Genomic DNA, 105,324 nt, shown 5'->3' on the forward strand with positions numbered 1-105,324 from the left:
TCGAGATTCCGCTCTAGATTCCAACTCGTCGAAACAAATCTTACCGATAAATTCTTACAAGGTTATTCGCCTTGTCTCGAGATACTCCAATATGCATGCTTTGCCGGTTATGCGATATCACAAGCATAATCTCATGCAATATGGCAACCTTGTCTAGCTTTCTGCATTTCATGTGAAAGGAGGCCTATCATGCAGGCAAAATCAAAAGCGCAACAAAAAGCCGCAGGCGCGGCTTTGGCGGCAAAAAGAGGTAAACAGCCAAAATCAAAACTGAAAGGTGCCTCGAAAACTATGGAAAAGACGATGGGAGAGAACACGTTGAAAGAACTTGCCTCCACGAAAACGTCTACTTTACCGGACAGAAAAAACGCTTAGACTTCGCCAACAGGTCGCGTTTGCGCGATTGTTATGCATATTGAGGGTTTGATATCTGTTAGGCTTATGCAGCAATGCAGATGCGAACTCCAGTGACTATAATCATTGAAAATGCAAATTTTACAATTTGTATCGCATTTCCGAAAAACCGAACCACGCATTTCATGCAGTCTATTGAGTGATATGGCATCCACCAAAATAGAAACAGAAATGCATTGCTGCCGAATACGCGCAGATGGTTTTTGTTCTAAGAACTGACTTTTTTATCCTGCACCCTGGTGATGCATATTTTCGGAGTGAAAACTATAAAACACAGGATCCATCCAGAGGGACGGTAGTCTTATCGCGGCTGAATAACAGCGGCAAAACGATTGGCTTTTCAAAACATACGGCCGCCCAAAGGAACGTTCTTTGTCGGTGCCAACAATACAACATCACCATTTCCGTCGGGAACGCCTAGTGTCAATACTTCAGACATAAACGGACCTATCTGCCTCGGTGGGAAATTAACGACCGCCATAACCTGCCTGCCCACCAATTCTTCCAGATTATAATGCAGAGTAATTTGGGCAGAAGATTTTTTAATACCGATCTCGTTGCCGAAGTCGATTTTAAGCTTAAACGCTGGCTTACGTGCTTCGGGGAAAGCCTCCGCTTCGATGATGGTACCTACTCGGATATCAACCTTTAAAAATTCATCGAAGCTAATGTCTGTCATAGCTCAAGCACTTCCAATTGTTTCGAACAGCGCATATTGAAGGGCCTGCCTTGCCGGTGCACCCGACCAGGCAACCATTTGAAATGCGCAATAATGACTTTCGCATATTTCCAATGCATTGATCAACAATGTTTCTACCTGCGCATCAGATGGATGCAGCCCGCCCGCTAAAAGCAATGCCTGCCGATAAATGACGCTACCTGAAGTCTGCCAAAAATCAAAATGGCCCATAAGCAATTTTTCATTGATCGCAAGAAGCAGCCTGTGCATTTCTGCATACCGGTTCTGAGCAACGCTCAAATCAAACGCGCAAGCGAGATGCAACGCCTCATGATCTTCCATCCAAGAGAAAGCGATATGGTAATCTGCCCAACGGCCCTCGACGCATACACTGATTTCATCTTCTGCCGTACGCTCAAATGTCCAGTCATGCCCATAGGCAATCTGCTCGATCAGATCGACCGGATGTGCGTCTCGTTCCGTGTTGCCGAAGGCAAGCCTCATTTTTATTCCCCAATTCCAAAGCACGTCCCAATCGCCACACAAAGCAAGATCCACCATAGCGTCGCCGCCATCGTCCACCTGCCCGCATTGAATTGTAAACGCATTAAAACACTGATCCGCGCAGAGTGATTGGAAAACGCACACCAAATTTCCCACTGCGACCGACTTGATGGGTTGAATACGAATCATCAAGTATTTTCAGTGTATTGATCCAGAGTCAGAGTGCCAGCCCCCTGTTTCAAAAAAAAACACCAACCATAAAAAAACAGACCGAAAATAGATTCACGATCCGTTGTAACAGACTCTGGATTAAGGATTTTTTCCGACTTATTCACAGTCAGGAAAAACTGGGGATTATTTTTTACCTTGATCCTTCGAGGCGGCCGTTGTGGTGGTTTTTGCTTTCGCACTGGTTGACTTATCCATCGCATCGAGACGATTTTTGAGTTCCGCAACTTCAGCGCGTGCTTTTACCGCCATTTCTTTGACAACTTCGAACTCTTCACGCTGGACGAGATCCAGTTTATTCAACACCCTCTCGGCTTGGGCTCTAAATGCGGTCTCTGCTTCCCGACGCACGCCTTGCGCAGCACCAGCAGCATCTGTCATCAACTTTGCTAGTTCATCAAGAACCCGGTTCGGTCCGTTACTCATCTGGCCTATCCTTATAAATTACGTTCAATAGCTTCTTATATAGAACATTTTGGTGGAAAAGTGTTACCGCTTTTGTAAGACACTTCATATAAAACATTTATCTATTGTTTGGTTCCACCAGCATCGTTATCATTTGTCCGTCAAATTGCATGACTTGACCCGAACACATTCCTCGTTCATGTTCCGCATAAAAACAGGATAAAGATACTTTTACCATGAATGATTTACCTGTCTGCCCAGCTATAGCATTTCCAGATTTCCTCCATCCTGTTATTGCTCAAGTTGGCCCAATCTCGCTCCATTGGTATGGATTAGGCTATGTTGTCGGTATTCTATTTGCTTGGTGGTACGGCGTTTTCCTACTGAAACGGAAATCGTTATGGCATAACGCACAACCGCCAATGGCCGCAGAAAAACTGGGCGATTTTGTCGTGTGGGCTGCAATCGGTGTGGTCGTCGGTGGCAGACTCGGACAAGTATTGGTCTGGGACCCGCAATATTACTTCAATCATCCAGCCGAAATCATTGCCGTTTGGGACGGCGGTATGGCATTTCATGGCGGTTTGATCGGCACAATTATTGCTATGGTGCTATTTGCCCGAAAGAATGGAATTGGTATTTGGACAACCTTTGATACGGTGGCAGCCGGCGTTCCGGTTGGCCTCGGGCTCGTTCGTATATGCAATTTTATCAATCAGGAATTATGGGGCAATGTAACCGATGTCGCTTGGGCAGTATGCTTTCCAAACGATCCTGAGTATCTCCCCCGTCATCCCAGTCAATTATATGAAGCGGCAATGGAAGGCCTCATCCTGTTCATTATTCTGGCAATTCTTATCTTCGGCTTCAAAGCATTGCGCAAGCCCGGCATCGTATCGGGTACATTCATCATGGGATACGGGCTGGCAAGAATGATTTCAGAACTCTTCCGCGTACCGGGAGAGGATCCACAATGGTTTAGCACTTTGTTTCACTCGACCGGTTTTACCTACGGCATGGCGTTGTCGTTACCAATGGTACTATTTGGAATTTTCGCAATTTTCCGGGCAAACAAAATAGCGAAAAATACAATTCCTGTTGCCAAAATTTAAAATCTCCAAATGTCCGATTTAAAAGATAGAATCCGGCATATCATTAAAGCAAACGGCCCTTTGACCGTCGATCATTTCATGACCATGGCGTTGGGTGACCCCGACGCGGGTTATTACCAGACCGAACCGCCTTTCGGCCTGGATGGAGATTTCATCACTGCGCCTGACATCAGTCAGATGTTCGGTGAATTAATAGGAATCTGGGTTGTGTCGACTTGGCAGATGCTGGACGCGCCTGAAACATTCATTTTGAGCGAGATGGGGCCCGGTCGGGGCACTCTGATGGATGATGTTTTGCGCACACTTCAAAAACTGTCACCACAGTGTTTTGAAAGCGCCCATATCTTTATGGTAGAAACCAGCGATCGCCTGACGTGCGAACAAAAACAACGCCTTGCTCACCACTCTTGCAAAATAGAATGGGTAACAACCTTTGATCAGATTGCAAACGGCCCGTTGATCTTGATAGCAAATGAACTCTTGGACGCCATACCGATCCAGCAATTTGTGAAACACAATAACAAATGGCACGAACGCCTGATCTCATTGGATGATGACAATGGTTTTATGTTCATCATCGGCGAGCATACTCTCGACGACCAGAATCTGCCGACCAAATATAAAAATCTGGAAGATGAAAGCATCCTGGAAGTCGCTCCATTAAGAAACCAGCTCGTGGAACTGGTTGCCAAACGGCTTGCGAATACCCGCGGATGTGCCTTGCTGATCGATTATGGTGCTGGCGATCTGCCCTATGGTGACACTTTGCAGGCAATGTCGAAACATGAATATAGAGATATTTTCGATGCACCTGGCTTGCACGATTTGACCAGTCATGTTGATTTCACCTCATTACAGGCAGTCGCACGAAAGCAAAATTGTCTAGCTGCTATCGTGCCACAAGGCGAGTTCCTATTAAACATGGGACTGGTCGAAAGAGCTGGCCAACTGGGTGCAAATAAGAACGCGGATGTTCAGGAACGGCTTCGTAGCGAAGTGGAACGTTTGGCTTCCCCCCAACATATGGGGCAGCTTTTCAAAGTACTGGCATTAAGTGATCAGGAAACAGGACTACATCCGGTGTTTTCAACTCCGCACTAGCCTATGCGATTGACAATGCTTATACTCTCACGCACCATCTCGTTCCGATCATCATTTTGGACTTTTCATGACACATCGTACATCCCCCGTCTTTTCTCCAGCGCTGTCAACTTTGCGCAGGAATAATATTATACACGGTTTTTTCACGCGCAAAGGCGGCGTATCAGAAGGGATTTACAAGAGTTTGAACGTTGGTCAAGGTTCGAGCGACGATCCGAAAAACGTTGACATTAACAGACAGATCGTCGCCAATTCCATTGGTGTAGACGTGACGCATCTGGTGAATGCCTATCAAATTCATTCCCCTGAAGCTCTTATTGTCGAAAAGCCATTCACAGGTGAACGCCCGAAAGCGGATGCCCTCGTTTCAAATGTACCGGGCTTAGCATTAGCTGTTTTGACAGCGGATTGTGGGCCAATATTATTTACCGACCATAAGGCCGGAGTGGTAGCCGCTGCCCATGCGGGTTGGCGCGGTGCTCTCGGAGGTGTCGTCGAAAACACCGTTGAAACAATGGAAAAATTGGGTGCTCAGCGCAGCGAAATCACTGCAGTTTTAGGCCCCTGTATCGGGCCAAGGCATTATGAAGTTACGAATGAATTTTTAGAGACTTTTACTGCGCAACGACAGGATTATGCATGTTTTTTTACTCCGACTGAAAAGGATGACCATTTTCTTTTTAATCTATGGGGCTTTATCATCCATCGGTTTGACAAAGCAGGCATCAAAGGCGAAAGCTTGGACATCTGTACCTATGCAGATGAAGAACGGTTCTTTTCCTACCGTCGTAAAACACATCGCAATGAGCCTGATTACGGGCGGCAAATCTCTGTCATCATGCTGGAGAACACAAAATGAGTTTATTTTTTACACCGGAAGAATATCAAAGTCGTAAGGACAAGCTCATCGAAAAAATGCAACAAGATAAACTTGATGCAATTCTGCTCTTTGCGCAAGAAAGCATGTATTGGCTTACCGGATATGATACTTTCGGGTTCTGTTTTTTCCAATGTCTTATCGTTACAAATGAGGGAAAAACAGTTTTGCTCACCCGTTCCCCCGACCTTCGGCAGGCGCGAGCGACATCCAATATTGAAGATATTGTTCTTTGGAGAGACAGGGAGCAAGCCAATCCCGCTTTGGATCTGCGCAATCTTCTTAGTGAAATGAACCTATTGGGCTGTAAAATCGGTGTTGAGTATCGGGCTCATGGGCTGACAGCTGCAAATGGAAGACTTGTTGACGAACAGCTGACGAGTTTTGGCAAAATCAGTGATGTATCAGGCCTAATAGACAATCTCCGCCTGATTAAAAGCCCAACCGAAATTTCGTGTATCCGCAAGGCTGCCGAACTTACGGACAATGCCTTGGACAAAGCTTTAAAGATCGTGCGCTCTGGTGCACATGAAGCCGACATTCTGGCAACCATGATGAAGGCCAATTTTGCCGGCGATGGAGATTTTCCGGCCAACGAATATGTCATCGGTTCTGGTGATGATGCTTTGCTCTGTCGGTATAAATCCGGAAGGCGCAACTTAAGCGAAAATGACCAGCTGACTCTGGAATGGTCCGGTGTTTATCGGCATTATCATGCACCAATGATGCGCACGGTCATTGTCGGGATACCGACCCCGCGCCATGAACAACTTTATGTTGCCGTGCGTGAAACATTGGAAGAGATGGAAAAATATCTTGTGCCCGGTGCGACTTTCGGTGATGTATTCGACGCCAACACACGCATCCTCGAACAGCATGATTTAACCCGTCACCGTTTTAATGCATGTGGCTATTCCATTGGAGCACGTTTCACGCCGTCATGGATGGAAATGCAACAATTTCACGTTGGAAATAGTATGGAAATTCAGCCTAATATGACATTATTCGCCCATGTGATGATTTTTGACTCTGAAACCAATACAGCCATGACGTTGGCGCGCAGCTATCTTATCACCGAAAACGGAAACGAGAGCCTATCCCGCCATCCGCTGGATTTGATTACCTGTTAAGAGGAAGATTATGCGTTATCTTTTTACCGGAATTATTCTCGTCATAGCAATCTTGGTGAGCGCCTGCGATAAGAGAAACACGGACAGCGCAACACTTGACGGCGGACAAAAAAATGCTGCGCAATATCAAATAGCACTCGGGATGATGGACGGGATTCCGCCTTCGGGTCAGCAGACATTTAGGAAGAATATTCAGCGCCTTGCCCCGAACTATGGTTTTAACATGGCGCATTCAGGCATGTCGGCCGTTTTACGCGGATATTTCTCCGCTGAAAGTTACAGCGAAGGATCTCTATCGCTTTATTATGTGTTTGACGTTTTGGATGATGATGGACAGCGCCTTCATAGGGTCAATGGCAGCATTACGACAAACACCACAAGCCGCGAGCATTTAGCTGAAAGTGATTATGAGAAGATCGCTGTCGATCTTTTGTCAAAACTACAAAAATGGCGTAATCGACGGTAAATGTTATTCGGTATGATTTGGCTCAGGTTTGAAAGCCTCATTGCTTACGATTGGCCCAATAGCCAGCAAGCAGGGAACCGCTCAAATTATGCCATACACTGAAAATCGCTCCCGGAATAGCAGCTATTGGATTCAGTGCTGCAGCACTGACCAATACCACCGCAAGTCCTGAATTCTCCATACCGATTTCAAATGTTACCGCCCGGCTTTGCGGTTCTGAAAGACCGAACAAACGGCTCAAAGCATAGCCGAACGCCAATCCCAAACCGTTATGAAGGACGACAGCTAGAAAAGCGATGATTGCCACACTGGCAAGATTGTTCGCATTACCTGCAACCACCGCCATAATAATGATGATGATTGCGATGATGGATATGATCGGCACCAATGGCTGTATACGAGCGACGAATTTTTCCATAGTTGTATGAAGAAAAACACCAATAGCTACCGGCAGAATGATGACCGCCAAGATACCGATAAACATAGACCAAACATCGACTTGGATATAAGAACCTGCAAGAAGATAAAAACTGACCGGTGTCAAAAGCGGCGATAAAACCGTTATAATGCTGGTCAGTGTTACTGAAAGTGCTGTATCGCCCCGCGCAATAAATGTCATGACGTTCGAGGCAGTCCCACTCGGGCAGCATCCCACCAAAATTAAACCGATAGCCAGTGCGTCTGGAAGCTGCAGAAGATGCGCGAGAGTGAATGCAATCAAAGGCATCAAAACACAACGCATCACAACGCCAAGACAGATGATACCGGGTCGTGTGAAGACGAGCTTAAAATCACCCGGCGACATTGTCAGCCCCATACCTAACATGACCAACCCCAACAACCACGAAACATAAGAGCCAAGTTTCAAAGCAAGAACGGCTTGTGGCTGTAGAAATGCAAATCCAGCGAAGGCGATGACCAACAAAGGAAAAAACTTTGTAACAAATTGTGCAAATATCTTCATTCAACTGACTTTCAATACAAAGTTCTATGCGGCTTGCATGCACATTCATAACAACCACATATCGCATCAAATGTTAAGCATCGCTGGCCAATTCCACAGTTGGAGCTATCGACAATACAATTCTTAAGGCTTTTATATCCAACATAGCACCTATTTTTCGCAAAATGCTGAGCTTCAAAGTACAATTTGGTCGTGACCACCTTGATACAAAACAAAACTCTGTGAGTGGAAAAACCATTGCGCATGCAGAAAAATCCACAGTGCGGCAATTGCTCCCTTGCAATCTCTTAGCAAAAAGTTAAAAACGCAGGAGCAATCCCATTACGATCAAGCCAGAGGCCAAGTCATGAAACTTTTCTGCGGCAATTCCAATCCACGCCTTGCCGAGGACGTTGCGAAATATCTCAACATTCCTTTAGGTAAAGCAACTGTCAGGCGTTTCGCCGATCAGGAAATATTCGTTGAATTGCATGAAAATGTTCGCGGTAAGGACGTTTTTGTTCTTCAATCAACATCCTATCCCGCAAATGATCACTTGATGGAATTGCTGATCATGATTGATGCGCTTCGTCGGTCATCCGCGCGACGTATTACTGCTGTGCTCCCCTATTTCGGCTACGCACGACAGGATCGCAAACCCGGACCACGGACACCGATCTCCGCAAAGCTGGTTTCAAATCTCATTACCGAAGCTGGCGCCAACCGTGTTTTAACACTCGATCTTCATGCTGGTCAGATACAAGGTTTCTTCGATATTCCGACCGATAATCTCTATGCTGTTCCGGTCATCGCTCGTGATGTGAAAGCCCATTATTCCCTCGAAAATGTCATGGTTGTTTCGCCTGATGTCGGCGGCGTCGTGCGCGCCCGTTCCCTCGCAAAGCGCTTGGACAGCCTTCTGGCTATCGTTGACAAACGTCGTGACCGCCCGGGTGAATCTGAGGTTATGAATGTCATTGGAGACGTCACGGGTAAAGATTGCCTGTTGCTTGATGATATTGTTGATTCCGGCGGCACCCTTTGTAACGCCGCTGAAGCATTGTTAAACAAGGGTGCCAATAGCGTAACCGCCTATATAACGCACGGTGTCCTTTCTGGCGGTGCCGTCTCGCGTATTACCGGCTCCAAGCTTAAAGAACTGGTGATAACCGATTCTATCATGCCGACACCGGCTATCGAGCAGGCACATAACATCCGTGTTCTGCCAATCGCCGATCTTATCGGTGAAGCTATTTCGAGAACAGCTGCCGAACAATCGGTTTCAAGCTTATTCGATTGATCAGCACTGTAAAATGATTATCGCAATAGTCATTGCGATAATCTGGCGCGGGTCCTTTTTCTCAAGCGAAAGCACGCTTAAAAAATGACATCCTAACGGCACGGATCCGGCTGTGCGATGAAAGCGGCTTCCAATTTGATTGATCCGCTTTACAAGCATTTTCATAGATATCCGAGAAGGCATCGCGAAATTTTTCACTTGCGATGGTCATGCCTATTCAGCAGCATCACGCCCGCATAAAGGATCATCCGGCAAATCGGGGTCTCCCGGTAGGGTCTCTAAACCAAGATCGGGAAAAACCGCTATGCGTTTACCGCCAAAATCGGTTCGCACAACCAGCAGGCCTCGTTCTTCAAAATAGGTTAAGAGTCGTCGTGCCCGGCTGATAGAATGCGTTCCATAAAGGCGCGCCAAGGTCGCATCTGGAGGACAAGGTTTTCCCGTTACCGCTGCTTGTGCAACGCTGAGAAAGACACCTTGAATATCGTCAGTCAAGCTTTCAGATAGCTGAAGTGCCATTTTCCAACCTTCACCAGCAGCTGCATCATCATCAATAGCCGCCTGTGCAACCGCCAGTTTGCGGCGAAACTGAGCGAGATCAAGCGGTGCACCAGTTACGCGATGAATCCTGCATCGCACCAGAAAATCCTGATAGAGGACAGCGACCGATCTGTATGCTGCTTCAGGATCATCGACAATTTCCCGCATGACCATATCCAACTGCGCATCGCGTTCGGCCTGCGAGATTTCTGGAAACAGACTTTGTTCCTCAACCGGCTCCTCCTGCTTTTGGCGCACGACCTCTTCTAATATTTCATTGGTGGGCTTGGGTGGTGGGGGCGGAGGGGCGCGCCGTACCGGTGTGATAATTTCGGCAGGAGATGGCGTAAAGATAAGATCCTTCGCATCAACAGATGCTACCGGTAATGGCATAAGCTTCGGACTAGTAGAACGTGCGGAGGTTTCTACGGCTCCAATAACCATAGGAAGCGGACGGCGAGAAAGGGCCGGCCCTAACGCCACAAAATGTCCGCGCTCCAAATCCCTGAACATTTCAGCCTGGCGCCGATCCATGCCGAGAAGATCGGCCGCTCGTGCCATATCAATATCAAGGAATGTACGACCCATGAGGAAGTTGGAGGCTTCAGCAGCAACATTTTTGGCAAGTTTTGCAAGTCTCTGTGTCGCAATCACACCAGCCAAACCGCGTTTTCTGCCGCGGCACATCAAATTGGTCATGGCGCCAAGAGATACTTTGCGCGCTTCGTCTGACACTTCGCCAGCAGCAGCAGGTGCAAAAAGCTGCGCTTCGTCAACAACAACCAGCATAGGATACCAATAATCGCGCTCAGCATCGAATAACCCGCCGAGAAACGCAGCCGCCGCACGCATCTGCTGTTCCGTATCCAGTCCTTCGAGGTTAAGTACCACTGACACGCGGTGTTGACGAATGCGGTTGGCAATACGTGTCAATTCCTGTTCAGTTCGCTGGGCTTCAACCACCACATGCCCGAACTTGTCAGCCAGAGTGACAAAATCGCCCTCGGGGTCGATAACGCATTGCTGCACCCATTGCGCGCTCTGTTCCAAGAGGCGACGCAACAAATGTGACTTACCGGAACCTGAATTTCCCTGCACCAGCAGACGGGTTGCCAAAAGCTCTTCCAGGTCAACCATTGCAGACGCGGATTTGGCTAGCGCCCCACGCTCAACAATGGTTCCTAGATCGATCTCGACTTTCATGGCGTGCCTATTATCCGGTAAACAACGATGCCGGAGCAAATTTGACTGATTCTTTTTGCATATGTCCTTCTACCATCTCATTCAAGAAAGAGGTAAAAATCATCATTTTTCCCACAACTCTTGCATGAAAGACGTGATTGGACTATAGAACCGCAATCTGCGTAGACACCCTTGGAGGCAACGCAGAATGAAAGAGCCTAGAAACTTAGCGCAATTTCATATTCATGTAAGGTAACAGATCGTTTCTGTCATGAATCTCCAATTTTTGAAAAGGACTTAGCCATGAGCAAAGGTTACACACTCAAGGCCGAAGCACGCGAACGGGTTGGTAAGGGGTCCTCCCGTGAACTTCGCCGCAACGGTCTCATTCCTGCTGTCATTTATGGTGACAAGCAATCCCCGATTGCAATTGCCGTTCCTTATAAGGAAGTTTACTACAAGATCCATGGCGGTGGTTTCCGTACCACTGTTGCAACGATCGAAGTTGGCAATGAAAAGATTCAGGTTCTTCCCAAGGACTATCAGTTGGATCCGGTACGCGATTTCCCGATGCATGTTGATTTTCTGCGTGTTTCTGCAAAGTCTGTCGTCCACGTCAATATCCCTGTTCACTTCCTTAATGAAGAAGCTGCACCTGGTATCAAGCGCGGCGGTGTGTTGAACATCGTTCGCCACGAAGTTGAATTTACGGCTCCGGCAAATGCCATCCCTGATGCGATTGAAGTTGATCTGACCGGTTATGAAGTCGGTGATTCTATCCATATTTCGGCGGTTAAGCTCCCGAAGGGCGTTACACCGGTTATTCAGGACCGTGACTTCACCATTGCAACCGTTGCTGCGCCTGCAGCTCTGCGTTCAGAAGATGAAGAAGCAACTGCAGAAGGTTCTGCTGAAGCTGAAGCAAAGCCAGAATAATCATGATCAGGCGGGAATCTTTCCCGCCTTTTTTATCTGACCGGAGGCATCCATATGTTGCTCATTGTCGGACTTGGGAATCCCGGTGCCCAATATCAAAACAATCGGCATAATATTGGCTTTATGGCTGTTGATGAAATTCAACAGGCCCAGCGTTTTTCTCCATGGTCCAAAAAATTCCAAGCTGATATTTCCGATGGCAGCATCGGCGGTGAAAAATACCTGCTGATGAAACCTCAGACATTTATGAATCTTTCTGGACAAGCTGTTGGCGAAGCCATACGGTTTTATAAACTGTCTTTGAATGACCTTATCGTCATCTATGATGAACTTGACCTTGCTCCCGGTAAAATACGCATCAAAACCGGTGGAGGTTCCGGTGGGCATAACGGTATCAAATCAATCGATGCCCATTGCGGCAACGCATACCGCCGTGTACGCCTTGGAATTGGCCATCCGGGTGCCAAAGAACTTGTCCACAACCATGTCTTGGGGAATTTTTCAAAGGGCGATCAGGATTGGCTTTATCCTTTATTGAAATCGATTGGCGAAAATATAACGATGTTAGGTCAAGGTGACGACAACAGCTTCATGAATAAAGTTGCTCTTGCACTGGGCAATGGTGATCAACGAAAACTGGCCACGGAAAAAAATGCCGTCCCGAAGCCGGCGAAAAGCCATATTCGTCAGGCGCGAGAAAACAAAAAAGTTGAGCTTCCACAGTCAGGACCGATGGCAGACATGCTAAAGCGGCTTTTCAAAAAAGATTGAATTAAAGCGTAAACGCATCTGATCACATAACGCTTTTTGCAGCCGCTCATTCAGACCAGTTTGCCAGTTGCGAATGGCGAGTGACGTTATCACTTGCCTTTAACAACCCCGGCCCGAAATACTTCACCCAATGAAATGACCAGCGTGCAAACGGCAACGAGAATGAGTGATGTTGCTGCGGCTGCAGGCATATCGGTTCCAGTCTCCGATATCTTTGAATACAGCACCAGCGGTAAAATATTGACTTGCGTACCGACAAGAGCAAGAGCTGTACCATAAGCCCCGATGGCGACCGTTGCCGTCAAACAAAAGGCCGCGACAACGCTCGGCATGATTTGCGGCAGCATAATGCCCCAAAAAGCACGAATACGATGTGCGCCTAAAGAGCGTGCTGCCAAAACCTGGTTTTTATCAAAATTTATCAAAGCAGGCAGGACCACCAAGACAACGCGCGGCACTAAATAATAAGAATAAGCAAGCGCCAAGCCTGAAGGAGAATAGATAAACGCTCCCGTCACGGCAGGATCAAAACCGATTTTCTGCAACAGCATAATCACAAAACCAGAACGGCCCAGAAGCAGGATAAAACCATAGGCTACGATTAGTCCTGAAAATGTCAGCGGAAGTGAGATTGCGATCAAAGCCGCCGACCGCTTGCCAGCGGAGAATTTTGCCAAAACCATTGCCACACAAAGCCCGATACAGACCGACAAAAGCGGCGCAGAGATACCGAGAATGATCGTTCCATAAAGCCCGTTCCAAAAAATACGGTCTGAGAACAAACGGACAAAAGCTGCACCACCATCGGTGAAGGCGCTGAGAAGGACAGTTGCGACAGGCAGGAGAAAAAATAATATAAACACAGCAATGCCCGGCAAAGCAAAACCAAACAACATTTTTCTGGATGCACGGACCGACATGTGTTTCCTCTTAAGCGTGATAAGCAAGTAGTAATTCAAAGCAGATGTTAAACAAAAACGGGCGACGTTCGCCGAACTATCTCACACGACAGTCCGGCGAAACATTTATTGTCCAAGAACTTCTTTAGCCCAGCCAGAATCGATCTCACCTTTGCGCGCTGTGGCTTTTTCGATGTCTAGCGGTTTGACCTGCGGTGCCGGCGGCATTTTGTCAGCAACGTCTGACGGCAAATCAACGCCTGGAACAGATGGACGTACATAACCTTCAGCAAAAATCTTCTGTCCCATATCACTCATCACAAAATTGAGCCATAATTTCCCAGCGTCCGGGTTTGGGCCGTTCTTTACCAACGACATGGCGTAGGGTGCCGCGGCAGAAGCTTCTTTAGGAATGACAACAGCGATATCATCGCCCATGCCATCGACATATTTGGCTTTCAAACCATCGTTTTCATAGCCAATCCAGATTGGGATTTCTCCCTTGAGGAACTGCGCATAAGGTGTGGTGCCAACCGTTCTTAAGACATTGCCAGACTTGGACAATTTACCCAGATATTCGATACCCGGCTTGACATCATCCATAGTGCCACCAGCACCAAAATTGGCAGCGAAGGCAACGACCTGTCCTTGCCCCGTCGAACGCGGATCAAGATAAACGATGCTGTTCTTATATTCCGGTTTTAAAAGATCTGACCATCCCTCAGGAATATCCTTGACCAATTTTTTATTGATCAGAAAGGCGACCGATAGGGTATGGACTGTGAACCATTCATTGTTTTCATGATGTAATTCGGCAGGAAGCTTTTCACCGTTAACAGGCTTGAAGCCTTCGACGACACCAGCTTTCGCCGCATCTAACGCTGAACTTGCAAAGTAATACGCCGTATCGGCCTGCGGGCGGTTACGGGATTTATCAAGAGCAACAACTGTTGCTGCTGAACCTATGTCGTTATAAACCACTTCAATACCAGGATACCGTTTTTGAAAAGCCTTGAATTGGCCTGCCCAGTTTGCCCAAGTAGGGCCTGTATCAAAGGATACAACCATGCCATGTTCGACAGCGTTTTTATAAAGGGCGGCCTCTCCATCATAGAGTTCAGGGCCCGTGAGTTCTTGTGCCAAAGCGTTTGATCCCACAAGGGCAAAAGAAGCGCCGACCACAGTCATCAAAAATTGTCTTCTTAACATCATCTTTCCTCTCCGTTATTTCTTATCCAGCGGCAGTAAGCGCACCGCCTCTGGCGGTATCATGATGCTTTCAACGGCATCACGAATATGGGTTTCTATTTTTATCAGCGCCTCACCAACCTTCAAATCCACCCTGCGGATCGGCCCTAAATACCGATCAGCAACAACATGGCCTTTGAAATACCCCGGATTGGTGGAAGGTGCGGTTGGCACAATACGCTCAGGTCTCACCAAAACAGTTACACCATCGCCTTTTTGATAAGGTGAGGTTTCACAGCGGATTATACCCAAACTTGTTTCTACCAGTCCGTTATCGACGACTTTACCGTTCCAAAGATTGGACTGACCGACAAAGGCAGCAACATCGGCATTGACCGGTGTTTCATAAAGCGCATGGGGCGTACCAATCTGGACAATCTGTCCATCGCGCATTACTGCAACTTTGTCAGCAATTGATAAAGCCTCTTCCTGATCGTGGGTAACCAGCAAGGTTGCGATATTGGCGGCTCTTTGCACGCGCAATATTTCATCACGCATATCCGATCGCAAACCGGCATCAAGTGCCGAAAGCGGTTCGTCAAGGAGCAACCCCAGCGGTTGAAAAACCAAAGCACGCGCTAAAGCAACACGCTGCTGCTGACCACCGGAAAGTGCAGCCGGATAGGCATCGACACGATGGCCCATTCCTACGCGTTCAAGCATTTCAACAGCTTGGTTGCGACGTTCTGTTTTGTTGATACCCCGCACTTTAAGCGGATAAGCAACATTTTCCCAAAGCCGCATGTGGGGAAACAGAGAATAGGATTGAAATACGACGCCGAGTTCACGCTTTTCGGGCGCCAAACCAGAAACATCCTTCCCATTGATACGAATACTGCCTTTTTGCGCTGCGATGAAGCCGGCAATTAAACGCAAGATGGTAGTTTTACCAGAACCAGAGGCACCTATGACAGCCAACAGCTCTCCGCGACCAATTTCTAAACTTATGTCGCGAACACCTGTCGTTGTACCAGGATAATTAAAAGAAACATTTTCGAGACTGAGAACCATGAGGCAACCTTAAACAGAATGAACGCGTGAGAAACGGGTGGCAACGCTGCTGGCAATCGACGCGATAGCCGCCAAAAGCAACAAAATGACGGTTGCCGCACATGCAAACCCAGTGGCCCCATAAAACGCTTGCAACAATACAACCGGATATGTGCGTGACATAAAGCCGGATATTAAATTGGAAAGCTGAAACTCGCCGATTGACAAGGCAGCAACGGTTAAACTTGTTGCCATAAGGCTTGGTCCTAAAAGCGGAATTGTCACATCCCACAGGCGACGAAAAAAAGGCGCCCCTAAAGACGAGGCCGCGGTTTCATAGTTTTCAAGATGCAGTTGATCCATATCGGCATTCAGAGCCGTCACGGTATATGGCAATGTCAAAACCAGATGCCCGGCTGTTAAAAGCCAAAAGCTTCCAAGCCACGGCATTGCATCTGATGAAAAAAGCAGAATGAATCCAAATGCCAACACCAATTCCGGAACGGCAATCGGTAACAGTGTTGCTAAGCGCGCGGCAACTTTTACACCACCCTTGGCACCCATATGAATGGCGTAAGCTAATGGCATCCCAATGAGTATGTTCAATACACAGGTCACGCCCACAACTTTTAAACTGGTAATGAAAGCCCTTTTGAAAGACGGATCATCCAAGACATTCTGATACCATTGCAAGCTGAAACCATGCGGCAGCAATGTATTGGTCCACACATCACCGAAAGAACCAACCAGCAGCAGCAAAACCGGCGCTATTAAAAAAATCAGATAGGCAATTGCGACATAATACAAAACGTTTGCCAGTCCTCTAAAAAGAAATCGTCATCACCCAATGACAACTTTGTTAAATGGAGCCTTCCCCGCTGAAGGCAATGGAAACCGTCATGCCCCGCTGATATGACAGTTATATTACAAAACGTTATTTATTTTACACAGCCAACAATCTTTCAGCAATGCATTTCATCACTTCACCCACCGTATCGACGTAAATGACACCTTTTACCTCGGGTGCATGTTCCATCGCGAGCACAAGCCGCTCAAATTGCAAACCCAAGGCCATTTCAGATATCGTCCCGACACCGCCACCGATTGCCACCAACACTAACGCTGCCCGCGCAATCAAAGCGTTGCGCGCCGGACCTATACCTGTTGCAATCGGTACGGCAACATAAGGATTGGCAAAGTGCCACTCGCCATCGGGCAAAATGCCAACAGGCATACCGCCGGCCTCTGCATGCCCCTTACAAGCAGCTTCCATGACACCGTTTTTACCCCCGCATATCAACTGGATGCCATGTTCGGCATAAGCACGTCCCAACGATTCTGCCAATTCACACTCCCGGGCCGTGGCTTCACGCGGGCCAATAATGGCGATAGGTACCCCGCGCAATTTTTTCTTTTGCGCCATTTTCTTCAAAGCTTCGACAGGGCTGACATTAACAAGTAATCCGTTATCGGGCTGAACACCTTCAATCCATTGCAGAAGATGAGGATCAAAAAGCTTACCATCTTTAAAAAGCTGGCCCTCACCTTCATACCATTGTAAATACGCCATAATTGACTTCTTTCTTTCGATTGTTCTGTTAGAATGTAAGAAAATTTACACGGAGGATAAAGCAACGGCATGACGGAATCCAGCCATGAATTGACAGAAAGACAACGTGAGATCATTTCGATGATAACACGCGATGGCTATTGTCCTCTGGAGAAACTAGCACTGCATTTCAATGTTTCTACGCAATCCGTACGTCGCGATGTCGTCTTTCTGGATTCAATCGGACTTGTTCAAAGGTTTCATGGTGGTGCAGGGTCTTTAAAACAATTTGGCCGCTCGCATTACAGCGTCAAACAAAATGAAGCCGTCAAAGCCAAACAAAAGATTGCACAAAAAGCCTGCTCTCTACTGCAAGCAGGCGATGTTGTTTTCATTGATGTCGGAACAACCACAGAAACTCTCGCACGAGCATTATCTGATCTCGACCTGCCGTTAACAGTCTTTACAAGCAGCATTTCAGCTGCTGCTATTCTTGCTGGCAACGATTTGATTACACTGAATATACCCGGTGGTTTTATCCGCTCCATTGATGGTGCCATTGTCGGTTCACAAACTGTTCAAGCTTTGGAGGCATTCCGTTTCAACCTGTCGTTCATTGCTTTTTCAGGTTTTGATCCTGATGGCGCTTTAACAGACTTCGATTTGGAAAAGATTGCTGTCAAACAGGCAGCCATGCGCCGTTCTGAACGGTCAATAGCGTTAGGCGACAAACGAAAATTCACCAGAAACGCTTTGGGGAAGATTGCCGCGCTGCAAGATTTTAGCACAATCATCACTGATAGCCTTCCCGCTGCAATCGAAGACGTTTGGCGAAATAAAACGCAGTTCATACAAACAGACAATGCATAAAAAAAAGCAGGTTTCTTAAGAAACCTGCTTTTTTTGGGAAGGTGGGATATTCGTTCAGGCAAGGCCACCCGAGCCATGTTGCTGCACGATTACGCGCGTTCCTTCAGGAACACGGCCATAAAGATCAATAATATCCTGATTGAGCAAACGGATACAACCACTCGATACGGCTTTACCAATCGACCACGCTTCATGAGAGCCGTGGATACGGAACAGTGTATCTTGCCCATTCTTAAAGAGATAAAGTGCGCGCGCACCCAACGGATTGTCTGGGCCAGCCGGCATCCCCTGCCCTAAATGACCGTAGCGATCTGGTTCACGTGCCATCATTGCTGGTGTCGGGGTCCAGCGCGGCCATTGGCGCTTATACTGCACGACGGCCTCACCTTCGAGCTCAAGTCCGGCTTTACCAACGCCAATACCGTAGCGCAGTGCGCGGCCATTGACACCTACCAGATACAGAAAGCGTGCTTGTGTGTCCACGACCAGCGTCCCCGGTGTATAAGGTGAATTATAGGAAACCTCCTGACGCCAGAACTGCGGGTTGATCTTGCTCATGTCGATAGCGGGTAAAGGATATGGCTCGTTTGTGACAGGGCCATAGAGCGCCCTTATTTCAGGCGGCACATTCCAACTAGGCTGAGCCTGATTGACAGGACGGTTATGTTGATTGGTCACACAACCAGCGAGTGCCAATGGTGCGGCAATCAAAAATGAGCGGCGAGACAGGTGTCCCATGACTTCTCCAATAAATTTTAACTTCTTATCTTGCTAACGTGCAAAGCTTAGCACTGAGTTAATGCCAAATAGGGCATTTTTATGCGTTAGCGATATTAGACGATAAAACTTTATCAACTGTATCTTTTTCGCATCATAAACATGCGCGACACTGGCTTGTTTTGAAAAACATGCTATAGATCCGCCTCAAATCATTAAGCTTTATTAGAACAGAATTGCGAGTGTGCTCATGGGTTTTAAATGTGGTATTGTTGGGTTGCCCAATGTTGGAAAATCCACCCTTTTCAACGCGTTGACAAAGACAGCCGCAGCACAGGCTGCCAATTACCCTTTCTGCACCATCGAACCGAATACGGGCGAGGTCGCAGTTCCTGATCCGCGTATGAAGAAAATTGCCGCGATAGCCGGTTCTAAGGAAATCATACCAACACGCATCAGCTTTGTTGACATTGCCGGGCTTGTCCGTGGCGCGTCGAAAGGCGAAGGTTTGGGAAACCAGTTTCTGGCCAACATCCGTGAAGTCGATGCCATCGTGCATGTGCTGCGTTGTTTTGAAGATGAAGACATCACCCATGTCGAGGGACGGATAGATCCGGTATCGGATGCAGCCACAGTTGAAACTGAATTAATGCTTTCTGACCTTGAAAGCCTTGAGCGCCGTATAACGCAGATCCGAAAACGTGCAACCGGCAAGGACAAGGAAGCGCTGACGGTTCTGCCAATGATGGAAGCTTCCTTGGAACTTCTTCAAGAGGGCAAGCCTGTACGCCTCCTGCTCAAAGACCTATCGCCAGAAGATCGTATCATTCTTGATGGGCTGAACCTTTTAACCTCAAAACCGGTTTTATATGTCTGCAACGTAGCGGAAGGTGATGCATCGGAAGGAAATGCATTTACCAAAGCAGTCGACACGATGGCGGCAGAACAAGGTGCTGAAACGGTTATCATTTCAGCCGCGATTGAAGCGGAAGTTGCACAACTACCCGATGCGGAAGCCGCTGAATATCTCGAGGCGATGGGCTTACATGAACCCGGCTTGGATCGTTTGATCCGCGCGGGATATCATTTGCTTGACCTTATTACCTATTTTACGTGCGGCCCTAAAGAAACCCGTGCATGGACAATCAAACGTGGCACCAAAGCACCACAAGCTGCGGGTGTTATCCATTCAGACTTTGAGCGTGGATTTATTCGTGCACAAACGATCGCCTTTGATGACTATGTTGCACTGGGTGGTGAAGTCGCCGCCAAGGAAGCCGGCAAAGCGCGCGATGAAGGCAAAGAATACGTCGTTCAAGATGGCGACGTCATGTTGTTCCGCCATAATACATAAATTCAAAGCCATATCCGGTATTCTAGAAATACCGGATATGGCTTCAATCCGTGACTTTGAAATTTCCGCCACCCTGATTTGAGAATTATTCGTATTTTTCTTGGCGGGCAAAATTGAGTGAATCGGTTTAAATAAAATGAAGGATTCACTCGTTTTTTCAGGCACTTTTCGAACGAAAAGTCGTTCAACTTTTTCTGGAACTACTCAGAAATTATAGCTTCCAACTGCCTTCATATTTAAATTCAGGCGCTGCCATCAAGCTGTCCTTGCTTGCATTGGTGACAATCTTCCACGAACCATTATCGTTGGTCATGCGGACTGTCGCTGGATCGACGACAACATAACGTTCCCCCATACCAAGAAAGCCGCCGACACCGATAACAATGCCTTCGACCTGATTTTGACGGATGACAACATCTTTGATCTCACCAATTGTTTCGTTCTGCATGTTCTGCACATTGGTGTTGATCAAACTTGAAGCGACGAAATCCGTATCGGCTGGTGTCACATATTGTGCGGCCATATCTGTTGTTGGCTGGCTTGCTTCAGTTGCCGGGCGTGTAGCCGGCTCGTTGGGCATGGTTGATGATTGAGCGAAAGCTGAGCCTGCAAGAGCCGTTGTCATAAGTGCCATAAGCGCGATTTTCTTCATTTTAGTACCTCCGTTAAACACTTAGACTAAATGTTTGCTTGTCAATAAGGTTCCAATCAGCCTTTAACCGTCAGTAAAGGCTTGAAGCGGGCTACACGAGACGCCATTTGATTGTCTTCCATTGTAACGACAACATTTTCTACCGAACGATAAGCTGCTGGCGCTTCTTCCTGCATACGCTTTTCGATTTCGCCAACAATGTCAGGACGGGCTTTGACACGTGGATCATTTAGATTGATCGGGCCAACAACTGTTAAATGTTTTGGAATGTGCACATCACGGCGTGCCTCAGTTCGCGACAGTTTACGTCCGGCACCATGTGCTGATGATGACAAAGTCTCCTTATTGCCCAAGCCTTTCAAAAGCCAGCTACAATCCCCCATTGAACCGGGCAGAATAACCGGTTCACCTTGCCATTCATAAGGACTGCCCGAAAGCTGTCCGATACCGCGAGCCGGACAGGAACCCTTTCTATGTCGGTACACATCCGCGTCTTTCCAGATCATATTATGCGCGGAATCATAGATTAAATGATGATTGACTGAGCGTCCGATTGTTTTCGACAAAGCTTGAATAGCGCCTAAGCCAATGAAAAAACGGTTAGCCAAAGCTATATTTGCGGCATTTGCCATGGCATTTTCATAACGGCACATCAAATTTTTATCATGAGCGCGCTCTAATATTCTATGATCCACCAAACCGGTACGCCGGACTAATCTCTCGCCGACAACACTGCCAACGCGCTGCCCAAAGTCGAGTGAACCGCTGTGCACAATAAGAACAATGGAATCTTTCTCCAAACCGACAGCATATGCAAATGCTCCATCGCATATCTGGTCCACCGTACAAAAATCGACAAAGTGATTTCCGCCGCCTATGGTACCCAATATCGCGTCATGACGGAATATATCAGGGTCTTTGACATAAGCTTCAAAGTCCGGATCGATATGAGTCGTTGGGAAAAATCCGTCATCGGCCTGCCTTGCACAATCCGCCCATGCTCTTGCCATATCAACGTTGCACAAAAGGCCTCGACGATCTCGCAAAGCGCTTTCTAATAAGCCTGGCATTCCTTCACGAAGAATGGCAGCGCGATTTCTTCCGTTTAAAGCGATATTACGCCCGCCTTGAAAAAAGATATGACGCAAATAACCCTCAAGGGCCTTTGTCAGTTGCCAATCTTTGATATTTTCAAGGACGATCAAACGCATGCCACAGCCAATATCATTTCCAATAAGATGTGGCAGCATTGCGTGTTTTACGTCAGCGACAATGCCGACCGGCACAGGTTTACCCGCATGAAAGTCGGGGGTGGTTATGATTTTTTCAATAGAACCTTCGGTAAAACCAGATACATCCGGCAACGCTGCAGATAAGTCTGCAAGTGCTTGGTTGAACTGTCGTTCAGGCTCATCTTTTGCCGTAAAACAATAAACTTCATGGCCGGAAACACGATATATGTTTCCAGCGCCTTTACTTTGGAAGGACATAAGACTTTTCCGTGATTGTTGGGTTCAGCAGCCGCAGCAATACGAAGAGAAGCGCTGGATATCACAAAATCCAGTCAATAACAACGCGCAAGATTGAATGCTTAGATGCATTCCTTGCTCATTCAGCCACCTTCATAGGAAACAAGCGTGCGGACATCCACGCCAAGCTTACCGAGCTTTTCTGCACCACCAAGATCCGGCAGATTGATCACAAAACAAGCGGCCACGATTTCGGCCCCCATTCGTTTTAACAATTCTGCTGCGGCAACTGCAGTTCCACCCGTCGCAATTAAATCATCAACGAGAACCACACGCTCGCCCGGTTTAATGGCATCTCGATGCATTTCCATCTCGTCAATACCATATTCAAGACTGTAGGCTATGCGGACTGTGTCGTATGGCAATTTGCCTTTTTTACGGATGGGAACAAAGCCGGAAGATAATTGATGGGCAACCGCCCCCCCGAGAATAAAACCCCGTGCTTCGATACCGGCTATCTTATCGACCTTCAAACCAACATAGGGATGAACAAGCGCGTCAATGGAACGGCGGAAAGCAGACGCGTTCCCGAGAAGCGTTGTGATGTCGCGAAACTTCACTCCGGGTTTGGGATAATCCGGTATCGTGCGGATAGCCGCCTTTAAGGTTTCTTCAAGCGTTTCGTTGTTCATCTGGGTCTTTATCCAATTCATTCCAAATCCGTCTTTTTACCGCATAGCTTAAAACGGCAAAGACAAGCAAAAACAAGATAACCCGAAAACCGGTTTTCTTGCGTGTTTCCATATGTGGATCAGCAGTCCACGTCAAAAATGCTGACACGTCGCGCGCATAATTTTCTACCGTTTCGGCCGTACCATCTTCATAACCAACAATGCTGTCGCTCAATGGAGGAGCCATAGCCAGCGTTGAACCTGAGATGAAATAAGGATTGTACCAATTGCCATCCGCAACCTCGGTTCCTTCAGGCGGATTCTGATACCCGGTCAACAGCCCGGTAATGTAGTCGGGACCGGCAGAGCTGTAATTGGTAAGGACATCAGCAATAAAGGCGGGAAAAGGCAACGACACCGCGCGTGCCCGCGCCATAAGGGAAAGATCTCCCGGAAGAGCACCGTTATTTGCGAATTTTGCCAATTCGTCATTTGCAAAGGGTGACGGAAAATAGTCCGTAGGCTGACCGGCGCGTGTGAACATTTCCCCTTCACTATTCGGGCCGTCTGTCACTTCGTATTGACGTGCAAAGGCTTTGATTTGCTCATCATTATAGCCAAGTGCTTTCAAATCTCGAAAGGCAACATATTTCAACGAGTGGCAGGTCGAGCAAACTTCTTTATAGACTTTCAAGCCTCGTTGCAGCTGTGCTCTATCGAATGTGCCAAACGGCCCCGAAAAACTCCAAGTCTGTTTTTCCGGCGGTTGAAGAGGATAATGAACCAATCCCTCCTCAGCAGAGGCATTGGACAAAAGACCCAGCAGAATCATTAACAGCACAGCAAATACATGTTTTACCATAGCCGCCCCCGGCTTGCGCTTTTTTGCGCCATGTCTTCACTGATTGAAGCTGGAGGCTTTTGCACTTTTTCCAACTTTGGTAAAAGCGGCATGACAATGAGGAAAAAGATAAAATAGTACGCCGTGGCGATTTGCGACCAAAGAACGGTGATATCATCCACCTGCCGCGATCCGAGCCAGCCAAGTAAGACAACGTCGGCAATAAACAGCCAGAAAAACCATCTATATAAAGGTCTATAGCGCGCAGACCGGGTTTTAGAACGGTCCAACCAAGGTACGAATACCAAAACCAGAACCGAGGCAGTGAGAACTAAAACGCCACCAAAAGTCGATGATATTGGCCCAAAATCAAAGTTGATCGCACGCAACATGGCATAGAAAGGCAGAAAATACCATTCCGGCACCACGTGTGACGATGTCTTCATCGTATCGCCGGCAATGAAATTGTCCGGATGCCCCATATAGTCCGGCATAAAAAATAGAAACCACGCAAAGAAAATCAGAAATACACTGATCGCAAAAATATCTTTGACAGTAGCATAAGGAGAAAAAGGTACTGTCTCTTTTTCTGACTGAACGTCAATTCCCGTAGGATTGTTCTGTCCCACTTGATGAACCGCCCAAATATGCATGCCTACCAGAAAGACTAAAATAAAAGGAAAGAGATAGTGCAGCGCATAGAAGCGGTTAAGCGTCGGCTGCCCGACACTGAACCCGCCTAATAAGGTTTCATGCAACCACGGGCCAATGAGCGGAACTGCTTTGAAAAAACCGGAAATGACCGATGCGGCTGACGTTGACATCATACCCCAGACAAGGACATAGCCAAGAAAAGCCGTTGCCATCATGACAAAATAGATGAGAACGCCGATGATCCAGACCAACTCGCGCGGGCGCTTATGCGAACCATAGTAAAGTCCGCGGGCCAGATGAATATAGGCTGCAATGAAAAAGAAGGATGAGCCGACGGCATGCCACGGACCAAAAAGCCAACCGAATTGACCGTCACGCATAAAGCGTTCTCGTGCTTCAAAGGCTAAATCAATATCGGGCACATAGTGCATGGCCATGACGATGCCGGTAAGCACCTGCGACAACAACATCAATGTCAGTATGCCGCCAAAAGTATAAAAATAATTGAGATTGCGGGGAACCGGAAACGAAACGGCAAGATCATGCAGGAAACGGACAACCGGCAAACGTTCATCGAACCAGCGCGCAAGCGGCCCTTTTGGAACATAAGATGAAGGTCTGGTCATCGAACTCATCCAATCCGCAGCAAAGTATCAGACAGGAACGTATAAGGTGGAATAGCAAGATTTTGGTTGGCTGGACCACTGCGTACTCTTCCGGCTGTATCATAGGCAGAGCCGTGACATGGACAAAACCAGCCACCATAAGTTCCGGATTGGCCTAATGGTACGCAGCCGAGATGTGTACAAAGATTGACCATAATCAACCAGTTTTCACGCCCCTCACCAGCTGAACGTGCCAGATCAGTCGCGTCTTGCATATCTTCGAGATTGGGATTTCGCGCCTTACCATCTTTCAAGCGATTGAGATCGACCGATCTTGCCTCTTCGATCTCTTTTGGCGTCCTGTTGCGGATAACAACGGGTTGTCCACGCCACTTGACCGTTACAGACATGCCCTGTTCAATTCCCGATACATCAACCTCGATTGAAGCTGCAGCCAAATGCGCTTCATCGGGCCGTAATTGATCGATAAACGGCCACCCTACACCGGCAACGCCAACGGCTCCGGCGACACCGGTTGCAAGAAACAAAAAATCGCGTCGGGTTTTATCATTCATTTTATGAATGGCAGCCTGTTATTCATCTTTCTTTTTAACCATGCCGCCTGGATTTGTTCAATGCGTATTGCAAAGAAAAGGCCCCTTTTGAGGGGCCTTTCCAATTCTTTTTATGCAGCTTCGCCAAAATCGAGGTGTCCACCGACCTGTCGCTTCCACAAACCGGCATAGATACCACCTTTCGCCAAAAGCTCCTCATGTGTGCCGTCTTCGACAATTCTTCCCTTATCCATGACGATGAGACGATCCATCTCGGCAATCGTAGAAAGACGATGGGCAATGGCCATAACTGTTTTGCCTTGCATCAATCGTGTCAGGTTTTCCTGAATGGCTGCTTCGGCTTCTGAATCAAGTGCCGATGTCGCTTCATCCAGGATAAGAATTGGTGCATCTTTAAGCATGACACGTGAAATGGCGATACGTTGACGCTGACCACCGGAAAGACGTGCACCGCGCTCTCCAACATAGGCATCATAGCCGGTCTGTCCATTATGATCACGTAAACCATCAATAAAGTCACTGGCTTCGGCATCGCGCACGGCATGTAACATTTCATCTTCGCTTGCGTCCGGGCGACCATACATGATGTTTTCTCGCAGTGAGCGATGCAGCAAAGATGTATCCTGCGTTACCATACCGATATTGGCACGCAGGCTTTCCTGCGTAACATCGGCAATGTTTTGCCCGTCAATCAAGATACGTCCCTTTTCCACATCGTGGAAGCGCAGCAACAGATTGACAAGCGTGGACTTGCCTGCACCGGAGCGACCAACAATACCGACCTTCTGGCCCGGCTTGATTTCGAGGTTCAGATTTTCCAAAACGCCATTGCCTTTGCCATAATGGAAACCGACATTTTCAAACCGTATATCACCCTTATTGACAACCAGAGGTTTGGCGTTTGACTTGTCTTCAATAAGGCGGTCTTGCGCGATGGAACGCATGCCATCTTCAACAATGCCGATATTTTCGAACAAAGCAGACATTTCCCACATGATCCACTGAGCCATGCCATTCAAACGTAAAACCAGACCGATACCGACAGCAACCGCGCCAACAAGCACAGAACCTTGTTGCCAAAGCACGATTCCCAATGCTCCGACGGCAAACAGCAACAGGCAATTGGCAGCATAGACACTGATTGAGAATTTCGAAATCAGGCGCATCTGGGAATGAACGGTTTTTTGAAAACCCTCAAATCCCTCGCGAGCAAAAGACTCTTCCCTTTCATTATGCGAAAACAATTTGACCGTTGCGATATTTGTATAAGAATCGACTACGCGACCAGTCATCAACGAGCGGGCATCAGCCTGTGCTTCAGAAGCGACACGCAGCTTAGGGATATAGTAACGCAACAAACCGATATACGCCAGGATCCAAGCGATGAAAGGTATCATCAAACGCCAATCCGAAGATGCTGCGATGATCAGCGTACCTGTAAAATACACAATCACGTAATTCAAAACATCAAACAGTTTCATCACGGCTTCACGCACCGACAGAGCCGTTTGCATGACCTTTGCAGAGATACGCCCCGAAAACTCGTTCTGGAAATAACTCATGGACTGGCCCAACAGATAACGGTGAACCTGCCAGCGAATGCGCATTGGATAGTTTCCAAGAAGCGTTTGATGCATCACAATATTATGGATAGCAACAACCAAGGGTAACAAGACCAATACGACAACGCCTATAAGCGCAAGTTTCACGCCCTGCGTTTGAAAAAACGTTTCCCGCGAGTTCTCGCTCAGCCAGTCAACAATGCTGCCAAGGAAACCAAAAAGCGAAACTTCCATAATCGCTATCAAGGCGGTAAAGACTGCCATGACAATCAGCCATGGCCAGACACCTTTTGTATAGTGCAGACAAAAAGCAACCAAACCCTGCGGGGGCCGCTCTGGCGCCTGCTCAGGAAATGCTTCCAATCTGCGTTCAAACCAACCAAACATGGTCGACCTCCTAAGTGCTCCCTTATAGTTCACGTCCGTTAGCGACGCCGATTTGGAAGCTGAAAAATAATTATGCCGTATTCTAAGGCACATTCCACCCCGCTATAATGGGGCAAGCGATAGGCAGGACATGAAACTCAATGCCCTTAAACAATTCATCTGGAGTTGGAAATTGACCGCCCCGCTGCGACCGTGACGACCTACTTTGTGTTATGCCAGCGGCAAAACTGCAGATCCGGAAAGTGAGGTTTCAAAATCTTTAAAGTTAAACATTAGGCAACCTCCTTTCTTCTTTCTTGTGGACAGCCTTTATACAGGTGTTTCAACCAAGAATCCACCCCATCCCCATGCAAATTTTACAATGCACCTATCAAAATCCGAATAGCTCTCTTTACAATAAGTGCGTATCAGGCCTATTGCATGGTTATGACCTTGCATATTGCTCTTTTCCAACCAGACATCGCCGGGAATACAGGAACTATCCTTCGCCTCGGGGCCTGTCTTGGTATCCACATTCATATCATTGAACCTGCGGGATTTGATCTCTCAGACCGCAACCTCAAACGCGCCGGTATGGATTATTTGGAATTGGCAACATTGCAACGTCATATAGACTGGCAACATTTTCACGCAGAAATGAAACAACAAGCCCAGCGTCTCGTTCTTTTCACGACAAAAACAGACCGTAGTTACACCGATTTCAAGTATCAAAGCGGCGATGTATTACTGTTCGGACGTGAGTCCGCCGGTGTACCAGACTATGTGCAAACGGTGGTTGATGCGCAAGTCACCATTCCCATGCAGCCGGCTGCGCGTTCGATAAACCTTGCCATGAGTGTAGCAATGGCAAGCGGTGAAGCCATAAGGCAATTGAAACCGGATTAAGTGCATGGACAAAAGCCGTGTCAGTGCCTATGCTTTTCTGGAGTAATTCTAAAAAGCAGACATAGATTCTACCTTTATCATGACCGTTCAAGACATCCCCGCCGACATGCCGTCCGATATCGAAGATAAGAAACAACTGGCTGAAAGCTGGTTTCAGACGTTGCGTGACCGTATCTGCTCGTCATTCGAGAAACTTGAGCGTGAGCTGACCGGCCCGTTTAATGACTTTTCTGCCGGTACCTTTGTCCGTACACCTTGGGAAAAAACCGGCGGTTTGAATGGCGGAGGCGTTATGTCGGTCATGAAAGGCCGTGTCTTTGAAAAAGTGGGCGTTCACACATCTACCGTCTATGGCGAGTTTTCTCCCGAATTTAGAAAGCAGATACCAGGCGCACAAGATGATCCAAGATATTGGGCAAGCGGCATTTCGCTGATAGCGCACCCGCAAAGTCCCCATGTGCCAACGGTACATATGAATACGCGTATGATTGTAACCACGCGGCAATGGTTTGGCGGCGGCGCGGATCTGACCCCTATGCTTCATGATCGCCGTACACAGACCGATATTGATACACAAACGTTCCATAAGGCTTTTCAGTTTGTCTGTGCAAAGCACCCGCATGTTGCGGACTATCCGCGTTTTAAAAAATGGTGTGACGAATATTTCTATCTCAAACACCGTAATGAACCACGCGGCATAGGCGGAATATTTTATGACTGGCTCCATAGCGCACAAGATAAAGGCGGATGGGATGCCGACTTCAGCTTTACACGCGATGTTGGTCGTGCTTTCGATGTGGTCTATCCCCACATTGTACGACAAAACTTCAATAAACCTTGGAGTGAAGCGGAACGCGAACAACAGTTGATACAACGCGGGCGTTATGTCGAATTCAATTTGCTTTATGATCGCGGCACAATATTCGGTTTGAAAACCGGCGGAAATCTCGACAGCATTATGTCCTCAATGCCGCCAGCGGTAAAATGGCCTTAAACCTAGGCTATCGTTAAGGATTGCGGACAGCCTAGAGTCAGGGCCTATTGCCTTTGCAATGGCGCATTGTCCCGACGCAAAAGTCTATGCAACTTTTGGTTTGAAGATACTTTAGGGTGTCAAGCTGGCGATAAGCGTATCCCGATCCATCAAAAACCCGCTGTCAATCCAGCTCTGCTCCATTGCTTTAAGAGCCTGCCCTAACAAAGGGCCATTTGTAAAGCCGCGCAGCAGCATATCTTTTCCGCTAACGGGAAAAGTAGGGAGTTCAAAACTCTCCGCCAGATCACGTAAACGCGCGAAACGGCCTGCCTGCAAAAGTGCCTGATCATCGTTGATGGCGCGCGCTCTCGCATCAGCCAACGCCAAAGCCAATTTATCTAAAACAGGTTGGCGCCCCTTGCGATAAATGAGTTTCTTGAGTGCAAGATCCGCGCAATCAGATTGGATAGGGTCTGTTTTTGCCCAATTTAGAATTCTGTCTTTTTCGGCTTTGGAAAAACGCAACCGTTTTGCCATTATATCAAGCCGCACTGCATCAGGTGGTAGCAAGCTTTCCAACCTTAACATCGGATCATCCGTCCAGCCTATTGCTCGTCCGGTATCAACCAGAGCATGAATGGCATCAATACCCCATTTTTCCGTCTCCGGAAGAACTACGGTTAAAACACCCGTCTGACGCATCCAAAGCAAAGCGCGGGAAGGATCCGGGGCGGACAGAAGCTTTTTCATCTCAGCCCAAACCCGCTCACTTGAAAGTTGTTCGACCCCGGCTTTCAAACGCGTACAGGCTTTTAATCCTTCAGCATCGGGGCGTCCTCTTCCATACCAGGCAAAAAATCGAAAAAACCGCAATATCCGAAGATAATCTTCGCGAATGCGCTCCTCGGCTTCACCGATAAAACGCAGTGTACCGCTCGCAATGTCCGCCAAGCCCCCGACATCATCATAAATCTTTCCAGATGCGTCGGCGTAAAGCGCATTGATGGTGAAGTCTCGCCTTTGCGCATCTTGTTGCCAATCGCGTCCGAACAAAACCTTCGCATGACGTCCATCGGTTTCAATATCCGCTCGCAAAGTTGTTACCTCGTAGGCTTCGCCATTTGCCACGACAGTAATGGTGCCAAATTCGTATCCAGTAGGTATCGCTTTGAAACCCGCCTTCTGTGCGCTGCTTATCGTCTCGTCTGGCAGGCAGGTGGTTGCGATATCAACATCGTTGATGGGCTTTCCCATCAGTTGATTACGCACAGCACCACCAACAATGCGGGCTTCGTCGCCATTTAGCGAAAGGCAAAGCAGCAATTTTTGCAGGCCTTTTTTTTGCAGCCAAGGAGCGTTTTCAAAGATCCTTTCCATTTTTATGCGTATAACCTTTCATAAAGGGCCCGAATCATACCGGCCGTGGCGCCCCAGATATAATAATCCTGATAGGGGATAGCGTAAAAGCTGCGGCGCTGGCCACGTATCTCTTTTGAAACAATGAGATGATTGGCAGGATTCATCAAAAAACTCAGTGGCACAGCAAAAATCTCTTCCACCTCGTCCGGATTGGCTTGTAAATCTATGTCGTTTGTCACCAGTCCGATGACCGGTATAACTTCATAACCCGTTCCAGTATAATAGGCAGGCTGCACACCAAGAACGGAAACATTTGAGCAATCGAGCGAAACCTCTTCACGGGCTTCACGCAATGCAGCTGCCTGATCGCTTGCATCCGATGTTTCGACTTTGCCTCCCGGAAAAGCTATCTGCCCCGAATGCTCCCGCAAAATCGCGGTTCTTCTTGTTAGAATAACATTTAAACCTTGTTCGCGCTCAATCAAGGCAATCAAAACCGCTGCACGTTTCCATGATGCGGAACCGGACTTCACACCTACGTTATTCAAAACATGATCGCCAGAATCTTTCATACCATAGGGGCGTTGCTCTAACCGCAACACCACATCTTCGGCAGAAAAGGCAAGGTTTCTTAAGCTCATCTTCTTTCGCAATCTTCATAATCAAATGGCGGAAAACCCTTCGATCAAGCTTCTTTTATGTTAATTTTCTGCTACAAGCCATGAAATGGTCATTGTTCATGGCACAAGGTTGGCGTGGAATTAAACTGTCGTCAATCCGCTAATTGATACGTAATGAAAACGTCTTAAGGAAAAAGCATGAGTCGCGCAGCCAAAACATCAGCTTCGGTAAAGAAAACGGATGCGAAAAAAGAAGCGTCTTCCATTGTTGCCGACTTTGACCAGGTTCATCGGGAACTTGATCAATTGCGCAGCAGTATTGACGAGGTGATTTTCGGGCAAAACGACGTCATCGAATATGCGCTGACTGCAATCCTTGCCGGCGGCCATGCACTGCTTGTCGGCGTTCCAGGGCTTGCCAAAACGCGGCTGGTTGAAACACTTGGCACGGTGCTGGGTCTTGATCAAAAACGTGTCCAGTTCACGCCGGATCTGATGCCTTCTGATATTATCGGGTCGGAAATTATGGATTCAGACAAAAGCGGGAAACGGTCTTTCCGCTATGTCAAAGGGCCTGTATTCACCCAATTGCTGATGGCAGATGAAATAAACCGTGCCTCGCCACGCACCCAATCGGCGTTGTTACAGGCGATGCAGGAATATCACGTCACCGTTGCCGGTGAGCGTTATGATCTGCCTCAACCTTTTCATGTATTGGCTACACAAAATCCGCTTGAACAGGAAGGCACCTATCCACTTCCTGAAGCACAGCTAGACCGTTTCTTGATGCAGATTGATATCGATTATCCTGATATGGATACCGAACGGCGCATCGTTCTAGAAACAACAGGTGGGAAAAAACAAATCGCGAAAACCATTTTATCTGGCGAAAGACTACAACAGATACAAGCGATGATCAGGCAAATGCCTATCTCTGAAAATGTCGTTGAAGCGATACTAAAGCTGGTGCGTGCGGCACGCCCAAATGCTGACAATGAACATGCCCGTAGCCATATTGCATGGGGCCCCGGGCCGCGCGCTTCGCAAGCATTGTCCTTATGCATACGCGCACGCGCACTTTATCAGGGACGTTTAGCGCCTTCACTTGACGATGTTAAAGCGCTTGCATTCCCTATTCTTCAGCATCGCATGGCATTGAACTTCAGTGCGCGTGCAGAAGGTATTGATATCCGCAATGTTATTTCTGATCTGGTGAAAGACACGATCTGATGGCTGTCGGTGCCAAAACAAAGATCGAACGGCCGGAGACTTTGGCTGTTGAAGCACGTAGTATCGCCCTACGCATGCCGGATCTTTTATTGGATGCGCGCAAAATTGCCAATAATGTCGTTATGGGTTGGCACGGTCGGCGCAAGCGCGGAAACGGTGAAAATTTCTGGCAATTTCGACCTTATGTCGAAGGTGAGCCTGTGGCGCGCATTGATTGGCGGCGCTCGGCGCGTGATGACCATACCTATCTGCGCGATCAGGAATGGGATGCAGCGCAAACCGTCTGGCTTTGGACAGACCGGACAGCCTCCATGTCTTATAGTTCGCGGTTTGCTACCATGCCAAAGGCGGATCGGGCCATTTTGCTCAGTCTTACACTTGCAGAGCTTTTTGCACGCGTAGGAGAACGTGTCGGCATTCCATGCAGCATGGCCCCGACCACCTCGCGCAATGCAAGCGAACGAATGGCTTTAGCGTTGATGAATGATAATATTTCAAAAACACTGCCGGATGTTTCGGATGTTAGCCGTTTTTCCCATATTATCATTATAAGTGACTTTCTCGATGATCCGGAGCGTATCAAAACCCAACTAACAGAACTCGCCAAAAGGCAGGTCACTGCGCATTTTATCGAAGTTTGCGACCCTGCAGAAGAACGTTTTCCTTTTTCCGGCCGCACTGAGTTTATAGATCCGGAGAGTGGTGAAAAGTTTCTCGCCGGACGTGCGCAACAGTATCACGACGCCTATCGCAAGCTATATTACGCACGCAGGACAGATTTAGCTGACTTTGCCCGTCGGCATGGTTGGAGCTATCACATCAGCGCGACCGACCAACCGATTACAGAACCGCTCCTCGCCTTGGCGAATGTCATGGGGTCGACAGTCGGCTACAGGAGTCTTTAAAGCATGGGTTTCGGCGCTCCATTACTCCTCATTGGTCTTTTTGCCTTGCCGGCGATTTGGTTTCTATTGCGCGTCACTCCGCCCAATCCACAAAAGGAAGTTTTTCCTCCTTTACGTTTGTTGTTGAAACTCAACAATCGGCAGGAGACACCCAATCGCACACCATGGTGGTTGCTTCTGCTAAGGCTTGCCATGGCAGCGCTTGTTATCTTTGCTTTAGCTGATCCTGTCTGGCGTCCTCAGCCTGCAGTCCTCGCGGGAACACAGCCATTGGCTTTGATTATTGATAATGGTTGGGCCTCTGCACCGGATTGGCAGAAACGTGTTGATGTAGCCGATGACTTGCTTAATCAGGCTGCAAAGTTACAAAAGACCGTTTATCTGCTTGCAACAGCTGATAATGACAATCAGGATTTACGCCCTTTAAGCGCGGATGCGGCCAAGCAGGCTCTTCACAATATCCAGCCGCGTCCATTGCCGACACACCGCTTGTCGCAGGTAGAAAAGCTATTGGCAGTAACGAAAGGCCAAACAATCGACATCGCGTTCTTGAGTGACGGTCTCAAAAATGTCGACGATCAGAAACTTATCGCGTTGATTGAACAAACCTCACCGCACAATGTCGTATGGTATCAATCAGATATTTCAATGCTCATAGGGCTAACAGCTCTAAAAAATGAAAGCGGTGCCATTGCGGTCGATCTTATTAGAGCGGTCGGGCATGGCGAAAAGAATCTGAGCCTCGGCGCTTATGACCTTAAAAATCGTCGTATCGGTGACACGCAGGCGCGTTTTGAAGATGGTGAGATAACAAGTTTGGCCGCCTTCAATCTACCGCTGGAATTGAGAAATGATGTCGTATCAATAGCTATTGATAGCCAAAATACCGCTGCTGGCACATATCTCGTCGACGGGCGAAGCCATATTCATCGTGTGGCATTGTTATCGACCACAGCCAATGAGATGTCGCAGCCCTTGCTTTCGCCGTTGTATTATGTGGCTAAAGCCTTGCAAGGTAATGTAGACCTTGTCACAGCTGGCAGTGGAGCGTTTTCTGACGATGTTGACAAACTTCTCGCGCAAAATCCTTCGGTATTCATTCTAGGCGATGTCGTCAACATGCCGAAAGAAACAGAAGTTAAATTGACAACATTTGTGCAAAACGGCGGTACACTCATACGTTTCGCCGGCGAAAATCTTGCTGGCGCCGAGCATGACGATAGTCTTTTACCTGTCCAGTTACGCCATGGTGAGCGTCAATTGGGTGGTGTCATGTCATGGGCAGCGCCACAAAAACTTGCACCCTTTGCTAAAGATGGCCTGTTTGCTGGCATCGCTTTCCCGGAAGATGTCACTGTTTCCAGACAAATTTTGGCAGAGCCGGGCCCAGCCCTTTTCGACCGCACATGGCTAAGCCTCGCTGATGGAACACCTCTCATCACCGCGGCCAATCGCGGCAACGGGAAACTTATCTTTATCCATACATCGGCAGATCCAACATGGTCGACATTGCCATTATCCGGGTTCTTTGTGGAAATGTTACAAAAACTCGTCCAGCTTGGCGCTGTTAAAGATAATTCAATCCAGCAGAATAATGAGAGCGTGGCACGTCAACCTTGGCGCACACTCGATGCTGAAGGACGTTTGGAGCAACCACCATCCTACGTTTCACCACTGATCCTTAACGACCAGACACCAGCGCTTCCATCCTTTAATCATCCTCCTGGTCTCTATGGCACAGAAAAGAACCTCTACGCAGTCAACCTTCTGGATTCCAGCAGTACGCTTCTGCCGATAGAGGGGATAAACCTGTCATCTACCACTCGATTGTTCAACTATACGGCAGACCAACAATTCAGACTTGCAGGATTTTTATTTGCAGCTGCAGTGCTACTCTTTGCAATTGATAGCGTGTTGGTGCTGTGGATGAGCGGCCTGCTAAGGCTGAAAAGACGTTCACTCGTTTTATTAGGTTTGGGGCTCAGCCTACCGCTGATGATGAATAGCTTTGCACCCTCACCCGCCCATGCCCAGACGCTGTCAAAGGACGATGCAGCCATGGTGCAATCAGCCGGCAAGACGCGCCTTGCCTATGTTATCACCGGAAATAGCGAGATTGACGATACAAGTAAAACCGGGCTCGAATCCCTTAGTCAATTTATACAAACGCGCACGACAATTGATCCCGGTCCAGTAGCGGGACTTGATCTCGACAAGGACGAACTGGCTTTCTACCCGCTTATATATTGGCCAATTGACGCGGACACAGCTCTGCCGACGCAAAAATCTATTGAAAAAATAAATGCTTTTATGCGGCAGGGTGGCACCGTTCTTTTTGATACACGTGATCAAATCACTGCCGGACTTGATCTTAAGGGTTCTGCTACTCCTAACACCCAACGCCTACGAACCATCCTTGATGGTCTTAATATTCCTGCTCTTGAACAGGCCCCGCCAGACCATGTGATCTCTCGTTCATTCTTCATAATGCCCGATTTCCCAGGCCGATATCGCGGCTCCCCCCTTTGGATTGAATCGTCCGCAATGGGAACAAATGACACGCGTCCCATTCACGCTGGCGATGGTGTCAGTGCCATCCTTATTACCGCAAATGATCTTGCGGGGGCATGGTCACATGATGGCAAAGGGGCATGGAAATACCCCCTTGTCCCAGATGATCAGATGCAACGGGTATGGGCTTTTCGCGGCGGTCTCAATATCGTCATGTATATGCTGACCGGTAACTATAAGGCAGACCAAGTGCACGTCCCTGCCCTGCTGGAGCGTCTAGGCCGGGAGAAACAGCAATGAACCATAGTCTGATGTTGCAGCCTTTAATTCCGTTAATATGGTTTTACACGCTTGTTGGTTTAGCATTCATTGTTGTGATGTTGGGCGTTGTTTTACGTCGGCGTGGTGCTTTGTTGCGTTTGTTGGCATTGGCGACATTGGCACTAGCCATCGCCAATCCTGTGATGGTCGAAGAACAGCGGGAACCGGTCAAAAGCACTGTCGGTGTGGTTATAGATCGTAGTCCCAGTCAGAAACTTGGCGAAAGGCAGCAAGACACTGATAGTGCTTTGGCCGCCCTTAAAACGATGCTGGCCAAGTACCCGCAGTTTGAAACACGGATCATCGAAGCTGGTATGACAACAGGTAGTAATAGCGGCACAGCTACAAATCTCTTTGCTGCGCTTAATCAGGCTATTGGCGATGTTCCTCCCGCTTTATATGCGGGTACAATCCTGATTACGGATGGCCAAGTCCATGATGTCGCGGCTAGTCAAAACAATACATCAGGCGAGAAACCCGTTAATGCACTCCTGACTGGAAGGCCCGGTGAGTTTGACCGTCAGATAAAGTTTGTTGAACCGCCGAGGTTTGGCTTAACAAACAAACCGCTTTCCCTATCGATTCTTGTTGAAGATAAAGGCCAAGCCTCTGCGGATACAGACCGCGCGGACGTCGTGGTGACTGTCAACGGCGAACGCATCGGCAGCTATTTTGTCACCCCGGGAAAAGCCTATCAAGTGGAAATCACTCTCCCGCATGCAGGAAAAAACATCATTGAAGCTTCTACCCTGCCGATGGAGGGAGAACTTACCGAGGTGAATAACCAGACTGTAGCAATGATTGATGGCATACGCGAAAACCTTAGAGTTTTGCTGGTTTCAGGTGAACCACATAATGGAGAGCGCACATGGCGTGATCTTTTGAAAAGTGATGCAAGCATTGATCTAGTTCATTTCACCATTCTAAGGCCGCCAGAAAAAGCAGACAATACGCCACTAAGCCAACTGTCATTGATCGTATTTCCTACCACGGAGCTGTTTGTCGATAAGATAAACGACTTTGATCTGGTTATCTTTGACCGCTATCAGCATTATGATGTTTTGCCACTGATCTATTACGATTATGTGGCGCAGTATGTCCAGAATGGTGGCGCACTCCTAATGGCGACCGGCCCTGAATTCACCGGTCAGACGTCTTTGGCTCGTACACCGCTCATCAGTGCTCTACCTGCATTGCCTACCGGTGAAGTCATTGAAAAACCCTTCCGCCCTACTTTGACCGAGCAAGGTAAACGACACCCGGTAACGCGTGGGCTCGACACCAATGGCACAACAGCCGAAAATTGGGGGCGGTGGATGCGCCAAATCGCAATCCGCGATAGCAAAAATAGCACGGCCGTTATGAACGGTGCAGATAACAAGCCGCTTATGCTACTGTCCCATGTCGGCAAAGGGCGTGTGGGCATGTTGCTTTCTGATGAAGGTTGGTTATGGGCTCGGGGTTTTGAAGGCGGGGGACCGTATGCAGCCCTCTACCGTAGAATGGCCCACTGGCTCATGAAAGAGCCGGAGCTGGAGGAAGAAGCCTTGACGGCGAGTGGCGACGGTCAAACACTGACAATCCGCCGACAGACCATGGCCGATAAGCCTGAACAGGCTGAAGTTAGTTTCCCGTCGGGCAAAAAAGAAGCCGTTTCTTTGATCAAAGAACAAGAAGGTGTGTTTGTAGCTTCCGTGCCGACGGATGAGGTTGGGTTATTTAAAGTGATAAACGGCGACAAAACAGCGCTCGCCCATATTGGTCCTGTCAATGCTCCCGAATATGCCGAACTTATATCGACATCTGAAAAACTTTTGCCGACTGTAACATCGTCAGGCGGCGCTATCGCTCGTCTTCATGCGGATAAGAATGATGGCATCAAGCTTCCAAATATTCAGATAAACAAGGAATCATCGACCAAATCATCAGCGCAAAACACAGCGATGATACTGAATGAGGCCGATCAGACTAGATTGGTAAACACAGCGCAATTTCCAATATTCTCAGGAATCCTCGCCCTTATCGCCTGTCTGATATTTATGGGCAGCATGTGGTATAGGGAAGGACATTAACCAGGCCACTGTTCCATAAAACGCGACGCGTTGTATCGTATAGCAAACTTAGAGCAAATTCAGTGTTCGGTGAATCGAACACGTGCTCTAGGTCTCTGTTTTTGGAGCATTTTTTGTCCGAAAACCGCTTCACACTTTTCGGAAAATGCTCTAGACGCATCTGATGGCAGGAAGAATGGGACAGTTGCAGATACAACATACATGCATCTGCAACTTTTATACTTTTTATGCACATAAACGATGGCGTACAGGCCCTACAGCACTTTCAATAGCACCGTCCACTAGTTCATAAGACAATAATCGTGCCGGATCGACAGGTGCAGGCATATGCATTTGTCCATTATCGACCTTCACAAAGCCAAATCTTCTATAATAAGGCTCATCCCCGACAAGCAGGACCAGGCTGCAACCATGCTTTTTTGCAGCATCAATTGCTAGAACCATTAATCGACTCCCAAGCCCCGCATTTTTATATTCCGGGCTGATAACAATAGGGCCGAGCAAATAGCCATCGATCGCACCTATCTTTATCGGTGTCATTCGAACTGATCCAATCAGCAACCCTGCTCTTTCAATAACAAAAGACAATTCAGTATCGTGTCCGCCTCCTTCCCTTATAAGGTGTGCGGCGCGTGTGAAACGCGCTGGCCCAAATGCCTGATCATTGAGCATCTCAATGAAAGGAAAATCTGATGACACTTCTGTTCTGACGTAAAAATCCTCATCGCCTATAGCAATGGGTTTGCAAGTGCTGCTTACAGCCAAGGGAGATGACATTGATAACTCCGGAAGAATAAAACAAACCAAACGACATGGGAAATACTGCCACTTGGCAGCCTAAGTATCACCTGTTCATCGTCGTTGATTTGGCAAAAACATCTCGGTTAGCTTTCCGGCATATCAATCTAACAACCGCCTCCAAGGCGGATTGGATTTATAACTATCGCCAGAAGACACATAAAAGCAATCGAAAAATTCAATCTTTAAAATCTCGTAAACCAAACATGTTCAACCGGTATTTTAACGACTCGAAAGGCCTACAAAGCGCTCGCTGTGATTCGACATAGTTAAGAATGAATTAAAATTTTTCGGAATCAACGTTATCGGCGGCGGTTGCGAAGATCATTTTGTTGCATTTTTGCGACACAATGAATTCAAACATGGCAGCAACAAGGCTAAAAATGAACGAATTGATTCAAATCAATGGATATTTGCCGGTAAATAGGCTTCAAGAAGATCAATCACTGTTATGTGAAACACGCACTGCATTGTTGATTTAGGAGATTTGAAATGAAGAAATTGATCGGTAGCAGCCTCGTTGCCATCACAGCGGCACTTAGCTTTTCAAGCTCAGCTTCGGCTGCCGACGTTCAGGGCACACAGCCGGTAGTACAAGAGGCTCAGAGCCCTTGGCAGATCCGCGTTCGTGCTCTTGGTGTAGTGCCACGCGATAAGGGCCATGTGAGCCAGATCCCTGATTCAGGTATGGATTTTTCAAGCACGGTTATACCTGAACTTGATATCACTTACTATTTCACAAACAACATCGCAGCTGAATTGATCCTCGGTACAACATATTCGTCAATCGACGGTTCGGGTTCGTTGTCTGCTGCAGGTGCGGGCAAGCTCGGTAAGACTTGGATTCTTCCTCCAACCCTTACATTGCAGTATCACTTCACCAATTTCGGCAACTTCAAGCCTTATGTCGGTGCAGGCGTTAACTACACCATCTTCTACAATACCGACGCTGGTAAAAATAGCGCTGGCATTGGTATGAGCGATCTTAACATCGACAATACTTGGGGTGCAGCTGTTCAAGTTGGTTTCGACTATATGCTTGATCAGCATTGGGGCTTCAACTTCGACGTTAAGAAGCTCTATCTCCGTCCAGATTGGGATGGCAAGTTGAATGCAGCTACTGCTGGTGCACTTGGTCTCGACCGTCACGTAAGCGGCGAAGCAAAGCTCGATCCTTGGTTGATCGGCGCCGGTGTTACATACCGCTTCTAATTAAGCGGGGACTAGAAGGTGAGCTGAGGGGGCTTGGTTCACCTTTCAAAAAAGGGACGCTGTTGACAGCGTCCTTTTTTGTTGCCTATTTTTCATTGCTCGCTATGTTGGCGCCATGTTCCATTTGGCCCATATCTCAGACATCCACCTGTCACCGCTTCCCGTCCCGACCATTAAGGAACTGATGGGTAAGCGTATAACCGGTTATTTAAACTGGAAAAAAAATCGCAAGGAAGAGCTTGGCACTGCAACGCTGGATGCTCTTATGCTGTTTCTCAAATCACAGAAACCCGATCACTTGGTTATATCTGGTGACATCGTCAATTTGGCAACCAAGCTGGAATTTACCCAAGCACGAGAATGGCTCTCGGCGCAGGGGGCGGCGCGCGATATCTCTCTAACCTTCGGTAATCATGATGCTTATATACGCGGCGCATTAGCTGAGGCCTGCAAAACGTTTCAACCCTGGATAAAGGGTGACGAACCAACTGCTTGGTGTAACAGCTTTCCTTATATGCGTGTGCGCGACAATGTCGCTATCATCGCCGCTTCATCGGCAATCGCCACGCCGCCATTTCAGGCCAGCGGATATTTTGACAGTGCTCAAGCCCATCACCTCGGGGATTTATTGGATGATGCGGCTGACAGAAAACTATTCCGCGTCGTGATGATCCATCATCCCCCCTTTAAGGGAGCGACCCACTGGCACAAAAAACTTTGGGGAGTAGACCGTTTCCAAGCTGTCATGAACAAGCATGGCGCTGACCTCATCCTTCACGGTCATACGCACTTACCGACTTTAAATCACATTTCGGGCAAAACCGGACGCATACCGGTGGTCGGCGTTTCATCGGCTTCGCAGGCATTTGGCGGCAGAAAACCACCGGCAAATTACAATTTTTTTTCCATAGGCGGAAGCCAGACAAAATGGACCTGTGAACTGCAACGTTTCACAATTATGAATTCGAATAATGACATTTCCTGCACCGAAAAGCTGAAGCTGCTTTAGAGATAACGCTTGTTCTCACCTATAACTGGTTCAATCATTTGCTTTTGAAGGCACCGAGATAAGTGACCATCGGCCCATCTATCACCATGCTCGGGCGCTGTTTATCACTCTCACTAGAGCAAACCTTCTTTTAGTTGGTGAATGGATTTGCTCCAGATTTTTTATTTGTCGCATTGTCCAACGAAAAAGCCGATTCAACTTTTTCTGGAAATGCTCTAGAGCGCTTTTCGACCTGATGCTATCCGGCCGGCGCGTCTCAAGCTTTTGATTTGTCGCGGTATCTTATTCGATTGATGGGTCATATCAATCGGGAACCGCTCTAAAACGAAGTGAACGATAAATACACTTTACTGGATATAGCTCAACCAACCTTTAAAAAGAATGCCGCCCGATGTCATCATACATCAGACGGCATTTAATTGGCAAAACAGGGCTTAGGCTTACGTCACGATACGGTTGACCGCGGAAATAATAGCAGCAAGTGACGCTGTTGCGATGTTGTCATCAATAGCCACGCCAAATACTTTGCCTCCAGGATGGGCGATTTCCATATAACAGATAGCCGTAGCATCGGATCCTTGCTGTAGAGAGTGCTCGGAATAGTCGACAACAGAAATTTTTGTTTCCAAATATTTCGATAGCGCGTCAATAAACCCATCGACCAGTCCGGTTCCCTTACCTTCTATGGAACGGACAACACCATTGTCAGTAATTTCCGCCGTAACAATACGTTTGCTTCGATCTGCGGGATCATTGATCGTTTGATGGTCAACAAAGTTGAAACGTGACCCTGGCTGACTGACATAGGTTTTAATAAACTCATCATAGATACGTTGAGACGGTAATTCCTTACCTTCTTGATCGGTTATATCCTGGATTACATTTCTGAATTCTACCTGCATAGCACGTGGTAAATTCAAGCCGTAATCCTGTTGTAGAATGTATGCGATGCCGCCTTTTCCCGATTGCGAGTTGATCCTTATAATCGCTTCATAGGAACGCCCAACATCCTGCGGATCAATCGGAAGATACGGAACTTCCCACAAAGGCTTGTTGGCAGTCTTGATAGCCTTCATACCTTTGTTAATTGCATCCTGATGCGAGCCTGAGAAGGCGGTGTATACCAATTCGCCAACATAGGGATGACGCTCGGGGATAGTCAACTGGTTACAATATTCGTAGACTTCTTTCATTTTTTCGATATCGGAACAGTCCAACTCGGGATCAATACCCTGGGTAAACATGTTGAGCGCCAAGGTGACGATATCGACATTGCCAGTGCGCTCGCCATTCCCGAACAAGGTACCTTCAACACGATCTGCACCGGCCATCAAGCCCAACTCGGTTGCGGCAATGCCACAACCACGATCATTGTGCGGATGTAAAGAGATAATGATGCTATCGCGCCGATCGATATGACGACACATCCATTCAATCTGGTCTGCGTAAATATTTGGCGATGACATTTCGACCGTAGACGGCAGATTCAAAATCATCTTATTTTCAGGCGTCGGTTTAACTATTTCAATAACCGCATTGGAAATTTCCAGTGCAACTTCCAATTCAGTTCCGGTGAAACTTTCGGGCGAATACTGAAAACGATAATCCCCACCGGCCTTAGCAGACATATCCATAATCATTTTTGCAGCATCGGTGGCGATTTGCTTGATGCCGGCAACATCTTTCCCGAAAACTACACGGCGCTGCAACTCGCTTGTTGAGTTGTAGAAATGAATGATCGGATGATGTGCACCTTCCAGCGCTTCAAATGTACGGGTGATGAGTTCCGGTCGGCATTGCACCAACACCTGAAGGCTTAAATAATCCGGAACATTACCCTTTTCGATGCACCAGCGCGCAAAATCGAAATCGGTCTGCGAGGCAGAAGGAAATCCAATTTCAATTTCGGGAAAGCCCATTGCAACCAGCAATCGAAACATGCGCTCTTTACGATCTTGTCCCATCGGGTCGATCAACGCCTGATTGCCATCGCGCAAATCCACTGAACACCATATTGGCGCTTTTTCGATTCTTTTGTCCGGCCAAGTACGATTCTTCAAATCGATCTGCGGGTAAGGTTGATATTTTACAGACGCATCCGGCATACCTTTAGCGGGGCGATGTTGGGACATTGCAATATTCATGAAACAAACTCTTCTTAACGTGACCGGAATAACCAGTATATTGATATAATGGATTTGAGAAAAGAGGAGCAATAATGCCGGCAGGCTTACGGCCGCCGGGCGCCCCTCACCGGACCCGGCAACCGCTCATAAGGTCAAGAAGAAGCGAGTTTAGAACGCACAGAGCGACATCACTGCACTCGGCAGAGACATTCATGCTCACAAAAGTTGGTTCTATACTGTCCATGGATTTAAATATTACATAGGTTTTTATTTCACGCAATCTTTTTATCAAACAACATATCAAACATTGTTTATTCGCTAAGCCGCAAGCGCAATGCTGCCAAAAGAAAGGCTGTTTTCATATCGTGAATTTGATGATCGTCGAGAAGTTTTAGTGCGTTACCAATAGGCAATTCAATAATTTCAATGTCTTCCCCCTCCTGCGGCAATCCACCTCCCGGCCCCTTGTGATATTCTGGTCGGTAGCGTGCCAAATATAGCAAGAGTTGTTCCGTTGAATAACCGGGGCTCGTAAAACCTTGAAAGATGTTGCTTAACGCGTCGATGTTATAGCCAAGCTCTTCCTGCGCTTCCCTTATAACCGCCTCCTCCGCCGTCTCGCCTTCATCCACAAGGCCTGCACATGCCTCTAATAAACCGGAAGCACCGATTTCAAGGTAGGCTGGAACGCGAAACTGTTTTACCAGAAGCACGGTTTTGCGCATTTCGTCGAAGGGTAAAACTGCAACCGCTTTGCCTGAATGATAGACTTCGCGTTTTTGCGGCTGCCAATGACCACCCGCATCCAATTGTTCGTAGGACACCGAGGTCAGACGCCTCCAGCCATCAGAAAGGACCGTTTGGTTCAAGTTTCTGATTTTATCCATGGACGTACCGGTCAAGCAAATGGCACCGCTGTCGTTCCGAGCGGTAGTTTTGCTTCCTCTTCAGGTTCGACATGGATAACAATACGCGCACTTTCTATTTCAGATTTAATTGCGTCTTCAATTCGGTCACAAATTTGATGGGCCTCACCAACGCTCATTACAGCTGGTACAACCAAATGGAATTCTATGAAGGTGGCACGTCCTGCAATACGGGTGCGCAGATCATGGGCTTCGATGGCGCCAGCTGCATTGGATGATACGATATCGCGAATGCGCATCGTCTCCTCCAGTTCAACACCAACATCCATCAAACCTTGCACGGAATTGTTGATAACCTTCCATCCCTGCCACAGAATATTCAACGCGACAATGATAGCCAGAATAGGATCAAGAATAGCCCAGCCGGTCAACAAGGCTGCCACCAAACCAATCAGAACACCAACTGACGTAAACACATCCGTCATAAGATGTAGACCATCCGCTTTCAAAGCAGGTGAACGATGCAATCTTCCTTGGCGGATGAGTACCATTGCCCAAACTGCGTTTAAGACACCGGCCAGCAAATTGATTCCAAGGCCAAGGCCTGGTTGTTCCGGCAAGCGTGCAGCCGAAAGAGCCGACCATGATTCATTCAAAATCATCAGCGCTGCGACGATAATCAATGCACCTTCAAGAACAGCCGAAAAATACTCGGCTTTATGGTGTCCAAACGGATGCTCCTGATCTGCTGGTTTCATGCTGATGCTGATTGCCCACCAAGCAGCCAATGCAGCAATAACATTGACTATTGATTCCAGTGCATCCGAATAAAGCGCGACCGAACCGGTTATGTAATAGGCCCAATATTTGAGCGCAAATACAATAAGGGCAATTGGAATGGACCAAATTGCCAGTCTTTTCACCCTTGCCTTTGCGTCCATTACCGACCAACCTTTTTTATCAAATGGGCAACAACATTTTCAATCATGCGCATACCTGCATCACCACCTAAGCTCATAATAGATTCAGGATGGAATTGTACAGCGGCTACCGGTTCCCGTTTATGCTCAATACCCATGATTATACCATCTTGAGTCTCTGCCGTGACATTGAAAACATCAGGCAACCGACTCGGGTCGGCAAAAATGGAATGATAACGTCCGACAGTGATTTCTTTTGGCAATCCGTTGAACACAATACCGGGTTCGCTGACGCGGATACGAGACGGTTTGCCATGCATCGGCAAGCCCAGCTGGCGAAGTTCCCCACCATAAGCTTCCGTCAGCGCCTGTAAGCCAAGACAAACGCCGAAGATGGGGATATTACGCCGACGGGCACGTTCAATCGTCGCATTGCAGTCGAAGTCTTTCGGCATTCCCGGGCCGGGTGACAATACGACGAGATCAGGTTTGAGACGATCAAACACTTCATCCGCGACTGGTGTGCGGACCGTCGTCACCTCCGCTCCCGTCTGCCGGAAATAGTTGGCAAGCGTGTGTACGAACGAATCCTCATGATCGACTAGAAGGATCTTGCGGCCCTGACCAACCTTGTGCGCTTGCCGATCGTCCACGATCTCATTACTCTTGGCACTATCACGAATAGCGGCGATCATCGCCGAAGCTTTGAGCTGTGTCTCAGCTTCTTCTTCTTCCGGGTTAGAATCAAACAGCAGCGTAGCACCAGCACGCACCGCGGCGATCCCGTCCTTGATACGCACGGTACGCAGCGTAAGCCCCGTATTCATGTCTCCGTTGAAATGCATCATGCCAATCGCACCGCCATACCATGCGCGCGCGCTTCTCTCATGGTTCTCAATAAACCGCATCGCCCACAGTTTTGGCGCTCCGGTTACGGTTACGGCCCATGCATGCGATAGAAAAGCATCAAATGCATCCATACCCTCACGAAGTCGGCCTTCGATATGATCAACGGTGTGGATCAACCGTGAATACATTTCAATCTGACGACGCCCAATCACCCGCACCGAACCTGGCTCGCACACGCGGCTTTTATCATTACGATCCACATCCGAACACATCGTCAGTTCAGATTCATCTTTCTTGGAATTCAGCAGTTTCAAGATTTGTTCTGAATCCGAAATTGCGTCTTCACCGCGTTTGATCGTGCCCGATATCGGACATGTCTCAACACGCCGTCCTGAAACCCGCACGAACATTTCTGGAGAGGCACCCACTAAATATTCCTGCTCACCAAGATTGATGAAAAAAGAATAAGGCGAAGGATTTGTAACTTTCAAGCGTTTGCTGATCGCAGAAGGCTTGCTGTTACACGGCTCAAAAAAAGTTTGACCAGGAACAACCTCGAAAAGATCACCCCGTTTGAAACTCTCCTTGGCATCACGCACCAGTTGCGCATATTCGCCGGGGTTGTGATCGCCTTGCGGTGGAGCCTTATCTGCGGGTTTAAATGGATAGGCTTTTGTTTCGCGTGGCAATCCATGCGTCGACTTTTCAGCAAATGAAAAATCATAATGGTCTACCCATGCTTGCGCCGAATAGTGGTCAACAATGAGTATCGAATCCGGAAGATAGAGAACGAGATCACGTTGATCTTGTGGACGCTCAATCTTGAATTCTATCGGCTCGAATTGGAACGCCAGATCGTAACCGAATGCCCCATAGAGACCGAGACTTTTATCCTCGGATGAAAAAAACAAATCGACGACTGCGCGCAACACCGTAAACACTGACGGTATCCGCGAGCGTTCTTCTTCGGTAAAGACACGCCCCGGCTGCGCGATATCGGCCGTTAGCAAATGCTTCGATATCTCGACAATGTTTACATCCGGCAAAGCCTCTACGACAGGCGCAATCGCATGCAGCAATATTTCACCGCGAGCGTTCAACGCCTCTATCTTGACATGACGTTGGCGGGTCGTGATGGCGATTGGCGGATCAACTATACCGGAATCCCAACGCGTGTAGCGGCCTGGATACTCGAAATTCGACGAAAAGACTGCGCCGCGATGACTATCCAGCGCATCAATAAGGTTATCAATTGCACCATCATAAGCAATAGCCTGCCTTTGTCTGGTAACGGCGATCCCACCCTTTGTTCGATATTCCAGACCGTGATGTTCCGTCATTTTTTCACCCATGTTATAAATTCCGTTGCTCTCTAGGCTACCAACAGGACCGGCACGGAGTATAGAAAAAGGCCGCCCGGTTTTCCGTCGCGGCCTTGTTCCATAAATTCGCACACCTAAACATGTACGGCCGCTATGTGCGACCCCACCACCAAGCTGTGAATGTGCATGTATTCTTCATGACTTCCTTTTATCCTGTCAGCTCAACGGATGCAATATCAAAATGCGCGAGAAAAATCGCAGCCATAGGTTGTAATTTGAATTTAAAAATTTTCAAAAAAAAGAAAAGTCCGGGCATTGGGGACCCGGACTTTTCCCCCCTATCCAATCAAGGGGTATACAGGCTTAGGAAATAGCGGGGGACCTAATTGCCTGCAACCGATACAGAAAACGTTGTTCAATGTGTTCGGTAATTTTGAATATAGCGTAGTCCGCAAAATAGTCAACTAATTTTGCAACCTATGGTTTAAATAATTAAATTATACCTCCCCAGTCGCACCGGCGCGCCAAACGATAAAAATCCATATTCTTTTTCGTTACAATTTCGGATTTTTTTTCTCCATTTGGCCAACACAGGGTCAAATCTATTTTTCCAGCGCTACGGCGCGGTGTATTTAAAACGCGTCGATAATCAAAATTAAGCGTTTTTTTTGAAAATGCGATGTAACAAAATTTTTCATCTTCGAATGGGACGGCGGCCTGTTTCGTCTGACGATGGAGTCGTGATCTTTCCACTCTGACGGAAAAATGACACCAGTCGGGTGCTTTCACCGGGCATTCGTTGCTATGGGGACAAGGTGCAATCATATAAGCACCGGCATCGAGTAATCGCTTGCGTTGATGCATCAAGCGATTCCAGCCAGCTGGTGTACCGGGTTCCACAATCACGAGAATGGAATGCGTCAGTTGCCATAAGGCATCGATCAGATGGTCTTGGCTATCTGGCTCCAATTCATCAAGCACATAGGCAAGCGTCACAAGGTCTGCAGCGGATAATCCACACGCCGCGAGATTTGTTATATTCGCGCGCGTCCATGTCGGTACAAAATCAACAGCTTTTGACGATAAGAATTGACCGGAATGCTGGATGTCCTCACTTTGCTCTACCAGCGTAGCCTTTGTAAGTGACGAAAAAACCTGGCTGGCTGCATAAAGCGCTGTACCCGGCCCTGCCCCAACATCCAGCTGACTTTGCGGTGTAAAATCCGGAATGAGTTCGCGGATATATTCTAAAGATGAATAAACCGCTGCATATGTAGCGGGTAGACGTGCGGCCAGATAAGCATGTGCAGCAATACGGCTGTTCAAATGCATTGTGCCATCGCGCTTTTCTGCGCGATAGCGGCGTGTTAGGCGCGCGCTGGCTGCCTCGAGTTCCGCCAAGCGCGTTTGTTCAAGAAGCTCATCAATCGCTCCTTTCAGTTTTGCCGGCAGCTGCATGGATACACCCTGATAAAAAAGCTTTTATGTTCAGGCTTATTTCATTTTTTATTGAAATAGTCTAACCCATAGCCAATCATAATTATTTCCGCAATTGAGGGATTGCAGACCATTTTGCCGGTTTTCTTGAAAAAACTCATAATGAGCTTCGCAGCGTTCATGCTTTCCTGTTCTTTGGTTGCTGCCAAAGAACCGGAAGCCTGCAAGCTGGTCAGATTCGCCGATACCGGGTGGACAGACATTTCTGCCACGACAGGTATCGCTACGACTTTGCTCAAGGCGCTTGGCTATCAAACCGAAATCCGTATCCTTTCTGTGCCTGTCACCTATGCTTCTTTATCAAGCGGCGATATCGATGTTTTTTTGGGTTATTGGAATCCGTCCATGACGCCCGATCTCAAACCCTATCTGGATGACGGCAGCGTCGAAACCCTGCGCTATAATCTCACCGGCGCAAAATATACGTTGGCCGTTCCGCAATTCGCCTATGATCAGGGATTGAAAAACTTTTCCGACATCGGAAAGTTTGGTGATGCGTTGGGCCACGCCATTTACGGCATAGAACCGGGAAATGATGGAAACCGCACAATTTTATCCATGTTGAAGGACGGCGCATACGGCCTAAAAGACTTCCACATCGTGGAAACATCCGAACAAGCGATGCTGGCGGAAGTCGAAGCGCGCATTCGTGAAAACAAGCCAATCGTTTTCTTGGGCTGGGAACCCCACCCAATGAATGTGCGCTTCAAAATGGCTTATCTAAATGGTGGCGACGCTTATTTTGGACCGAACTTTGGCGGCGCCAAGGTGGGAACCAATGTCCGTAAAGGCTATAGCCAGCAATGCGGTAATGTCGGGCAATTATTGAAGAACCTTGAATTCAGTCTATCGGCTGAAAACCAGATCATGGGCGCTATTCTGGATCGTGGTGAAGATCCTTCTCGCGCTGCACAAGAATGGTTGCGGGCGAACCCGGAAGCCATCGCGCCTTGGTTGGCAAACGTCACAACGATTGACGGTGATGATGCATTGCAGGCCGTTCAAACCGCCTTGGCGCAAAATGAAACGCAGGCGTCGGAAGACTATAAACTTCCCGTAGGTAAAGCGGCCAACGTTATTGTTGAATGGCTTAAGAACCATGCCAGCCTGTTTTTCGATACCATCCGATTGGGGCTCGATGCTTTATTAAAGACGACATTGGCAATCTTCTTGTGGCCCAATCCGCTGCTCCTTATCGCGTTCCTAAGCGCCGTAGCCTGGTTTATACAGCGCAATTGGCGGGTTGTTCTGCTCACGGCCTTGGGCTTTGCCTTTGTCATCAACCAAGGCTACTGGGTTGATACGATGGAAACACTTACGCTGTTATTCTGGTCATGTATTTTATGTATGGGTTTTGGGGTTCCAATCGGTATAGCCTGCGCCCACCGCCCTCGCCTTTACCGATGGGTACAACCGATTCTGGATCTCATGCAGACCCTACCCACATTTGTCTATCTCATTCCGGCCATCATCTTCTTTCGTATCGGCATGGTCCCCGGATTGATTGCAACGATTGTCTTCGTTTTACCGGCACCTATACGCCTTGCTCAGCAAGGCATCGCTTCTACACCAAAAGCGCTTATTGAGGCAGGAAAAGCTTTTGGCAGCAACAGACGCCAAATATTGTGGAAGGTGGAATTTCCCCATGCTATGCCGCAAATTCGCGCTGGCATGACCCAAACCATCATGCTGTCTTTATCTATGGTGGTCATCGCTGCAACGGTGGGCGGCAATGGTCTTGGCGTCAAAGTATACCGCGCGCTCCAGCAACATGATGCAGCCATGGGTTTTGAAGCCGGATGTGTCATTGTGGTTGTTGCTATTGTGCTTGATCGCTTGTTCCGTCCTGGAAAGGCACACTAGATGGCAAGAGTCATTATTGATGATGTGAGTGTTTTATTTGGCACCCGCCAGCGAGAGGCTCTGGCGCTGGCCGACGAAGGGGCCACGCGCGGTGAGATCAAAGAACTTACAAATACGGTTCTGGGTGTCCACCAGTGCAGCCTTGATATTGCAGAAGGTGAAACGCTCGTGCTTATGGGGCTTTCAGGTTCTGGAAAGTCAACGCTCTTGCGCACTATCAACCGTCTGATAAGACCTGTTACCGGACACATCTATCTGGGAGATATCAATCAAGAAATTGATGTGACGAATGCATCCTCGGAACAATTGCGGTTTTTGCGAACGCGCTTGGTATCGATGGTTTTCCAGCAATTTGGATTATTCCCTTGGCGCACTGTCGCTGATAATATCGGCTTCGGACTGGAAGTCGCCGGTTTCAACAAGAAACAACGCCAAGCCATCATTGACGAGCAACTTGATCTTGTCGGTTTGCGTGAATGGTCAAATCGCTTGGTCACAGAATTGTCCGGCGGCATGCAGCAGCGCATCGGCTTGGCACGGGCCTTTGCAACAGGTGCACCGGTTTTACTGATGGATGAGCCGTTTTCCGCGCTCGATCCGCTTATTCGCAATCATTTGCAGGATGAACTTCTCCAACTGCAACAACGGTTGAACAAAACTCTCATCTTCGTCAGTCATGATCTTGATGAAGCAATCAAAATGGGAAATCGCATCGCCATCATGGAAGATGGCCGCATCTTGCAATGTGGCAGTCCGCAAGAAATCGTTTTAAACCCGGCAAACGAGCATGTAGCCAATTTTGTACGACATATAAATCCGCTTAATTTTTTGACCGCTCGTCATATTATGCGCGCACTTAATCCGGTCAACGCCGACGTCACAGTGGCAGCTGTTGCCAAACCGGATACCAGCCTTCGTGATCTTATCACCGCCTGCGATCGAAAAAGCGGGGCAATAGGTGTGGCGGAAAATGGCCGTATTATCGGCGTTATCGAGCAGGAAGATATCATCCATCATCTGGCGGAACATCAAAAACGATGATAGATAAGCAGCATGACATTGGACATTACGACAATCCACGAATCTGATGATCCGCGGCTGGCAGCTTATCGCGATATACGCGAAAAAGATCTGGTCGGGCGGCAGCATCAATTCATTGCCGAAGGCAAGGTTGTTCTGTCCTCATTGTTGACATCGAACCGTTTTGCGCCTCAATCGCTGTTGGTTGTCGCTGGCCGCCTTTTGGGCTTGATGCCACTTCTTGAAAAAACCCAGCCCGCATGTCCAATTTATTGCGTGCCACAGAAAATCATTGACGAGATTGCCGGCTTCCATGTGCATCGTGGTATTTTGGGCATTGGGGCGCGTATTGACCTGCCAAGTCTTGAAGACTTTCTGCAAAGCCTGCCACAACGAGCTTTGGTGCCGGTATTATGCGGCATATCAAACCACGATAACATGGGTTCTATATTTCGTAATGCCGCCGCCTTTGCAGCCGATGGTATTATTGTCGATAAAACAAGTTGCGATCCCCTTTATCGCAAATCGATTAGGGTATCTGTAGGAGCAGCCCTAAAAGTTCCCTACACACAAGGTGAAGATATCGGCGATATTTTGACCGCTTTGAATGCTGAAAATTTCCGTATCTACGCGTTATCGCCCTCCGCGCCCAATTATTTAAAAGACGCTGAAATTGCTGATAGGACAGCTCTGATCTTTGGTACCGAGGGCGAAGGATTACCAGATTTCGTGTTGCGCAATGTTGAAACTTTGCGAATTCCCATTGCCTATGATTTCGACAGCTTGAACGTTGCCACAGCGACCGGTTTGGCCCTAGCCCATTTTGCCGATTTCAATAAACTCAACTAAATGGAGTGGCACTTTGTGCGCCACTCGCAAAATGGGCGCGAGTCTTTATCAGGCTGCCGTTTCGGTTTTCAAATTAACCAGAAGTTGCTTTAACATGGCCTCAGCTTCGGCCGCCCGTTCTGAACGGGCAATAAAACCACCACCTAAAACGCGAGCGTCATTGTCATCCTGATTATAGAGAACACATGCCTGCCCCGGGGCTACTCCGCTTTCGCCTTCGAGCAATTCAACCGAGAAAGTATCAGCCTCATAACGTAGAATTGCCGGACGCGGCGGCCTTGTCGAACGGACTTTTGCAGCAACAGCAATACCCTCAGCAGGGAAATCTTCCAATGCTTCGTCACCAAGCCAGTTTGCATCGCGAAGAAACAGTTTATGTGTTTCCAACGCTTCGCGCGGGCCGACAATAACACGCGCATTATCAGCATCAAGATGAACCACATAAAGCGCATCACCCGTGGCGATGCCAATGCCACGTCGCTGGCCAATCGTGTAATTGACTATACCTGAATGTTTTCCCAGTATGCGACCGTCAATATGAACAATGTCGCCGGGATTTGCTGCTTCCGGCCGAAGCTTGGCAATCACGTCGGTGTACTTTCCTTGCGGGACAAAACAAATGTCCTGACTATCGTGCTTGTCAGCAACAGAAAGCCCCATTTCCGCAGCGATTTCACGTACCCTTGGCTTAGGAAGATCCCCTAAAGGAAAACGCAAATAGTCAATCTGCTCCTGCGTTGTAGCAAACAGAAAATAACTTTGATCGCGATCCGCATCGACCGGACGGAACATCGCACGATGAGCGCCGTTGGCTCGGCTGCGTATATAATGGCCCGTTGCAAGCGCATCGGCACCCAATTCCCTTGCGGTTGACAAAAGATCAGCGAATTTTACAGTCTGATTGCATGCTACGCATGGAATAGGAGTTTCCCCGTGGGCATAGCTCTCGGCAAAAGGATTTATAACCGCTTCACGAAAGCGCGCTTCATAATCCAGCACATAATGCGGAATGCCCAAGGTTTCAGAGACACGCCTCGCGTCCTCAATATCCTGACCGGCACAACAAGACCCTACACGATGGGCGGCCGCCCCATGATCGTATAGTTGTAATGTCACGCCGACAACATCATAACCTTCTTTTTTCAACAAACCGGCAACGACAGAAGAATCAACTCCTCCCGACATGGCAACTACCACGCGAGTATCTTCGGGACGGCCTGGAAGGTCGAGACTGTTGAGAGACATAAATTCACCTTCTGTTTGCATTACGCCTATTTCCAACAGACCTTATATTGCGTTTTGAAGACGCTATACAACCATCAAGGAGGAAAATTGCATGTTGCGCGATATCAAGAAATCGCTCGCTGTGGCGATATTTTATAAAAAAAGTGAAAAAAAATAAAGTGGTGTTTTTTATTCAACTTTAAACAAAAACACACTAAACGTATAACCATCTGTAATATAACAATATTTTATTTTCTGGAAACGGCACTTCTCGGATTTTATTAACTTTTCCTTTCTTCCTGTTTAGGTCTTTTTTAAAGCTAAGCCGCTATGGTCGCGTCAGGTCCTTGAATAAGAGTAGAGAGTACAATGACCGAATTGGTAAGACCACGAGTAAAATATGTTATCGGCCCGGATGGAAGTCCGCTCACGATTACCGATCTGCCGCCAACCAATACACGGCGCTGGGTTATACGTCGCAAAGCAGAAGTCGTTGCTGCTGTCCGAGGGGGGCTCTTGAGCCTCGATGAAGCTTGCCAACGTTACACGTTGACGGTGGAAGAGTTTCTTTCTTGGCAGTGCTCGATAGATGAGCATGGTCTGGCAGGATTGCGTACCACACGCATCCAGCAATACAGACACTGATTGCACATCAATCATTCTGGACCGTGAATATATTAAAAACAGTCGTATCTTTCATCTGAAAGATCGACTGTTTTTTTTTGCCAACTGACCAATCAAACGCAGATGAACCAGAGCGTTTTTTTGCAGAGACGACATCTCTCTTTAAATCTATAGTTGCGCAAACAAAAAATGGCCGGTTTCCCGACCATTCCTTAACACTTTAACCAGTTTTTGATACGATATTAGCCGAGCATTGGGCGCAAAGCAGCGCCCCCTATTTAATGTCAACACATTTTGCGCCACCTTTCAGCCGCGCAAATGTGTGGAATTACTCAAGCCTGACAAACGTGTCCTTAAAGGTCCAGCCGTCATCTCTCAATGGGGAACCTTCGCCGCTCAGGCATTTTATCCGATCATCGAACGACGCTGAACAAATACAATCTCGTCTTCTGCAAGAACTTTCCCGTCCCGTTCCTCTAATGCCTGCGCACGTTCAAGTTCAGCTTCTGATTCGTGCAAAGCCATTTCAGCCGAGGCTTTTTGGATTTGGAGATCGCGAATGGAATTCATCAAATTTTCACGACGTTGACGCGCAGCACGTGCAAAAGTCGGATAAGCAAAATGATGAATGTCGGTCAGACCCGATTTGCGTTCCTCACTGGCAATCTGCATTTCCAGTTCCGTTGCCATTCTTTCAAACTCAGCCATCATCATATCAAGCTGCGATATTTGGCGGCGTTTTTCGCGCACCTGAAACATCTTTAGTCGAACCACACTTTCACGCGGCTTCATACGCAGTACTCCCTACTCCGTGAACAATACGCGTTCACGCCATCATGCTGTTTATTGTACCCACCCGCATCAGCACACCAAAAACACAGTGCTTCGCATAGCCTGAGCGATACAATTTTCGGCTTTTTCCATGTTTGCTCAACACGAATCCATGCCATTCGGTAACCAATTATTTACGGTCTTCACACACTATAGGGGGAGAGGCTTAAAGCTCGGTAAACAAAAAGACAGTTTTTTAACCGTAAAACTCTGAGTCAGCTGAATCACTTAGAGCATTTTCTTAAAGTAAATATTAAGCATAAAATTTTACTTTTTTCTCCCTTGAATCAACTGAATACATGTTTTTTCTCATAAAAATATATTAACCACTTGCCAACAAGAATCATATTTTGTTAACCATTCTCATGCAAAGTGGGGAAAGAGGCAACGACTGTTCTGCGTGCTGCCAGACCATAAATTTGCACTTCTAGTTCAAGAGTATGATTTTATGGTGTTTTTAGATCAACTGAGCAGCCGGATATGCGGTTGTTTGCCATGTACCACGGTCATGCCTGATTCGGCTGGCGGAAAGGGGATATTCGAATGCGCGTATTATTGATTGAAGACGACAGCGCCACAGCTACCAGTATCGAGCTGATGTTGAAGTCGGAGAGTTTTAATGTTTACACAACCGACCTCGGCGAAGAGGGTGTCGATCTCGGCAAGCTTTATGATTATGATATCATCTTGCTCGATCTCAACCTGCCGGATATGTCTGGTTATGAAGTGTTGCGTACACTGCGTTTATCCAAGGTTAAAACACCAATCCTCATCCTTTCTGGTATGGGCGGAATTGAGGATAAAGTCCGTGGCCTCGGTTTTGGTGCCGATGACTATATGACCAAGCCTTTCCACAAGGACGAACTGATTGCCCGTATCCATGCGATCGTCCGTCGTTCCAAAGGTCATGCACAATCCGTTATCACAACCGGGGATCTGATTGTAAATCTTGATGCCAAAACAGTTGAAATCGGCGGCCATCCCGTTCACCTGACCGGCAAAGAATATCAAATGCTTGAGCTGCTATCCTTGCGCAAAGGCACAACCTTGACGAAGGAAATGTTCCTGAACCACCTATACGGCGGAATGGACGAACCAGAATTGAAAATCATCGACGTATTCATCTGCAAACTGCGGAAAAAGCTTGATGCGGTTTCTGGGGGCATCAATTACATCGAGACCGTTTGGGGCCGTGGATACGTATTGCGCGAACCGATGGGCGAAGCGCTACGCGAAACAGCTTAAAATGTTTAATGCCGCATTAATTCGGCAACAAATCTATCTTATATTAAACGCCCATGACGAAAAACTGTCATGGGCTTTTCTATTTGGCTATAGCAATTGACGATCGCTGTATTGTAAGAATCTTTTTTAACCGAACCGAAACATCTTCTCTGGATGTTTTCAATCAAAGCTAGAGATACACAGCAAGGTGTGGTGCATCCCTAGACCCGGCAAGACGTGAGCAATTTCAGCCTGCTGAAAATGTGATGGTTTCCGGAGCTACTTGGACGGAAATTGACATACCACTCAGTTCCGATAGTAGAAGTGTATAATATGGCTGGATCGCATGTGCATCGATTGCATCATCCGGCGTCTGGCCATTATAAAGTTCTAAAAATTTCGGCGGCACGCGCAGCATTTTGCCGCTTACATCAAACTGGAATTTACGTTTTCCGGCTTGTTCAACGATAGTCAGTATAATGTCGCCGCCGCGTGGAATTGCCGCATTTGCTGTAAGCAACAGATTGAGCAAAAGCTTGACTTCATTTTTTGGTAACAGCAAGCGTTGTGCCCGCCATTCGAGATTTGCTTTCTCGTTCGCCATATAGTTTTTGGCAACCTGCTCGGCATCACCGGTGTCAATCTCACTGCCTGCCGAACCTGCCGCGCCAAACGCAATCCGTGCAAATTGCAATCTTGCAGAAGCATTGGCCGCTGACATACGGATCAATTGCAAGGCATCTTCTTCTGCGCCACCCTCGTCGTAGAGTTCCATTCCATTGTTAATGGCACCAACCGGCGATATCAGATCATGACAAATACGGCTGCAAAGCAAAGCAGCTAAATCGGCAGGGCTTAGGGTGACGGCGAGCGACATTTTGCGGTTAACTCCTGAATTCTTGATAGGCGACCGATTGTTATCCAAAAGCCTTAAGATTCCATGGATGATTATAAAAAATCGCTTTTACGAAGTTTCTTTACCTATTTTGGCCGGATTTAAGGATTTGAATAGCTTTGATGGTTAGCATCACATCGAATCGGATACAGCCCAGTGCTGTTCCAGTAATAGAGTGACCAAAAAAGGGGAAACCCAATGACCCATTCCATCCGTTTTCACTGGCGCAAAGTCGTTTTTATGTTCACTTGCCTGTTTTTTGCCAATGTTGGATTGGCTTCTGCGCAGATGGAAAACCAGCAACAGCAAGATGCACGTTATTCTTCGCAAGAGATTGTTGATTCCGGACACCGTTTTTTTGGTGATGCTGCTGGCGGCATGGCAACGGCTATCGAAAATATTTTCTCAAAATATGGCCTGCCAAATGGTTATATTCTCGGTGAAGAAGGTTCTGGCGCATTTGTGGGTGGCCTCACCTACGGTGAAGGTCAGCTTTACACAAAAAATGCAGGCGATCACAAAGTTTTCTGGCAAGGTCCATCCGTCGGGTGGGATTTTGGTGGTCAAGGATCGCGCTTGATGATTTTGGTTTACGATCTAGATAATGTTAATAATCTCTGGGGCCGTTATGCAGGCGTCTCGGGATCAGCGTATTTTGTTGCCGGCGTGGGCTTTCATGTGCTTAAAAGGCAAAATGTCCTTCTGGTGCCCGTGCGCACCGGTGTTGGTGCCCGATTGGGCATAAATATCGGCTACTTGAAACTGACACCGGCTGCAACATGGAATCCTTTTTAACCTTCAGTCGTTTGGCCGGGTCGTTTTATGCTTATACAGTCGGTTTTATTCTTTATTCTCGGCATCGCCGCCACAGCGCTCGTGCTTATTTTGATAGCTCCAGTTGCATGGCGACGCGCCCTTTTTCTTGCGCGGAAAGTGATTGCCAGCGAAGTGCCGCTTTCTCTAACCGAAGTACAGGCGGATAGGGATTTTTTGCGCGCACGCCATGCGGTGGAGCTCGTTCGCCTTGAAGAGAAATATGCTTCATTGCTCGAAAGATACAACAGTCAGAAGATCCAACTGGACTCCGCCAAGGAACAATTCTACCGGATGGGTGAGGTTGAAAAGCGCACACTGATCTTGGAAGAACAGCTTGCTGATACCCGTGATGAATTGGACGTCGAAAAACAGCTTGTTACAGCACTTGAGAATAATAATGGACGTAATCTTCATGAATTACGCGAATTTCTGTTTAAGGAGAAGCTCGTGCGTGTTGATGTGGCGGCGCAAGAAGCCGAATTGAAAACCCTTCGCGCTGAAATATCCGAGTTAAAGCAGCTCTTGGCAAAATCCACCCAGAAAACCAGCAATAGTGGCAACGATCAGTCATCAATTGTGAAGCTACGCCAAGAGATGATAGACTTGGCTGCGTTATTGGCGGCGAAGACAGCTGACGCCGAAGGGGAAACCTCGCCAATTCGCGAATTGGTAAAGGGAGCACGTGGTGAAAAGAGTCTTGCCGCACGTATCCGCAAGCAGATTGCGCCAAACACTGTAGAAAAAAATAAAACAACGCGGAAAAAGCAGGCTACAAAAACAAAACGCCAGCAAAAAGCTGTGACGGATTGATGGGCTCACACCGTCAGAAAACTGTGAATCATATGCATTAAGGGCCATTACGGTGCTTTACGGTGTAGCGTCTTTGCCTTCCACCTGTATAGAGTATCTTTTATTCAACGTAATGTAGGGTATTAGCCTTTGTTTGGGGAACGGGGGCTTTGGGTTGAATGCGGTACCGCAGGTCATCCAACGTGCGGGAAAGCCATAGCTGATACATTATCAAACGTTGGGTTGGATTGAATGCGACATGCGTCGACGTAAGAGGGATTGGCTACATGCTTGAGAAACTTTTCCGCTTAAAAGAAAACAATAGCCGTGTGGGCATTGAAATCGCAGCCGGTTTTACAACCTTTTTGACGATGTCCTATATTCTTGCCGTCAATCCCAACATATTGGGTGATGCCGGCATGGATAAAGGTGCGGTATTCGTAGCTACATGTTTGGCGGCTGCGCTGGGCAGTGTCATCATGGGGTTGGTAGCAAACTGGCCTGTAGGCATGGCACCTGGCATGGGGCTAAATGCGTTTTTTGCCTACTCCGTCGTGTTAACAATGGGTTATAGCTGGCAACAGGCACTTGGCGCAGTTTTTCTTTCAGGCATTGTATTCATCATTCTGACAGCCACCGGCATTCGACGCTGGCTGATTGATGGCGTCCCGCAATCTCTTCGAAGTGCGATAGCAGCGGGAATTGGCATGTTTCTGGCCATGGTGGCATTGCAGAACGCCGGTGTTGTCGTCAAAAGTGAGGCAACCCTTGTCGGCTTGGGAGATGTAACAAAAACAGGCCCCATTCTCGCCGGGATCGGACTTATTGTTATAGTTGCACTGGATGCCTTTAAAGTGCGCGGAGCAATTTTAATCGGTATCCTCGTTGTGACCATCCTTTCCTTCATCTTTACGGATGCGGGGTATCAGAATTTCCAAAACCTGCTTAAAAGCGGTGGCGTTTCACTTCCCCCCTCAGTTGCCCCGACCTTTCTTCAACTTGATATTATGGGTGTTTTGAATACCGGTATTTTCCATGTATTGCTTGTCTTCGTGCTGGTGGAAGTATTTGATGCAACCGGCACATTAATCGGCGTTGGAAAACGTGCCGGTCTTATTCCGCAGGATAAACCGAATAATCTTGGTAAAGCACTTTTTGCGGATAGTACCGCCATTTTGGCCGGTTCGTTGATCGGTACAAGTTCTACTACAGCCTACGTCGAAAGTGCCTCTGGTGTTGCAGCTGGTGGCCGAACAGGCCTTACAGCATTGACCGTAGCTGTGCTGTTTCTCCTGGCTCTCTTTCTCGCGCCAATTGCTCTTTCAATCCCGGCTTACGCTACTGCCCCTGCCCTTCTCTTCGTCGCATGCTTGATGATGCGCGAGTTCGCTGAAATCAACTGGAATAATCTTGTTGATGCTGCCCCTGCCGCGCTTACGGCACTTTTAATGCCTTTGACCTATTCGATCGCCAACGGCCTGGCATTCGGCTTTATCAGTTATGCCCTATTGAAAACACTCACCGGAAAATGGCGTGAAGTGCATCCTGCAACATGGATTATCGCAGCGCTGTTTATCATCCGTTTTGTAATGGAAGCTGGCTTAATTTGAAAAGGCATCATGCCGGCGCAACAACCGTTAGATTCGTTGAATGGACATCATAAATATGCAGTTTGTCTAAGGCTTCGGATGGTAAAAACAATGGTGTCGTTGCTTTCGTAGAATGTTGCATCGATCATATGCGGAAAGCTGACAATTGCTAATGCAATGCTTTTTTTTGCAAAAGACCTCGATGATTTCATCGTTCTTCCTTTTCCTTGCTTCTTTAGGAGCTAACCAGTGGCCAATAGCCACGCCCAGCTGCCATGGCGGCCAATGATTAGGCGGTGTGAACGCCACTTGATTGATGCTGGATATGTCATCGGCTTGCATATTTTCAATGCGCGGCTAACCGCTAAACCGGACGAGGATATCGCAGCCCAAGCGCTTGACAAACTTTCATTTCCGCTATTATGTCTATACAAAAAAACAAACAAATAGATGGGAACAAATTGATGGCTGAAAAACCAATCATCGAGCGGCGTACAATCGACATGGTGCCAATTAAAGAACGCCATGGCTCACCCTTTAACCAATTTACACTTTGGATGGCGGCGAATTTGCAAATCACCGCCATAGTCGACGGTGCGTTGGCTGTAGCGTTTGGTACGGAAGCCCTGACCGCTATTTTGGGCCTTCTTGCGGGGAATATATTAGGCGGGATCGTCATGGCTCTCCATTCGGCTCAGGGGCCGCATCTGGGACTTCCACAGATGATTTCAAGCAGGGCTCAATTCGGCGTTAAAGGCGCGGTGTTGCCGCTGGTTCTTGTTGTTCTCATGTATCTTGGTTTCGCTGCAACCGGTACAGTTCTGTCAGGACAGGCCATCAATCTTATGGCAGGGGTTCAAGCTCCGGCTTTTGGTATCATTATATTCGGTTTGTTGACCGCGGTGATTGCCATAATCGGCTACCGCCTCATTCACATTATTGGTCGCGTGGCAACGGTTGTCAGCATTATCGGTTTTATTTATCTGACCTACAGATTATTAGCCGGTCACAACATTTTAGACGCTTTTGGTCAAAAGCCTTTTTCAATCTCGACATTCGTTTTGAGCATGGCGCTTTCCGCCGGCTGGCAGTTGACCTTTGCACCTTATGTTGCAGATTATTCGCGATATCTCCCCGCCGACACCCCATCCAGCAAAACGTTTTGGATGACATTTCTGGGAACTTGTATTGGTGCCCAGATATCGATGACATTCGGCGTGATCATAGCGGCGCTTGTCGGCAATGAATTCAAGTCCAATCAGGTAATCTTTCTAGGCGCCTTAGCCGGTCCCTTTCTAGCTGCAATGCTGACCTATTTCGTCATTGTCTGTGGTAAACTCACAGTGTCCTGCTTGAATGCCTATGGCGGCTGCATGTCCATTTTAACCACCGTAAGTGCTTTTAAAAGAAGCCAGTATATCACACCATTCTTGCGTGCCAGCATCATCGTCGGATTCATAATGGTATCGGTTTTTATTGCTTTGTGGGGTAGCGCGGATTTTTTGAACAAATTCAAAAATTTTGTTCTACTGCTTTTGGCAATGTTTGTGCCGTGGAGCGCGATCAATCTTATTGATTACTATCTTATATCGCGCGAAAAGGTCGATGTTCCTGCCCTGTATGACGTCAAGGGCCGCTATGGTGCTTATAATGCGGCTGCATTGACCAGTTATTTTATCGGCGTCGTTATCCAGATACCATTTTTCAATCTGACACTTTATGAAGGCCCGATCGCAAAAGCTCTCGGTGGAGCTGATATCTCATGGATAGTGAGCCTATTTGTAACGGGAATTATTTATTATGTGTGGGCCAAGGCAACCACCAAAGTTCCCGATCAAATGATCTTTCCAGATGATAGTTAGAGCGGTTCCCGATTAATGTGAACCATTAATCGGATAAGATAGCGCGACAAATCAAAAGCTTGAGACGCGCCGGCCGGATAGCATCAGGTCGAAAAGCGCTCTCGCATCAGAACCTACCCGCAAAACGCAAAAAGGTCGATTTACATCGACCTTTTTTATTTCCATTCAATTCAGTGGCTTCATACAGGAGCCGTTCGAAGCAAAAAAGCTTATGCTCCGTAGAACTGTCTAATTGCAGCGATAACAGCATCCTGATCACTTGTAGAAAGATAAGGATGCATCGGCAAGCTTAACACATGATCAGCAGCGTACTCAGACACAGGCAAACCACCCGGGCCTTGCGGATAATGATGATAAGCTGTTTGTTGGTGCAATGGCTTGATGTAATAGATCATCGTGGGGACTCCCGCACTTTGCAAATGCGCTTTCAACCGGTCACGATCTTCCACTTCAATTGTATACTGTGCGTAGGCTGAACGCATTCCCGATGCAAGAACGGGCGCTTTCAAAATATCTTTCAAGCCATCGGTATAGCGTTGTCCGATAACGGCTCTCTTTTCCATTTCATCTTCTAAGATAGCCAGTTTTTCCAAGAGGACGGCAGCCTGTATTGTATCAAGCCGGGAATTCAGTCCCACGCGGACGTTGTCATATTGGGTTTCTCCTTTTCCATGAAAAAGGATAGATCGCAAACGGTCAGCAAGCTCGTCGTCGTCGGTGAACATCGCACCACCGTCGCCGTAGCAGCCAAGTGGTTTGGCCGGATAGAAGCTGGTCGCAGCGACATTACCAAAAGCACCGCACATAGCGTTGTCACGTTTGCCGCCTATAGATTGGGCAGCATCTTCGATAACAAATAAATTTTCCTTAGCAGCAACAGCGGATATCTGGGCGTAGTCTGCAGCCAAGCCAAAAAGATCGACGGGGATAATGGCGCGAGGTGTCAAACGCCCTTCCTTTTTGACCATTTCAACCGCTTCAGCCAACTTTTCAGGATCGATATTGAATGTATCCGGCTGAATATCGACAAAAACCGGCTCTGCACCAACCAAAGCCACAACTTCCGCAGTTGCTGCAAAGGTAAAGCTCGGACAAAAAACGGCATCGCCAGGACCGATATTCTTCGCCATAAGCGGCATCATCAAGGCATCTGTACCGTTGGCGCAGCCGATAACGTGTTTAACGCCAATGTAATCGGCCAACTGTTTTTCCAGTTCGCTGACTTCGGGACCAAGAATATATTTTCCACTTTCTACCACACGAGCGATAGCGGCATTAATTTTGCCTTCAATACGCGCGCGTTGCGCACCAAGATCAATAAATTGCATGTTAACTCCGTTGCTATCAGCGACATAAACTGACGAATCAGATTTCCAATATCTCCCGCTTTGTAATACCGCTTACAAATGCACAAGGACAATCAAAGTTCGGTCATTTGTGTAACAGCTTTTGAAAACTACTTTTTCACGCCATGGTCAACGCTGCCAGTGGTCAGGATGCGTAGCACCGCAATGGCTTCGTCCCCGTTGGTACGTGGTTCCTCTCGCGTTTCAATGCAATGAAGGAAATGCTGCAATTCCCGTGTCAAAGGCATGCCTTCATCAACCGCGATATATTCCGGCTCATCAGCCGTAAACGCCCACTGATTATTGTCCTGCCAAACTTCAAAACGATAGATTGCCAGCTTACGATCCCACGGTTCGACATCGTCAAAGACAGCCATTGCCTTTGTCCCGACCACGGTCAAACGCCTTTCACGATACGGATTAAGGCGTGACGCAAACAAATGGCTGCGCAACCCGCTTGGGAAAGTCATATGCACATGGGCAAAGTCAGAAAGCTGGTCAATAATAGCCGCACCCTCACCACGCACTTCTGAAGGCTCACATCCCGTCAACGCCAATATCATGGATAAGTCATGTGGTGCCAAATCCCACAATGCGTCACTTTCGGTATGGAATTTCCCTAACCCTAGACGGTGGGAATGGATATACCTCACTTCGCCGAGCTCACCGCTATTGACCAATTGAAGCATTTTTTCAAAAGCGGGGTGGAAGCGCAATACGTGGCCGACCATAAATATACGTTTATGCTCGCGGGCTATGCGTACTTCACGTTCTGCATCGGGGACATTAAGCGCAATAGGCTTCTCAACCAACACGTCCTTGCCGTTTTCAACCGCACGAATGGCGTTTTCAGCATGGAACTGTGGTGGCAAAGCTAAAACAAGAGCATCAATGTCATCTCTGGTGAAAAGCGCGTCAACTGCTATTGCTTCAACATCATGTTCAGCTGCAAAGCCTTCTGCCCGATGCGGGTTCGCATCGGAAACGGCTGCAAGTGCTCCCAAACCTTTCAAGGTGCGTATATGGTTACTCCCCCAGTAACCGCATCCTAAAACTGCTACGCGTGGCGCCATTGTCTATGCCTTATCCTGACTGCTGGTATAAAAAGCCATGTCTCATTCGTTCAATATCGGTGATGAGAGCCAATGACAAGAGAAAAGCTCAAAATCGATGCTTGACAGAGTGTCCATCAACGCCTTATATCCGCGCCACGGTTAAATTGCATTTTGCAGAACATACCTGTCCCGGCGGAGTAGCTCAGTAGGTTAGAGCAGAGGAATCATAATCCTTGTGTCGGGGGTTCGAATCCCTCCTCCGCTACCAATTTTTTACGTTCCACTAAAAATTGTCAGCCAGATTTTCATTGTTGCTGTCTTTGTAAACCAGCATAAAAACAACGCTACAAATTCAAAAGTGCAATTTACACTCTCATTCCTAAGATCTCTCTATAATACAGCTGAAAGATTCTCGCATAAATCAGAATGTGCGACGTACCCATTTATTCCGTTACGGGCTGCTGAAACACCAGTCAGCTGTTCCAATATTTCATGCCTTCCAAAAGATTCCTCCTCTCAGAAGGCATCGTTTTTTAGCGAACCGTTTGGCGCCTGTCACAACTTCAATGAACAGTCGCGTTTTCCTTTTGTCCAAGCGCCGCTATTTCAGACTTCGCAGCCGCCAACTCGCGCACAAAAGCAGGCATTGTGTGTAATTTGGCAACAGCCGCCGCACCAATAATCCGACCGGAGGTAACATCACTCTGCCAATGGGCACCGCAAATGACGCGGGATTGGCCGAACTCATAGCCGCGTTGTAAAATCGCATCTTGACGTTCAGGCTTTATCTCAGCCAAAATAAGAGCAAATCCCCATCCATAGGCCGTATGACCAGACGGATAGGAACCATTTTTACGCATTGCTTCTTCATCCTTGTCAGGCTGACAACTATGGGTTTTAAACCGCACAAATGGGCGTACCCGCATATAATGCTGTTTTGCTTTATCTGAAGCCGGGCCTCCAAGGTCGTCAACAAGTCGATACATCAAATTGTAGGTGATAGGCGTGTTACTGGGGCTGATCTCGACACCTAAAGCTTGTGAAAATGCTTTACCGATTGCACGCGGTGAAAGATCGGCATCCTGCCGCGCTTGTTCACCCCTAGCGGTATTGCGGATAGCCAGACCGGCTTTATATGCCGCTACATCCGCCTCGAAAGCTGCAGACCCATCTTTTGGCGGTGGTGGTAAAAGGGCCAAGCTATCCGGCGCTGTTTCCATTGTCAGGAAGTTATCTTTTTGTCCCGGTTCAGGATAATGCGACAAATCAAGGCGACTGAAAGGTGCATTGACACCTGCCTGAGAAGCTGGATCTAACGTTTGTGCAAATAAAGCCTGAGGCGAGATAAAAGCCCCTGCGAAAAGTGGAACAACCAGTGCTTTAAACCATATGGAACGCATTGTGACCTATCCTCCCTGATCAATGTTCAACAGACAGAACCTAACCGGTTTTTTCCCAATGCGAATTCACAATGTTTTGTAGTGGTGAGATGATTTGCGTTGATATTGGCCGCAACTGATAGCCACAAAAAAACGGGGAAGTGTTTTTACACATCTCCCCGTTTAAAAGATAGGACGCATCATCGTAAATTTCGCTACAAAACGACAGCGTTCAGGAGCGCCAGCTGATGGATTTAGCCCGCATATTGGTCAAGTGCACGTTGTAATGAGTTTACCTCGCGCTCCAGCCTCAAAACTTCCGAAGCTGATGTTGATGGGTTAGACCGCGCCGTGCGTAGTCGCGCCTGTGCACTATTATATTTCCGTCGCAATTGGTCGGCTTGAGCTTGCCGACTGTTAGCCGTCTGGCGCAATTGTGCAGTCTGCTGCGTATAGGTGCCGTTCGAAATATTGGACCGTGCACAATAATACCCATCAAAGCGCGCATCACCTGTGCAAGAACTTTGGCAGCCGCTAAGCGCTGTGGTCGTAAATAAAACGCCAAACAGTGCAAGCGGAGCCGTGACTTTTCTAAGACTTATCATGTTTACTTTTCCTCGTAAAAAACTGCCGGTGAAAACCGGCAGTTGATTGAAGCTTATTAAGCGTCTGCGCGACTGACAGCCGTTTGCATACGAGACAGTTGCGTTTTCAGCTGATTACGTTGTGCGGTCAGCTCTCTAACACGTTGCTGGGCAGCGGCGCTATTGCTACCACTTGTTGCCCTCTTGAGATCAGCAATGTCCTGATCTGCATCTTTGACATATTGGTCAACGAGTTTGACATTTGCGCGCGCATTGTTGACTTCTTTTTTGTAAGCGTCTTTGGAAATTGCTCCGCTGGCCAGCCGCTTTTTGCTGTTCGCTATGCGGTTTGCATCTTCTGCTGCAAGTTTTTGCGTCAAACCAGAAGCTTTACTGTAATAAGCGATGTTTTTATCAGCCGAAGCAATAACTTTGCGCAACCCGTCCTGCTCTGCTGCAATGCCGCGGGTTTGCTGATTGACGCGATTAGCATCTGCACCGCCAACGACGCCGCCGCCTACACCGCCTATGATAGCGCCGCGTGTAATTGACTTGCTGTCGCCGCCAGCCACAGCGCCGATGGCTGCACCGGCCAAAGCACCAATTACCGCACCAGTTGCAACGCCTTGCACTATGCGGGTGCGTTCTGTCTGTTGCTGGCGAAGAGCTATTTCGGTGGGTGTCATATTCGATGGATCAACTGCGGTAGATGTTGTGGTACAACCACTTACCAACATTGTTGCTCCTAATGCTGCGCCGATGATTTTTTTTCCGATGAAAGACATATATATCTCCTGTCCAAATACGTCCCGTCTATATCCCGCCAACAATGCTTAGCCGCATCTGTGACGATACTGTTTTTCATTGATCAGCATCTGCGCTTACATACAAACTGATTACTTTGCATAAAAACTACCCCGCCGTTCAATCCCCTCTCAACGCAACTTCACGCATTGCTTACACTAGCGCAATTTATCCCCGTCCCCATTTTGTCCCACATGGATTTGGCGAGGCATTGAACGTTCTGCCGCTATAAAGGCATGTTATCAACAACAATGCGGGGCAAAAAAACAAGTATTTTTTTCATCATTTCCTGCCTTTACACAATAAAGCTGTGAACAGATGTAAGTTACAACATTTTTCAGATAGACCCTTAACCTTTCCAAAGCATAAGAACACTATCTTGATTTTGCAGCATATTTCTGGTCTGAATGCTTTCGGCAATATTCAGACAAACCAGATCAAAAGCGGAGGTTAATAGTGCGGGGGCAGTTTTACTTCATACCTAATCATAAATGTAGCTCGCTTGATGAGGTACGAAAATCTTTCACTATTGATTTATTCGTCAACCCTTCAGCCGAACGTTCCGCCCTTATAGCCAGAGGAAAAACATATGCAGTGATGCGATTAAGCACTTCCTCGGGCGGAGCTTAACCGCATGGCTAACTACGATTGTTTTCTGAAAAGCAACAGTTTAGAAGGATTAACGCAGGCTATATATGACGGGCGTTCTGTTCTAGAAGAATTTGACAAGGTCGAAGCAGCCTATAGGCGCTATAGCCATTCAAACGAACCGTTCCTTTTTGCAAAACCCTTTATATCGGCTGCCCGCGACGGTAAAGGGCAAGTTGTTTCTTGGTATACCGACGCTCACGGGCCAGCTATCCGCTTTGTCGACCTTGATGCAACAACACAGAACCATCTCAAAGAACAAATCACCAAACAATTGCATCAACTCTCTGTCCTTTTCGACGACAAAGATGTCGGGCCGATTATACAACGCTGGCTCAATATAGCCGATATCAGCCGTGATCTATTCTTTGTAGCCAACCGACCAGTATTGACGAATTGGGGCCTTTTACCCGATGCTGTGCTTCATGACAAAAATGTACGTTTGGCGCATGCGGCGAAGGGATTGTCTGGGCTATTAGGGAACATCGGATTGCCGCCCTTTCAGCAGGATGATCATGAACTGGCAAGCAAGTGGGCGGGAGGTTCTTTTATGGAAAAAAATGAAATTGACAACAGGCCGCCAGAAATAGGTGATAGTTTGTCTGAAAATATTGGATCCGGAGCAAAATCAGACAAGCATTTATCAGCACCGAACTATCTTGTGCCGGTGATAGCATCCGGAATTCTGTTGTTTCTCATTGCCCTTTTGCTTCTCGTATATTTGTTACCTGCAGGCAATATTGGTTTGAGAGCAACTTCTGATGCAAAAGATGAAACGATTGCCCTGTTGGAGGAAAAGCGGACCAGTCTCAAAAATGCTACCGATGGCTTCTCTTGCTCTATAGAGGGAAACGCATCACAGCAGCCTTCCAATGGTTTAAACGGGCCCAAGCCAGAAACTCCTCGGTCACAATCCGCAATTCCTAGAGCGTTATTAACGCCATCAGCAGGCCCTATAGACCACGCCGAAAAGGCAACTGTACTGGTTCTCGTTGCGGATGATGGCAGTGAAGAGGTCAGCATCGGATCAGGCTTTTTTATCAACCAGACCGACGTTGTCACCAATCTTCATGTCATCGGTCAAGCAACTCAAGCAACTATAATCAATAAGGCATTAGGCAAAGCTGTGTCAGCTACTTTGGTTGCAAAATCGCGCGCCGATGCACAGATCGGCGCACCAGATTTTGCTGTCTTGCGGGTGCAAGGCATAAGCGCACCTGCCGTACTGACGGTGGGAGGTGCAACGGCAAAAGGGGAGAACGTTATAGCGGCAGGTTTTCCAGGAATTGTCATGGAAACGGATCTCGTTTATCATCGCCTGCTGCAAGGTGACATGACAGCCGCACCTGAAATGGCGGTCACTCAGGGAATGGTTACGACCTTCCAAAGCGGGATTGAAGGGCTCGACCTGATTTTGCATACCGCTGCCATTTCTGGTGGAAACAGTGGTGGTCCTCTCATTGATTATTGCGGCCGTGCGATCGGGGTTAATACTTTTCTGCGTTCTGGAAGTATGCAAAACTCTCCGCTAAGTTTTGCCCAACGGACAAACACTTTAAGTGCGTTCCTCAAAGGTGCAAATATTCCTTTCAGCTTTGATGCCGGCGCCTGCAATCCCGAACAGTCCCGTGGTTCACAAAATAGCGCTGAATCTAACGTTGAACCAGCTGAAAATTCCTCTTCACCGCCAACAGATCAGACGAGGCAACCAGATACCGGGCAATCGCAACCTCCAGGCCAAGTATCGGGTGATCATACAACGCAACCAGCGCAAAATCACAGCGTACAGCCTTCTTCAACACCACCCACAACGGTTAATCCTGCACATTCGGAAACACTGCCTTCACCTGAACGTCCGCGGGGAAATACTCCATGAACAACATACGCCTTGCTATAACGCCGCTTAATACGATGCGCCAGGTTGGCCCGGTCAATGAACGTGACTATGCATTATTGAATGACACGTTGCAACGCGAGCTGGGGCCTGACTATGCTGGCTTCCTAGCCGAGCCCGTTCCATCGGGCGACGGTGTACGAATTGATTGGTATACGGACGCGAAAACCCGTCCACAATCTTTGGAAGAACTTGATCCACAAGAGCGATCCGCGTTATTAAAAACGACCGAAACGCGCAAGCAGGCTATAAGAGCGCTGGCAGACAAGCTTGATCTTGGCGCCCGCAGTGACAAGGAAGTCGCCAAGGCGTTACGCAATGCGTTGCAGACACCGGATACGGGCTGGCTTTATAGAGTTGATGGCAAACCAGTTATCGTCGGCTGGGGATACACATCGGGCGTTAGCGAACAACGCGACATGGGGATGAAAGCAGTAGGAACAGCGACCGGTACGCCAACAGCCAGTATGGCGCAAGCAAGTATTCCAAATTCACCGATGTCGCAAATTGATGGCGATCAAGCGGCTTCAGAAAAGGCGGCGACTGGAACAGGCGATCAACCGATACGTCAAACATCCCATATCGTTCATGAGACGGTTGTCTCTAGATCTTCATTTCACTGGCTTTCTCTATTTTTGTGGAGTCTATTCGGCATTCTTGCGCTGATCTTTTTATGGTTGTTGTTGAGTTCTAATGCACTGAACCGATGGAGCGGTGTTTTTAGCAAGTCTGACATAGCGGTTGAAGAACCTTTAGATCCCTCATTGCAAAGAATCGCAGATCTGAACAACGAAATATCCGCGCTTGAACAAGCGCTACGCGACAAACAAAACCAATGTACCGAAGATAACCAACCTAATTCCGCATCGGTTCCACCTGATGGCAACCAGGTCAATCCGTTTGGTCATCGCGAACCGGAAAGACGCGCTGATGCAGCTCCATCAATAGGTGAAAATGAAACACCACCTATTCAAGTCATCGTTCCTCCGGTCATTATTGCACCACCAGCTGTGGCTATCCCCGATCAGCGCGCAGAAGCTGTACCGCCTGAAGCAACACCGCCGCAAACACCTTCAGCGCCGGAACCGGAAGAGACCGAGCCACAACAACCTGACGTACCACAGCAATCCGATAGGCGGCGTGACCTTGACGAGCGCATCAACCGCGCCGGTGTAAAAACGGGTGCGCTGCAAATCACCCTGACATGGGATGGACGCAGTGACTTGGATCTTTCCATAGTGTGTCCGAACGGAACGCGCGTATTTTTCAAAAGACGTAGCAGTTGCGGCGCGACTTTGGATCGTGATGCCAATAGGCGTCCAGATATGATCTCACGCGAACCGGTGGAAAATATATACTGGAATAATCCAGCGTCCATACCGAAGAAGATCCCCGTTTACGTTGATTATTTTGATAATCACGGTGATCCGCGACGTAACATTCCCTTCCGTTTACGGATTAGAAAAACCACAATAGACCCACAAACAAACCAGCCTAAAGTGGAAGATAAAGTCATTGATGGCGTCGCCGACGGCAATAGACGTCGTAATCCTCGCCAGATTTATGTAATAACAAACCCATGACGTATTCAACGTCGGAAATGAATGAAGCAGATAGCTGATGATTGAGCCCAAAGATATCGTTCTGGTTCCCAATAGCGGAATTCAGTTTGTCACACTGCCGTTTTATTTCGATAAAATAGCGCGGTTTGACCGGCCGTTTATCGAAAAGCGCATGGATGTGCATTCCGATGATGGCAAACCGATATACAAACTCTATCCTGGTTGGAACGAGCATGATCCACAGGCCGAAGCACCTTATCAATCGCAAGATGGCGACGAAGAGTATACAGTCAATAAAAATAAAGCACTCGATCCCTTTCTTAATGAATGGGTGCCCCTGCCCTGGTTACGCATATTGCCCGGACGCGATGCCGACGGCCAGCATAATTTTGATGCGGGACCAACAAACTGGGTAAGAGTGCGGGTAATTAAAGCTTCGCCGAGCAAAGAGATTAACGCCGCGTCCCACTTGGCAGTATTTGCGTTTGACACTGCAATCGACTTGAAAGTTGACGATGATCTTGTCAACGATCCGCAATCACGTGGATGGCCCTACACTTCGCCAACAGCGAATGATGTTATCAATCCGCAGGAATTCGAGCTCGTCACGAGTATAAACCGCAATGGCTGGTTTCTTGGTGATCCACGTCGTCACCCTGTCAGCGGCGAAGAGATGGATTTCCAAAGCTGGGTGCTTGGATGGATTGAGAACCTGTATCTTAATCAACGAGAAAAGGAACTCGGCCGTAAGCTACGTGAGAGTGATCGCAAATTTGCCTTGGAACATGCTGCACGCTGGTTTTCATTCCTGGAAATACTTGCAATAGGGTGTAATGTTCCGAAGGTGCGTTTTGTCGATACGATATCTTCTCCATCGCAAACGAAACCTGTTGAAGTTGATCTTGTACTTGATATTGGCAACAGTCGTACCTGTGGACTCCTGATTGAAAACTACCCCAATGAAGATCATGTCGATTTAAACAATTCGCTTATTCTGACGCTACGTGATCTTGAAAAACCTGAGCTGGTATATTCCGATCCTTTCGACAGCAATATTGAATTCTCTCAGGCTTCTTTTGGCGATGATACGCTTTCTCGCCTTTCGGGACGACAGCGTGCCTTTTTATGGCCAGGTGTTGTTCGCGTCGGGCCTGAAGCTTCGCGGTTACGTGCGGTGAAGGGCGGAACAGCAGCTGTTGGCGGCATCTCCAGCCCAAAGCGATATTTATGGGATATTCATGAAGTCAATCAGCCATGGCGTTTTCCCTCGTCGCAATATCAGGCTGATGGAGCTGCTCCGCCCATCAGTCGAATTGTGCGTCCTTTCCTAAATCGCAATGGAGACGTGATTTCACAAATTAAAAAAGATCGATCGTTATATAAACGGCTATACGGCCGTCGCTCTGATGCGGATATGACAAAGCCTAGCCCTGCTTTATCCTATTCACGATCTTCACTTTATTCTTTGATGCTGGCCGAAATCATCTTTCAAGCCATTGCGATGATCAACAATCCGCAAGTGCGGGCCGAGCGGAAGCAGAGCAATACACCGCGTCGGTTACGCCGAATTATCATGACCCTGCCATCTGCACTGCCTACCCAGGAGCAGCGGCTTATGCGGTCACGTGTGGAGGGTGCCGTAAACCTTCTGTGGGAGCTGATGGGTTGGAACTTGTCGACACTGGCAAGCCTTGCAAAACCGACAGTGCAAGCCTCTTGGGATGAAGCAACCTGTGTCCAGTTCGTCTGGCTTTACAGCGAAATAAGCCGGCGATTTGGCGGGCGCATTGTTGAATATTTCGATCTTTTTGGAAAACCGCGAAAACGCTTCGAGCCAGGTAAAAAGCCCGATGATTCCGCGTTACCCGAACCGTCGCTGCGTGTTGCAAGCATCGACATAGGTGGCGGAACATGCGACCTGATGATCACAACCTATTACCAAGATGACGATCGTGCTTTGGTGCCGGTGCAAACATTCCGAGAGGGTGTTGGCATTGCGGGTGACGATATTACCCGGGCTGTTATTGAGCGCTCGATCTTACCAGCAATCGCCAAGCATTTGTCGCAATGCGGGGCAAAGAATCCTCGCGCGATATTGAATGAGCTATTTGGTGGCGACCGCTCTAATATGGCGGAGCAGATGAAAGATCGGCGGCGTGAAGCCGTGATAAAAATCCTTACACCTGCTGCGCTTGCTGTAATGTCTGCTTATGAAGAAAGTGGACCCGACCGCTACGAGACCATCCAGACCAAGCGTCTTGATGCTCTGGTTCCCTCTTTGACAAAATCCGAAATTCTTGACCTTTCCTATATAAATGATGGGGCTATAAGCGGCGGAGCCAAAGACTTCAACCTTGCCGAAACGCCAATTGACTTGGACTTCCAACGCGTAAGATCTGCTATCAACGAGACATTGCAGGTGGCGCTTGATTGTTTGAGTGAAGCGATAGGCCATTTCGATTGTGACAAGGTACTGTTATCCGGGCGCCCTTCACGACTGCCGGCAATCACAGAATATCTCGAAAATACACTAGCTGTAACGCCCGACAGGATTCAGCCTTTGCATCGCTATAGGGTTGATGTTTGGTATCCTTTCCGTTCGCGCAGTAATGTCACCATTGGCGACCCTAAAACAACAGCGGTGGTGGGAGCAATGTTGTGCGCTTTGGCGGAGGGAGCGATTGTCAACTTCAATCTCCAGACACATCGTTTACAAATGCGTTCGACCGCCTGTTACATCGGCGAACTGGGCAGTGACGGGATCTTGGAGCAGTCACGTGTATTGTTTACAGCAGACGAACTGCAAAAAAATGGTGCGCTGGAGGCCGAGCATAAGCTTAAAATCTATAGCCGTGCAAGATTGGGCTACCGGCAACTCCCTCATCAACGTTGGATAACCAATCCATTATATGTATTAACAATTGAAGAAGGTGCGAACTCGCTACCCCGTCCTATAGAAGTTTGCATCGGTCGTGAGGTGCAACAGGAAGAGGAAGGTGATTTCAACAATCTTCTGGAACAAGAAGCTTCGAAGGAAGAACTATCGATACGCGAAGCATGGGACGCCAATGGGGGGGATGTGCGCCAATCCATTAATTTAACGTTCTGTACTCTACAGCTTGACGATAAATCGAGTGACTATTGGCTGGATTCCGGAACATTGACAGTGCTGTAATGGATTACGCAGTTTTATAAGGTGCATTTATGAAATCGATTGAGAATTTGGCACTTGCAGCCGAGCAAACCCAAAATACGGCACGCACTGCGTTGCAATGGTTGAACGTGAGGGGCAATCGGGAGCTGATTGGTGACAATGCAGCGCGGATCGAACGCGCTCTACGCCTTGGGATCGTAAATGCCGGTCAACTGACAAAAGCAGCGCGCCGTCCCATGGCCGTCGCTGTATTCGGCGCAAGCCAGGTGGGAAAATCTCATTTGATTTCAGTGCTGGCACGCAAAGAAGAAGCATTAATGGCACGCTTTTCTGGAATGGAAAAGCCCGTCAATTATATCACATCAATCAATCCTGACCGCGGCAAAGAGGCTACGGGCCTTGTAACGCGTTTTACAATCCGTCCACCGGCTGCAAGTCCGGATGGCTTTCCTGTTTGTCTGAGGCTTCTGAGCCATGCAGATCTGATCAAGATTTTGGCCAATGCATACCTGTTTGATGGCCAACCTGGACGATATGAAACATGGCCAAGCGAAGATGATATCAAAAGCTTTTTGGCACCATTTCGTCAAGATGCCGCTGCAACAACAAAAAGCGAAAATGGTTTGACGTTGGAGGATGTTTGGGGACTTGAAGACTATTTCAATAAAACATTAGGTGAATTTGAATTAAGCCGACGTCTCGGTTCTTATTGGATCGTCGCAGCAGAGATCGCTCCAAAACTTCCTATCCCGCGCTTGGCAGAGTTTCTTTCATTACTGTGGGGACGGCATCAACCAATAAGCGATGTATATTTGAACCTCGTTGAAAGCCTTAAAAATCTCCACTTTTCAGAAAATGTTTTTGTGCCTTTTAGTGCGATCGACATTTCAAACGGCGACCATAAAAGCATTTTAGATGTCGAGACACTGGCTGACATCGTTGACAGAAATGCGGCGGAAATTGATGTATCTATGGCAGATGGACGGGTTTGTGTTTTGGCAAAACCTGTTATTACTGCTTTAACAGCTGAATTGGTTATCAACCTTGCTGATAATCCTTGGCCGTTTTTCGATCATACAGATTTGCTCGATTTTCCCGGATATCGCACCCGCGGATTGCCACAGTCCAACGTCGAAGAAGACGAGACATCGGTAAAAGGGCTTGCACGCTATCTCGCAGAGGCTCCGCGTGAAACTATGTCTTCGTTGATCTTGCGCGGCAAGGTTGAGTATTTATTCCAACGTTATTGCGCCGAACAAGATATCACCGCCATGTTGTTTTGCGTCAAGGAAAGCAACCTTGATGTCAATCAATTGGCTGATGTAGCAGCGAATTGGATAGCGACGACGCATGGAGCAAAGCCACAAGATCGTGCGGGAAAGCCGCCATTGCTGTTTTTCGTGCTTACACGTTTCGACATGCATTTCGAGAAAAAAACCAGCGATTCTGTTATGGGTCTGAAGACACGTTTCGAGGGTCGCATGATGGCATCATTGATCAAGCCGTTCGGATCAAGCCCGGATTCGTGGGTGCAGCAATGGAGCCCCGGGGAGCCGTTTCGCAACTGCTTTCTAATGCGCAATCCCAACGTCATGAATGCCGATATGTTTACATTTGACGGCGCTCGTGAACTCGCTTTACGAGATGACCGAAAAGAATGGTTAGCCGCCTTGCGTGAAAGCTTCATTGAGACACAATATGTCCAACAGCATTTCAATGATCCGGTGCGTGCATTTGATGAGATGATGCGGATCAATGACGGTGGTGCGAGCTATATTGCCAAAAGTTTAGAACCCATCTGTCGTCCTGAAGTGAAATATGAGCAAGTAGAATTCAGGCTAACGAAACTCAATCAAGATCTCCACGCGTTATTAAAACCATTCTATACAACCACTGACCTCGAAATTCGCTTGATTGAGCGCGAAGAAGTTGCGAAGTCCGTAGTCAACGCCCTTTACAACTGCGATGAGCGGTATCATCGTTTCGGCTCGGTCATGGCGGGGCTCATGATGGATAACGCCACAATAACTGATCGTCTTTACGAAGCTTTGATTGAGTTAGACCGACGTCAGCCTGAATCCGAAGAACAAACGCAGCCGGTTGCCCGTCGGCTAAGGCCCTGGGAAAAGAAAGATGCGGACATTGATGTTCGTAAGCCGGCACAGATCGTGACGACCGGTCGTCGAGAAAACCAGTTCGTATCAGCAATTTTATCGGCTTGGGTGGATTATCTGTACCGGCAGGTTGATAACGTCCATTTTCACACCGAAACAGCAATCGACAGCATTACCCTGCGTGAATTGGCGGACGACATCGTTATGGGCGCAAAAAGGCTGCACTTACAGGAGTTGATGGCGCAAACGATTAAGCGCGTTGCTTTTGTCGAAAGGCGCGACGAACAAATATCTAAAGCAGCGCTGGTTGCCGAGCACTATCTCAATAAGTTTGTAGCGGATCTTGGAACGTCTTTGTTAGATGAAGAGGATAGAGCGCAAAACACCCATGTCGCTCCACCGCGGATAGTCTTCGATCACGGCCCGTCTGCCTATGATGCAGAAGGCATAGGCGCTGAGCCGAAGGCATACAATATTGATGTTCTTGAAGACTGGTCCCTTGCATATATGCGCTTGTCCGCAGACAATGCAAAATGCGAAGAAGGCCTGACGATCGATATCGAACAAAATGCGGCTTTGGGTGCAATTCTCAAAAAACTTTCAGATCATTGTCCATCGGAGGTATCGAATGTCTGACATAATTGCAGCAACGGAATTCGGTCCGGGCCATGTTTGGCTGATATTCGATGAACAGCTCAGCGATGATCTTAGCATTTATGTCATGCGGGAATCCGATACCTCGAATTGCCTCGGTCCTGACGGCTGGCAACAGCAGCCCTATGGGATTACACCGATATCAAGTAAACTGGCGGGTATGGGTACGAAATTCTTATTGGGTCCTCAATTTGTCGACTCTGTTCTGGATGGTGAGTATGTTACGGTAAAAGCTGGCAACGTTGAATTCTTCGCGTTTTGGCCGTCTGTTATAGCTGCAGCAAAAAAAAGCAACAGCGCTATCGTCGAACGCATAGAGCGCGAACAAGCGTCGCAGTCCGTTCCACCTGTGCCAACCACTCCTCATATATCTACCGAAGAGCCAGCCGCAAATGCAGATAATGACGCTGTGTTGGGTCGTGCGCCGGTGGATGATAGCGATGATGACGTGAAAAAAGTTGTTGATGCGGCACTTTCCGCTCAAAATGCATATGTTATCGACCAACATAAAACAAAGAAACCTCTTTGGCCTTTGGTCATATTGGGAGCAGTTCTATGGGTGGCGATCCTCGGCGGCGGCTTCTTTGCATATAAGACCTTCTTGGCGGATAAAAACACAGAACTGCCACAAGCTGCGGCTTCACAAACACCACCTGCAACTGAACCTGAAGAGACAGCAGAGCGAGAAGCCGATGCGTCTGCTCCAACCCAATTAGATCAGGATGTTGCTTCAGGGCCCGATGGCTGGAGCCGTTTATTAAACTCTGCCGATACAGATCCACAAAGGCTATATGATCTCGGACATGCTTTGCGAAGCCGGGAAAACGGTGATGCGAATATTGGCTTTGAAGCAATTTATAAGGCGGGACAAAAAGGAAACCGCGCTGCCCTCGAATGGTATGCGCGTGCGAATGATCCGACTTCCGACGCATCCGGTGCCGATCGCATTACGCCACCTAATATCCGACGCGCTTTTGAAAGTTGGAGTCTGCTGGTCAGGCAGGATGCTTCAATGACCACGCACATAAAGCAATTGTGTGAAAGTCTGCGTGAACGGCGCTATTCCGGCACCAATGAGGAACGAACAACTTTTCAGGATTACTGCCAATGAAATATTCAATCAGTGTCTCGTGGAAATTACTCCGATATGCCGCTTTGCTCGTGGCATCCCTTATCGCTGTATTGCCAGCATCGGTCGCTACGTCAACCGCAGCACATGCCGTTGACCGGGAGGCGATAAAACAAGATGGAAGACAAACGCTGTATCAGCGCATCATTACCAAACCAGGTGCCATCCTGCTGCCTAAAAGTGATGCGGCCGACAATACCGGAAAGCCGCTTGCTGCTTTTGAAGTTTTTTACGTTTTTGCGCGGGTGAACGGTTTCGTCGAGGTTGGGGGGAACAGCCGAGGGGTACCTCTTGGATGGATCAAACAAGACCACACCGTTGATTGGAAACACTCTATCATTGCAGCCTTTAATAACCGGGTTGAAGTTGGACGTCAGCGCCAGTTATTTTTCTCGGATAAGCAAAGGCTGGAACAGCTGGTGAGCAACAGCGATGTAAAGGCAAAGATAGCAGCTCTTCGACAAAATCCCAACCAGCCCGGCAGCCCTGTCATTGCGATGGAACCAGAGCAAATACAACCTATTGACGAGAATTTTTATCTCTTGCCGATATTGGATTTTGAAAAAGGTTGGTTGCATGACGATGCGGAAGGAACATTTCTTGGGGTTGGCTCGATAACCAAAACGAATGAGCCATCGACAGAACCCGCACCAGCAACGGCTCAAAATACACCGCAAAATCCATTTGCGCCCCAACCACCGGTACAACAAAACAATAACAATGACGGACGGCAAGTACCGCACCAACAGCCCAAAACCGGCGTTATGTTCGTTATAGATACGACGGTTTCCATGCAGCCTTATATTGATGCAACACGGGACGCAGTGCTAACACTGAAGGGCGAGATCGAAGATTCGGGCAAGCCCATCAATTTCGGTCTGGTTGGTTTCCGTCAGTCGGAAAGAACAAATCCTGGCATCGGCTATAACGTTAAAGTCTTTCAACGCCTGACACCCCAGGCAAGCGCAGATGATTTTGTCAGCCAAATAAGTTCAATGCGCGTTGCCACACGATCTACCCAAGGTTTCAACGAAGATTCCCTTGGCGGTGTGTTTGAAGGTATTGATGCAGCTGATTGGAACGCCTTTGATCTGCGTTACATCATACTGATCACAGATGCAGGCCCGCGAAAGCCACAACTCGGAGATAACCACTCAGGCCCTCTAGACGTTGATGAAATGAACGAGCTCGCGCGTAAAAAAGGCATACGTATTACAACCCTGCATGTGCGCACACCAGCAGGCAACAGCGATCATCAAAGTGCTGAAGCTGCTTATCGCCGCTTATCTAAAACTGCGGGTGGCAGCCTCTATACGCCGATTAGCACGACTGACGTATCTGGCTTCATTGATCAGATCCGTCCTGCAGCACAGCAAATCGTTACGGACTTAAACAATATAGCAAACGGCCAGTTGACGCAGGAACCGCAACAAAACGACCAATCAGCTGCCGCTCAAATTGCTCGGGCAAGTCGTGCCATGCAGCTCGAATATATGGGTCGCCAAAGCAACTCCAGCGTACCCACCTTTTATGAGGCTTGGACTATAGACCGTGACTTTGATCAACCGACAGTAAAACCGGCTCTCGATATTCGCATTATGCTGACAAAAAACCAGCTATCGACGCTTTCTGAAATGCTTCGCGCTATCGTCAACCGAGGTGAGAATATGAGTGGTGATCCGATGGATTTCTTCCGTGATATTCGTGACCTAGCCGCGCGTGCGTCCAACGATCCGCGCCAACTCGCTGCTGATGCGCCTTTAGGCGATGCTTTCGGTGAATATTTGGAAGGTCTGCCCTATACCAGCCAGGTCCTCAATCTTACACCGGAAGACTGGGTGCAAATGCCTGCGTCGCAACAGCGCGACCGGATTCTTGATCTCAAATCAAAGCTGGCATTCTACGAAAAGGTTCACAACGACCCAAATGCATGGCTACAACTGCAATCTGATGCGGCCGCTGGTGAATTTGTGACAACAATATCGCTTGACCGTTTGCCTTAGGACGTCCACTTGATCCAGCTTATGGCCCAAAACGTCATGAAAACCTTGAGCGATCGTGAAAGATCGTTCAAGCTTAGCATCCCAGCATTTCATTTGAAATCGGGAGACCGTAAAGCCATTGTGGGCCAGACGGGCTCAGGAAAGACAACAGCCATGGATCTGTTGGCGCTGGCAAGCCGTCCTGAAAGAGCGGATACCTTCGTCATCAGTGGACGTGATTGCGGTCAAATTGATGTAAGCCCGCAAAAGATCAAGCAGGAAAACGCTCGTCTGGCTCATTTACGCGCGCGTTTTTTCGGATATGTTGTACAAACCAGCCCGCTTTTTTCGTTTTTAACGGTACGTGAAAACATCGCCGTTCAACAAAAGCTCGCTGACAAGCGTGACGACGGTTACATAACAGCTTTGCTTCAGGCTGTTGGCTTAGCCGGAGATTCAGATGCGTTTCCATGTGACTTATCGATTGGGCAAAGACAAAGAACGGCGATCGCAAGGGCATTGTCACATCGTCCGGCTTTCTTAATGTGCGATGAACCGACGGGCGCGCTGGATGATGAGACTGCAGATTTATGTTTGCGCATGATGACCAGCGTTGCAGACCATACCGGCACAGGCATTCTGATGATCACACATGATCGGCAGCTGGTAGAAAAACACGGCTTTATGAAGATAAATGTCGAACGCAAAACCATTGCGCCTGGCCAATCTTTCGCGACACTTCAGGATGCATCTATGCAGGTGCGACCATGAAGTTAGGCTTTTATTTGGGGTTGCGCACGATTTTGGGCCATCCACGAAGCGCAATGCTCTCCATGCTGGTGCTCGCCGCCATGTTAGCACCCATACTTGTCCTATGGGGGCTGAAAAGTGGGACGCTTACAGGCTTGGTAGAAGAACTGCGAAACGATCCGCGAAATCTGGAAATTCGGATCATTGGCGACCATCAATTGGGACAAAGTGAGCTATCGGCGATCAAAAATTTGACAGGGGTGGGTTTTTTACAACCCACAACACGAGGTCTTTCTGCACGTGCATGGTTGACCGATGCGCGCGGCACAGGGAGGGAAGCAATATCTCTGTTACCTGGAGGTCTGAATGATCCCCTGTTACCGAAAAATATTGAACCTCCGTCCTTAAATGAAATTATCATATCCAAACGCATCGCGGACACGTTGCATCTTCAGATTGGCGATACCGTCAATTTACGAACCCAACGGGAGAGCGATAGGCTGATGTTCACGCAACCTCTGTTGGTGACAGGTATCATCGATGCCGCGCAGGCGGCAGGAACGCAATCGCTTCTCAATGCTACCCTCGTTGAAGACATTGAAACATTTCTCGACGGCTTTGCAATTGATCGACTTGGTCTTTCGGGCCGTCCAATCATTGAACGGCATATGCGATATGCGAATGTGCGCCTTTATGCGCAAATGATAGAGGGTGTACCCGCCCTCACTTCGACATTGGAACAAATGGGATATCCAGTACTTTCAAGAGCGGCGGATGTTGAAAAGCTTCTGAATATAGAAAAAGCTTTAAACGGCATTATTGCTATTGTCGCATCTTTAATGATCATTTCCTATCTGGCGGCGGCAAGTGCCAGTATACTGGGTGTGTTTGACAAGCATCGCCGCGACATTGCTTTATTGCGCCTCATGGGCGGCTCCCGCATGACCATATTCTGTTTTGTAGCTGGGTTCGGCTTCGTTACCGGACTGGCGGGACTAGCCATCGCCTATATACTCTACGGCGGACTATCCTGGATAATCAACCGATGCTTTCCACTCGATCTTGCAAATGGATACACCAATTGTTCTCTCAGCTGGTTCCAATTGACAATGACGGGCGTTATAACAATTCTTATGGTATTTCTAGTCACCGCATTATCGGCGCGGCGGTTTATTTCTGTACCACCGGGAGGGGCACTACGTGAAGAATAGTATCAATAAAAAACTTGGTTTACGTTGCTTAGCTCTAGCGACTTTATTTTTGGGTAGTACTGTAACCGGCATTGTTAACGCTGCCGAATGGAATGGACGGGTGTGGAATCCAAAACCCACGGCTGACGATGTTGTTATCGATCTTCCATGCGATGGAAAGATGGCACTAACGCGGGTGCAAACTGTTCTGGTAGAGGCATCAGAACCAGAGGCTGCTTTAAGTGACAGCCCTGTGACAATGGGTGCGACCGAAGGCGAACGCGCTTATATGGAGTATCGTCGGGAAGAACACATTAGCGGCTCCCTTAACAACGATAAGGGGAATTTTTTTCTTATTGGAAAATACGAGATAACCCACGCCCAATATGCTGCCGTTATGACCGATGACCCAGCACAATGTCCAACCAAGTTTACACCTGCCGATGCTATACCCCAAACCGGTGTAAGTTGGTATGACGCGGTAGAATTCACACGACGCCTCAATGCTTGGCTTTACAAAGACAATTCCGCGAAGCTGAAGCAGATCGGTGCGGAAAACGGCTATGTGCGCCTACCGACAGAAGTCGAATGGGAGTTTGCTGCGCGAGGTGGCTTATCGGTGAATGATGCCGAGAGAGCCAATAACCGTTTCTTCTCGTCCGGTACGATCGATGATTATGCGTGGTATAATGGTAGCCAGTCATCGGGCGGAAAAGCGAAACCCATTGGTCAAAAAAATCCCAATCCACTCGGGCTTTACGACATCTATGGCAATGCCGAAGAAATCATGCTGGATCCTTTCAGATTGACACGGCTAGATCGTTTACACGGCCGTGTAGGTGGTTTTGTTGTACGCGGAGGCTCTTTTCTCGATGGTGCGGAAACACTGACATCGTCACGTCGTGATGAATTTCCATTTTTCTCCAATGACGCTAAGGGTGAAATGCGACGTAGAACTGCAGGTTTTCGTGTGGTTGTCAGCACCGCCTCTATAGGTGATCTTGCTTCTGTCGAACGCTTGGAAACAGCCTTTCAAGCGCTCAGCAAGCAAATTGATGGCAGCCCATCGGAACAGCCCAGTGCCCGCTTACAAGAAATAGAAGCGCAGATTGAAGGGCCGTTGCGGAGCGAGATAGCCGGATTGCGTACGCAGCTTGAAACTGAATTCACCCGTCGGAATGATATCGATAATCGCAGTTTGCGTCGGGCACTCTTTAACACCGGATTGGCGGCAAGAGAATTGCATTTAGCAGCACGTGCGCTTGATAATTTCTATGCGAATGTCAACGATCCGGACTTTCCAACCGATGTAAAAAAAACAACACAGGCACGGATAAAGCGTGAAAAATCAAATTTTGATATGTTTGCAACCATCTATACCGAGTCAGTTGCACAGATTGCTAACGATCAGGGACAAAAAGTCGCAGCGCAGGCCGAAATCTTGAAAAAAGAATTACGCGAACAAAACCGCGATAGTCTTATAGACTATATTGACCAAGCAATAGCGCAGATCAACGCCTATCAGTCGGGTCGAGAAACACAGACCGACAAAATTTTAGCAAAGCTAATCGGTCAACATGACTGGTTGCAATAGCGGCTCACATTATACCGCCACTGTAGCAACCCTATCCTATACTGTGCTAGGCTCTTCAATGAATGGCGGATTGATTCAACTGGTCATTGAAATGAGGGCTTAGAGTGCATAATACCGATATAGAAATTGCGCGGCGGGCAACGAAGTTGCCTATAGGCCAAATCGCTGAAAAATTGAATATTCCGTACAATAATCTCGTGCCCTATGGGCATGACAAAGCTAAAATAGATGCAGACTATATCGAAACGCTTAAAAGCGGCACAGATGGGCATTTGATCCTTGTGACCGCGATCAACCCTACGCCTGCCGGTGAAGGAAAAACCACAACGACTGTCGGTCTCAACGATGCTCTGAATAAGATCGGGAAGAAATCCGTTGCAGCCTTGCGTGAACCATCTTTGGGGCCATGTTTCGGGTCTAAAGGTGGCGCGGCTGGAGGCGGCTACTCCCAAGTCATTCCCATGGATGACATTAATCTGCATTTTACCGGCGATTTCCATGCCATCACCAGCGCTCATAATCTGCTTGCAGCGATTATTGATAACCACATCTACTGGGGTAATGATCAAAATATAGATTTGCGCCGTATCGTCTGGAAACGTGTATTGGACATGAATGATCGCGCTTTGCGTGAAACAGTCATTTCGTTGGGCGGCATCAAAAATGGCTTCCCCCGTGAAAGCGGTTTCGACATCACCGTCGCATCCGAGGTGATGGCGATCTTATGTCTCGCTGAAAATCTCGATGATCTGACGCAGAAACTCGGAAAAATCATTATTGGTTATCGCCACGACCGAACTGCCGTTACAGCCGCCGATCTAAAAGCGGAAGGCGCAATGACAGTGCTGTTAAAAGATGCCTTCCAACCCAATTTGGTGCAAACGATCGAGAATAATCCTGTTATCATCCACGGAGGGCCTTTCGCAAATATTGCGCATGGCTGCAACTCGGTGATTGCTACCAAAACAGCTTTGAAGCTGGCGGATTATGTTGTGACGGAAGCCGGGTTTGGAGCAGACCTTGGCGCTGAAAAATTTTTTGATATCAAATGCCGTAAGGCAGGCTTAATGCCCGAAGCGACGGTTGTCGTAGCAACAATTCGAGCCCTCAAGATGAATGGCGGCGTTGCCAAGAGTGACCTTGCAACAGAAAATGTCAGCGCTTTGGAGACGGGTTCTAAAAACCTTTTGCGACACATTGCGAATATGGAGAAATATGGCGTTCCGGTGGTTGTTGCAATCAATCATTTTTATACCGACACGGATAACGAGATAGCCGCGCTGCAGCACCTTGTTTCTCAAACCGGACATAAAGCCATCATATGCCGCCACTGGGAAAAAGGTGGTGAAGGTGCCATTGAGCTAGCGCAAGATATTGTAGAGCTCATTGGACAAAAAACCGCGCAATTCCAACCAATCTATCCTGACCATCTTCCTCTTGATGAGAAGATTCAAACGGTGGTCCAGCAGATTTATCGTGGTCGTGAAGCCATCATAAGTCCGATAATCCGCAAGCAATTAAAGGACTGGGAAGCAAGTGGCTTTGGCCAATTACCAATTTGCATGGCAAAAACCCAATACTCTTTTTCAGCAGATCCAACATTGCTTGGCGCGCCGGAAGACTTCAACATACCTGTACGCGAGGTGAAGCTTTGTGCCGGCGCTGGTTTCATCGTCGTGATTTGCGGTGACATCATGACGATGCCCGGCCTGCCGCGTCATCCGGTGGCAGAAAAAATACATCTTAATGGTGACGGACAGATCGAAGGGCTCTCGTAAGTTTACGAGTTTATACTTTTCATACGATCGCTATCAAAACTGTTTCACTGCGGCGCCATTGCTAGGCCGCGGTGAAAATTCGAGGTATAGCCTTGAAGGGGTTTGTAGAAACTTCAACCAAATGCCTTGAAAAAACTGAACGGTGAAATCGCGCCGCCTGCGATTTCTCTCCTATCTAAGCTGTTTTTTTGGCGAACTCAGCTAGCTCTTTACCCATCACTCACCCAAGGGCAACATAAAAAAAACCCGGCTTTCACCGGGTTTTTTGTATATCTGAAAGCGCTTGTTTTGATCAACTGTGTGACGCAGCTGATCCGCTTGTGGAGCCTTCACCGCTTGGAGATGAACCGTCCCCACCACGACCAGCAGTCTTACCGCCAAACAAACGATAGAACATAGGAATGAAGAAGGTCGCAATACACGTTGCTGCCAACATACCGCCGATAACACCCGTACCGATTGAGTGACGACTTGCAGACCCCGCTCCTGTTGATGTGGCCAATGGTACCACACCGAGGATAAAGGCCAATGAGGTCATAACAATCGGGCGGAACCGCAGACGAGCTGCCGAAATAGCGGCGTCAATTGCAGACTTTCCGCTTTCTCGCTCGATCACCGCAAATTCCACAATCAGAATGGCGTTTTTAGCGGCAAGCCCCACGAGTGTCACCAGACCAATCTGGAAATAGACGTCATTGGTAAGACCACGTATCCAGGTGAATGCCAATGCACCAGCAATAGCAAATGGAACCGCGGTCACAACAGCCAACGGCAAGCTCCATTTTTCGTATTGCGCTGCCAAGATCAAGAACACCATGATAACGCCGAAGATCATCGCAGTAGAGCCCGCACCACCAGCGACAACTTCCTGATAGGCAGAACCTGTCCAAGCAATCTGGTAGGTATTTGGCAGAACCTGTTTTGCAACTTCGGTCATCACGCTGATCGACTGACCAGATGTGAACCCGTCTGCTGGACTCCCCATGATTTTGGTCGCAAAGAAGGCATTGAAACGTTCAAGCTGATCCGAACCGGTAATACGTTTGGTTGTAACCAAGGCATTGAGCGGGATCATCTTGCCCGAATCCGAGCGAACGAATACCTGCTTGATATCATCGGCACTTTTACGGAACTCACCTTCAGACTGAATTTTCACCTGATAGTTACGGCCATAAAGCGTAAAGTCATTGATGTAGATGTTACCGAAAGTAGCAGACAACGCATCATAGATGGTGTTGATCGGAACATCCATGGCGCGTGCCTTTGTACGATCCACTTGGAAATCATACTTCGGAACGTTGGGATCGAATGTTGTCCGTACACCCTGTAATTCGGGTCTTTGGTTAGCCGCGTTGACGAGTTTCATTGTCATTGAATAAAGATCGTCAATAGAACCGCCACTACGATCCTGAAGATACATTTCAAAACCACCAGTTGTCGAAAGACCAATAATTGGAGGTGGGTTGAATGCTATTGTCACACCATCCTTGATACCGGAAGCCATACCGACGACTTTCGGCGCAAAGACACGGGTATCATCTGCAGGATTGGTTCTTTCTTTCCAATCCTTGAACATGATGAACATGGCACCCGAACTGGTCTTCAAACCGCCAGACAACAAGTCATAACCTGCAATCTCGGCAACGTCTGCAATAGCGGGATTTGCCTGCATAATCTTAGACGCTTTATCGATCACGCCTGAGGTACGTTCAAGTGAAGATGCCGATGGAAGAATAGACACTGCAAGAATGTAGCCCTGATCTTCATCCGGCACCAGTGAACCGGGTACTTTTTCAAACATGTAGAATGCCGAAGCGCAGACCAGAACGAAAACAAGCAGTCCAGCCCAGACATTATGGACGAAGAATTGCACGCCGGCGACATATGCATCCGTAACTTTTTCAAAAAACTTATTGAACATACGGAACGGTGCAATCGGCTCTTTATGCGAAGGTTTAAGCAAGATAGCGCAAAGAGCCGGTGTAAGGGTCAAAGCCACTGTACCGGAAATGACCACAGACATCGCGATGGTCACAGCAAACTGCTGATACATAACGCCTGCCATGCCGCCCATAAACGATACGGGAATAAACACGGCACAAAGAACCAGAACAATAGCAATAACAGGTCCGGTAACTTCGCTCATGGATTTGACAGCTGCGTCATGTGGAGACAGCTTCTCTTCTTCCATGAGACGTTCGACGTTTTCCAACACCACAATAGCATCATCCACCACGATACCGATTGCCAGCACCAGACCGAACAATGTCAACATATTGATCGAGAAGCCGAGCACATACATACCCGCAAACGTACCGATGATAGATATCGGAACAGCAATGATCGGTATGAGCGTCGCACGCCAATTCTGCAAGAAGATGAACACCACAACAATCACCAGCAAAATAGCTTCGATGAATGTATGGATAACCTCTTCAACCGATACTTGGATGAACTTGGTTGTGTCATATGGAACTGAATATTCAATACCGGCTGGAAAAGCGACCTTGAGTTCAGCCATACGTTTCTTGACAGCATCCATAGTAGCAAGAGCGTTTGCCCCTGGCTGCAAAAACACCAGAATCGGAACCATAGGGTTGCCGTTAAGCTTGGATTCAACAAAATACTGCTGTGTACCCAATTCAATCCGCGCAACGTCCTTCAAACGCAAAGACGCACCTGTATCATCCGATCTCAGGATGATATTGCCAAACTCGTCAGCTGTAACCAAACGTCCTTGTGTAGTAGCAGAATAAGTGAATGCGCCGTGGATGTCAGGTTGCTCGCCGATGCGCCCCACAGGGTACTGCGCATTTTGCTCATTAACAGCTGAAATTACATCGGTCGGTGTCAGATTATATTGAGCAAGCTTATCGGGACGAAGCCAAATACGCATAGCATAGTCAATATTACCCAAGACCTGTGCATCACCGACACCTTGGATACGTTTAAGATCGTCAACCACGTTCAGCAATGCATAGTTACCAACATAGGTTCGGTCATAGGCACTGCTGGTCGATTGCATCGACACCATACCAAGGATAGAAGACGAACGTTTGTCGGCAACAACACCCAAACGCTGCACCTCCTGTGGCAAAGTTGTCAATGCACGCTGCACGCGGTTGTTCACATTGATCGTTGCTTGATCAGGATCTGTTCCCAAGGCGAATGTGACTGTCAACTGCAATGTACCAGACGCATTGCTGGTCGATTGCATGTAAATCATGTCTTCAACACCGTTGATCTGCTGTTCCAACGGAACAGCAACGGTTTGTGCCACGGTTTCAGCGCTCGCACCAGGATATTGCGCTGATACAACAACCTGCGGTGGCAGCAGGTCCGGATATTGGGCGATAGGCAATATGCGGATACACATAAAGCCGGCCAAAACGATGACAATAGAAATAACCGACGCGAAAACGGGTCGGTTGATAAAAAAGCTATAGCTCATTGTGCGGGCTCCGCAGTTTTGGCATTGTCTGCTTTATTTTGTGCGGGCTTGTCGTCTGTCACTTGGACTTTCAAGCTTTGACCCGCTGGAACACGCATCATACCCTGTTCGATATAGACCTGACCGGCGGTGACAACTTCTTCACCGTCTTTGATGCCACTAACGCTTTTATTGCTTTGTGCATCTGTCTTGGCATTGGCTAACAACCATTCGCCATTCTGCATTTGGCGGATAACCTCTACGGGACGCTGTTCAACTTCCATCAAACGGGCGCCTTCTTCCAGCTTTGGCGCAGCACCAGCTGCAGCTGCATCACCAGCGGCCGGTGCTTCAGGTTTTTTAAGGGTATAGACAAACTGGCCATTGCTGGTCTGCATCAACGAAGCTTCAGGGATGGTGATCGCGTCAGCCATTTTCAGCCCTGTTACCGTGACACGTACAAACATACCCGGAACCAAACGGTGCTTAGGATTGGCAACAATGGCGCGCGCGCCGAGCGTACCAGTTTGTTCGTCAATCGTCGGCGATGTAAAGTCGACCGTTCCCTGCTCGGGATAATCAACGCCTTCACCAAGGCGAACCGTAATTTTCAGATTATCGATTTTTTCGCCGCGTGCTTGCATTTCCTGCATCAATTTGCGGATCTGCTCATATTCACCGTCAGCAAAAGAAAAGTTGACATAAACTGGATCAAGCTGCGTAATCGTCGTCAAAAGGCTGGAGGTTGTATCCGTTCCAATCAAAGAGCCTTCTGATACGGCCTCACGACTGGTCAAGCCGCTGATAGGCGCTGTCACCTTGGTGTAATCAAGATTGAGTTCTGCCGTACGCAACTCAGCCTGGGCCTGCATCAACGTTGCTTGATCGGCATCGCGCTTTGCAAAAGCCTGATCGCGTTGCGCTTTTGACTGAACCCGCTGTACCACCAGCTCTTCAGCGCGATTGGCATCACGAACCGATTGGTCATAATTGGCCTGCGCCTGCGCAACTTGCGCACGCGCGGAAGCGACGGCGGCTTCATACTTATCGGGATCAATCTCGAACAAGACATCGCCCTGCTTGACCTCAGCACCCTCAACGAAATTGCGATGCAGCAAAATGCCACCGACACGCGCACGCACTTCCGTTTCTTTGTATGCTACAATACGCGCGGCATATTCATAGTTGATAGGAATTTCTGCCTGATGAATGACTTTACCGCTTACCTTTGACGGTGGCGGAGTATGCTGCTCTTCCTTACCGCAAGCAACGAGGCCGAGAGACAATGTGCCGACTATAAGACCGGCTGAGAGTTTTTTTAATATCGTCATATGAAGTCAGACCTTGATTTTTATCCGTGTCCGGTAAAATATACATACATGGATGATTGTAAATAGCCAAAAAGCTGTTAAGCATTAATTATCAGCAATAATAAGGCGTCACAACCGGCTGGCAACCTTCAGGGTTGTTTTTCCGTTAAGAATAAAGTGATCGCCATAGGGATGAAGACATGCGCCGGACGAAAGCCGAGGCCGCAGAGACGCGGGAAACGATACTGGATGCGGCGGAATTGGCCTTTTTGGATAAAGGCGTTTCCAAGACATCGTTGAATGATATTGCCGAACGAGCGGGGGTAACGCGAGGTGCAATTTATTTTCACTTCCGCGACAAACCAGCCATATATAATGCCATAATCGACCGGATCAGGTTTCCACAGGAAGAGCTTATCGAAGAAGTGCAGAGCAATGATTCGGTTAACCCGATCGATGTCTTGGAAAAGTGTGCCTGTTCCTGTCTGGAACGTTTTGCAGTCGATGAACGCCAGCAGCGTGTCATGACCATCATAACATTGCGGTGTGAATATGTGCAGGAATTCTCGGAAATGATCTTGCGCCTTCGTCAGGCACATGACGGCATGTTGAATTTGTTTGAACGTATGATGTCGGTTGCAAAAAGAAGAAGCATGCTTGCTGATGACTGGGCTCCACAGGATGCAGCGCGTGTTCTGGTATCGGTTGTCGGTGGCGTTCTCAATGAATGGTTGAACGCAAGCCGGGAGTTTGACCTCATTGCATTGGGACAAAAGATGATTTTAACGCTTACATCTTCGTTTCGAAAGCAAACGCATCACATGGCGTGAAAACGCTTGAATAGCTCAGGAAGTTCAGCGATGGACGTTAAGATCATATCGCTATTGGCTTCCAACTGACTTTGTTCACCATTACCGGATAAAACAGCGATAGCCAGTCCGGCTCCACCATTACGGGCGGCGAGCATGTCGAGACCATTATCTCCAACCATTGCAATTTCGTCCACATCTAGCTGCGTTGCCTGTGCAAATGCAACAATCTGATCACCCGCCGGTTTCGGCTGCTTGACACTGTCATAGCCTAGATAAACATCAAACAGGTCGCTACAGCCAAGAATATCCATGGCCGTCAACGCACCATCGCGGGAGTCATTGGTGCCTATTCCGGTTTTGAGTCCCAATCTTTTCAACTTACGCAAACTTTGTTCCATACCAGCAACCGGTATGACCTTTTCCTTGGCTTTTTCGCTACAATACGCGCGATAATAACGAACCTCGTCTGCATGTGACTGTTCATCTAGATCAGGATGCCATAATTTGATGATGGACGAGACAGAACCTGCTGCAAGAACACTGTCGCCTATAAAACGCTTACGATTAAAATCGTAACCACCGGCCTCTAAAAGGGTACGCGCTTTATGTTCATCATTTCCAGCCGCACGAAGTGCCAAAGCAAAGGTTACCGGCGTCCAAGTCTGCTCAAAATCAATAAGCGTGCCATCCTTATCGAACAAGATGGCCTTTATCCGGCGAAGTTTCTCTTGCACCTTATTGGCTCCGTCGTGTTGTCACGTGACTAAGCAAGCCCATTGTCGAGCTATCACGGTCATGAGCAACCTTTTCTCCGCTGACCATAGGCAACAACTCGCTTGCAAGCTCTTTACCAAGCTCAACCCCCCATTGATCAAATGAGTTGATATTCATCAACACGCCTTCGACAAAAACGCGATGTTCATAAAGCGCAATCAAGCGTCCCAAAGAGAACGGTGTCAGTTTGTCCTGCACAATGGTTACACTGGGGCGGTTTCCGGCAAAGCTTTTATGTGGACAAAGATTTTCGGCACCGATCTGGTCCATACCTTTGGCAAGCATGGCTTCCTTGGCACTTTCAACACTGCGCCCACGCATCAAGGCCTCTGACTGCGCCAGACAGTTTGCTACCAGCATGTCATGCTGCTTTTGCAAATTCGGCTCGTGGCCATTGACCGATACAATAAACTCCACTGGTATAATATCAGTACCTTGATGCAGCAATTGGAAAAAGGCATGCTGGCCATTACTTCCAGGCTCACCCCAAACGATAGGGCCACTGACCGTCGTCAACGGCATGCCGTCGAGCGTCACATGCTTACCATTGGACTCCATATCGAGCTGTTGGAGATAGGCTGGCAACCGCGATAATCGTTGTTCATAAGGAATAATTGCCCGCGTTGGAAAGCCGCAAATGACGCGATGCCAATATCCGATAAGTCCTAAAGTTATAGGCAGATTGACGTTGAGGGGAGCATCACGAAAGTGCTCGTCCATAGCGTGGGCGCCAGCGAGGAACTGGCGAAACTGAGAACCACCAATAGCAATCATCACGGAAAGGCCAACAGCAGACCAGACTGAATAGCGCCCACCAACCCAGTTCCAAAAGCCGAAAACCCTTGAACTATCGATCCCGAAATCCGCTACCTTGTCGAGCGCTGTTGAAACCGCGACAAAATGTTTAGAGACGGCCAGTTCGCCCAACGCTTCGCTGACCCATTGGCGCGCTACTCGTGCATTCGCCATGGTTTCAGCCGTGGTGAATGTTTTCGACGCTATGATGACCAAGGTCGTAGCTGGATTGAGGGCTGATAATGTATCGACAATATGTGCACTATCCACGTTTGAAACAAAATGGCAACGCGGCCCATTATGGTAAGGGCGCAAAGCCAAGGTTGCCATAACCGGCCCAAGATCGGAACCGCCTATACCAATATTGACAATATCGGTGATTTTATCGCCGTTTTCACCTTTGTAGCTTCCATCACGAACGGCATCAGAAAATTTCTCCATTCTGCCAAGAACGTCCTGAACTTCTGATACGACATTCGTATCACCAAGCATCATCACGCTATCTGAAGGTGCCCGTAGCGCCACGTGCAGGACGGCTCGATTTTCCGTTATATTGATCGGCTGGCCTGAAAACATCGCGTCGCGACGTCCGGCTATGTCGGCTGCAAAAGCCAAATCGTCCAGAAGCTCCATCGTTCTCGACGTCAGAGAGCACTTGGAATAGTCAAATAAAAGATCATCGAAGACAAGTGAAAAGCGTTCAAAACGCTGGGAATCCTGCGCAAATAATTTGCGAATATCGTGCATATCGGGTTCGCCGGCATGCTGCTTCAAAGCTTCAACAGCTATATTGAACGTCTGTTCATTGCGAGGCATTGATGCATTCTCCCTTGTCTCGATGTTGGAAATTTAGGACCAAACTGTGGCAAGGGAAAGGGGGGGAGCGATCTTTTGCCCGTTTTTGTTGCAAAAGATATGATCTTCATGCGCGAGGTTGCGGTGAATAATTGCAAATGAGCAGCGTTGGAGCATTTTTTTTGCCCGAACGGGAGAAAATTCGCAAGCGGTATGGTTCCACCGTCAAGGTGTGCCAAAACAACCGACTGGCCGGTAATATCATTCACAGTTTTCCAGACATCCCGACCTTCCTCAAATGCCGCATTCATTATCTATTTGCGTATCTTGAGAAAAACCACAAAGCTTAGTCAGTGTTAGACGGGGTCGGCTGCCGCCAACTCTTTTTCCAGACGCGCTTCTTCTTCGGCACGCGGGCGAACAAACCGGCCAAGAAGAAGGTAGGCCACAGGCGTGACGTAAAGCGTAGCAACCGTTGCAAGGCCAAGTCCACCGACAATCACCCAACCCAGCGATATCCGCGCCTCGGCACCCGCACCGGAGGCTAAGACCAGTGGCACACCGCCCAAAATTGCACAGATCATAGTCATGCACACCGGACGCAACCGGATGTTCGCCGCATCCTCCACCGCTTGACGGACAGACTTGCCCTGATTGCGCAGCTGATCTGCAAACTCCACAATAAGAATGCCGTTTTTTGCCATGATGCCGACCAGCAATACCAATCCGATCTGGCTATAGACGTTTAAGCTGCCACCACTGATGATCATTGCAATAATCGCGCAGCCAAGGCCGAGTGGCACCGTTGCCATTACAATAATACCGGAAACAAAGCTCTCAAATTGCGCAGCTAGTACGAGCAAAATGATGATAAGGGCGAAACCGAACACAATGATCAAACCTGTTGACGTTTCATCCAATGTCGCTGCTTCTGCAAGCGGTATAATATAACTCCCCGGTGGCAATAACGGGGCTGCAATTTCCAGCACTCTTTGATAGGCATTGCCCAATGCAAAACCTGGCGCAAGATTTGAAGTCAATGCCACCGAGCGCATCCGTGACTCGCGCCCCAATTCCGGTGGTACAGGTTTTTCCTGCACAGTGGTGATTGCAGACATCGGCACAAAACGATTATCTGCTGTTTTCATGAAAATGCCTTCCAGATCAGTCGGGTCATTCACCGGATTGGTATTGGATACAAGCTTCACATCATATGAGCGATCACCGATATAAACGGACCCGATTTTCCGGCCATCAAGCATCGACTGAACCGCATTTGCCAAACCGGTGATGTCGATACCAAGATCTGTGGCTCTTTCACGGTTAATGTCAATGAACAGCTGTGGTTGTGTTGCTTCCACACTCAATCGCGGCTGAACAAACCGTGTATCAGCCTGCATGGCCGCAACAATTTTATCGGCCACCGGCTGAAGCGTGGCATAGTCTGTGCCCAGAATGGCAAACTGCAACCCCTGCCCTGCTCCACGGATACCGAGCGAATTGCCTTCTGCTGCAAAAACACGCACGGCGGGAAGGTGCTTCATCGCCTTATTGATGTCTTCAATAATCTCTTGCTGGCTACGGCTTCTCTCGTTCCAAGGAGCCAGCGACAGCATTAAAAAGCCATTATTTGACGAACCGAATGTGCCCGCTACCGAATAGGTATTTATAATTTCTCCATTATCACGCAACGGCTTTAAGGCGGTTTCTATTTGGTCGATCTGCGAACTTAAATAATCGACTGATATGCCCTGCGGACCATTAATGCGAAGGAATACTTGCGCCCGATCCTCAGATGGCGTCAATTCCTGCCTCAAGGTTGTATAGGCTCCCACACATAGAGCGGCAAAGACAATGGAAACACAAACAACGGTCCAAGGACGATTCAAACAAGCGCGCAACGTACGGGCATAAAAGCCCCCCAACACGCCGCCAACCTTTTGATAGATAACTGGGACATGATGTTCGTGAGATTGACCGGCATTACCTTCCTTCAAAAATCTTGATGCCAGCATGGGACACAGCGTCAACGCGACAACAGCTGAAAGAAGTATGGCAATCGCCAAAACGAAGCCAAATTCGCGGAAGAGCCCTCCGGCCTGCCCAGGCAGAAATGAAATGGGCACAAAAACCGCCGCTAACGTCAAGGTCGTAGCAACAACGGCAAAAAACACCTCTTTCGTACCCAGTACCGCCGCAGCACGCGGGCCCATGCCCATATTGCGACGGCGCACAATATTTTCCAACACGACAATGGCGTCATCAACAACCAGCCCCGTTGCTAAAACAAGTGCGAGCAAGGTCAGGATATTGACCGAAAAACCCACGAGGTAAATAGCTGCAACCGTACCAATAAGCGCAACGGGAATAGACAATGCGGGTATCAACGTCGCCCGCGCGTCCCAAAGAAACAGGAAAATAACAACCACCACGCTCAATACTGCTACAATAAGCGCGATCTCGACTTCATGGATTGCACCATTAATAAAGCTCGCATCGTCGCTTGTGATGGCAATGTGGACACCGGAAGGCAAAATCCGGTTTAAATTATCAACGGCTGTGCGCACGCCATTGGAAATATCGAGCGTATTGGATTGCGCCTGTCGGACTATTCCAAGACCAATACCTGTCTGCCCATTCACGCGCACGATGGATGTTTCTATATCCGGCCCCAAAGTGACATTGGCAACATCGCCTATCCGAACACGGGAATTCAGGTAAACTTTTTCGAACTCTTCCGGGGTGGAAAGATTTGCCGTTGCGCGGACCACAAGCGCCTGATCGGAGCTACGCAATGAACCGGCTGGCGCATCAAGCGCCATATCCGACAAGGTTTTAGTAATATCTGCAACAGTCAAGCCGTAGCTCGCCAATTTTGCCTGATCAATATCGATGCGGAAAATCTTTTCGCGATCTCCATTGACTTGCACATCGGCAACTCCCGAAACCGCAGACAGCGTATCGACTATCTGGTCTTCCGTGAGAACTGTCAGATCATCAACACTCATTGTCGGTGATGTAACAGCCAATCGCATCACAGCATCGGCATTTGAATCGGCCTTGACGATCCGTGAAGCATCCGCATCATCGGGCAGATCATTGGTCACACGCGAAATGGCGTCCCTGATATCGGCCGCCGCCACATTCAAATCAATACCGTCGTTAAACTCAACCGTCACACGCGAACGCGCAAAGGACGAGCGTGAAGAAATCGTTTTTACACCTGAAACGCGCGCTACCGCATCTTCCAATGTTTGGGTGATTTCACGATCGATCGTTTCTGCCGAAGCGCCATCAAAATCGGTGGCGACACTGATAACAGGGCGATCCACATCCGGTAATTCACGGATATCAACCCCCGTAAATGCCGCTAATCCCGCCACCACAATCAATGCATTCATGACAAAGGCAAAAACCGGACGACGGATGAACAACGCCATTAAACCGCCTTTATCGCCGGTCGCAGTATTTTTAACTTCAGATTGCTGCACACTCATTTTTTAGCTTGCCCGTTCACTGAGGCAGCCAAACTCAGATTTTCTGCAGGATTAGATACGATAACCTCACTACCCTGGCGGATATTCTGTACGCCTTGCGTAACAATTTTGTCGCCCTCTACAAGGGGAGCCCTGACCAGCACGGAATTGGTATTACGCTGTACGATGGAAATACCAACCCGCTCCACCCTGTTGTCGACAACACGCCATACATAAGCCCCCTCACCGCTCCACTGGATAGCCAAAGGATCAACCGTTGGAAATGGATCACCGGGGAAATGCAATGAAACGGCAAATGACATACCACCGCGCAGCGTATCTTTTTTATTGTCAATTTCAGCACGAATGCGCAATGTCCGGCTCTGCTCGTCGATCATATTGTCAATAGCGCTGATGCGACCGTTATATGTTTCGCCCGGTCGGGCAATAGACGAAGCCGAAAGCTCGTCGCCTATATGGATCAGTGGTGCAAACCGTTCGGGCACCCACATATCGACGAGAATCCGCTCGCGATTATCAATCCGTGCTATCGTCGTATCAGAAGTAACATAATTGCCTGCATCTACGGGCAAGATACCGACAATTCCGCTGATAGGCGCGCGGATCGTGCGTCTATCCAACGCAAGTTCCGCGTCCCGCAATGCCAGTTTTGCATTGTCGAGATTAAGCCTCGCTGTAATTTCCTGAACTTCCGTTGCTGTATTTGTTGCCCGCAACTTTATCGTACGTGCCAAAGTAAGTTCTGCGTCGTTGACTTGTACCTTTGCTCGTTCGACCGCGATTTCCTCATTATCAGAATCCAGTTTTGCAATCGGATCTCCAACGGAAACCTTTGCTCCGGCGCTGACAAATAATTGGTCCATAACGCCGCTCGACCATGGTGTAACACCGACTGTCGCGTCAGCACGGCCCGTTCCTATAGCACTTAAACGATCATTGATCAGGCGGGTCGTCACCGGTTTGACAACCACGACGTTTCCAGCATTCGTTATCGCCACATCGGCTTTCGAAGCCTTGGCAGGTGTATCGGCTACCCCAACCGGTATGGGCTGTTCACGCCGCCACTCAGTCCATAGATAACCACCGGCCAAAACAACAGCAAGAACAGCAACCGGAACGATCTTATTCAGCAATCTCATAATATACCCTGATCCAGAACGTCGCTTGCACGATTGACCTGTCAAATTTATTAAAACAGCGCTGGAGATTTTTCTCCAAGTGTTATGATATGGTGGCACAGAGTGGTCGCAGTCCAGTTAAATTTCGGTAATGCTGACGTTAAATGTAAAAGAGCCTGGTTGAGTTGCAAAAACCATTTGTCTCAAACACAATATATTTATAGAATGAATCTAATTTCTGACCGACATGTCCGTGGATATGTCTTCGTAAACGGGACCTGAATGGCTACAGAAGATATAACCGAAACGGCGCAGAATCCGACCGCCAGCATGACCCTTCGGCGCGGACATGCAAAAATTCCTTTGCATAGGCGGATGCGCACACGTTTGTTGCTTCTTATCGCTTTGTCGGTTTTCATCACCGAGATACTGGTCTTCATGCCTTCTATTGCAAGCATGCGACAGAGTTGGCTTGAAGATCGCCATCAATCCGCCGAAGCAATCAGCCTTATTTTGGCAGCAACACCCAACCGCCCTATCAATGAAGAATTGCAAGACAATGTTCTGGTTGCAACAGATGCTTTGGTGATCAGTATTTTAGAAGGTGACAACCGACGGGAACTGGCAGTCAATAAACGCCCCGAGAGGATCGATGAAACGATTGATCTATCAGTCTTCAGCGAAACCAAGGCTATACTCGATTCGTTTTCAACGTTGTTTTTCGGCGGTGACAAAGTTTTATTGCTGCGCGGCCCCATCACCGGCACGGATATCGGGCTTGAGATTACTGTTGAAGATGAACATTTGCGCGATGCGATGGTGCAGTTTACATGGCACTTCATCCTCATATCGTTGACAATAGCCATTGTGGCAGCCACGCTCATTTATCTGATCATACACGAACTTCTGGTTCGTCCACTGCAGAATATCTATGCGAATATGCTCGATTTTGTGATGGAGCCTGATAACCCGAGCCGCATCATGGTGCCGGAATCCCGACAGGACGAGGTTGGCGCAACACAAAGGCGGATTGCAGCTATTGAGATCGAGTTGCAAAAAAGCTATGCGCGGCAGAAGCACCTTGCCAATCTTGGACTTGCCGTTTCAAAAATCAATCACGACATGCGCAATATCCTGGCTTCGGCACAGCTCATGTCCGACCATCTGTCCGATGCGAAAGACCCGATGGTTCAAAAGCTCGCACCCAAACTGATCAAGGCCATCGACCGCGCCGTCAATTATAGCCAGAGCGTGATCACTTACGGCCGCACACAGGAAACACCGCCTAAGCGGGAGCATCTTGCGCTGCGTAAACTTATCGACGATGTGCAAGAGTCGTTGACTTTACCTGGCGCCGAAGAGGTGGAGTTTGAAAATTTTGTACCGGCAAATATTGAAGTTGATGCTGACAGCGAACAATTGCATCGCGTTATCACCAACCTATGCCGCAACGCCATTCAAGCGATGGTGGAACGTGGGCAAGAAGATCATTGTGTTGTGAAACGTCTGACCGTGCGCGCCGGCCGTATAGGGACAAGCACAATTATCGATGTTGAGGACACCGGCCCCGGACTTCCTCCAAAAGCGAAAGAGCATTTGTTTTCACCATTCCAAGGCTCTACCAGCCGCAACGGTTCAGGCCTTGGCCTTGCTATCTGCGAAGAATTGATCAGGGCACATGGTGGCGCAATCAAATTGCTAGAGGATGGGAAACCTGGGACGCATTTTGAAATTCGTATACCGGACACGCCGACATCTTTGAAAGAATGGCGTAAAAATCGTGACGCCGCTTCTGCTTCATAAGAAGAACAGTTGCGAAGACACTGCTGTTGATAAAAATTGACTTTTTTATGAATCTTCTCTTGCATTTCAGCAGCGAACCAATTAGGAACCGCATGTCTTCAAATGAAAGACAAATGATTGCGCACCCGTAGCTCAGCTGGATAGAGCACCAGACTACGAATCTGGGGGTCAGGAGTTCGAATCTCTTCGGGTGCGCCATTCTTTCACTCAGCTATTGTAAATATTCGTTCGATGACATGAAGTCCATGCAGCGTCGCAGACGTAGTTATTTCTGTATATTGAGTGAAAATTTGTTTTGTCAGCAATGCCTGCAAATCTCACAACGCATGTTCGTATTATCTGCGCCGTTTTGACGTTTTACCGCATAACCTTTGAAGTGCCTAAGGGAGGAATTCTTAGCTGTCGCTTCGCTCGAACTACCGCGTTGGTGGGCGTGTGGTTTTCTAGGATGGCTTTAGTTAATGGCGTGCATGATACGATGGATGGTTTCTACGAGAAACATAGTTAAATCATGGATGCCGTGAGAACTGTCTGCTCGTCCTCAAAACGTTAGATGCGGTCTCTGACATGATGTTGGAACAAACAAGATCTATTGGGTCGTGATGCTTAGTTGGGCATTGGGGTACCCAACTAAGCGGAGACAGTCATATAAAGCAAAGTGGGGTCAAAATTTAGCTTTAAAACCGACTGTCCCATTGAGTGAATAGCTATCGGCAAAGTCAGAGAAAGATGTTCTGCCATCTACCTCGCCATAGATTGAATAGGCATCATCCTTCCAATTATAGGATACCCCGCCACCAAGACCGCCCCAGAACCGGTCTGATCGGTTGCGGAAGTCTACATTGGTGACTGATACTTCCGTTCCATTCAGGAATTCATAGTAAAGATTACCAATGCCATAGGTCTTCAAACGGCGCATATCACCAGCTGCTGACTTCCATGCCTGTTCGCGATTAAATGCAAGCCCCAAACGTCCCGTCAAAGCATCGCCGTCTTCGCGGTTTACACGTCCACCATAACCATCATGAAAACTATCAAAGTCTACCGAGTTGTAGCTCAATTGCGCCTGTGGCGTCATTGTCCAGTCATGGTTGAGAACGATCTTCTTGCCACCCTCAAGGGAAAGTGCATAACCCGTTCCGTCATTGCCATTGACAAGATCACGATTGTTCAACCAGTCCGAGCGGACGTCCGTGTCGTACCACATCACCTGCGCAACACCATCAACATAGACGTCGTTTGCACCGTACCATGTCAATGTGCCGCCAACGCCATAACCATCTGTCTTGATCGACCCATCACCATAGCGCGATGAGACATCGGCTTTGGCATGTCCATATTGGAAGTAAATACCACCAACCAATTTTCCTTTGTCAGTATCGCTGGCAACGATGTCTAATCCCAATTGTGTCTTGATCATATTAAGGTCATAGTCTGACTTGGTCTTGCTGACGTCGGGATTTACGTGACCGGTCGAACCTTCAACCTTCATCCAGAAACCACGACCTTCCAACTCGTTTAACAAGGCCGTCTGAGCGTCGGCTGTTGTGGCCAACCAGGTCCGGTTGCCTACACGCTGTTCTAACGTGCCAAGCTTGTTCAACTGCTGCAAAACCTGAGGATACACCTCATACATTGGCACTGTCGCAGCATAAACCGGTTTGACTGGTTCAGGAATAACTGGATTCGTCGGATCGATCGGTGGTTCAGTTGGCTCGACATAGAGCGAACGCAGATACCAATCCCCAGCAAATGCACCCGCCTGATTGCCCGCATACAGCGAATAGGCATATGCACCACCGATAACAGCGGCCTGCCCCTCAAAGCTATAGTCGCTTTTTAAAGCAAAATTGCTTTTATCCGATGATCCGTCGACTTGGATAAGTTGGATTCCATCACCAACAGTTAATGCGCCCAAACCGTTGCGATTGAAAACCTGAACATTTGTCGTACCAGCCGCATTACCGGTAATGTGCAAGAAATCTGTCGGGGACTTGTCGTCGCCGAGCTGGGTATCGAACAGAACAGTTCCGCGATCACCGGCGTAATTTCCCGAGATTGTCAAAGTTCCGATACCATTATCACCAGGCGCGACGATCCCTGCATTTATTGTACTGCCTACCGTGCCGGTTCCTTCGAGACGCCCCTTATTGCCGATATTGACAGCGCCACCCAATACATTGTTGACAACCAGAGCTCCCCCGGTAATGTCCGTTTTTCCGCCGAAGCCACTACTATTCGCTGTTAAAACCGTACGCCCGGCTATTTGATGGATTGTGCCGTTTGTTGCTCCGTCAGTGGCCTCTGTTATTTGCGCTGAAAAAAGGTAATTGTCTGAAGTGTGATTGAAATTTATACTTCCCGAGCCGTTTCCGAAAACAATCCTCTCCCCATCGACAATGCCCGGCATCACAGCCGCACTACCCACACCTGCACCTATATTTAATGTGGCTGTCGTATTGGCATTAATTCGAGTAAGTTGTATGTCTCCACTACTTTTAAGAACCGCGCCATTGGATAAATTAAGGGTGGAATCGCCTCCACCATAAGCCAATGTCAAACCAGCAATGCTCAAAACCGAATTAGCCCCATCGACGGTGATGATATTACTTGAATTACCATTCTTGACGGTGCCAACGATAAGTTCATTATTCAGATTGACCGCACCGCCAGAAGTCACATTGAGCGTAGATTTTCCGACTTGTCCAAAAATAACACCATATTGACTGATTGCATTGAATTGCGAGCCGGCACCAGAAACATTGATAATACTGCCTTCGGTACCACCTCTAATTGTCACACTAAGTCCATCAAAATTTACGACACCACCGTTGGTGATATCCAAACGGCTGCTAGGAGAACTATTTCCACCGACAACCAATGTGACATCTCTCGAAATATTACCTTTACTGTCATTGATATTCCATTCAGAGCCTTGCCCGTCCACTATCACATGTCCCGAACTCGCAGCCGTACCGATAGCTAAAGAGGATGAAGTCGCGACTCCGCCGTTTTCGATTTTGAAGAGAGCTGCATCAGCACTAGCACCGGCAAGGGTGACAGGACCGACCCAAGTAGATCCTGCACCGCTTATTAAAACACTGCCATTGTTTGAAACTTTTTCGCTATATCCGACAAAAGTCATTACACTGGATGCATCTATATGCGCGCCATTACTGACCTTTATAGCGCCCTGACCAGATAGCCCGACATCGACGCTGGACAGGAACGTGACATTGGAACCCACTCCATCAACGCTCAAAGTGCCAGTAGCCCCGCTATTTTGCCCTAAAACAAACCGAGCTTGCGCGCCAAAACCTCCGAATGTTGCAGACCCGCCATTTGAGACAGTTAAAATCGCCACCCCATCTACACCAATAAAGGCTGTATCTTGAACAACCAGATTGGAACTCTTTCCGTCGACATGGATCGAACCTGTCGCATTCGCCTTGGAAACGGACAAAGTTTTTGTCGTAACTTCAGCACCATCTTTGATATATAGAACAGCTGCGCCAGCAACTGGATATTGCTGGCCATTTCCAACACCGAGCTCATTTGTGTTGGTCCAATAGCTGCCAACTCCGCTGATTGTTATGTTACTGGTTCCATCATAGCTTCCGAGATAGGAATCAACACTTTCAATAGCGCCGCCGTCATCAACAGTTATTGTACTTTTACCCGTCGCATTAGAAAACAAAGTACCTTCAACAATGAGTTTTGAACCCGCTCCGGAAATAGTCGTTACACTTTCTGATCCATCAATCGTTGCGGCCGATCCATAAAAAATTCCCGAAACAGGTGAAGCGTCCTTAAACACTCTTAAAGTCGCACCGTTGATAATATTGAGTGTAGCATTTGATGAATCCGCCAAAGTCACGAGACGCGCATCAACGGTAGCGTTATCAACCGTTAAATTAGCCATTGATCCAGCCGTTGCATTGGCTCCTATATTCAGTGTCGTAGCGATATGAAGTGCTGCGCCATTAGAAACGATCACTGATGAGTTTGATTGCTTGTTGTTTACAGATGAGCCGATAAACAAAACACCTGGATTAGAGGCAGCACCGCCAGCCAAAATATTTAATACAGTACCCGGATTGGATAGTGTATAAATAGCACCGTCAACCGTTACTCTGCCGTATTCTATCACTTCACCAGCATTATCGGTGGTATTTTTATTTATATCAATGTTCGTATCAGGATTAGCAAACGCATAGATACTATAAATACTAACAGTACTAAACAATGCAATGAATATTGATTGTCTATAAAATTTTTTTTTCAACAGCATTAAAGACAATATCGTGACTCCACATCCGATGATTTTTTTTCGAAGAAAAAATCAATATGCGAATATTGACTATACTTTTGGCAATCGAAATCTGACGAGCGTGGCGCGCGCACAAATATTACCCACGAGTATGAAGCGCATAAAGACAATGGGCATGGCAGATAAAGTAATGCTGCCCTACACAGACGCAAAACCACCTCAGCCAACACCAAAAGAAAAAAACGTGAACGAAATAGAAAGTCCGCTTTATTTAGGCGGCTTAATAAATTGCCCCTACGCTGGGGGGGGGGGGGGGGGGGGAAAAAAAAATTAAAACCAGCGGTAAACCACTAACCTCAAATCCAAACCCAACATATCTACCCGCACGATAAGCCAAAAATATCCCCT

82 protein-coding genes, 2 tRNA genes and 1 pseudogene (1 of these 85 cut by a window edge) are annotated in these 105,324 nt (G+C 48.1%); 44 read left to right on the top strand and 41 right to left on the bottom strand.

The genetic code is table 11. From position 1 onward, the window contains the following. Together ACYSNS_RS11435 and ACYSNS_RS11440 are read left to right on the top strand one after the other, a co-directional pair. A protein-coding gene (locus tag ACYSNS_RS11435; RefSeq protein WP_461723293.1) for an ATP-binding protein crosses the window boundary here: on the top strand, positions 1-17 show its final stretch. The gene continues 1,324 nt to the left of window position 1, outside the view; only the last 17 of its 1,341 coding nucleotides appear in the window; its start codon lies beyond the left edge, outside the window; the stop codon is at positions 15-17. 172 nt (positions 18-189) lie between these two features. Then, complete coding sequence (locus ACYSNS_RS11440; protein ID WP_461723294.1) at positions 190-375, top strand: DUF3008 family protein; 186 nt, start codon at positions 190-192, stop codon at positions 373-375. 379 nt (positions 376-754) lie between these two features. Here ACYSNS_RS11440 and ACYSNS_RS11445 read toward each other — a convergent pair whose 3' ends face one another. The 3 genes from ACYSNS_RS11445 to ACYSNS_RS11455 form a co-directional block, all read right to left on the bottom strand. Next, complete coding sequence (locus ACYSNS_RS11445; protein ID WP_461723295.1) at positions 755-1,093, bottom strand: tRNA-binding protein; 339 nt, start codon at positions 1,091-1,093, stop codon at positions 755-757. Between the two features lie 3 nt (positions 1,094-1,096). Next, a complete protein-coding gene (locus ACYSNS_RS11450; RefSeq protein ID WP_461723372.1) occupies positions 1,097-1,597 on the bottom strand; it encodes a type III secretion system chaperone family protein in 501 nt (166 codons plus the stop codon). A gap of 354 nt (positions 1,598-1,951) precedes the next feature. Then, positions 1,952-2,251 carry an accessory factor UbiK family protein gene (locus ACYSNS_RS11455; RefSeq protein ID WP_461723296.1) on the bottom strand — a complete coding sequence of 100 codons (300 nt, stop codon included), beginning with the start codon at positions 2,249-2,251 and terminating at the stop codon, positions 1,952-1,954. A gap of 215 nt (positions 2,252-2,466) precedes the next feature. Between ACYSNS_RS11455 and lgt the strand changes: the two genes are divergently transcribed. The 5 genes from lgt to ACYSNS_RS11480 all read left to right on the top strand — a co-directional run bounded on the left by lgt (position 2,467) and on the right by ACYSNS_RS11480 (position 6,916). Next, on the top strand, positions 2,467-3,342 hold the full coding sequence (gene lgt / locus ACYSNS_RS11460; RefSeq protein ID WP_461723297.1) for a prolipoprotein diacylglyceryl transferase: 876 nt from the start codon (positions 2,467-2,469) through the stop codon (positions 3,340-3,342). 9 nt (positions 3,343-3,351) lie between these two features. Continuing rightward, the gene (locus ACYSNS_RS11465; protein WP_461723298.1) at positions 3,352-4,443 is read left to right on the top strand and encodes a class I SAM-dependent methyltransferase; all 1,092 of its coding nucleotides are present in this window, start codon (positions 3,352-3,354) and stop codon (positions 4,441-4,443) included. 67 nt (positions 4,444-4,510) lie between these two features. Then, the gene (gene pgeF, locus ACYSNS_RS11470; RefSeq protein WP_461723299.1) at positions 4,511-5,302 is read left to right on the top strand and encodes a peptidoglycan editing factor PgeF; all 792 of its coding nucleotides are present in this window, start codon (positions 4,511-4,513) and stop codon (positions 5,300-5,302) included. Further along, on the top strand, positions 5,299-6,450 hold the full coding sequence (locus ACYSNS_RS11475) for a M24 family metallopeptidase (RefSeq protein ID WP_461723300.1): 1,152 nt from the start codon (positions 5,299-5,301) through the stop codon (positions 6,448-6,450). Before pgeF ends, ACYSNS_RS11475 begins: the two co-directional genes overlap by 4 nt. 10 nt (positions 6,451-6,460) lie before the next feature. Continuing rightward, on the top strand, positions 6,461-6,916 hold the full coding sequence (locus tag ACYSNS_RS11480) for a hypothetical protein (protein ID WP_461723301.1): 456 nt from the start codon (positions 6,461-6,463) through the stop codon (positions 6,914-6,916). 37 nt (positions 6,917-6,953) lie between these two features. On the opposite strand, the gene ACYSNS_RS11485 is transcribed toward ACYSNS_RS11480, so the two are convergent. Beyond that, entirely contained in the window at positions 6,954-7,880 is a 927-nt protein-coding gene (locus ACYSNS_RS11485) for a bile acid:sodium symporter family protein (protein WP_461723302.1), read from the bottom strand. Positions 7,881-8,226: 346 nt separating this feature from the next. Here ACYSNS_RS11485 and ACYSNS_RS11490 point away from each other — a divergent pair, with 346 nt between their 5' ends. Beyond that, positions 8,227-9,159, top strand: a complete 933-nt coding sequence (locus ACYSNS_RS11490) for a ribose-phosphate pyrophosphokinase (protein WP_461723303.1) — start codon at positions 8,227-8,229, stop codon at positions 9,157-9,159. A gap of 213 nt (positions 9,160-9,372) precedes the next feature. Here the strand turns inward: ACYSNS_RS11490 and ACYSNS_RS11495 are convergent, their stop codons facing one another. Continuing rightward, positions 9,373-10,902: a helicase HerA domain-containing protein gene (locus ACYSNS_RS11495; RefSeq protein ID WP_461723304.1), complete on the bottom strand. Its 1,530-nt coding sequence runs from the start codon at positions 10,900-10,902 to the stop codon at positions 9,373-9,375. A gap of 282 nt (positions 10,903-11,184) precedes the next feature. Between ACYSNS_RS11495 and ACYSNS_RS11500 the strand changes: the two genes are divergently transcribed. Then, complete coding sequence (locus ACYSNS_RS11500) at positions 11,185-11,817, top strand: 50S ribosomal protein L25/general stress protein Ctc (protein WP_461723305.1); 633 nt, start codon at positions 11,185-11,187, stop codon at positions 11,815-11,817. A gap of 54 nt (positions 11,818-11,871) precedes the next feature. Then, a complete protein-coding gene (gene pth, locus ACYSNS_RS11505; RefSeq protein ID WP_461723306.1) occupies positions 11,872-12,588 on the top strand; it encodes an aminoacyl-tRNA hydrolase in 717 nt (238 codons plus the stop codon). A gap of 89 nt (positions 12,589-12,677) precedes the next feature. On the opposite strand, the gene ACYSNS_RS11510 is transcribed toward pth, so the two are convergent. From ACYSNS_RS11510 to ACYSNS_RS11530, 5 genes are all read right to left on the bottom strand, one after another. After that, positions 12,678-13,508: an ABC transporter permease gene (locus ACYSNS_RS11510; RefSeq protein ID WP_461723307.1), complete on the bottom strand. Its 831-nt coding sequence runs from the start codon at positions 13,506-13,508 to the stop codon at positions 12,678-12,680. A gap of 105 nt (positions 13,509-13,613) precedes the next feature. Beyond that, positions 13,614-14,699 (bottom strand): extracellular solute-binding protein, encoded by a 1,086-nt coding sequence (locus ACYSNS_RS11515; protein ID WP_461723308.1) that lies wholly within the window; start codon positions 14,697-14,699, stop codon positions 13,614-13,616. A 12-nt stretch (positions 14,700-14,711) separates the two neighbouring features. Further along, positions 14,712-15,746, bottom strand: coding sequence for an ABC transporter ATP-binding protein (locus ACYSNS_RS11520; protein WP_461723309.1), 1,035 nt, complete (start codon positions 15,744-15,746; stop codon positions 14,712-14,714). 9 nt (positions 15,747-15,755) lie between these two features. Continuing rightward, positions 15,756-16,532, bottom strand: coding sequence for an ABC transporter permease (locus ACYSNS_RS11525; RefSeq protein WP_461723310.1), 777 nt, complete (start codon positions 16,530-16,532; stop codon positions 15,756-15,758). Positions 16,533-16,668: 136 nt separating this feature from the next. Continuing rightward, positions 16,669-17,295 (bottom strand): TIGR00725 family protein, encoded by a 627-nt coding sequence (locus ACYSNS_RS11530; protein ID WP_461723311.1) that lies wholly within the window; start codon positions 17,293-17,295, stop codon positions 16,669-16,671. Between the two features lie 69 nt (positions 17,296-17,364). Between ACYSNS_RS11530 and ACYSNS_RS11535 the strand changes: the two genes are divergently transcribed. Continuing rightward, positions 17,365-18,144 (top strand): DeoR/GlpR family DNA-binding transcription regulator, encoded by a 780-nt coding sequence (locus ACYSNS_RS11535; protein ID WP_461723312.1) that lies wholly within the window; start codon positions 17,365-17,367, stop codon positions 18,142-18,144. Between the two features lie 54 nt (positions 18,145-18,198). On the opposite strand, the gene ACYSNS_RS11540 is transcribed toward ACYSNS_RS11535, so the two are convergent. After that, positions 18,199-18,882: a L,D-transpeptidase gene (locus ACYSNS_RS11540; protein WP_461723313.1), complete on the bottom strand. Its 684-nt coding sequence runs from the start codon at positions 18,880-18,882 to the stop codon at positions 18,199-18,201. A gap of 229 nt (positions 18,883-19,111) precedes the next feature. On the opposite strand from ACYSNS_RS11540, the gene ychF reads away from it, so the two are divergent. Beyond that, complete coding sequence (gene ychF / locus ACYSNS_RS11545; RefSeq protein WP_461723314.1) at positions 19,112-20,215, top strand: redox-regulated ATPase YchF; 1,104 nt, start codon at positions 19,112-19,114, stop codon at positions 20,213-20,215. Positions 20,216-20,426: 211 nt separating this feature from the next. On the opposite strand, the gene ACYSNS_RS11550 is transcribed toward ychF, so the two are convergent. From ACYSNS_RS11550 to ACYSNS_RS11580, 7 genes are all read right to left on the bottom strand, one after another. Beyond that, positions 20,427-20,867, bottom strand: coding sequence for a PRC-barrel domain-containing protein (locus ACYSNS_RS11550; RefSeq protein ID WP_461723315.1), 441 nt, complete (start codon positions 20,865-20,867; stop codon positions 20,427-20,429). A gap of 56 nt (positions 20,868-20,923) precedes the next feature. Beyond that, positions 20,924-22,357, bottom strand: coding sequence for an RtcB family protein (locus ACYSNS_RS11555; RefSeq protein WP_461723316.1), 1,434 nt, complete (start codon positions 22,355-22,357; stop codon positions 20,924-20,926). Positions 22,358-22,479: 122 nt separating this feature from the next. Then, positions 22,480-23,028 carry an adenine phosphoribosyltransferase gene (locus ACYSNS_RS11560; RefSeq protein ID WP_461723317.1) on the bottom strand — a complete coding sequence of 183 codons (549 nt, stop codon included), beginning with the start codon at positions 23,026-23,028 and terminating at the stop codon, positions 22,480-22,482. Next, positions 23,009-23,869, bottom strand: a complete 861-nt coding sequence (locus ACYSNS_RS11565; protein WP_461723318.1) for a cytochrome c1 — start codon at positions 23,867-23,869, stop codon at positions 23,009-23,011. The genes ACYSNS_RS11560 and ACYSNS_RS11565 overlap by 20 nt, the downstream gene beginning before the upstream one ends. Further along, complete coding sequence (locus ACYSNS_RS11570) at positions 23,863-25,128, bottom strand: cytochrome b (protein ID WP_461723319.1); 1,266 nt, start codon at positions 25,126-25,128, stop codon at positions 23,863-23,865. Before ACYSNS_RS11570 ends, ACYSNS_RS11565 begins: the two co-directional genes overlap by 7 nt. Positions 25,129-25,133: 5 nt before the next feature. After that, the gene (petA, locus tag ACYSNS_RS11575; protein WP_461723320.1) at positions 25,134-25,682 is read right to left on the bottom strand and encodes a ubiquinol-cytochrome c reductase iron-sulfur subunit; all 549 of its coding nucleotides are present in this window, start codon (positions 25,680-25,682) and stop codon (positions 25,134-25,136) included. Between the two features lie 110 nt (positions 25,683-25,792). Further along, positions 25,793-27,631 (bottom strand): ABC transporter ATP-binding protein, encoded by a 1,839-nt coding sequence (locus ACYSNS_RS11580; RefSeq protein ID WP_461723321.1) that lies wholly within the window; start codon positions 27,629-27,631, stop codon positions 25,793-25,795. A 426-nt stretch (positions 27,632-28,057) separates the two neighbouring features. Here ACYSNS_RS11580 and ACYSNS_RS11585 point away from each other — a divergent pair, with 426 nt between their 5' ends. Together ACYSNS_RS11585 and hemF are read left to right on the top strand one after the other, a co-directional pair. After that, positions 28,058-28,516, top strand: a complete 459-nt coding sequence (locus ACYSNS_RS11585) for a tRNA (cytidine(34)-2'-O)-methyltransferase (protein ID WP_461723373.1) — start codon at positions 28,058-28,060, stop codon at positions 28,514-28,516. 79 nt (positions 28,517-28,595) lie between these two features. Next, entirely contained in the window at positions 28,596-29,510 is a 915-nt protein-coding gene (gene hemF / locus ACYSNS_RS11590; protein WP_461723322.1) for an oxygen-dependent coproporphyrinogen oxidase, read from the top strand. 111 nt (positions 29,511-29,621) lie between these two features. Here the strand turns inward: hemF and ACYSNS_RS11595 are convergent, their stop codons facing one another. After that, positions 29,622-30,869: a CCA tRNA nucleotidyltransferase gene (locus tag ACYSNS_RS11595; protein WP_461723323.1), complete on the bottom strand. Its 1,248-nt coding sequence runs from the start codon at positions 30,867-30,869 to the stop codon at positions 29,622-29,624. Between the two features lie 2 nt (positions 30,870-30,871). Next, positions 30,872-31,492: a CoA pyrophosphatase gene (locus ACYSNS_RS11600; protein ID WP_461723324.1), complete on the bottom strand. Its 621-nt coding sequence runs from the start codon at positions 31,490-31,492 to the stop codon at positions 30,872-30,874. A gap of 177 nt (positions 31,493-31,669) precedes the next feature. Here ACYSNS_RS11600 and ACYSNS_RS11605 point away from each other — a divergent pair, with 177 nt between their 5' ends. From ACYSNS_RS11605 to ACYSNS_RS11620, 4 genes are read left to right on the top strand one after another with little or no spacing between them, the layout of a single operon-like run. Further along, positions 31,670-32,701, top strand: a complete 1,032-nt coding sequence (locus ACYSNS_RS11605; RefSeq protein WP_461723325.1) for an AAA family ATPase — start codon at positions 31,670-31,672, stop codon at positions 32,699-32,701. Beyond that, positions 32,701-33,606, top strand: coding sequence for a DUF58 domain-containing protein (locus ACYSNS_RS11610; protein WP_461723326.1), 906 nt, complete (start codon positions 32,701-32,703; stop codon positions 33,604-33,606). The genes ACYSNS_RS11605 and ACYSNS_RS11610 overlap by 1 nt, the downstream gene beginning before the upstream one ends. 3 nt (positions 33,607-33,609) lie before the next feature. Next, on the top strand, positions 33,610-36,417 hold the full coding sequence (locus ACYSNS_RS11615) for a DUF4159 domain-containing protein (protein ID WP_461723327.1): 2,808 nt from the start codon (positions 33,610-33,612) through the stop codon (positions 36,415-36,417). Further along, positions 36,414-38,510: a glutamine amidotransferase gene (locus ACYSNS_RS11620; protein ID WP_461723328.1), complete on the top strand. Its 2,097-nt coding sequence runs from the start codon at positions 36,414-36,416 to the stop codon at positions 38,508-38,510. Before ACYSNS_RS11615 ends, ACYSNS_RS11620 begins: the two co-directional genes overlap by 4 nt. Positions 38,511-38,735: 225 nt before the next feature. On the opposite strand, the gene ACYSNS_RS11625 is transcribed toward ACYSNS_RS11620, so the two are convergent. Continuing rightward, positions 38,736-39,182 carry a GNAT family N-acetyltransferase gene (locus tag ACYSNS_RS11625; RefSeq protein ID WP_461723374.1) on the bottom strand — a complete coding sequence of 149 codons (447 nt, stop codon included), beginning with the start codon at positions 39,180-39,182 and terminating at the stop codon, positions 38,736-38,738. A 618-nt stretch (positions 39,183-39,800) separates the two neighbouring features. Between ACYSNS_RS11625 and ACYSNS_RS11630 the strand changes: the two genes are divergently transcribed. Then, positions 39,801-40,520, top strand: a complete 720-nt coding sequence (locus ACYSNS_RS11630) for an OmpW/AlkL family protein (RefSeq protein WP_461723329.1) — start codon at positions 39,801-39,803, stop codon at positions 40,518-40,520. A gap of 115 nt (positions 40,521-40,635) precedes the next feature. Continuing rightward, positions 40,636-41,529 carry a metallophosphoesterase family protein gene (locus tag ACYSNS_RS11635; RefSeq protein ID WP_461723330.1) on the top strand — a complete coding sequence of 298 codons (894 nt, stop codon included), beginning with the start codon at positions 40,636-40,638 and terminating at the stop codon, positions 41,527-41,529. A gap of 440 nt (positions 41,530-41,969) precedes the next feature. Here the strand turns inward: ACYSNS_RS11635 and leuA are convergent, their stop codons facing one another. The 5 genes from leuA to ACYSNS_RS11660 form a co-directional block, all read right to left on the bottom strand. Continuing rightward, on the bottom strand, positions 41,970-43,661 hold the full coding sequence (gene leuA, locus ACYSNS_RS11640) for a 2-isopropylmalate synthase (RefSeq protein WP_461723331.1): 1,692 nt from the start codon (positions 43,659-43,661) through the stop codon (positions 41,970-41,972). A gap of 305 nt (positions 43,662-43,966) precedes the next feature. Further along, positions 43,967-44,542: an NUDIX domain-containing protein gene (locus ACYSNS_RS11645; protein ID WP_461723332.1), complete on the bottom strand. Its 576-nt coding sequence runs from the start codon at positions 44,540-44,542 to the stop codon at positions 43,967-43,969. 11 nt (positions 44,543-44,553) lie between these two features. Next, positions 44,554-45,462 (bottom strand): cation diffusion facilitator family transporter, encoded by a 909-nt coding sequence (locus ACYSNS_RS11650; RefSeq protein ID WP_461723333.1) that lies wholly within the window; start codon positions 45,460-45,462, stop codon positions 44,554-44,556. Then, positions 45,462-47,642, bottom strand: a complete 2,181-nt coding sequence (locus ACYSNS_RS11655; protein ID WP_461723334.1) for an anthranilate synthase — start codon at positions 47,640-47,642, stop codon at positions 45,462-45,464. The genes ACYSNS_RS11650 and ACYSNS_RS11655 overlap by 1 nt, the downstream gene beginning before the upstream one ends. Positions 47,643-48,104: 462 nt before the next feature. Continuing rightward, the gene (locus tag ACYSNS_RS11660; protein WP_461723335.1) at positions 48,105-49,070 is read right to left on the bottom strand and encodes a small ribosomal subunit Rsm22 family protein; all 966 of its coding nucleotides are present in this window, start codon (positions 49,068-49,070) and stop codon (positions 48,105-48,107) included. A gap of 141 nt (positions 49,071-49,211) precedes the next feature. On the opposite strand from ACYSNS_RS11660, the pseudogene ACYSNS_RS11665 reads away from it, so the two are divergent. From ACYSNS_RS11665 to ACYSNS_RS11680, 4 genes and pseudogenes are all read left to right on the top strand, one after another. Beyond that, positions 49,212-50,123 (top strand): annotated as a pseudogene (locus ACYSNS_RS11665) (choline ABC transporter substrate-binding protein); the annotation flags it as partial. Beyond that, positions 50,121-50,972 (top strand): choline ABC transporter permease subunit, encoded by an 852-nt coding sequence (choW, locus tag ACYSNS_RS11670; protein ID WP_461723375.1) that lies wholly within the window; start codon positions 50,121-50,123, stop codon positions 50,970-50,972. The pseudogene ACYSNS_RS11665 and the gene choW, both read left to right, overlap by 3 nt. After that, positions 50,973-52,013 (top strand): ATP-binding cassette domain-containing protein, encoded by a 1,041-nt coding sequence (locus ACYSNS_RS11675; RefSeq protein WP_461723336.1) that lies wholly within the window; start codon positions 50,973-50,975, stop codon positions 52,011-52,013. It begins immediately after the preceding gene. Between the two features lie 12 nt (positions 52,014-52,025). Next, complete coding sequence (locus ACYSNS_RS11680; protein WP_461723337.1) at positions 52,026-52,841, top strand: TrmH family RNA methyltransferase; 816 nt, start codon at positions 52,026-52,028, stop codon at positions 52,839-52,841. A gap of 48 nt (positions 52,842-52,889) precedes the next feature. On the opposite strand, the gene mnmA is transcribed toward ACYSNS_RS11680, so the two are convergent. Next, positions 52,890-54,086: a tRNA 2-thiouridine(34) synthase MnmA gene (gene mnmA / locus ACYSNS_RS11685; protein WP_461723338.1), complete on the bottom strand. Its 1,197-nt coding sequence runs from the start codon at positions 54,084-54,086 to the stop codon at positions 52,890-52,892. 348 nt (positions 54,087-54,434) lie between these two features. Here mnmA and sciP point away from each other — a divergent pair, with 348 nt between their 5' ends. Continuing rightward, positions 54,435-54,710 (top strand): CtrA inhibitor SciP, encoded by a 276-nt coding sequence (gene sciP, locus ACYSNS_RS11690; RefSeq protein WP_461723339.1) that lies wholly within the window; start codon positions 54,435-54,437, stop codon positions 54,708-54,710. Positions 54,711-55,094: 384 nt separating this feature from the next. Here sciP and ACYSNS_RS11695 read toward each other — a convergent pair whose 3' ends face one another. Continuing rightward, on the bottom strand, positions 55,095-55,481 hold the full coding sequence (locus tag ACYSNS_RS11695) for a flagellar export protein FliJ (protein ID WP_461723340.1): 387 nt from the start codon (positions 55,479-55,481) through the stop codon (positions 55,095-55,097). Positions 55,482-56,063: 582 nt separating this feature from the next. Between ACYSNS_RS11695 and ctrA the strand changes: the two genes are divergently transcribed. Next, the gene (gene ctrA / locus ACYSNS_RS11700) at positions 56,064-56,765 is read left to right on the top strand and encodes a response regulator transcription factor CtrA (RefSeq protein ID WP_461723341.1); all 702 of its coding nucleotides are present in this window, start codon (positions 56,064-56,066) and stop codon (positions 56,763-56,765) included. Between the two features lie 226 nt (positions 56,766-56,991). Here the strand turns inward: ctrA and chpT are convergent, their stop codons facing one another. Then, the gene (chpT, locus tag ACYSNS_RS11705; protein WP_461723342.1) at positions 56,992-57,621 is read right to left on the bottom strand and encodes a histidine phosphotransferase ChpT; all 630 of its coding nucleotides are present in this window, start codon (positions 57,619-57,621) and stop codon (positions 56,992-56,994) included. Between the two features lie 258 nt (positions 57,622-57,879). On the opposite strand from chpT, the gene ACYSNS_RS11710 reads away from it, so the two are divergent. The 4 genes from ACYSNS_RS11710 to ACYSNS_RS11725 all read left to right on the top strand — a co-directional run bounded on the left by ACYSNS_RS11710 (position 57,880) and on the right by ACYSNS_RS11725 (position 62,695). Next, complete coding sequence (locus ACYSNS_RS11710; protein ID WP_461723376.1) at positions 57,880-58,434, top strand: DUF1134 domain-containing protein; 555 nt, start codon at positions 57,880-57,882, stop codon at positions 58,432-58,434. Between the two features lie 27 nt (positions 58,435-58,461). Further along, positions 58,462-59,265, top strand: coding sequence for a hypothetical protein (locus tag ACYSNS_RS11715; protein WP_461723343.1), 804 nt, complete (start codon positions 58,462-58,464; stop codon positions 59,263-59,265). Positions 59,266-59,531: 266 nt separating this feature from the next. Next, positions 59,532-60,854, top strand: a complete 1,323-nt coding sequence (locus ACYSNS_RS11720) for an NCS2 family permease (RefSeq protein WP_461723344.1) — start codon at positions 59,532-59,534, stop codon at positions 60,852-60,854. Between the two features lie 443 nt (positions 60,855-61,297). After that, on the top strand, positions 61,298-62,695 hold the full coding sequence (locus ACYSNS_RS11725) for a purine-cytosine permease family protein (RefSeq protein ID WP_461723345.1): 1,398 nt from the start codon (positions 61,298-61,300) through the stop codon (positions 62,693-62,695). A gap of 209 nt (positions 62,696-62,904) precedes the next feature. Here the strand turns inward: ACYSNS_RS11725 and ACYSNS_RS11730 are convergent, their stop codons facing one another. Together ACYSNS_RS11730 and ACYSNS_RS11735 are read right to left on the bottom strand one after the other, a co-directional pair. Beyond that, positions 62,905-64,023 carry a DegT/DnrJ/EryC1/StrS family aminotransferase gene (locus ACYSNS_RS11730; protein ID WP_461723346.1) on the bottom strand — a complete coding sequence of 373 codons (1,119 nt, stop codon included), beginning with the start codon at positions 64,021-64,023 and terminating at the stop codon, positions 62,905-62,907. Positions 64,024-64,151: 128 nt separating this feature from the next. Further along, positions 64,152-65,114: a Gfo/Idh/MocA family protein gene (locus tag ACYSNS_RS11735; RefSeq protein ID WP_461723347.1), complete on the bottom strand. Its 963-nt coding sequence runs from the start codon at positions 65,112-65,114 to the stop codon at positions 64,152-64,154. A 173-nt stretch (positions 65,115-65,287) separates the two neighbouring features. Between ACYSNS_RS11735 and ACYSNS_RS11740 the strand changes: the two genes are divergently transcribed. Continuing rightward, positions 65,288-65,364: transfer RNA gene (locus ACYSNS_RS11740), tRNA-Met, on the top strand. A gap of 295 nt (positions 65,365-65,659) precedes the next feature. Here the strand turns inward: ACYSNS_RS11740 and ACYSNS_RS11745 are convergent. The 3 genes from ACYSNS_RS11745 to ACYSNS_RS11755 all read right to left on the bottom strand — a co-directional run bounded on the left by ACYSNS_RS11745 (position 65,660) and on the right by ACYSNS_RS11755 (position 67,844). Next, on the bottom strand, positions 65,660-66,496 hold the full coding sequence (locus tag ACYSNS_RS11745; RefSeq protein WP_461723348.1) for an acid phosphatase: 837 nt from the start codon (positions 66,494-66,496) through the stop codon (positions 65,660-65,662). A 233-nt stretch (positions 66,497-66,729) separates the two neighbouring features. After that, on the bottom strand, positions 66,730-67,080 hold the full coding sequence (locus tag ACYSNS_RS11750; protein ID WP_461723349.1) for an OmpH family outer membrane protein: 351 nt from the start codon (positions 67,078-67,080) through the stop codon (positions 66,730-66,732). A gap of 56 nt (positions 67,081-67,136) precedes the next feature. Continuing rightward, the gene (locus ACYSNS_RS11755; RefSeq protein WP_461723350.1) at positions 67,137-67,844 is read right to left on the bottom strand and encodes a hypothetical protein; all 708 of its coding nucleotides are present in this window, start codon (positions 67,842-67,844) and stop codon (positions 67,137-67,139) included. 653 nt (positions 67,845-68,497) lie between these two features. Here ACYSNS_RS11755 and ACYSNS_RS11760 point away from each other — a divergent pair. The 10 genes from ACYSNS_RS11760 (at position 68,498) to ACYSNS_RS11805 (ending at position 86,312) form a co-directional block, all read left to right on the top strand. Continuing rightward, complete coding sequence (locus ACYSNS_RS11760; protein ID WP_461723351.1) at positions 68,498-70,387, top strand: trypsin-like peptidase domain-containing protein; 1,890 nt, start codon at positions 68,498-68,500, stop codon at positions 70,385-70,387. Continuing rightward, on the top strand, positions 70,384-71,988 hold the full coding sequence (locus tag ACYSNS_RS11765; RefSeq protein WP_461723352.1) for a hypothetical protein: 1,605 nt from the start codon (positions 70,384-70,386) through the stop codon (positions 71,986-71,988). The genes ACYSNS_RS11760 and ACYSNS_RS11765 overlap by 4 nt, the downstream gene beginning before the upstream one ends. A 37-nt stretch (positions 71,989-72,025) precedes the next feature. Next, positions 72,026-75,142, top strand: a complete 3,117-nt coding sequence (locus ACYSNS_RS11770) for a virulence factor SrfB (protein ID WP_461723353.1) — start codon at positions 72,026-72,028, stop codon at positions 75,140-75,142. A gap of 29 nt (positions 75,143-75,171) precedes the next feature. Next, entirely contained in the window at positions 75,172-77,871 is a 2,700-nt protein-coding gene (locus tag ACYSNS_RS11775; RefSeq protein WP_461723354.1) for a virulence factor SrfC family protein, read from the top strand. Further along, complete coding sequence (locus ACYSNS_RS11780) at positions 77,864-79,000, top strand: hypothetical protein (protein ID WP_461723355.1); 1,137 nt, start codon at positions 77,864-77,866, stop codon at positions 78,998-79,000. Before ACYSNS_RS11775 ends, ACYSNS_RS11780 begins: the two co-directional genes overlap by 8 nt. Continuing rightward, positions 78,997-81,021 (top strand): vWA domain-containing protein, encoded by a 2,025-nt coding sequence (locus ACYSNS_RS11785; RefSeq protein ID WP_461723356.1) that lies wholly within the window; start codon positions 78,997-78,999, stop codon positions 81,019-81,021. Before ACYSNS_RS11780 ends, ACYSNS_RS11785 begins: the two co-directional genes overlap by 4 nt. Before the next feature lie 9 nt (positions 81,022-81,030). After that, positions 81,031-81,771 (top strand): ABC transporter ATP-binding protein, encoded by a 741-nt coding sequence (locus tag ACYSNS_RS11790; protein WP_461723357.1) that lies wholly within the window; start codon positions 81,031-81,033, stop codon positions 81,769-81,771. Further along, positions 81,768-82,961 (top strand): ABC transporter permease, encoded by a 1,194-nt coding sequence (locus tag ACYSNS_RS11795; RefSeq protein ID WP_461723358.1) that lies wholly within the window; start codon positions 81,768-81,770, stop codon positions 82,959-82,961. Before ACYSNS_RS11790 ends, ACYSNS_RS11795 begins: the two co-directional genes overlap by 4 nt. Continuing rightward, positions 82,951-84,534 (top strand): formylglycine-generating enzyme family protein, encoded by a 1,584-nt coding sequence (locus ACYSNS_RS11800; protein WP_461723359.1) that lies wholly within the window; start codon positions 82,951-82,953, stop codon positions 84,532-84,534. The genes ACYSNS_RS11795 and ACYSNS_RS11800 overlap by 11 nt, the downstream gene beginning before the upstream one ends. Positions 84,535-84,638: 104 nt before the next feature. Further along, on the top strand, positions 84,639-86,312 hold the full coding sequence (locus tag ACYSNS_RS11805) for a formate--tetrahydrofolate ligase (RefSeq protein WP_461723360.1): 1,674 nt from the start codon (positions 84,639-84,641) through the stop codon (positions 86,310-86,312). Positions 86,313-86,604: 292 nt separating this feature from the next. Here ACYSNS_RS11805 and ACYSNS_RS11810 read toward each other — a convergent pair whose 3' ends face one another. Together ACYSNS_RS11810 and ACYSNS_RS11815 are read right to left on the bottom strand one after the other, a co-directional pair. Then, positions 86,605-89,763, bottom strand: a complete 3,159-nt coding sequence (locus tag ACYSNS_RS11810) for an efflux RND transporter permease subunit (RefSeq protein WP_461723361.1) — start codon at positions 89,761-89,763, stop codon at positions 86,605-86,607. Then, positions 89,760-91,073 (bottom strand): efflux RND transporter periplasmic adaptor subunit, encoded by a 1,314-nt coding sequence (locus tag ACYSNS_RS11815; protein ID WP_461723362.1) that lies wholly within the window; start codon positions 91,071-91,073, stop codon positions 89,760-89,762. Before ACYSNS_RS11815 ends, ACYSNS_RS11810 begins: the two co-directional genes overlap by 4 nt. A 179-nt stretch (positions 91,074-91,252) precedes the next feature. Between ACYSNS_RS11815 and ACYSNS_RS11820 the strand changes: the two genes are divergently transcribed. Beyond that, positions 91,253-91,882: a TetR family transcriptional regulator gene (locus ACYSNS_RS11820; protein WP_461723363.1), complete on the top strand. Its 630-nt coding sequence runs from the start codon at positions 91,253-91,255 to the stop codon at positions 91,880-91,882. On the opposite strand, the gene ACYSNS_RS11825 is transcribed toward ACYSNS_RS11820, so the two are convergent. The 4 genes from ACYSNS_RS11825 to ACYSNS_RS11840 all read right to left on the bottom strand — a co-directional run bounded on the left by ACYSNS_RS11825 (position 91,870) and on the right by ACYSNS_RS11840 (position 98,864). After that, positions 91,870-92,598, bottom strand: a complete 729-nt coding sequence (locus tag ACYSNS_RS11825) for an HAD family hydrolase (RefSeq protein ID WP_461723364.1) — start codon at positions 92,596-92,598, stop codon at positions 91,870-91,872. The genes ACYSNS_RS11820 and ACYSNS_RS11825 overlap by 13 nt on opposite strands. A 1-nt stretch (position 92,599) precedes the next feature. After that, positions 92,600-94,249 (bottom strand): glucose-6-phosphate isomerase, encoded by a 1,650-nt coding sequence (pgi, locus tag ACYSNS_RS11830; RefSeq protein WP_461723365.1) that lies wholly within the window; start codon positions 94,247-94,249, stop codon positions 92,600-92,602. A 335-nt stretch (positions 94,250-94,584) separates the two neighbouring features. Beyond that, positions 94,585-97,725, bottom strand: a complete 3,141-nt coding sequence (locus ACYSNS_RS11835) for an efflux RND transporter permease subunit (RefSeq protein ID WP_461723366.1) — start codon at positions 97,723-97,725, stop codon at positions 94,585-94,587. Then, complete coding sequence (locus ACYSNS_RS11840) at positions 97,722-98,864, bottom strand: efflux RND transporter periplasmic adaptor subunit (RefSeq protein ID WP_461723367.1); 1,143 nt, start codon at positions 98,862-98,864, stop codon at positions 97,722-97,724. Before ACYSNS_RS11840 ends, ACYSNS_RS11835 begins: the two co-directional genes overlap by 4 nt. A 261-nt stretch (positions 98,865-99,125) precedes the next feature. On the opposite strand from ACYSNS_RS11840, the gene ACYSNS_RS11845 reads away from it, so the two are divergent. Then, the gene (locus ACYSNS_RS11845) at positions 99,126-100,646 is read left to right on the top strand and encodes a sensor histidine kinase (protein WP_461723368.1); all 1,521 of its coding nucleotides are present in this window, start codon (positions 99,126-99,128) and stop codon (positions 100,644-100,646) included. Positions 100,647-100,767: 121 nt separating this feature from the next. Next, a tRNA-Arg gene (locus ACYSNS_RS11850) sits at positions 100,768-100,844 on the top strand. A 466-nt stretch (positions 100,845-101,310) separates the two neighbouring features. On the opposite strand, the gene ACYSNS_RS11855 is transcribed toward ACYSNS_RS11850, so the two are convergent. After that, positions 101,311-104,796: an autotransporter outer membrane beta-barrel domain-containing protein gene (locus ACYSNS_RS11855; protein ID WP_461723369.1), complete on the bottom strand. Its 3,486-nt coding sequence runs from the start codon at positions 104,794-104,796 to the stop codon at positions 101,311-101,313. Between the last annotated feature and the right edge of the window lie 528 nt (positions 104,797-105,324).

This window comes from Bartonella sp. LJL80 (assembly GCF_054871565.1).

Bases quoted from the DNA above. Each gene is read 5' to 3' on its own strand.
- ACYSNS_RS11795 (WP_461723358.1), top strand. From the start codon at position 81,768: ATGAAGTTAGGCTTTTATTTGGGGTTGCGCACGATTTTGGGCCATCCA.
- ACYSNS_RS11745 (WP_461723348.1), bottom strand. From the start codon at position 66,496: ATGCGTTCCATATGGTTTAAAGCACTGGTTGTTCCACTTTTCGCAGGG.
- ACYSNS_RS11780 (WP_461723355.1), top strand. From the start codon at position 77,864: ATGTCTGACATAATTGCAGCAACGGAATTCGGTCCGGGCCATGTTTGG.
- ACYSNS_RS11750 (WP_461723349.1), bottom strand. From the start codon at position 67,080: ATGATAAGTCTTAGAAAAGTCACGGCTCCGCTTGCACTGTTTGGCGTT.
- ACYSNS_RS11620 (WP_461723328.1), top strand. From the start codon at position 36,414: ATGAACCATAGTCTGATGTTGCAGCCTTTAATTCCGTTAATATGGTTT.
- pth (WP_461723306.1), top strand. From the start codon at position 11,872: ATGTTGCTCATTGTCGGACTTGGGAATCCCGGTGCCCAATATCAAAAC.
- ACYSNS_RS11500 (WP_461723305.1), top strand. From the start codon at position 11,185: ATGAGCAAAGGTTACACACTCAAGGCCGAAGCACGCGAACGGGTTGGT.
- pgeF (WP_461723299.1), top strand. From the start codon at position 4,511: ATGACACATCGTACATCCCCCGTCTTTTCTCCAGCGCTGTCAACTTTG.
- ACYSNS_RS11610 (WP_461723326.1), top strand. From the start codon at position 32,701: ATGGCTGTCGGTGCCAAAACAAAGATCGAACGGCCGGAGACTTTGGCT.
- ACYSNS_RS11650 (WP_461723333.1), bottom strand. From the start codon at position 45,462: ATGGACGCAAAGGCAAGGGTGAAAAGACTGGCAATTTGGTCCATTCCA.
- ACYSNS_RS11465 (WP_461723298.1), top strand. From the start codon at position 3,352: ATGTCCGATTTAAAAGATAGAATCCGGCATATCATTAAAGCAAACGGC.
- ACYSNS_RS11520 (WP_461723309.1), bottom strand. From the start codon at position 15,746: ATGGTTCTCAGTCTCGAAAATGTTTCTTTTAATTATCCTGGTACAACG.
- ACYSNS_RS11730 (WP_461723346.1), bottom strand. From the start codon at position 64,023: ATGCAATTTATTGATCTTGGTGCGCAACGCGCGCGTATTGAAGGCAAA.
- ACYSNS_RS11495 (WP_461723304.1), bottom strand. From the start codon at position 10,902: ATGAAAGTCGAGATCGATCTAGGAACCATTGTTGAGCGTGGGGCGCTA.
- ACYSNS_RS11735 (WP_461723347.1), bottom strand. From the start codon at position 65,114: ATGGCGCCACGCGTAGCAGTTTTAGGATGCGGTTACTGGGGGAGTAAC.
- ACYSNS_RS11765 (WP_461723352.1), top strand. From the start codon at position 70,384: ATGAACAACATACGCCTTGCTATAACGCCGCTTAATACGATGCGCCAG.
- ACYSNS_RS11555 (WP_461723316.1), bottom strand. From the start codon at position 22,357: ATGTCCTTCCAAAGTAAAGGCGCTGGAAACATATATCGTGTTTCCGGC.
- ACYSNS_RS11485 (WP_461723302.1), bottom strand. From the start codon at position 7,880: ATGAAGATATTTGCACAATTTGTTACAAAGTTTTTTCCTTTGTTGGTC.
- ACYSNS_RS11455 (WP_461723296.1), bottom strand. From the start codon at position 2,251: ATGAGTAACGGACCGAACCGGGTTCTTGATGAACTAGCAAAGTTGATG.
- ACYSNS_RS11615 (WP_461723327.1), top strand. From the start codon at position 33,610: ATGGGTTTCGGCGCTCCATTACTCCTCATTGGTCTTTTTGCCTTGCCG.
- ACYSNS_RS11815 (WP_461723362.1), bottom strand. From the start codon at position 91,073: ATGACGATATTAAAAAAACTCTCAGCCGGTCTTATAGTCGGCACATTG.
- ACYSNS_RS11510 (WP_461723307.1), bottom strand. From the start codon at position 13,508: ATGTCGGTCCGTGCATCCAGAAAAATGTTGTTTGGTTTTGCTTTGCCG.
- ACYSNS_RS11625 (WP_461723374.1), bottom strand. From the start codon at position 39,182: ATGCTCAATGATCAGGCATTTGGGCCAGCGCGTTTCACACGCGCCGCA.
- ACYSNS_RS11515 (WP_461723308.1), bottom strand. From the start codon at position 14,699: ATGATGTTAAGAAGACAATTTTTGATGACTGTGGTCGGCGCTTCTTTT.
- ACYSNS_RS11480 (WP_461723301.1), top strand. From the start codon at position 6,461: ATGCGTTATCTTTTTACCGGAATTATTCTCGTCATAGCAATCTTGGTG.
- ychF (WP_461723314.1), top strand. From the start codon at position 19,112: ATGGGTTTTAAATGTGGTATTGTTGGGTTGCCCAATGTTGGAAAATCC.
- leuA (WP_461723331.1), bottom strand. From the start codon at position 43,661: ATGTCCCAACATCGCCCCGCTAAAGGTATGCCGGATGCGTCTGTAAAA.
- hemF (WP_461723322.1), top strand. From the start codon at position 28,596: ATGACCGTTCAAGACATCCCCGCCGACATGCCGTCCGATATCGAAGAT.
- ACYSNS_RS11845 (WP_461723368.1), top strand. From the start codon at position 99,126: ATGGCTACAGAAGATATAACCGAAACGGCGCAGAATCCGACCGCCAGC.
- ACYSNS_RS11580 (WP_461723321.1), bottom strand. From the start codon at position 27,631: ATGTTTGGTTGGTTTGAACGCAGATTGGAAGCATTTCCTGAGCAGGCG.
- ACYSNS_RS11560 (WP_461723317.1), bottom strand. From the start codon at position 23,028: ATGAACAACGAAACGCTTGAAGAAACCTTAAAGGCGGCTATCCGCACG.
- ACYSNS_RS11535 (WP_461723312.1), top strand. From the start codon at position 17,365: ATGACGGAATCCAGCCATGAATTGACAGAAAGACAACGTGAGATCATT.
- chpT (WP_461723342.1), bottom strand. From the start codon at position 57,621: ATGTCGCTCGCCGTCACCCTAAGCCCTGCCGATTTAGCTGCTTTGCTT.
- ACYSNS_RS11645 (WP_461723332.1), bottom strand. From the start codon at position 44,542: ATGGATAAAATCAGAAACTTGAACCAAACGGTCCTTTCTGATGGCTGG.
- ACYSNS_RS11785 (WP_461723356.1), top strand. From the start codon at position 78,997: ATGAAATATTCAATCAGTGTCTCGTGGAAATTACTCCGATATGCCGCT.
- ACYSNS_RS11450 (WP_461723372.1), bottom strand. From the start codon at position 1,597: ATGAGGCTTGCCTTCGGCAACACGGAACGAGACGCACATCCGGTCGAT.
- sciP (WP_461723339.1), top strand. From the start codon at position 54,435: ATGACCGAATTGGTAAGACCACGAGTAAAATATGTTATCGGCCCGGAT.
- petA (WP_461723320.1), bottom strand. From the start codon at position 25,682: ATGAATGATAAAACCCGACGCGATTTTTTGTTTCTTGCAACCGGTGTC.
- ACYSNS_RS11835 (WP_461723366.1), bottom strand. From the start codon at position 97,725: ATGAGTGTGCAGCAATCTGAAGTTAAAAATACTGCGACCGGCGATAAA.
- ACYSNS_RS11720 (WP_461723344.1), top strand. From the start codon at position 59,532: ATGCTTGAGAAACTTTTCCGCTTAAAAGAAAACAATAGCCGTGTGGGC.
- ACYSNS_RS11605 (WP_461723325.1), top strand. From the start codon at position 31,670: ATGAGTCGCGCAGCCAAAACATCAGCTTCGGTAAAGAAAACGGATGCG.
- ACYSNS_RS11680 (WP_461723337.1), top strand. From the start codon at position 52,026: ATGACATTGGACATTACGACAATCCACGAATCTGATGATCCGCGGCTG.
- ACYSNS_RS11820 (WP_461723363.1), top strand. From the start codon at position 91,253: ATGCGCCGGACGAAAGCCGAGGCCGCAGAGACGCGGGAAACGATACTG.
- ACYSNS_RS11840 (WP_461723367.1), bottom strand. From the start codon at position 98,864: ATGAGATTGCTGAATAAGATCGTTCCGGTTGCTGTTCTTGCTGTTGTT.
- ACYSNS_RS11540 (WP_461723313.1), bottom strand. From the start codon at position 18,882: ATGGGACACCTGTCTCGCCGCTCATTTTTGATTGCCGCACCATTGGCA.
- ACYSNS_RS11530 (WP_461723311.1), bottom strand. From the start codon at position 17,295: ATGGCGTATTTACAATGGTATGAAGGTGAGGGCCAGCTTTTTAAAGAT.
- ACYSNS_RS11585 (WP_461723373.1), top strand. From the start codon at position 28,058: ATGACCTTGCATATTGCTCTTTTCCAACCAGACATCGCCGGGAATACA.
- ACYSNS_RS11655 (WP_461723334.1), bottom strand. From the start codon at position 47,642: ATGGGTGAAAAAATGACGGAACATCACGGTCTGGAATATCGAACAAAG.
- ACYSNS_RS11695 (WP_461723340.1), bottom strand. From the start codon at position 55,481: ATGAAGCCGCGTGAAAGTGTGGTTCGACTAAAGATGTTTCAGGTGCGC.
- ACYSNS_RS11755 (WP_461723350.1), bottom strand. From the start codon at position 67,844: ATGTCTTTCATCGGAAAAAAAATCATCGGCGCAGCATTAGGAGCAACA.
- ACYSNS_RS11565 (WP_461723318.1), bottom strand. From the start codon at position 23,869: ATGGTAAAACATGTATTTGCTGTGCTGTTAATGATTCTGCTGGGTCTT.
- ACYSNS_RS11810 (WP_461723361.1), bottom strand. From the start codon at position 89,763: ATGAGCTATAGCTTTTTTATCAACCGACCCGTTTTCGCGTCGGTTATT.
- ACYSNS_RS11630 (WP_461723329.1), top strand. From the start codon at position 39,801: ATGAAGAAATTGATCGGTAGCAGCCTCGTTGCCATCACAGCGGCACTT.
- ACYSNS_RS11475 (WP_461723300.1), top strand. From the start codon at position 5,299: ATGAGTTTATTTTTTACACCGGAAGAATATCAAAGTCGTAAGGACAAG.
- mnmA (WP_461723338.1), bottom strand. From the start codon at position 54,086: ATGTCTCTCAACAGTCTCGACCTTCCAGGCCGTCCCGAAGATACTCGC.
- ACYSNS_RS11550 (WP_461723315.1), bottom strand. From the start codon at position 20,867: ATGAAGAAAATCGCGCTTATGGCACTTATGACAACGGCTCTTGCAGGC.
- ACYSNS_RS11600 (WP_461723324.1), bottom strand. From the start codon at position 31,492: ATGAGCTTAAGAAACCTTGCCTTTTCTGCCGAAGATGTGGTGTTGCGG.
- ACYSNS_RS11635 (WP_461723330.1), top strand. From the start codon at position 40,636: ATGTTCCATTTGGCCCATATCTCAGACATCCACCTGTCACCGCTTCCC.
- ACYSNS_RS11675 (WP_461723336.1), top strand. From the start codon at position 50,973: ATGGCAAGAGTCATTATTGATGATGTGAGTGTTTTATTTGGCACCCGC.
- ACYSNS_RS11595 (WP_461723323.1), bottom strand. From the start codon at position 30,869: ATGGAAAGGATCTTTGAAAACGCTCCTTGGCTGCAAAAAAAAGGCCTG.
- ACYSNS_RS11490 (WP_461723303.1), top strand. From the start codon at position 8,227: ATGAAACTTTTCTGCGGCAATTCCAATCCACGCCTTGCCGAGGACGTT.
- ACYSNS_RS11440 (WP_461723294.1), top strand. From the start codon at position 190: ATGCAGGCAAAATCAAAAGCGCAACAAAAAGCCGCAGGCGCGGCTTTG.
- ACYSNS_RS11710 (WP_461723376.1), top strand. From the start codon at position 57,880: ATGTTCACTTGCCTGTTTTTTGCCAATGTTGGATTGGCTTCTGCGCAG.
- lgt (WP_461723297.1), top strand. From the start codon at position 2,467: ATGAATGATTTACCTGTCTGCCCAGCTATAGCATTTCCAGATTTCCTC.
- ACYSNS_RS11660 (WP_461723335.1), bottom strand. From the start codon at position 49,070: ATGCAGCTGCCGGCAAAACTGAAAGGAGCGATTGATGAGCTTCTTGAA.
- ctrA (WP_461723341.1), top strand. From the start codon at position 56,064: ATGCGCGTATTATTGATTGAAGACGACAGCGCCACAGCTACCAGTATC.
- ACYSNS_RS11760 (WP_461723351.1), top strand. From the start codon at position 68,498: ATGGCTAACTACGATTGTTTTCTGAAAAGCAACAGTTTAGAAGGATTA.
- pgi (WP_461723365.1), bottom strand. From the start codon at position 94,249: ATGCCTCGCAATGAACAGACGTTCAATATAGCTGTTGAAGCTTTGAAG.
- ACYSNS_RS11445 (WP_461723295.1), bottom strand. From the start codon at position 1,093: ATGACAGACATTAGCTTCGATGAATTTTTAAAGGTTGATATCCGAGTA.
- ACYSNS_RS11775 (WP_461723354.1), top strand. From the start codon at position 75,172: ATGAAATCGATTGAGAATTTGGCACTTGCAGCCGAGCAAACCCAAAAT.
- ACYSNS_RS11770 (WP_461723353.1), top strand. From the start codon at position 72,026: ATGATTGAGCCCAAAGATATCGTTCTGGTTCCCAATAGCGGAATTCAG.
- ACYSNS_RS11725 (WP_461723345.1), top strand. From the start codon at position 61,298: ATGGCTGAAAAACCAATCATCGAGCGGCGTACAATCGACATGGTGCCA.
- ACYSNS_RS11715 (WP_461723343.1), top strand. From the start codon at position 58,462: ATGCTTATACAGTCGGTTTTATTCTTTATTCTCGGCATCGCCGCCACA.
- ACYSNS_RS11570 (WP_461723319.1), bottom strand. From the start codon at position 25,128: ATGACCAGACCTTCATCTTATGTTCCAAAAGGGCCGCTTGCGCGCTGG.